Below are 113879 nucleotides of genomic sequence, written 5' to 3' on the forward strand. Positions count from 1 at the left end.
AACAACAGGCGATTGCCGTGTTCAGGCCAGGGCGTGACGTGCCGCTCGATATGGGCGAGGAGACTGTCCGGGAGATCGGTCAGTATCGGTATATTGCGCAGCGTTTGAGCGTCAGCAAGGGCAGGCATGTTTTCCGCGCGAGGTTGTTTGACGATGCGGCCACCTAGCGAAAAACGCTGCCTTCGGCATTACGTGAAAAATGAATAACGAAAGAATTGAAATAATCGGCAGGCAGTCCGGACAGGGCGGCACTTCGGTGGCAAGCGCGCTGGATCGACCGACATGGAAAGCAGCATGCCGACGCACGGACGCATCGCGGCGGTAGTCGTTCTTTTTCATCGCAATGCCGTTATTCGGTCAGGCCCGGCGGCGTATCTGAAACGACGGATCGGGCTATGCCGGTGAATTAAAATTTCCGTTCATAATAATCAAGAAAATTTACCGAAACCGATTATCGTTATATCGGTGTTACGCGGGTAACAGCGCCATTCCCGGTGTCGAATCGATTCTGTGTTTTCCATAAAAAAAGGAAGACACGGGATGACAACCTCGAACCAGCACGCTGCCCCGACGCCCGAGTCTTCGGCGCAGCAGCTCGATCGCACGTGGCGGGAAATGCAGGGGAAATTGCGGCGCCGCGCGCGCCTGTTGTGCAAGGGCGATATTCACCGTGCGGACGAACTGCTTTCCGATACCGCACTCAAGGTCCACATTTACCTGCAGCGCTCGCCCGAACGCGTTCGCAACCTCGCGGGCTTTCTCTTTCTGGCGCTGAATCACGCATTCCTCGATGGCGCGCGCCGCCGTCTGCGCGAAAGCGGCATGCTCGAATTCGACCCGGCCTGGGACGACGATCACGCCGTCGAGCTGGCCGGCCACGCGCCGGCGGTGGAGCAGCAACTGCTGCTTCGACAACAGCTGCTGCGCCTCGAGCAGGCGCTGTCGATGCTCTCCCCGCAGCAGCAAATGCTGTTCACGCTGAAGTTCGAGGAGGACCGGCCTTATCTGCACATCGCCGCGACGCTCGGGATCAACGAGCCGCTTGCCAGAAAGCGCGTCGAGCTGTTGCGCAAGAAGTTGCGCGAGGAACTCGCGTGAGCGCGTTCACGAATGCTGGCAGCCAGCGTTCCTGACTGCATGCACGGCGTCGATGGCCTGCCGGCCCGCCCGTTCCTTCAATCGCATGCCGGAGCCGAGATCCGAGGAGGCCTCGTGGCAGACAAAGTCAATGAGCAGATTACCGACGCGCTGACGCAGACCAACGTGAACGTCGTCGCGGGATCGCCGGCCCAGGCGCTGGGCATGCTTTACCAGATGTTCAGCCAGGCCGTCGGCATCTCGGCGCAGAACATGACGCAGCAGCAGGCGGCGCTGAACCAGATTTCGAACGCCGTCGTGTCGAAGGCGGTGGCCATGATCCTGTCCGTCGAGGCGTCGCCGAAGCCGCCATCGGGCGGCGCGGCGCTGCCCGCGGCGGCCGGGCCGCAGACGGGCCCCACGCATTAGGACGCGACGACTATCTGGACACCTAAGTCATGAACATGAAAGGTCTTTTGGATGGACGCGGAACAGGCGCGACGCAAGCGCCGGATGACGTCGCTAACGCCGCAGCCGAAGCGACGACGCAGGCCGATGCCGCGCCGCACGCCGCTGCTTCGGCAGCCGGCAAGCGTGCATGGCCGATCAACCGGCTGCGCAGGTTCACCGATGCGCTGAAGGCGCCGGACCAGATCGCGGGTGCGACCGGGGGCGCCCCGTCGGCGCTGAAGACCGTGCAGGCGATCAACGCGGAGGCGGCGTCCTACGCGACGACGCAGATATCCGTCGGCCCGAACATGATGATCACGCAGGCAGGCGGCATGGTCGCGCAGGCCGCGGCCAACTACTTCGAAGCGTCGACGTCGCTGGCGATCGCGGGCAAGAGCGTGCTGATGAAGGATCTGGCGCAGAAGACCATCGACGAGGACGTGAAAGGCATGGCGATGGATGCGGTGGGTCTGCTGTTGACGGACCTGTTTGTCGCGACCGCGGCGGTCGTCGCGGGCGCCGCGGAGGCGATCGAAGGCGAGGCCGCGAGCGTCGCGCTCGACAGGATCGACGAGAGCCTGCAGAAGTATCAGGCGTTGCTGGACAAGAAGGGCACGTAGCGCACCTGGCGCACGCAGCGCGCGGCGCCGATGACGAACGTCGCGGGCAATCGCGTCGTGTGAACCGCGGGGCGATCGCCTGCCGTGCGTGCAGCGACACCGTATCGATCGACACGACCCGCCGGACCGTCCGGGCCGATGCGGGATGTGAGCGGCGGGCACGACGCACGTTCCGGTTGAACGCGTCGCGGCCTGCTACCGGCAGTCCTGTCCAGTCATGAGGGGAACCCATGTCCTACATCATTGAGAACGTACACGGTCCCGCGCCGCTGCGGGTTGGCGAGCGCAAATGGGGCGATGCGACGGAGATCGATTTCGGCGCGATGACGAGCTGCATCGCGCTCGTCGAGCAGACGCCGGGCCAGCCGACACTGGTGCGCGGGATCCATCTGTCTATCGTCGGAGACGGCGGCACGAACGTCTACGACACGGCCGCGGATGTCGCCGGGCAGGTCGAGACGATCATGCAGCAAAGCGGCGACATGCGAGCGTGCGTCGGGCGCATCGACCTCTGGCAGGCCAGCACGTCGCAAAAGGTGCAGGATTTCTTCGTCGCGTTGATGATGAGCCTCGACATGATCGACTGGGTGCAGGTGCCGGACGGCAACCTGCGGGTGCGGATCCACGGCGGCGTGATGCAGTATCAAAAGGGCACCGACGCCTGGACCGACGTGTAGTCGGCACCGTCCGTGCAAACCGGCGCCCGCGATGCGCGCGGGCGCCGGCGACATATCGTTCGATGGTGCCGACTATCGAGTCGCTCGCGTCGACGCATCCGTTTTTTCGGCTCCGATACGTGGGTGTCGGACGGCTCCCTGCCGGCATGCCGCTTCGGACTGCGTGCACGCACGTCGCCCGCCACCGGCCCACGCCCCAGCTTTTTGCTCGTCAACACCAACAAAAAACCTCGTTTCGCCCCACGCAGCCTGTCAGCAGAATGTCTCCATTCCCGCTCACGCGACCACGCGCGTCGCATGAGCCGCACTTCAGAAGGAGACAGCCGTGGCAGTCGAAACAACCGCAATCGATACGCTCGTCGTCGGCGCCGGGCAGGCCGGCGTGGCCATGAGCGAGCATCTGGGCAAGCTGGGCGTGCCCCACCTCGTGCTGGAGCGCGACCGTATCGCCGAACGCTGGCGCACCGGGCGCTGGGATTCGCTGGTCGCGAACGGCCCCGCCTGGCACGACCGGTTCCCGGGCCTCGAATTCGACGGTCTCGATCCCGACGCGTTCGCATCGAAGGACCAGGTCGCGGACTACTTCGAAGCGTATGCGCGCAAGTTCGATGCGCCGATCCGCACCGGCGTCGAAGTGAAGAACGTGGTGCGCAACACGGGCAAGCCGGGCTTCGTCGTCGAGACGTCCGACGGCACGATCGAGGCGAACCGCGTGGTGGTCGCGACGGGGCCGTTCCAGCGTCCGGTGATTCCGCCGATCGCGCCGGACGACGCGCGCGTCGTGCAGATTCACTCCGCCGACTATCGCAACCCGGGCCAGCTTCCGGCCGGCGCGGTGCTGGTGGTCGGCGCGGGTTCGTCGGGCGTGCAGATCGCCGACGAGCTGCAGCGTGCGGGCCGGCAGGTTTACCTGTCGGTCGGGCCGCACGATCGCCCGCCGCGTGCATATCGCGGCCGCGACTTCTGCTGGTGGCTCGGCGTGCTCGGCGAATGGGACAAGGAAGTCGCGACACCCGGCCGCGAACACGTGACGATCGCGGTGAGCGGTGCACGCGGCGGCCATACGGTCGATTTCCGCGCGCTCGCGAACCAGGGCGTGACGCTGGTCGGGCTGACGAAGTCGTTCGACGGCGGCGTGGCCGTGTTCGAACGCGATCTCGCGTCCCATCTCGCGCGCGGCGACGAGAACTACCTGTCGCTGCTCGACGCGGCCGACGCGTATGCGGCCCGCAACGGCCTCGACTTGCCGGAAGAGCCGGACGCACGGCGCATCCTGCCGGATCCCGACTGCGTGACGCATCCGATCCTCACGCTCGATCTCGCCGGCGCAGGCATCACGTCGATCGTCTGGGCCACGGGCTACGCGGTGGACTACGGCTGGCTGAACGTCGACGCGTTCGGGCCGAACGGCAAGCCGCAGCACCAGCGCGGCGTGTCGAAGGAGCCGGGCATCTATTTCCTCGGGCTGCCGTGGCTGTCGCGACGCGGCTCCAGCTTCATCTGGGGCGTGTGGCACGACGCGAAACACATCGCCGATCACATCGTCACGCAGCGCAAGTACCTCGCGTATCACGACGCGTCGCAGCGCCGCGCGGCCCCGCAAGCGGCGCGGCCCGACACGCTCCTGCTCGCCGAAGCGGCGAACTGATCGCCTGACGAACAGACCCATCCAGCCGCGTCGCGACGGCTTCCGGCGCGGCGGGCGACCCCACCGACACTCGAAGGACCTCGATGAGCCAGCCTACCCATACGCGTATCCGGATGTTCAACACGAAGGATACCTATCCGAACCAGACGCTCGACAACGACCTGTGCCAGGCCGTGCGGGCCGGCAACACCGTCTACGTGCGCGGTCAGGTCGGCACCGATTTCGACGGCAACCTGATCGGCCTCGGCGACGCGCGCGCGCAGGCCGAGCAGGCGATGAAGAACGTCAAGCAGTTGCTCGAGGAAGCCGGCAGCGACATCACGCATGTCGTGAAGACGACGACCTACCTGATCGATCCGCGTTATCGCGAACCCGTGTACCGGGAAGTCGGCAAGTGGCTGAAAGGCGTCTACCCGATCTCGACGGGGCTCGTCGTCTCCGCGCTCGGGCAGCCGCAGTGGCTGATGGAAATCGACGTGATCGCGGTGATTCCCGACAACTGGCAGCCGAGCCGCGCATAGGGGGCGACATGACTTTCTCCATCGTCGGGCGCTGCCCGGAGACGGGCCAGCTCGGGATCGCGATCAGCTCGTCGAGCATCGCGGTGGGCGCGCGCTGCCCGTGGGTGCGCGCGGGCGTCGGCGCCGTCGCGACGCAGAACATCACGCTGCCGGCGCTCGGACCTCAGGTTCTCGACCTGATCGAACACGACCTGCTCGCGCCTGCCGCGGCGCTCGACCGCGCGTTGAGCGCGAACGGCTGGAGCCAGTACAGGCAGGTCACGGCGATCGACGGGCAGGGGCAGACGGCATGCTTCACCGGCAAGGAGGCGCTCGGCACGCATCACGCGGTGCAGGGCGAACAATGCGTGGCGGCCGGCAACCTGCTGGCCGCGCCGGCCGTGATCGACGCGATGGTGCGGGCCTTCGAGCAGGCGTCCGGCCTGCTCGCCGACAGGCTGCTGGCCGCGATGCACGCGGCCATGGCGGCCGGCGGCGAGGCCGGCCCGGTGCATTCGGCCGCGTTGAAGGTGGCCGGCGACGTGACCTGGCCGATCGTCGACCTGCGCGTCGACTGGGCCGACGCCGATCCGATCGGGCAGCTCGATGCGCTGTGGCGCGCGTATCGACCGCAGATGCAGGACTACCAGACGCGCGCGCTGAACCCGACCGCCGCGCCGAGCTACGGAGTGCCGGGCGATGAGTGATCCGTCGAGCCGCGCGTTGCTCGAACGGCTGATCGGCTTCGCGACGGTCAGCCGCGATTCGAATCTCGAGATGATCGGCTTCATCCACGACTATCTCGCTGGGTTCGGTGTGCCGAGCGAACTGTTCTACAACGCGGAACGCACGAAGGCGAGCCTGTATGCGACGATCGGCCCGCGCGATCGCGGCGGCGTCGCGCTGTCGGGCCACACCGACGTGGTGCCGGTCGACGGGCAGGCGTGGACGGTCGAGCCGTTCCGGCTGACCGAGCGCGACGGCCGGCTGTACGGCCGCGGCGCGGCCGACATGAAGGGCTTCATCGCGTCGGTGCTCGCGGCCGTTCCGGCGTTCGTCGCGCGGCCGCTGAGCCTGCCGGTGCATCTCGCGTTCTCGTATGACGAGGAAGTCGGCTGTCTCGGTGTGCGGCCGATGCTTGAACGACTCGCCGCGCGCGAACATCGTCCGCGGATGTGCCTGATCGGCGAGCCGACCGAACTGAAGCCGGTGCTCGGTCACAAGGGCAAGCTCGCGATGCGCTGCCACGTGAAGGGCGCCGCGTGTCACTCGGCCTACGCGCCGTCGGGCGTCAACGCGATCGACTATGCGGCGAAGCTGATCGGCCGGCTCGGCGAGATCGGCGCGGCGCTCGCGCGGCCGGAACGGCACGACGGCCGCTTCGATCCGCCGTTCTCGACCGTGCAGACGGGGCTGATCAAGGGCGGCCGCGCGCTGAACATCGTGCCGGCCGAATGCGAATTCGATTTCGAGGTGCGTGCGCTGCCGGATTTCGATGCGCACGACGTGCCGAGAACGCTGCAGGACTATGCGGAATCCGAACTGTTGCCGAGGATGCGCGCGGTGCAGCCCGATACCGACATCCGGCTGCAGTCGCTCGGCGCGTATCCGGGGCTGGCGACCGCGCCGGACAGCGAGGCCGCGCGCCTGCTCGCGCTGCTGAGCGGGTCCGACGCGTTCGGCACGGTGGCGTTCGGCACCGAGGGCGGGTTGTTCGGGCAGGCCGGCATTCCAACCGTGGTGTGCGGGCCGGGCAGCATGGATCAGGGACACAAGCCCGACGAGTTCGTCACGCTCGAACAACTGCATGGATGCGACGCGATGCTGGGCCGTCTGGTCGCGTATCTCTCGTCCGCCGCCTGAACGGGCGGCCGGCACGCATGCGTCGCCCCCGGCGGCGCGCGTGATCGTCCTCGTCCCGTTCCCGATCGTCGACCTTGCCGCCGCTATCGAGCCGATGGCGGCGATTGCGCCGATTGCGCGACGATCTGCGCGAGCCGCTCGCGGCAGAAATCGACGAACGACTGCGCCTGTTTCGTGAGCTGACCGCGCTTCAGCCGTGCGCTCACGAGCCCGGACGGGCTGACCGTTTCGCTGAGGCCGATCGTCACGACGCGCTGGCCGTCGTACGTATAGTCGGAATGCGGGCGCGTGACGAGCAGCGAGAAACCGAAGCCGCGGCCGACCATCCCGCGCACCATCTCGATCGACGGCGAGCCGAACACGATGTTCGGCGTGAGCCCGAGCTCGTGAAACAGGCTGACGAAATACGTGCGGCTCGGCTGCACGTCGAGCAGGATCATCGGCTCGATGCACAGGTCGCGCAGCGACACGTGCGTCTGGCCCGCGAACCGGTGGTGCTCCGGCAGCAGCACGTACGGCTGCTGCGGCGGCATCAGCGGCTCGGTTTCGATCGTGCCGTCGAGATCGTGGTCGTACATCAGTGCGAGATCGAACGTGCCGGACGTCAGCCCCTGCACGAGTTCCTGCTGGTCGCCGTCGCGCAGCCGGATGTTCACGCCCGGGTAGCGCTCGCGGAAACCCGCGATCAGTTGCGGCAGATAGAGCGGCGCGACCGTCTCGAAGCAGCCGATGTCGATCTGCCCGGTGATCACGTCGTTGTCGGCGAGCGCGTTCTGTTCGAACTCGTGCGCGATGCGCAGCAGTTCCTGCGCTTTCCGGTAGAAGCGCGTGCCGCTCGGCGTCAGCGACACGCCCTGCGCGTGGTGGCGAATGAACAGTTTCACGCCGAAGCTCTCTTCCAGCCCTTTGATCGCGCTGGAAATCGACGGTTGCGCGATGAAGAGCTGACGCGATGCCTCGGCGACGCTGCCGGATTCGACCGTCGTGACGAAGTATTTCAGTTGCCGCAAAGTGTAGTGAGCCACAAGCACCCCTGATGCCCGGCCCCGGCGTGCCGCCGCGGGCGCATGCTGTTGGATTCGCGTAGCACCTTACCTGAAGTCGTTCGGCGCCGAAATTTCCGCTGCAGAGCTTTTTCGTATGTCGCGGAAATATTTTTAGTATTTTCCGGTCCCGATGCGCATGGCGCACCATCGTCTCCAGCCTGGATCGCGACGAGGCCGCGTGGGTGCCGGCGGGACACGTCATCCGTCCCCGCCTGGCGGCGCACGCGACGCTTCGTTGGGCGCCGCCGCGTGCATGCAGCGCGGCGGCGCTCGCGTATCCGGACCGATTGCCGGCGCGCCCCCCGACGCGCGCCGGCGCACACGGCACGCGCGCATCGCCGCGCAGGACTGGAGACATCACCATGACGAACGCGGAACGCAATGCGTCCCCGATGATAGAAAAGCACACGATCGGCTATGTGCCGCCCTCGGAACGCCACGGCAAGGTGCGCGACCTGTTCACGCTCTGGTTCGGCGGCAACATCGCGCCGCTGCCGATCGTGACCGGCGCGCTCGGCGTGCAGATGTTCCACCTGAACCTGATGTGGGGCATCGTCGCGATCGTCGTCGGCCAGGCGGTCGGCGGCGTGCTGATGGCGCTGCATTCGGCGCAGGGGCCGCAGATGGGGATTCCGCAGATGATCCAGAGCCGCGCGCAGTTCGGCTCGTGGGGCGCGCTGCTCGTCACGGTGATCGCGGCCGTGATGTACGTCGGCTTTTTCGCGTCGAACATCGTGCTGGCGGGCAAGTCGGTGCACGGCATCGCGTCGTCGGTGCCGGTTCCCGTCGGCATCGTGATCGGCGCGGTAGGCTCCGGGCTGATCGGGATCGTCGGCTACCGGTTCATCCACATCCTGAACCGGATCGGTACATGGGTGCTCGGCATCGGCATCGCCGTCGGCTTCTGGATGATCCTGTCGCACGTGAGCACCGCCGATTTCCTGACGCGCGGCGGCTTCGACTTCGCGGGCTGGCTCGCGACGGTATCGCTGTCGGCGCTGTGGCAGATCGCGTTCGCGCCGTACGTGTCGGACTATTCGCGCTATCTGCCGGAAGACGTCGGCGTCGCGTCGACGTTCTGGGCAACCTATCTCGGCTGCACGATCGGCTCGACGCTCGCGTTCGTCTTCGGCGCGGTCGCGGTGCTCGCGGTGCCGGCCGGCGCGGACACGATGGATGCGGTCAAGCAGGCGACCGGCCCGCTCGGCCCGTTGATGCTGGTGCTGTTCCTGCTGAGCGTGATCAGCCACAACGCGCTGAACCTGTACGGCGCGGTGCTCGCGGTGATCACGTCGGTACAGACGTTCGCATACAAGTGGATTCCGACCGCGAAGACGCGCGCGGTGGTGTCGGTCGCGATCTTCGTCGCCTGCTGCTATGCGGCGATCGGCGCGTCGACGAACTTCGTCGGCAACCTCGTCGATCTCGTGCTCGCGCTGCTGGTCGTGCTGGTGCCGTGGACGGCAATCAACCTGATCGACTTCTACGTGATCCACAAGGGCAAGTACGACATCCAGTCGATCTTCATGGCGGACGGCGGGATCTACGGCCGCTTCAATCCGCAGGCGCTGCTCGCGTATGCGATCGGCATCGTCGTGCAGATTCCGTTCATGAACACGCCGATGTACGCCGGCCCGATTCCCGCCCATCTGGGCGGCGCGGACCTGTCGTGGCTCGTGGGCCTGCTGCTGACGTCGCCGCTGTACTACTGGCTCGCGACGCGCGACAGCGCGTATCGGCGCCGGCAGACGGGCGCGACGATGCCGCCGACGGCGGCACGATGAAGAAGGGGCCGCCGCGTCGCTCGCGCCGCGGCGGCGAGCGGTGGCGGGAGTCGGGCAGGCACGCAGCGGGCTACGTGGCGCGCGCCTGCCGCGGCATCACACGACGGCGGAGCGCACGACGCGCACCGGCACCGACTTGTACGACGGCGTGCCGCTTTCCTTGTCGATGTAGTCGAGCGGCACGAGCACGTTCGCTTCCGGGTAGTACGCCCCGACCGAGCCCGGCGCGATGTCGTACTCGATCGCGGTGATCTTCTCGAGGCGCAGCGTACGGCCCGACGCGGTGACGGTCTCGATGTCGACGAGGTCGCCGTGTTCGAGCCCGTACTTCTCGAGATCGGCCGCGTTCATGAACAGCACGTCGCGCCGCCCGAACACGCCGCGATAGCGATCGTCGAGCCCGTAGATCGTCGTGTTGTACTGATCGTGGCTGCGCAGCGTGATCAGGCGCAGCACCTGTTCGGCGCCGAGCACGTCCGCGTCCTCCTTCACGCCCTTGTAGACCGAGAACATCGCCTTGCCGGTCGGCGTCGGCCACACGCGTTCGGTGGGCGGCAGCGGCAGGCGGAAGCCGCCCGGCGTGCGAATGCGCTCGTTGAACGCCTCGAAGCCGGATACCGTCTTGTCGATCAGGTCGCGGATGCGATCGTAGTCGGCGATCAGGTCGAGCCATGCGACCTTGCTGTTCGGCAGCGTCGCGTGTGCGATGCCGGCCACGATCGCGGGCTCCGAGCGCAACTGGTCCGATGCGGGCTTGAGCTTGCCGGCCGACGCATGGACCATCGACATCGAATCCTCGACGGTGATCGACTGCCGGCCGGTGGCCTGCATGTCGAGCTCGGTGCGGCCGAGCACCGGCAGGATGAATGTTTCCTTGCCGACCAGCAGGTGCGAACGGTTGAGCTTCGTGCCGAGATGCACGCTCAGGTCGAGCTTCGCCATCGCCGGGAACGACTGTTCCGGATCGGGCAGCGCGACCGCGAAGTTGCCGCCGAGGCACAGCAGCGCCTTCGCGGTGCCATCGATCATCGCCTGCATCGCCTGCACGGCGTCGTGCCCGTGCTGCGCGGGCGGCGTGAAGCCGCACACGTCCTCGATCTTCTTCAGGAATTCGGCCGACGGCTTCTCGGTGATGCCGACCGTGCGGTTGCCCTGCACGTTCGAATGACCGCGCAGCGGGCACACGCCGGCGCCGGGCTTGCCGATGTTGCCGCGCATCAGCAGCAGGTCGGCGATCAGGCGCACGGTGGCCGTGCCCTTGTTGTGCTGCGTGACGCCCATCCCGTACGTGACGATCGTCGCGTTCGACTTCGCATACGCGAGCGCGACCTGTTCGAGTTGCGCCTGGCTCAGGCCGCTCGCGCGTTCGATGTCGTCCCACGACGTGGCGTCGAGATCGGCCGAGAACGCCTCGAAGCCGCTGGTGTGCTGCGCGATGAAGTCGCGGTCGAGCACGTTGCCTTGCTCGGCCTCGAGCCGCAGCAGCGCCTTCATGATGCCCTTCAGCGCGGCCGCGTCGCCGCCCGCATCGACCTGGTAGTACGTCGACGCGATTCGCGTCGAGCCGAACGACGCCATCTCGATCATGTCCTGCGGATCGGCGAAGCGTTCGAGCGCGCGTTCGCGCAGCGGGTTGAACACGATGATCGGCACGTTGCGGCGCGCGCACTCGTGCAGCGTGCCCATCATTCGCGGATGGTTCGTGCCGGGGTTGTGGCCGATCGAGATGATCAGCTCGCAGTGGTCGAAATCCTCCAGCGACACGGTGCCCTTGCCGATGCCGATCGATTGCGGCAGGCCGACGCTGGTCGGCTCGTGGCACATGTTCGAGCAGTCGGGGAAGTTGTTGGTGCCGAGCTCGCGCGCGAACAGCTGGTACAGGTACGCGGCTTCGTTCGACGCGCGGCCCGACGTGTAGAACTCGACCTGCTCGGGCGGCAGCGCGCGCAGCACTTCGCCGATGCGCGCGAATGCGTCGTCCCATTCGATCGCGCGGAACGTGTCGGTCGCGCGGTTGTAGACGAGCGGATGGGTGAGCCGGCCCATGTTCTCCAGTTCGTAGTCCGACATGCGCAGCAGCGACGACACGGTGTTCGCCGCGAAGAACTCGGGCGTCACGCGCTTGGTCGTCGCTTCCCACGTGACGGCCTTCGCGCCGTTCTCGCAGAACTGGAACGTCGACTTGTGCTCCTTGTCGGGCCACGCGCAGCCGGGGCAGTCGAAGCCGTCGGGCTGGTTGGTCCGCATCAGCACGATCGGCGCCTCGATGGTTTCCATCTGCGTGCGCACCGCATCGGCTGTCGCGCGAAGCGCGCCCCAACCGCCGGCGGGCCCATCGTATTTCCTGATGCCTGGCACTTCGCGTCGATTTGTCATGTGAATCTCCAATAGCCGGGCCCGGTGCGGGCGGCTCGGTTGCGCCGTGTCGCGGCGTGGGGCGGCTCCGTCCGGCGGACGGAGCCGGTCATGCGTGCCCCGGGTGGCGGGGCATGCGTTTTTCTAGCGGGCGTCCTTCTTCGCGCCGGACGACTTCTTGCCGGGCTTCGCCGTGGGCGGCGGGGCGTCGGCGGGCGTGTCGTCCGGCTTCGCGTCGCCGGTTGCGTTGGCAGCCTTGCCGGCCTTGCCGTTCGCTTCAGGCTTGCCGTCGGCGTCCTGCTTCGCGTCCTTCGTGCCTTTTGCTGCCTTGGTGTCCTTCGCTTCGGGCGCGGCGAGCTTGTTGAACTTCACTTCGTCGCTGCCCTCGTCGTAGTCGACTTCGCACCGGTCGCCCGACTTCAGCCGGTCGGCGAGGATCTCTTTCGCGAGTCGCGTCTCGATGGTCTGCCGGATCTGGCGCTTCAGCTCGCGCGCGCCGAACTCCGGCTGGTAGCCGGCTTCGGTCAGGTGCGCGACGAGCGAGTCGCCCATCACGAGCGTGATGTCCTGCGCGGCGGCCGTGCGCACCACACGGTCGAGCTGGATCCGCACGATCGCGCGGATGTCGTCCTTCGACAGCGCGTGGAAGACGATCACCTCGTCGATCCGGTTCAGGAACTCGGGCCGGAAATGCCCCTTCAGCACCTGCATGAGTTCGTCGCGGATTGCCTTGTCGGTCTTGCGCGCGGCTTCCGGCTGCGTGAGGTTGTCCATGATGATCGCCGCGCCGAGGTTGCTGGTCGCGATGATGATCGTGTTGCTGAAATCGACCACGCGGCCCTTGCCGTCGGTCAGGCGGCCGTCGTCGAACACCTGCAGCAGCACGTTGTAGACGTCCGGGTGCGCCTTCTCGATCTCGTCGAGCAGGATCACGCTGTACGGGCGGCGCCGCACGCGCTCGGTGAGCTGGCCGCCTTCGTCGTAGCCGACGTAGCCGGGCGGCGCGCCGATCAGCCGCGCGACCGCGTGGCGCTCCATGTATTCCGACATGTCGATGCGGATGATCGCCTGCTCGTCGCCGAACACGGTCTCGGCCAGCGCCTTCGCGAGCTCGGTCTTGCCGACGCCCGTCGGGCCGAGGAACAGGAACGTCGCGATCGGCCGGTGCGTCTGGCCGAGCCCCGCGCGCGACAGCCGCACGGCATCGCTGACGGCGATCACCGCATCGCTCTGGCCGACCACGCGCTCGCGCAACTGCTCTTCCATCTTCAGCAGCTTCTGGCGTTCTTCCTGCGTGAGGTCGGACACGGGGATGCCGGTCAGCCGCGACACGACCTCGGCCACCGATTCGACGGTCACTTCGAGCGTCTCCGAGCCGGTCTTGCGCTGCCACGCCTCCATCATCTCGTCGACGGCCTTCTGCTTCGCGTTGATCTGCTCTTCGAACTGTTTCGCTTCGTCGAAGCGCTTGCGCGAGGTCGCATAGTCCTGCTCGCGCTTCAGTTGCGCGATCTGCGCTTCGCCTTCCTGAATGTCGACCGGACGCGACGTCGCGCCGATCCGCACGCGCGCGGCGGCCTGGTCGATCAGGTCGATCGCCTTGTCGGGCAGGAAGCGCGACGTGATGTAGCGGTCGGCGAACTCGGCGGCCGCGACGAACGCGTCGTCGGCGAACGTCACCTGGTGATGCGCCTCGAGGCTGTCGCGCAGCCCGCGCAGGATCACGATCGTCTGCTCGACGCTCGGCTCCGGCACGAACACGGGCTGGAAGCGGCGTTCGAGCGCGGCGTCCTTCTCGATGTACTTCTGGTATTCGTTGAGCGTCGTCGCGCCGATCAGGCTCAGCTCGCCGCGCGCGAGCGCGGGCTTCAGCACGTTCGCGATATCGAGGCCGCCTTCGCCGCCGCCCTGGCCCGCGCCGACGATCGTATGCAGCTCGTCGATGAACAGGATCAGTTCGTCCTGCTTCGCCGTCACTTCGTCGATCAGCTGTTTCGCGCGTTCCTCGAATTCGCCGCGATACTTCGCGCCGGCCACCATCGAGTTGATGTTGACTTCGACGAGCCGCTTGTCGCGCAGCACTTCGGGCACGTCGCCGTTGACGATCCGCTGCGCGAGCCCTTCGACGATCGCGGTCTTGCCGACACCCGGCTCGCCGATCAGCACCGGATTGTTCTTCTTGCGGCGCGCGAGCACCTCGATCGTGCTTTCGATTTCCTGCGCGCGGCCGAGCACCGGATCGAGCTTGCCCTGGCGTGCGATCGCGGTGAGGTCGCGGCCGAACTTGTCGAGGTTCGGCGTGCCGGTCGGCGCGTCGACGCGGCCGTCCTCGGCGCCCTTGCCGACCACCTTCACGACCTTCTGGCGCAGCGCCTCGGGCGTTACGCCGTATTTCTTCAGCAGCGTGCCGGCGACGCTGTCCGGCACCGACGCGAGCCCGATCAGCAGGTGCTCGGGGCCGATGTACGAGTGGCCGAGATCGCGCGACGCCTGGAACGCGTATTGGACGGCCTTCTTCACGCGCGGCGAGATCGACAGCTTGTCGAGCGGCGCATCGGGCGCGGCCGCGCCGGTGTGCGCGTGTTCGTCGATGTACGACCGGATGTCCTGCGGCGACAGCTTCAATTCCTTCAGCAGCGCGGCGCAGACGTCGGTGTCGGCGAGCGCGTACAACAGGTGCTCGGAATCGAGCTCGCTGCGGCGCAGCTCGTGCGCCTTCTCGGCCGCGCGCTGCAGCAGTTCGAGCGTCTGTTCGCTGAATGCGTCGGTCGGGTCGACCGATTCGCGCGGGATCTCGGCGGCGAGCGGCGATTCGTCGCCGAGGCCGCCGAACAGCGACGACGGTCCGCCGCCGCCCAACAGCGCATCGAACGGATTCAGCATGCTCTGATGCCGCATCAGCTGGCGGAAGTGGTAATCGCAGATCGAGATCGTCTTGCGCTCGCCGTCCTGCATCACGGTTGCGCGCGCGACGGCCGGCCGGGCGTGACAGATATCGCAAAGTGCGGGCATGGTGGTCTGGCTCCTGTCGGTGAAGGTGGGGCGAAGGGTGAAGCCCGATGCGGTGCGGCGCTCACGCGCGCCGACCGCAGGCACGGCACGCACCGCGGCGGCGCGCGGGCCGCACCCGTGCGATCGCGCAGCGCGCGCCGGCGTGGCGCACGGTCGCGGTCGGGGCGGAAAGCGCGCGTGCCGAGAGGAGCCCACGGCATCGCTTCGACTGCGTTCAAAATAGCGAATCGGCGCGGGCCATCCAAGACACAGTTCCATGCCGGACCGGCCGTGAATTGCACCCTCACACGGGCGCGCGATTCGACGGCAAGGAGTACAGACGGGCGCGCGCACGGCGGCGCGGGCCGCCGGCGGTGGAAGGGGGCGGGAAAGGGGTAAAGGGCGGCGGGCGAACGGCGCGGTGCGACATGGGCGCGCAGGGCGCCGGCAGCCGGCAAACCGTGAGCGAAAGGGGGAGAGAAGCGGGGAGTGAAGCGGCGAGCGAACCGGAGTGCGACGCGCAGCGCGGGCGCGAACCGGCTACGCCCGGCCCCGCGCGCACCGCAGCCGGTGCGTGCCGTGGGGCCGGCGCAGGCGAGCGCGGGGTGCACGGTACGCGCCGGACATCGCGCAACCGCGGTCGACCGCGATCAGTCCGACAGTGTCATCGCGAGCCGTTGCCGTGCGATCTGCTTCACGTCGGCCGAGAGCGTCGCATTCGGCAGACCATTGGCCCAGACGGAGAACGAATCCTCGATCAGGTTGCGCGTGTCGGGCGGCAGCTCGGCCAGCATCAGCGACACGACGGTAAACAGCACGGCGGTATCGCCGGCCTGGCTGCCCGCGTTGGCATCGACCTTCTGCTGCAGGGTGGCGACGGACGCTTGTAGCGCCTGTAATGCGTCATTCGATTCGCTCATGACATCCTCCATGCGAGATGGGCTGGATCGGCGACGAACCTGCGGCCGGCAGCGCGGCTGTCGCGCGCGACGCCCGGGCGGGCATCGCGCGCCGGCAACCGCGCTCAGGCGGCCGCGCCGTCCTGCGGCGCCACGGCCACCGATGCCTCGCTCGTCAGCATCAGGAACGTGAACGTTTCGCGCAGGTACAGGCGGACGCCCTTGTCGGTGTGGCTCGTGTAGCCGATCGACACGTCTTCCCCGAGGTGCAGCTCGTAATCGCCGCCGCGCGTGGACAGCACGCAGCCGCCGCTGATCGCCGGCGCCCAGATGATCTCGCCGCTGACGATGCGTTTGATATGGCCAAGGACCGGATAGCCCTGGTCGCGCGCTTCGCTGAGCGCGGTGTACGCGTCCGACCCGAGCACGACCGAGTACGGGCCGTCGACGCCGGCGAGGCGCAGCGCCTCCAGCGCGTCGCTGATCGCATCCGGGTACGCGCTCACGTCCGCCGGCAGCGTGAGCCGGCGGTTCGACGTGCCTTCGCGGATGCCGACGATGCCGGCCGCGCGGTAGCCGTCGAAAATCGCGTTGTCTTCGGCGAACGCGAGCCGCTGCGCGGCTTCCTTCGCCGGCTGCCAGTCGGCGTCGCGCGCGCCGCGCTCGACGCTGTCGATCGCGTCGCGACTCAACTCGAACGGCACCGTCAGCTCGACGATCGTGCGCACTTCGCGCAGCCGCGCGTTCACGTGCTCGCGCGGCGCGGCGACGTCGAGCAGGTGCCCGGTGCCGACGGCCGACAGCTCGGGGCCTGCGGGGCCGTCGACGTCGACGACGCGGCGGCCGGCCACCGAGCGTTTGAAGGTGCGCGCCACTTCCTCCTCGATTTGTTCCCAGGCGGCGGACGAGATCGGGGCGAGTTCGCGGTGCAGGTTATTCATAGGTCGGGATTCCTTTCAGCGAGCCGATGTTCAGCGAGCCGTCGCGCTGCGGCGCGGACGGCGCGGATTCCGGTTGGGCGGCGCCGGCGGCCGGCGCCGCGCGATCGGCGAGCGCTTCGAGCAGGTCGGCCGACGGCACGAAGAACAGCGAGCCGGTGACCGCGCGGCTGTAGTCGAGCAGGCGGTCGTAGTTGCCGGGCGGACGACCGACGAACATGTTCTCGAGCATCTGCTCGATCGGCGCCGGCGAGCGCGCATAGCCGATGAAATAGGTGCCGAATTCGCCGGCGCCCGGGCGCCCGAACGGCATGTTGTCGCGCAGGATCTTCACTTCCCGGCCGCCTTCGTCGAGCGTGGTCAGCGAGCTGTGCGAGCACGACGGCTTCACGTCCGGCGCGAGCTCGATGTCGGACAGCTTGGTGCGGCCGATGATGCGCTCCTGCGTCTCGACCGCGAGCGCGTTCCAGCCGGCCATGTCGTGCAGGTACTTCTGCACGAGCACGTAGCTGCCGCCCGCGAATTCGGCATCCTCGTCGCCGATCACCGTGAAGTCGACCGCTGCGCGGCCTTCCGGATTCTCGGTGCCGTCGACGAAGCCGATCATCGCGCGCTGGTCGAAATTGCGGAAGCCGTGCACTTCGTCGACGACCGTGACCGCGTCGCCGAGCGCGCCGAGCAGTTGCGTCGCGAGTTCGAAGCACAGGTCCATCGCTTCGGCGCGGATGTGCAGCAGGATATCGCCGGGCGTCGCGACCGCGACGCGCTGGCCGGCGCCGAATTCGCGGAACGGATGCAGCGACGCCGGACGCGGCTCGCCGAACAGCGCATCCCATGCATCGGAGCCGAAGCCGCATACGCACGTGAGGTTGCCGCCCGGTACGCGCTTGCCGACCGAGCGCACGAGCGCGGCGATGTCGCCGCACCACGAACGGATCGTGTCGGCGTGATCGGCGCCGGGATTGATCGTCGCCACGAGAAAGATCGCGCTGCGCGTGATCGTGCTGTGAACGGCCTGGGAGATCGGGGGAGGGGGCGTCTGCATCGCGGCCTGCCGGTCAGTCGGGTCGGGACGGACGGGCCGCGGCAGCCGCGGCGCGCGAAGGCGAACGGTTGAACTGTGTCATGCGACGGTTCTCTGTGCTCTGTGTGACATGCGGATGAAGGACGTTGCGCGGGCATCGCGCAACGGGCCGCAGCGGCGGCGGCCGCCCCCCGGCGCGAAGGGAAGGCGGACGGTGGCGCCGCGCGTTCGCCCGGCGCGTGAACTGCCGCACCGCGTAACGTCGTCGAGCATGCAATCTAGCAGCTTCGGCGGGTCTTTGGAACACGTATCGACGATCTGTCATTCGAATGGATCAAACCGGGCCGGGTTTTGTGCGGCGGCGGCGCAGCTGTACTCCTGACGCCCGCGGCGCTGTGCTCTTGAGCGTGCGTGTCGCGTGCAGTAGATTAGGTTCCGCTCCGCCCGACGACGGCCATCATGATGAACCTTTTGGAAGCGATGCGTATTTTCGGTGCAATCGTCGAGCACGGCGGGCTGCGCGGCGCGGCGTCCGATCTGAAGCTCGACGTCGCGCAGGTCGATGCGCGGCTCGATGGCCTCGAACGCTATCTCGGCTGCCGGTTGCTGCTGGACCGCGCGGGCGACGACGTCGTGTGCACCGATGCCGGCGTCGCGTTTTACGCGTGTTGCCGGCGGACGCTGTCGGCGGTCGCGCAGGCGACCGGCGCGAGCGCAGCCGATGCGTGCGCAACGGTTTCCGGTTTGCCCGTCGCGGGCTTTCCGTTACCCGACACCACCCGCCGCGGCGACGCGGCATCGATCGCACCCTCTACGACACTGCACCGGTCAACGCGTTGAATACGTCCACTGCATCCGCCGATACGACCGCCGAGCGCATTCGCCGCCGCTTCGGTCATTTCCTGCACGCGGCCGAGCTGGCCGGGCTGGTCGTGATCGGGCTGGCGACCGCGTTCGCGATGACGCAGGAAGCGTGGAAGGTCGTGCTCGCGGGCGAAGTGTCGCTGACCGACCTGCTGCTGATGTTCCTGTATCTGGAAGTGCTCGCGATGGACCTGCGCTATCTGCGGCTCGGCCGGCTGCCGGTGCGGTTTCCGCTGTTCATCGCGATGACGTCGCTCGCGCGCGACCTGATCCTGCGCGGCGCGACCGACAGTCCCGAGCGGATGCTGATGACGACCTTCGGAATCGTGCTGCTCGCGGTGGGCGTGCTGATCCTGAGTTTCGGGCAGCACCGCTTTCCGGCGGACGTCGACGATGTCGAGGACGACTTGCATGCCCGCAAGTAACGCGCGGGCGGCATGCGGAGCGAACCCCGGCGCGCCGCGCGAGGTGCGGCGGCCCTACCTTCATCCCACCACACGAGGTGTCGCATGACCAGGCAATTGATCGTCGCCGTGTTCGGGGGCGTCGACACGGCTCGGCAGGCCGCGAACGATTTCGACGCGCTGTCGGAGAAGAACGAAGGATTCCACATCGAGAACGGCGTCGTCGTCGAGAAGGACGCGAACGGCAAGCTCGCGGTGCTCGACGCCGAATCGCGGCCGTTCAAGGGCGGCGTGATCGGCGCGATCGCGGGCGGGTTGCTCGGCCTGCTCGCCGGGCCGCTCGGCGTGGCGACCGGCATGGCGGCCGGCGCGGGCGCCGGCATGCTCGCGCACGCGGCCGGCAATGCGCTGCTCGACGGTGCGTTCGTCGAGACGGTCGCGGCGCGGCTCGTGCCCGGCAGCGTCGCGGTCATTCTCGAAGCGAAGGAGGACACGCCGTTCTCGGTCGACAACGTCGTGACGGGATTCGGCGGCAAGGTCTTTCGCCAGGCGCTCGATTGAGCGCGTTCCTTTCGAACCGATTCGGGGGCATGGCATGCGTATCGATCAATCGTACCGGCGCTTCGACATCGCGGCGACGCTGTCGCCGCTGCCCGGCAACCGCGCGATCGCGGTCGTCGACGTGACGACCGACGATCCGGACCGCATCGCCGATCTCGGCACCGGCCAGTTCCTGCAGATCCGCAAGTGGATCGAGTCGAACGACGTCGCGCTGCTGACGGCGGTGTTCGACGAGTGCAAGGTCGCGATCGACCACTACGCGGACAACGTCGACGACGCGTGAGCGCGAGCGAGCCCGCGCGTGGCCGGGCCTCGCATTACCGCCGGCGCCTTCGGCACCCGCGGTACTTCATGACATGACGTGCGCGGCGAACGGCCGCGGCGCGGCCGCGCCGTCGCGTTCGCATCTGTTCACCACACCGGCCGGATTTGCGGTTTCCTCGCCAAACTGTCACTTACATTCGCCGAAATGACGCAGTAGGATGCCGAACCTTGTCTTGATGAGATTCGCATTGCTATCCGCCTTCAATTTCGGTAACGGACGAGGTCCGCACCGGGACACCCGCGCCCGGCGACGGTTATCCGGCTTCATGCGTCGGCGTGGCCGTACCGCTCGTGCGGGGCAGGCCGGTTCATCGCTGGCGGGGCGAGGCGGATGAAGCTCTACGAGAAATTTGCAAACGACGTAGAGCGACTCATTCGGCAAGGGGTATATCGACACGGCGATCGTGTGCCGTCGGTGCGGCAGGCGAGCCAGCAGCACCGGATCAGCATCACGACCGTGCTGCATGCGTATCTGCTGCTGGAGAGCCGCGGGCTGCTCGAAAGCCGGCCGCAGTCGGGCTATTTCGTGAACCTGCGGCGCGACGACAGCCATGCGCCGGTTCGCGAACTACGGCCGTCGAAGCCGATCGCGATCTCGTCGTCGGTCGACGTGAGTCGGCTCGTTCTATCGACGCTGCGCTCGATCGGCACGGACGACGCGGTGCCGCTCGGCTCGCCGTATCCGGACCCGAGCCCGTTTCCGTTCGAGAAGCTGAATCGCTACGCGTACGCGGCCGGCCGCGACAAATCGCTGTGGGGCGTGACCGACGGATTGCCGCCGGGCCACCCGCGGCTGATCCGGCAGATCGCGCGCCGCTACCTGGAAAACGGGATGTCGGTGGATCCGAACGAGATCATCGTGACGGTCGGCGCGACGGAGGCGATCAACCTGTGCCTGCAGGCGGTCGCGAAGCCGGGCGACACGATCGCGGTGGAGTCGCCGACGTTCTACGCGATGCTGCACGCGATCGAGCGGATGGGGATGAAGGCGATCGAGGTCGCCACGCATCCGGAATACGGAATCGACATCGCGGCGCTGGCCGCGATCGCGAAGTCGCAGCCGATCGCCGCGTGCATGGTGATGCCGAACTTCCAGAACCCGCTGGGCTTCCAGATGCCGGACGAGCGCAAGCGCGAACTGGTTGAGTTCGCAACCAAAGCCGGGATGCCGATCATCGAGAACGGCGTGTACAACGAACTGTATTTCGGCGACACGCATCCGAGTTCGCTGAAGTCGTACGACCGTAGCGGGATCGTGCTGCATTGCTCGTCGTTCTCGAAGAGCCTGACGGCCGCGTACCGGATCGGCTGGGCGCTGCCGGGGCGCTATCGCGAACAGGTCGAAAAACTCAAATTCCTGAATACGCTCGCGACGCCGTCGTTGCCGCAGCTCGCGATCGCGGAGTTTCTCGAGCGCGACGGCTACGAGCATCACCTGCGGCGCTTGCGCAAGGCGTATGCGCAGCAAGCGAACCTGATGCGTGCGATGGTGTCGCGGTTCTTTCCGGAGGGCACGCGCATGTCGAGCCCGGCGGGCGGCTACGTGCTGTGGGTCGAACTGCCCGCGCAGGTCGATGCGATGCGGTTGTATCAGCTCGCGCTGGAGCAGGGGATCACGATCGGGCCGGGCTACATGTTCTCGATCGCGGACAGCTACCGGAATTTCATCCGGCTGAACTACAGCAGCCCCTGGTCGCCGGAGATCGAGCACGCGGTCGTCGTCGTCGGCAAGCTCGCCGCAGCCTGCGTCGGCTGAACGTACCGCCGCGTGGTGCGCCGTCATCGCGGCCGGTACGGCTGCGCGCCGGTGCTCGGAGAGCGGGCGCGCGTCGGCACGCGGCTTGCGATGGCTCACACGGCGGCGGCCGCTCGCGGAGCGGCCGCCGTGTTGCGCCGCAACGTCGATCGCGTGCTATGCCGATCATGGATCGCGTCCAGGCTACAGTCGGTGTTTGCGTGCGCTGCGGGGTGTCTGTGCCTGTTCTTTCCAGGACGGATGTCGATAATGGAATCGTTACCTGACTTTCCGGGAGTCACGTCATGACTGGAAGCGATGCTGCGTCCTCACCCGATCTCACGCAAGGGATCGCCCTCGACGATCTCGCCGACGGCGCGATGATCGAGGGCCATGTCGGCGACGCGGCGGTGCTGCTCGTGCGCCGCGCCGACGAACTGTTCGCGGTGGGCGCGCAATGCCCGCACTACGGCGGCCCGCTGGCCCAGGGCCTGCTGGTCGGCGACACGATTCGCTGCCCGTGGCATCACGCGGCGTTCTGCCTGCGCACCGGCGAGATGGAGCGCGCGCCGGCGCTCGACGGGCTGCCGTGCTGGCGCGTCGAGCGGCGCGACGGCCGCGCCGTCGTACTCGATGCGCGGCCGGCCGCCGTACCGGCTGCGCCGAAGGCAGCCGGGCTGCCCGCGTCGGTCGTGATCGTCGGTGGCGGCGCCGCTGCGATCGCGGCCGCGGTGACGCTGCGGCAGGAAGGCTATCCGCATTCGATCACGCTGCTGAGCGCCGACGCCGATCCGCCGTACGACCGGCCGAACCTGTCGAAGGATTACCTCGCGGGCACCGCGCAGGCCGACTGGCTGCCGCTGCGTGCGCCGTCGTTCTATGCGGAGCAGCGGATCGACGTGCGCTGCAACACGCGGGTCGTGCGCATCGATCCCGCGCAGCGGGCGGTCGAGCTGGCCGACGGCGGCCGTGTCGACTACGGTGCGCTGCTGCTCGCCACCGGCGCCGAGCCGAACCGATTGAACGTGCCCGGCGCCGATCTGCCGCACGTTTGCCTGCTGCGCTCGCGCGCCGATTGCGATGCGCTGATCGGCAAGCTGGAAACGGCGCGCCGTTGCGTGGTGGTCGGCGCGAGCTTCATCGGGCTCGAAGCGGCCGCCGCGCTGCGCACGCGCGGGCTCGACGTGCACGTCGTCGCGCCGGATGCGCATCCGATGGGCCGCGTGCTCGGCGATGCGCTCGGCGACACGATCAAGGCGCTGCACGAGGCGCACGGCGTCGTGTTTCATCTCGGCGCGACGCCCGCGCGGATCGGGCCGGACAGCGTGACGCTGTCGAACGGCGACGTGCTGCCGGCCGACGTCGTCGTGGTCGGCATCGGCGTGCATCCGAACGTCGGGCTCGCGCAGGACGCGGGGCTCGCCGTCGAACGCGGCGTGACGGTCGACCGCTTCCTTCGGACGAGCGCGCCCGACATCTACGCGGCCGGCGACATCGCGCGCTGGCCCGATCCGTTGACGGGCGAGCGGATTCGCGTCGAGCACTGGGTCGTCGCCGAGCGGCAGGGCGGCATCGCCGCGCGCAACATGCTCGGCCAGCAGCGGCCGTTCGACGCGGCGCCGTTTTTCTGGAGTCAGCAGTACGACCTGACGATCCGCTATGTCGGCCATGCGGAGCAATGGGATCGCGTGGAGATCGACGGCGACCTCGGCGCGCACGATTGCTCGATCGGTTACTGGCGCGGCAACACGCGGCTCGCGGTCGTGACGATCGGCCGCGATCTCGACAACCTGAAGGCCGAAGCGGCCCTCGAGCGGCAGATGGCCGCCGCGTGACGGCGGCATGACGGCACCGGCCGAACCGTCGATGGAGGCGCGACGAACCCCGACGTCCGTGCATGTTTCGAAACCGGGTTCGCGCCGCGCATCGCGACGCGCGGATGTTCCGGGCGTCGTTACCGGTCGCGTGTCCTGATCATCACGCGCCCCTGGTCGATGCCGCCGCGCAGTGCTTCGTCGCACGTGAGCCATTCGGGCGTGACGAGTTCGGGCGCGGGCAGATCGACCGGCGCGCCGTCGCGGAAGATCCGCACCTGCGCGACCCACGCGCCGTTCGCGTTGAGCGTCGCGTCGACGCGAATTTCGTGATCCATGAAAGTGTCGGTGGCTTGCATCGGTCGGGGCCCTCCGTCGTGCGCGAACGCGGTGCGTCGATCGTATCAGCCACGCGCGACGTGTTGTCCTGTTCCGATATCGACGCGCCGCGCGCCGCTGGGCGGCGACGCGACCGACAAGACACCGTCGCTCGGCGCCGAACCGACGCTCGTCGAAGCAATCTCGAACGCGCGTGACGACGGCAGCGGCAGCGGCCCGTCGACGGGCCGACGCGCCGGCACGCCCCCTCCTCGAAAACGAAGCGCTTCCTGTCCGTGCATCGCGGCGCGCCGCACGCGCGCTGCACAGGAGCATCCCTTGCTCGACCGGCTCGACGGTCACATTCACCGTTTCCGCTTTCGACAAGGAGGGCCAGACATGAAAGCAGTCGTATTTCACGGCATCGGCGACATTCGCATCGACACGGTGCCCGATCCGGAAGTCTCCGAGGCGACCGACGCGGTCGTGCGCCTGACCGCCAGCGCGATCTGCGGCACCGATCTGCACATGGTGCGCGGCACGCTCGGCGGCATGAAGCCGGGCACGATTCTCGGCCACGAAGGCGTCGGCATCGTCGAGGCGGTCGGGCGCGACGTGCGCAACCTGCGGCGCGGCGATCGCGTGCTGATTCCGTCGACGATCGCGTGCGGCAGTTGCGCCTACTGTCGCGCGGGCTACACCGCGCAATGCGACGCCGCGAACCCGGGCGGGCCGCGGGCAGGCACCGCGTTCTTCGGCGGGCCGGCCGATACGGGCCCGTTCGACGGGCTGCAGGCCGAATACGCGCGCACGCCGCTTGCGCACGCGAGCCTGATCCGGCTGCCCGACGCGATCGACGACGATCGCGCGATCCTGATGTCGGACATTTTCCCGACCGGCTATTTCGGCGCGCAGCTCGCGGAAGTGAAACCGGGCGACACGGTCGCCGTGTTCGGCGCGGGGCCGGTCGGCCAGTTCGCGATCGCGAGCGCGAAGCTGATGGGCGCCGGGCGCGTGATCGCGATCGACCGCATTGCGTCGCGGCTCGAGATGGCGTGCGCGCAGGGCGCCGAGATCGTCGATTTTTCCGAGGACGATCCGGTCGATACGGTGCTGCGGCTGACGGGCGGGATCGGCGTCGACCGCGTGATCGACGCGGTGGGCGTCGACGCGATGCGCGCGACGCACGGGCCGGCGGCGGCCGATCGCGAGGCTGCGCGCGCGTTCGATGCGGAAGTCGACGCGATCGCGCCGCACCGCAAGCCGGACGGCCGCAACTGGGTGCCGGGCGACGGGCCGTCGCAGGTGCTGCAATGGGCGGTGCGCGCGGCCGCGAAGGCCGGCACGGTCGCGGTGATCGGCGTGTATCCGCCGACGGCTCGCGTGTTTCCGATCGGCGAGGCGATGAACCGCAACCTGACGATCAAGATGGGCAACTGCAATCACCGGACGGTGACGCCGCCGCTCGTCGAGCTCGTGCGCAGCGGTGCGTTCGACCCGCTGTCGGTGCTCACGCGCTGCGAGCCGCTGACGAACGCGATCGACGCGTATCGCGCGTTCGACGTGCGCGAACCGGGCTGGATGAAGGTGAAGCTGGCGCCGTGACGACACGAACCTCAACCGGGAGCACTGCAATGACGGATCGATACGACAACTGCATGGCCGCGTGCGACGCCTGCGCGCACGCGTGCGACACCTGTGCGGCCGCGTGCCTCGCGGAGCGCGACGTGCACGCGCTGGCCGGCTGCATCGCGCTCGACATCGAATGCGCGCAGCTGTGCCGCTTCGCGTCGGGCGCGATGGCGCGCCGCAGCGCGTTTGCCCCGCGCATCTGCGGGCTGTGCGCGCACGCGTGCGACCTGTGTGCGGCCGAGTGTTCGCGGCATGCGCACGAACATTGCCGCCGCTGCGCGCTCGCATGCGAGGCCTGCGCGGCGATGTGCCGCGCGATGGCCTGAGCACGGGCGCTTACGGCGTGCCCTGAACGTCGCGCGCGACGCGCTGAAGCAACGCATCGAGCACGGCCATCTCGACGGGCTTCACGAGATGGTCGTCGAAGCCCGCGCGTTCGGTGCGCGCGAGATCCGACGCGCGTGCATGGCCGGACAGCGCGACACAGATCGTGTCGCGCAGCGCATCGATCGCGCGCAGTTCCTCCAGCAACGCGAAGCCGTCGACGTCCGGCATCGTCAGGTCGAGCAGCATCAACTGCGGCGCATAGTCGCGTGCGAGGGCCAGCGCGTCGGCCGCGTTGTACGCGACGCGCGGTGCATGGCCTTTCAGTTGCAGCAGCACCGCGAGCGTGTCGGCCGAGTCGCGGTTGTCGTCGACGATGACGACGCGCAGCGGCACGGCGGCCGGCTGAGCGGGCGCGGCGGGCGTGCGCGGTTCGGCGCGCTCGTTGCGTTCGTTGCGCGCCGTTTGCACGATCGGCAGCCAGACCGTAAACGTCGCGCCGTGGCCGGGCCCGTCGCTTGCCGCGACGATTCGCCCGCCGTGCAGCTCGACGAACGACCGGCAGATCGCGAGACCGAGCCCGAACCCGCCGGACGGAGAGCGGCCCGACGCACCTTCCTGCTGGAACAGGTCGAAGATCGTTTCGAGCGCGCCGGGTGCGATGCCCACGCCGTGATCGACGACGTCGATCGCCACCGACGATCCGTCGATACGCGCGCCGACGTCGATCCGGCCGCCGTGCGGCGAGAATTTCGATGCGTTGTCGAGCAGGTTGTGCAGCACCTGGACGAGCCGTGCGTCGTCGCCGTGCAGCACCACGGAATCGTCGGGCAGGTCGACACGGATCCACTGCCCGCGCGCGGCCAGTTTCGGCTGGATGCTCTCGACGCCGCGGCACACGATGTCGCGCACGGTGACGGGGCGATCGTCGAGTTCGACCTTGCCGGCCGTGATGCGCCCGACGTCGAGCAGATCGTCGACGAGCCGCGTCAGTTGCCCGACCTGACGGTGCACGGCGTCGCGGCATCGCGCGAGCTCGGGTGCAGGATCGGGCAGGGTCTGCAGTACGCCGACCGAATTGCGCAGCGGCGCGAGATGATTGCGCAGCTCGTGCGCGAGCATCGCGATGAACACGCTGAGCCGGTGCGTCGATGCTTCGAGTTCCTCGAGCCGCTTGCGCTCGGTCATGTCGCGCGTGATCTTGATGAAGCCGCACAGCTGGTGCGTCGCGTCGCGCACCGGCGTGATCGTCACGCTCGCCCAGAACTGCGTGCCGTCCTTGCGCACGCGCCACCCTTCGTCCGCGAAGTGGCCGTGCGCGGCGGCCAGCGCGAGCCCGTGCGCCGGCCGGCCGGCCGCGATCGCGTCGGACGGATAGAACTGCGAGAAGTGCCGGCCGACGATCTCGGCGGCGCGGTAACCCTTGATGCGCTGCGCGCCGGCGTTCCAGGTCGCGACGTTGCCCTGCGGGTCGAGCATGAACACCGCGTAATCGGTGATCGCCTCCACCACGGTCTGGAACCGGAATTCGGCGAAGCGGTGCAACAGGTCCCGCGCGTCGTGCGAGCCAGGCGGCAGAGGCGGGTGAAGATCGGCGTCGTCGTTCGTCATCGGCGGGCGGCAGGTCCAAAATGCGGGCGGCCGAATACCGTCCGCCCGCCGCCGGACACGCCGGGGGCGGCTACGCGAACCGGATTGGCACGTCCGAAAGAATAAAGGAACTCGATTCGGCTGATCAATGGGTGCGCATCGGCCGTGCCGTCCACCGCACCGCGAGCCGGATTCGCGCCGGCGCGCCCGACGACGGCCGGCGCGGCATGCCGATTGCACGACGGTTCGGTCCCCCTGCCGTGCCGCGGCCGTCCGGCCGGCTCCACGGCAGGCAAGCCAGGCAAGGAGATCGACATGAACAGCACGCTGAATCCCGACAACGAACCGGCCGGCCCGGACGACGACAACGCCAGCCGCGGTCGCGACGGCCGTGCGCTCGGCCCGAGCGACTCGTCCGACAGCGGCAGCGACACGGCGGGCGCGCGGCGCCATCCGTTCGACGTCGACTCGCCGCTCGACGATCACGCGCTCGAACGCGGCGACGCCTCGCTCGACAGCGATACCGACCGCGCGGGCACCGGCGAGCGCGCGTCGGCGGACGGCGACTCGACGCTCGAGGAGGGTGCCGACATCGAGCCGGACCGCACCGAGCGGCTGAGCGAGCCCGGTCGCACGGACGAACCGGGCGACGGGGGCGGCCCCGGCGGCGCGCCGTGACGCGCGGCGCGCAAAAACTGCAATCGCGTTGCAGATTGGGGCGCGGACGGCTTCCCGGCGCTGCGGCGCACAACCGTCGCGGCCCGGCAACGGCCCCGGCACGCGATTTGCATTGACCCGACCGATGCGCGCCGCGACGCGGCATGGGGCCATGCGCGGCGCGGGCGCGATCAAGGAGAGACACGATGCAACGACGATATCCCGGACGGCATGGCGCGCGTGGCGGCCCGCCCGACTGGCAGGAGCGCAACGAACGCGCGTACCGGGGCGCCGGCGAGCGCGGCATCCCGGACGACCCGGCGCGATGGCCGGAAGAAGACGATGAATCGGCCTACCGCCGCTTCGCGAGCGAGGACGTGGGCCCGGAAGACTGGGGCAGCGAATGGACCGAGCGCGCCGCGCGCCCGGCCGAGCAGCGGCGCGGCGGCGCCGGCCCGGACTGGCCGGGCGGCGCGCGCCAGCCGGCGCGGGACCCCGAGCGCGGCTACGGCGGGACGGGTCGTCGCGCGGAGGGCCGCGAAGGCCGGTACGGCGACGAACGCCGGGAATTCCGCGGTCAGCACCGGATGGGCTGGTACGGCGGCGAGCGCGACGTTGGCGACCCTCGCGGCGACCCGCGCTACGGCGGCCGCGCCCCGGACCTGTCGCGGTTCGGCAGCGAAGCCGAACGCGATGCGCTGCGCCATCGCCGCGGGCCGAAAGGCTATACGCGCTCGGACGAGCGGATTCGCGAGGACGTGTGCGAGCGGCTCGCGCACGCGCTCGAGATCGACGTGAGCGATGTGACCGTGCAGGTGAAGGAGGGGCGCGTCGAGCTGGACGGCACGGTGCCGGCACGCTGGATGAGGCACGACATCGAGGATCTGGCCGACGGCTGCATGGGCGTGCGCGACGTCGAGAATCGCGTGCGCGTGCGTCGCGACGGCGAACACGATACGGGCATGGTGCTGCATCCGGATCAGCGGACCGTCACGCCGACCCAGCCTGCCGCGCGCGACCCCGAGCCCGGCACCGTCGTGCCCGGCCGCGAGCGTGAATCGCGCCACTGACGGCCGTGGGTGAAACGGCTCGACCCCGACCGCGGGCAACGCGTGCATGACGACCGGAATCGACGACACGCCGACCAGGCACCATGATGCCCCCGCACCCCGCGCGCGCGGCGACGCGCGTGGCTTGCGGCTGCGGATCGCGGGCGAACTGTGGCGCGCGATCTGGCGTTACCGCGCGCGCGTGCTCGCGGCGATCGGGCTGCTGGTGCTCGCGAAAGCGGCGGCCGTGTCGGTGCCGCTGCTGCTCAAGGACATCGTCGACGGTTTCGGCCGCGTGGCCGGCCAGCCGCTGGCGTGGCCGGTGCTGCTGCTGTTCGCGTACGCGGTCGTGCGCTTCGCGTCGAACGCGCTGAACGAAGTGCGCGACATGACCTTCGTGCAGGTCACGCAGCATACGGTCGCGTCGTTTACCGTGCGCACGTTCGGTCACCTGCACCGGCTGGGCGCGCGCTTTCATGCGCAGCGCGAGACGGGCGCCGTCGTGCGCGACCTCGAGAAAGGCACGGCCGGCATCGGCTACCTGCTCGGCGTCGCCGTGTTCACGATCGTGCCGACGGCCATCGAGATCGGCTCGGTGCTCGTGATCGTGATCGGCAAGTACGGCGGCGGCTTCACCGCGATCATTCTCGTCACGTTCGCCGTCTACGCGGCCTATACGGTCGTGTTCACGCGCCGCCGCATGCGTTACCAGCGGCGGGTGAACGCACTCGAGGCCGAGTCGAATTCGCGGGTGGTCGACAGCCTGCTGAACGTCGATACGGTCAAGTACTTCGCACGCGAGGACGTCGAGCGCGACCGGCTCGATCGCGTGCTCGACGCGTGGCGCGAAGCCGGCGTCGACAACCAGTACGCGCTGTCGACGCTGCATATCGGGCAGAGCGCGTGCATCGGCGCGGGGATCGCGGCCGTGATGCTGCTCGCCGGGCAGCAGGTCGCGCGCGGCGCGATGACGATCGGCGATCTCGTGCTGATCAACGCATACATCATCCAGATCAGCCTGCCGCTGAACGCGCTCGGCTTCGTGTTTCGCGAGGCGAACGATGCGATGACGAACGTCGAGCGGCTGTTCGGGCTGCTCGATGCGCGCGGCAAGCCCGGCGAGGATGGCGATGCGCCCGGTGCGCAGCCGCTCGTCGTGCGCGGCGGCGCGATCGAGTTCGAGCATGTCGACTTCGGCTACGAGCCGAGCCGGCAGATCCTGTTCGACGTGTCGTTCCGCATCGAGGCCGGGCAGACGATCGCCGTGGTCGGCGGCAGCGGCTCGGGCAAGTCGACGCTCGCGCGGCTGCTGTTCCGGCTGTATCAGCCCGACGCGGGAACGATCCGGATCGACGGTCAGGACTTGCGGCTCGTCACCGAGCGCAGCCTGCGCGACGCGCTCGGCATCGTCCCGCAGGACACCATCCTGTTCAACGACACGCTCGCGTACAACATCGCATACGGCAAGCGCGATGCGACTCGCGGCGAAGTGGTCGCGGCCGCGCGCGGCGCGCAGCTCGACGCGTTCATCGAGCGGCTGCCCGACGCGTACGACACGCGCGTCGGCGAGCGCGGCGTGCGGCTGTCGGGCGGCGAGCGGCAACGTGTCGCGATCGCGCGCGCGTTGCTGAAGGCGCCGCCGATCGTCGTGTTCGACGAGGCGACGTCGGCGCTCGACACGCGCTCGGAGCGCGCGATCCAGCAGGAGTTGATGCGCGTCGCGCAGCATCGCACGAGCCTCATCATCGCGCACCGGCTGTCGACGATCGTCGATGCCGATCGCATCCTCGTGATGGAGCATGGCCGGCTCGTCGAGCACGGCACGCACGACGAGCTGCTCGAAAGCGGCGGCGTGTATGCGCAGATGTGGTCGCTGCAGGCGAAGCAGCGCGAACTGGAACGCACGGAGGCGAAGTTCGCGCGCCAGCCGGTGCGGATCAACCCGCTCGTGTCGCAGGTGCTCGATGCGCTGGCGGAGGCGGCCGCGCAGCGCGGCGTGCCGGTGTTCCGCCACGTGTCCGACGAGGATCTCGTCGTCAAGGCCGATCCGGCCGCGCTGCGGCGCTTCGTGTGGGAACTGTGCCGCGGCGCGATCGACGCGAGCAGCGGCGGGCAACTCGAGGTGCGCACGGCGCGCCACGATCCGGAAGCGCGGATCACGATCGCGTGCGCGGGCGTCGATGCCACCGAACTGTCGCTGATCGATCTCGAACGATTGCAGGACACGATCGAGGAGGCCGGCGGCTACGTCGTGCGCGAGCGCGACGATGTCGGCGTGACGCTGCACCTGTCGCTGCCGCTGTGCGCGGTGGCGCCGGCGTCGATGCAGCCGGGCGGCGCCGTGCCGAACGCGGACGCCGGCGCGGCGGCGACGGCCAGGCCGCTCGACGGCCTGCGCATCGCGTGCGTGGACGACCACGACGAGGCGCGCGACGCGCTCACCGCACTGCTGCAGGTGGCCGGCGCCGACGTGCACGCGTATGCGTCGGGCCAGGCGTTGCTGGACGACCTGTGGCGCGCGCGCCGGGCCGACTGGCCGGCGCTGCTCGTCTGCGACATCGACCTCGGCGACGACGAGGAGGACGGCTATACGGTGATGTCGCGCGTGCGTCAGCTCGATGCCACGCGCGATCGCGACGGCCGCGCGCCGCTCGAGGCGCTGGCATTGTCCGGCCATGCGCGCGATCGCGATCGCACGCGCGCGGTCGAAGCCGGTTTCCATGCGTACCTGACCAAGCCCGCGGTAGCGGCCGACCTGATCGCGGCGTTGCGTGCGCTCGCGTTTTCCTCCGGAGAAATCCATGCCGAACCTTCTGAATCCGACGACACCCGAAGCCCTGAACGCGCGTCGCGGCGGTAGTGCGTTCGCCGACCGCCAGGCCGCGGTGGCGGCCGTCGAGCTGCTGCTGCCGAGCCTGGCCGCCGCGCTGCAGAGCGACTTCGTCGGCGACAGCGGCTGCCTGCACATCGTGATCATGGACCCGGCGCTCGGGCCGCACGACGCGGCGTTCGAGGACGCGATCCTGTATGAATTTTCGCTGCCCGACCCGAAGGACTGGGACGCCGACTATCGCGCGTATGCGCGGGCCAAGGCGCGGCTGTCATGGGAAACGGGCCGCGACGGCCACGTCGTGCAGGCGCTCGAGCCGTACCGGCTGCGCGCCGGCGACACGAACCTGTGGGGCGGCGTCGCGCTCGGCGGCATCGTGGTCGGCGTGTCGGGCGCGCAGCCGTGGTTCGACGAGGCGTTCGCGGGCTGCATCGCGCACTGCCTGCGCGCGCTCGCGAAGCACCGTGCGCAGGCGACGCCCGACGGGCTGGCGATCTGAGGGGGGCCGCCCAGGCGCGGCCGCCCGGGACCCGTTTTTACAGCCGGTTATAAAAAAGCCAGCGCGCGCGCGGCACGGCCCGATGCGGCGCGGGCGCGCGCAGGCCGGCACGGTTTTCGCTGTACCTCATCCACGGACGGTTGTCGCGACAAGCGTCGCCGTCAGCCGGATTGCTTTCCGACATCGACAGGAGGTGCAGGTGAACGCGACTCACGATCCAGCCAGACCGCCGCTCGCCGGCCGGACCGCCCTCGTGACCGGGGGCGGCCGCGGTCTCGGCGAAGCCATTTGCGAAGAGCTTGCGCGCCATGGCGCGCACGTGGTGGTCGCCGATCTCGACGGCGATCGCGCGGCGGCCGTCGCGCAGCGGCTCGAACGGCACGGCGGGCAGGCGGTGGGCCGGCCGCTCGACGTGCGCGACGAAGCGTCGGTGCTGCAGGTCGTGCACGATGCGCGCGAGTCGCTCGGCGACCTCGACGTGATCGTCAACAACGCGGCGATCGACGTGACCGCGCCGATCGACGACGTGAGCGTCGACGCGTGGCAGCAGGTGCTGATGACCAACCTGTTCGGCCCGTACCTGATGTGTCACGCGGCCGTGCCGATGATGAAGGCGCGCGGCGACGGGCATATCGTCAACATCGCGTCGACCGCGTCGAAGCGGGCGTGGCCGAACGCGTCCGCGTATCACGCGACGAAGTGGGGGTTGCTCGGCCTGTCGCACGCGCTGCATGCCGAACTGCGGCCGAGCGGGGTGCGCGTGTCGGCGATCGTCGCGGGCGGGATGCGCACGCCGTTCCTGCTCGACCGTTTTCCGGACATCGACGAGGACACGCTGCAGCCGCCGGAGCACGTCGCGGCCGCCGTGCGTTTCGTGCTGACCCAGCCGCCGGGCACGGTCGTGCCGGAACTGATGGTGCTGCCGATGAAGGAGACGTCATGGCCTTGAAGCGCGAACGGCGGCTGCCCGGCGCGGTGCTGTTCGACAAGGACGGCACGCTGCTCGACGACGTGCCGTACAACGTCGATCCCGCCCGGATGCGCCTCGCGCCGGGCGCGGCACGCGCGCTGCGTACGCTCGGCGCGACCGGCATGCCGCTGGCGGTCGTGTCGAACCAGTCGGGCGTCGCGCTCGGCCGCTTTACCGAAAACGAGCTTGGCGCGGTCCGCCAGCGTCTCGCCGAACTGTTCGAAGCGAACGGTGCGACGCTGGCGGATTTTTTTTACTGCCCGCATCACCCGCGGGGCAGCGTGCCGCGCTACACCTGTGACTGCATCTGCCGCAAGCCGCGCCCCGGCATGCTGCGGCGCGCGCTGGCGGCGCTCGGCGCCGTGCCCGAATGGAGCTGGATGATCGGCGACATCCTCGACGACGTCGAGGCCGGCCGCGCCGCGCGCTGCGGCACGATCCTGGTCGACTGCGGTCACGAGACCGAGTGGCGCGTCAACGCCGCGCGCACGCCGCTCCACGTCGTCGACCGCATCGACCTGGCCGCCGACATCGTCGTGCGCGAAGCCGTGCGCCGGCACGGCTCGGGAGTGCGGCGATGAACATGGCCTGGAGCCGCGCCCGCCGCATCCTGTGCGTGCGGCTCGACAGCATGGGCGACGTGCTGATGACGACGCCCGCGCTGCGCGCGCTGAAGGAAAGCGGCGCCGACCGCCGGCTGACGCTGCTGACGTCGCGCACGGGCGCCGCGCTCGCCACGCATCTGCCGATGGTCGACGACGTGTGGCGCTACGACGCGCCGTGGGTCAAGCATCCCGACGTGCGCGGCGACCCGGTGGCCGATCTCGACATGATCGACCGGCTGCTGGCGGCCCGCTTCGACGCGGCCGTGATCTTCACCGTCTACAGCCAGAATCCGTTGCCCGCCGCGATGATGTGCTGGCTCGCCGGCATTCCGCTGCGGCTCGCGCATTGTCGCGAGAACCCGTACGAACTGCTGACCGACCGCGTGCCGGAAACCGAGCCGGAATCGCACGTGCGCCACGAGGTCGCGCGTCAGCTCGCGCTGGTGCGCACCGTCGGCGCGACGACGTCGGACTGGCGGATGGCGTTCGACCCGGGTGACGTGGCGCGGCGCGCGCTGCACGCGCGTTTGCAGGCCGCGTTGCAACGCATCGGCGGCGCACGCGGGCCGGATGCGCGGCGCGCGCGCTGGCTGGTCGTCCATCCGGGCGCGAGCGCGGCGTCGCGGCGCTGGCCGGCCGAGCGTTTCGGCGAAGCCGCCGCCGCGGTCGCGCCGCTGTTCGACGGCATCGCGGTGACGGGCAGCGCGGGCGAACGCGAGCTGATCGACGCGGTGTGCGAACGCGCCGGGCCGCGCGCCGTGCCGCTCGCCGGCGTGCTGCCGCTCGGCGAACTCGGCGCGCTGATCGAGACGGCCGATCTGCTGCTGTCGAACAACAGCGGCCCCGTGCATCTCGCGGCCGCGCTCGGCACGCCGGTGGTCGACCTGTACGCGCTGACCAATCCGCAGCACACGCCGTGGCGTGTGCCGCATCGTGTGCTGAACGTCGACGTGCCGTGCCGCAACTGCTACCGCAGCGTCTGCAATCAGCCCGGCCATCCGTGCCTGCGCGGCGTGAGCGTCGACGACGTGGTCGCCGCCGTGCACGCGTTGCTGCACGGCCGCGCGCGCCATGCGCAACGCGCGGCCGCGCGGGCTGCCGCGCACGGCGGCGAGCCGGTCGCGGCGCACGCATCGAACGTGCTGCCGTTCGCGCACGTCATCACGAGGAACTGACGCATGCCTGACCCGATCCATACGCTCGGCATCAACGCCGCTTTCCACGACAGCGCCGCGTGCATCGTGCGCGACGGCGTCGTGATCGCGGCGGCCGAGGACGAACGCTTCACGCACGTGAAGCACGCGAAGCGCCCGGTGCCGTTCTCGACCTGGGAGCTGCCCTTCCACGCGATCGACTATTGCCTCGCGGAAGCGGGCATCACGCTCGCCGACGTGGACCACGTCGCGTATTCGTACGACCCGTGGCTCGAACTCGACCGCGAAGGCACGGAGCCGGCGCTGACCCTGCCGCTGTCGCCGTCCGCGCATGCGCCGCGCGCCGACGGCGCGTCGCCGTGGCATCCGCTGTTCCTGTCGTCGATCGTCAACGCGCCGCGCCAGCTCGCGGGCGGCGCGCCGCATCATCTGCAGCGGCGCTTTCGCGGCGTCACGCACGACGGGCCATTCCGCTGGCATTTCATCGAGCACCATCTCGCGCACGAGGCGAGCGCGTTTCTCGCGGCGCCGTTCGAGCGCTGCGCGGTGATGACGATGGACGGGCGCGGCGAGCGCGCGACGACCAGCTACGGCGTGTTCGACGGCCGCACGTACCGGCGGCTCGGGCAGGTCAACCTGCCGCATTCGCTCGGGCTGCTGTACGAGCGCGTGACCCGCTATCTCGGCTTCCTGCACTCGTCCGACGAATACAAGGTGATGGCGCTCGCGTCGTACGGCAAGCCGGTGTTCGCCGACGAGATGCGCAAGCTCGTGCGGTATCGCGACGCAGGGCGCTACGACGTGGTCGATGGCGATCTGGCCGCGCAATTCGGGCCGCCGCGCGAACGCGGCGGTCCGATCGAGCCGCATCACTGCGACATCGCGCACGCGTTGCAACTGGTGCTCGAAGAGACGACGCTGCAGGCGGTCGACTGGCTGGCCGCCGAAACCGGCGAGCGGCAGCTCGCGATGGCGGGCGGCGTCGCGCTGAACTGCGTGATGAACGCGAAGATTCGCGATCGCGGCCCGTTCGACGACGTGTGGGTGCAGCCGGCCGCCGGCGACGCGGGCACGGCGCTCGGCGCCGCGCTGTGGACCGACTTCCGGATGCGCGGCGAGCGCGGCGGCTGGCGGATGGATCACGCGTATCTCGGGCCGGCTTACGACGACGATGCGATCGAGGCGTTCCTGAAGGAAGCGCAGCTGCCGTACCGGCGGCTCGCCGACGTCGCCGCGCAGACGGCCGCGCTACTCGCGGCGAATCGCGTGATCGGCTGGTTCCAGGGGCGCATGGAATTCGGCCCGCGCGCGCTCGGCGCACGGTCGATCCTCGCGTCGCCGATCGACCCGGACATGCAGCGCAAGCTGAACCGGATCAAGGATCGCGAGGATTTCCGGCCGGTCGCGCCGGTCGTGCTCGAAGACCGTGCGCATCACTGGTTCAGCGGCGGCCGGCGTACGCCGCTGCGCGCGCCGTTCATGCTGTTCGTGTACGACGTCGTGCCCGAGCGCGCCGAGAGGATTCCGGCGGTGCGCCACATCGATGGCACCGCGCGCGTGCAGACCGTCGACGAAACGCAGCACCCGCTGCTGCATGCGCTGCTGACCGAGTTCGACGCGCTCACCGGCGTGCCGGTGCTCGTCAACACGTCGTTCAACACGCGCGGCGAACCGATCGTGTGCTCGCCGCGCGACGCGATCGAATGCTTCTGGACGTCGCCGCTCGACGCGCTCGTGATCGGGCCGTTCCTGCTGGAGAAACCGAGATGAACGCGCGCGACACGCAACTGCCGCCGGTCGTGTCGGTGGTCGTGCCGACCTATCGGCGGCCCGACCTGCTCGCACGCTGCCTCGACGCGCTGTGCGTGCAGGTGTTCGATCCGACCACCTACGAGATCGTCGTCGTGGACGACGATCCGGCCGGCAGCGCGCGCGCCGTCGTCGATGCGTGCCGCACGCGCGTGACCGACGTGCCGGCGATCCGCTACATGACCGCGCCCGACACGCAGGGCCCGGCCGGCGCGCGCAACGTCGGCTGGCGCAGCGCGTGCGGCGCACTGATCGCGTTCACCGACGACGACACGATTCCCGATCCGACCTGGCTGCGCCACGGCGCGGCCGCGCTGCTGGCCGAGCCGTCGGCGGCGGCCGCGGCCGGCCGGATCGACGTGCCGCTGCGGCCGTGCCCGACCGACTACGAACGCGATGCGGCGGGGCTCGCGCATGCGGAATTCGCGACCGCGAACTGCTTCGTGCGGCGCGCGGCGCTCGAACGCGTCGGCGGCTTCGACGAACGCTTCACGCGCGCGTGGCGCGAGGACGCCGACCTGATGTTCGCGCTGCGCGAGCATGCGGGGCCGATCGTCGAGGCCGACGCCGCGCGCATCGTGCATCCGGTGCGTCCCGCGCGCTGGGGATCGAGCATCGGCGCGCAGTCGAAGGTGTATTTCGATGCGCTGCTGTACAAGAAGCATCGCACGACTTACCGGCGTCATATCCGGCCGATGCCGCCGTGGCATTACTACGCGGCCGTGCTGGCCGCGCTCGGCGCGCTCGGTTTTTTCGCCGCCGGCTGGCCGGCGCCGGCCATCGTGTGCGCGGCGGTGTGGGCCGCGATTACCGCGGCGTTCTGCGCGAAACGGTTGCGCGGCACGCAGCTCACGCCGTCGCACGTGGCCGAAATGATCGTCACGTCCATCGCGATTCCGCCCGTGTCGCTGTACTGGCGCATGCGCGGCGCGCTTCACTTCAGGGTGCTGTTTTTATGAAGCTCGACCCCAGCGTCGATTCCGGCGGCCCGAGCGGCCCGAAGCGGATCGCAGTGTTCCGCGCGCTGCAGCTCGGCGACATGCTGTGCGCGGTGCCCGCGCTGCGTGCGCTGCGGCGCGGCGAACCGGATGCGCGCATCACGTTGATCGGCCTGCCGTGGGCGCGCGAGTTCGCGTCGCGCTTTTCGGACTACATCGACGGTTTCATCGCCTTCCCCGGCGCGGCGGGGCTCGGCGAACAGCCCGAACCCGACGCGGCCACGCGCGAGGCGTTCATCGCCGAATGCCGCTCGCGCGACTTCGACCTCGCGATCCAGCTGCACGGCAGCGGCGCGCACACGAACGCGATCGTCGCGTCGCTCGGCGCGACGCGCACGGCCGGTTTCGTGCCGGCCGACGGCGGCACGGCCGCGCTCGACTGCACGCTCGTGTGGCGCGACGGCGAACCGGAAGTGGCGCGCTATCTGGCGCTCACGCGCAAGCTCGGTTACGCGGACTGGGGCGACTACCTCGAATTCCCGCTCGGCGGGCTCGACTACGCGCTGTGGCACGTGCTCTGCGACGAACACGCGCTCGATCCCGGCCGCTACGTGATCGTCCATCCCGGCGCGCGGATGGCGTCGCGGCGCTGGCCGGTCGAACGCTTCGCGCTTGCCGCGCGGCAGCTCGCCGACGACGGCTGGCAGATCGTGCTGACCGGCACGCGCGCGGAACTGGCGCTCGCGAGCGCGTTCGCCGAGCACCTCGGGCGGCCGTGCGTGAACCTGTGCGGCCGCACGCCGCTCGGCGCGCTGGCCGCGCTGATCGCCCGCGCGCGGCTGCTGCTGTGCAACGACACGGGCGTGTCGCACGTCGCGGCGGCGCTCGGCACGCCGAGCATCGTCGTCGCATGCGGCAGCGATACGGCCCGCTGGGCGCCGCTCGACGCCGAACGTCATCGCGTGCTCGCGAACTACCCGGCGTGCCGGCCGTGCATGTTCGATACGTGCCCGTACGGGCACGAGTGCGCGACGGCGATCGGCGTCGGCGAAGTGATCGATCGGGCGGGCGAGCTGCTCGCCGAGGAGAGACGTCATGTCACGTAAGCGATTGCGCGTGCTGACCTGGCACGTGCATGGCAACTACCTGTATTACCTGTCGCAGGCGCCGCACGATTTCTACATCGTGACGAAGCCGCAGCATCCGCCCGGCTATGCGGGCCGCGTCGGGCACCTGCCGTGGGGCGACAACGTGCACGAGGTGCCGGCCGAGTGCGTGCGCGACACCGCATTCGACTGCGTGCTGTACCAGCACGTGAATCATTACCGGAACGACCGCCTGCGGCTGCTGAGCGACGCGCAGCGCGCGCTGCCGACGCTGTTCGTCGAGCACGATCCGCCGCGCGAGCATCCGACCGACACGCTGCATCCGGTGCAGGACCCGAACGTGTTGCTGGTGCACGTGACGCCGTTCAACGCGCTGATGTGGGACAACGGCGTGACGCCGACGCGCGTGATCGAGCACGGCGTGCTGCTGCCGGAAGGCGTCGAGTATCACGGCACGCTGCCGAAGGGCGTCGCCGTCGTGAACAACCTCGCGCGGCGCGGCCGACGCCTCGGCGCGGACCTGTTCGAGGTCGTGCGGCATAGCGTGCCGATCGATCTGGTCGGGATGGGCTCGACCGAACTCGGCGGGATCGGCGAAGTGCCGAATCCGGCGCTGCCGCAATTCCTGTCGCACTACCGATTCTTCTTCAATCCGATTCGCTACACGAGCCTCGGGCTCGCGGTGATCGAGGCGATGATGATCGGGCTGCCGATCGTCGCACTCGCGACGACCGAGATGGCGCAACTCGTGAAGACCGGCAGCAACGGCGTGGCCGATACGCGGCCGGCCGTGCTGATCGACGCGATGCGGATGTTGATTCGCGATCAGGAACTGGCGCGCGAGTGGGGCGCGGCGGCCCGGCGCGACGCCTGCGAGCGATTCGGCATCGAGCGCTTCGCGCGCGACTGGGACGCCGCGCTGCGCGACGTGACGGCGTGAGGTAACGGCGTGACGACGTGACGAAGGCGGCGTCACGCCGCAATTCACTGCGTCGTTGGGGGCGGCGAAGCGGGCGTGCTGCCGCTGTTCGCGGCATTCGGCGACGCGGGCGCGGTGCCGTTGGCCGCATTGCGCTCGTTCTCGGGCAGCAGCGCGAGGCGGTTGTACAGCGTTTTCAGGCTGATGCCGAGCGCCTTCGCGGTGCGCGGCTTGTCGCCGTTGAAATGGCGCAGCGACGCGACGATGAAGCGCTGCTGCGTATGCGCGAGCGTCGTGCCGATATGCAGCGTCATCGCGTTGTGGCGCACTTCCTCGCGCGGCGGCTGACGGCGCGGCAACTGCAGTTCGATCTGCTCGTCGGCGAGGATGAACGCGCGCTCCAGCGCGTTGCGCAGTTCGCGTACGTTGCCGGGCCACGTGTACGCACGCAGCGCCTTCATCGCCTGCGTCGACAGGCGCTTCCTCGTGCGGTGCCGCGCGTTCAGGCGTTCGACGATCTGCAGCGCGATGTCGCCGACGTCGTCCTCGCGCTGCCTGAGCGCGGGCACGTGCAGTGCGATCGGCGCGATCCGGTAGAACAGGTCTTCGCGCAGCCGGCCGCTGCGCAGTGCCTCGACCGGATCGTGGTGGGTGGCCGCGACGATCCGCACGTCGAGCGGAATCGGCTCGTGGCCGCCCACGCGCACGATCGTGTTGGTTTCGAGCGTGCGCAGCAGCTTGACCTGCAATTCGGCGGGCATCTCGGCGATCTCGTCGAGAAACAGCGTGCCGCCGCGCGCGGCCTCGAACATGCCCACATGTTGTGCAACGGCGCCGGTGAAGCTGCCTTTTTCGTGACCGAACAACTGCGACTCCGCGATGTCCTTCGGAATCGCGCCGCAGTTGACGGGCACGAACGGCCCGCGCCGGCGCGGGCTCATGTCGTGAATGAGCCGGGCGACGATATCCTTGCCCGCCCCGCTTTCGCCGACCACCAGCACACTCACGCGGGTGGCGGCGACGCGCGACACTTTCAGCAGCAAATCCTGAATTGTTCGCGAACGCCCGAACAGCCGCGTGCCGTCATCGTCGGATTTCGACATGGAGTAGGACCGAGTTGGGAAGTTTTGACCGAAGGTGTCGTGATCAGGTAAAAAACGACGTGGCACACGTCGTCATTCACGTATGCAGGATACCTTTTATACCGATTCGTCGACATTGAATCTGGCAATGCGGCTGGCGTCGATAGATAGATTTATTCGATGAACGGCGAATGCACGACACCGTTCTTCTATACTGCTAAGCACTCGTTTTCAGTGCAGGACCGCTTGTCTGCCCGATCGTGTGCAGCGTTGAAGATGCGTCGTGTGCCCGATGCGTGCACGACGCTGCACGTGTCGCGGTGCCGGCCCACGCATGCGCCGGGCCGCATTAAAAGGAGCCTCGATGCCTTACGTCCTGATCGTCGAAGACGACGCCGATACGCGAACGATGCTGGCCACGCTCGCACGCACGCAGCAGCTTTCGTGCGATACGGCTGCGACGCTTGAAGAAGCGCGCACGCTCGTCTCGACGCATACCCCCGATCTCGTGCTGTGCGACCTCGTGCTGCCCGACGGCAACGGGATGGATCTGTTCGACGCATTGCCCAAGCGCGGGCATTGCGAAATGGTGTTGACCACCGGCCACGCGAGCCTCGAAACCGCGATCGACGCGTTGCGGCGCGGCGCGACCGACTATCTGGTGAAGCCGCTCAACATGCAGCGGCTGAACAGCATCTTCGCGCGCGTGCCGCGCACGACCGCGCTGCACGAGGAAATCGCGGAGCTGCGCTCGGAGCTGCAGCGGCTCGGCCGGTTCGGCCGCATGCTTGGCAGCTCGCCGGCGATGCAGGCCGTCTACGATGCAATCGGCCGCGTCGCGCGCACCGAAGCGTCGGTGCTGCTCACCGGCGAATCGGGCACCGGCAAGGAACTCGCCGCGCAAACCGTGCACGACCTCAGCCTGCGCCGCCGTGGCCCGTTCCTCGCGGTGAACTGCGGCGCGATCGCCGCGAATCTCGTCGAGAGCGAGATGTTCGGCCACGACCGCGGCAGTTTCACCGGCGCGGAACGCCAGCACAAGGGCTTCTTCGAACGGGCGGACGGCGGCACGCTGTTTCTCGACGAAATCACCGAGATGCCGGTCGAATCGCAGGTCAAGCTGCTGCGCGTGCTGGAGACCGGGCGCGTCACGCGGCTCGGCTCGACGCGCGAGATCGACGTCGACGTGCGCATCGTCGCCGCGACGAACCGCGACCCGGAAGCGGCGATGGCGGAGGGCAAGCTGCGGCCCGACCTGTTCCACCGGATCAACGTGTTCCCGATTCCGCTGCCGTCGCTGCGCGAGCGCGGCGACGACATCCCGATGCTCGCCGATGCGTTCCTGCAGCGCTACAACGAGGAGAGCGGCCGCAACCTGCGTTTCTCGCCCGCTGCCCGCGAAGCGCTGAAGGGCTACGAATGGCCCGGCAACGTGCGCGAGCTGCGCAACTTCGTGCAGCGCGCGAGCATCTTCACCGATGCCGACGTGATCGAGACGCTGCCTCCGCCGATCATGGACGAGTTGTCGAGCATGGTCGATTCGCATGAAGATCGCGTGACGGTGCCGTTCGGCACGCCGCTCGAGGAGGTCGACCGCAAGCTGATCCTCGGCACGATCGCGCAATGCGGCGGCGTGAAGGCGCAGGCGGCCGAGGTGCTCGACGTCAGCCTGAAGACGATTTACAACCGGCTCGCGCAACTGGAAGACGAAACGGAAAAACCGGACTCCTGATGTGGCCCCGCTCGCGCTCAGGGTTCCGTTCATGGTCCCGTTTCGGCCTCGCGGTGCGCGTCGCGCTCGAGCCTCCGCCGCATGCGTTCGACGTGCGGCGGAATCGCGCGTCGTTCGCGCACGATCCACGGCAGGCCGGCGAACGTGCGCACGATCGCCCGTTCGCGGCGCAGCAGCGGCAACATGCGCACCGTATGCAGCCACGCGGCCGCGGCCGGCCATCTGAGCCACGCCGTCCATACCGCGTTGCGGGCGGCGGTGCGCGCGCGCGTGGGCCGGTCGCGCTGCGCCGACGGGTAGTGATGGACCGTCAGGTGCGGCGCATACACGAGCCAGTGGCCGGCGCGACACAGATCGAGCGCGAGCAGCGCTTCCTCGCCGCCGAGAAAGTAGCGCGGATGGTAGCCGCCCGCGCGTACGAACGCGTCGCGCCGGAACGCGGTCGCGCCGGCCAGCAGCCCGAGGATCGCGCGGCCCGGCAGCGCGACGGGCGCGTCCAGCGGGCTGTCGGCCATCAGCCGGCAGGTCGGGTCCTCGCGTCGGTCGGGGCCGACGAGCACGCGTGCGGTGACGGCCGCGACGTGCGGATACGCGTCGAGCAGGTTCGCGGCTTCGGCGATCGAACCGGGCGCCCACCACGTGTCGTCGTCGCAAAACGCGACATGGCGCGTGCGCGCCACGGCGACGCCGAGATTGCGGCCGGCCGCGCCGAGGTTGCCCGGCGCATGCACGAGCGCGACATGCGCGAAGCGCTCGCGGATCAGCGCGGCCGTCTCGGCGTCCGCCCCGTTGTCGACGACGACGATCGCCGGCCGATCGGGCAGCGCGGAAAGATGGTCGAGCGTGCGCGCGAGTTCGGCGGCGCGCCGGCAGGTCAGCACGATGGCGGTCATGCGCGGTTCGCCCGGCGGCAGCGCGATGCGCGCGGGCGTTACGCGGACGTGACGTCGCATTCGAGCCGCCAGATCGTTTCGGGTTCGTGGAGAGCGGCGCGCATATGAGGTTCGAACAGCATTACCTGGCTCGCATAGGCATCGACGGCGGCGGCTTTCGCGGCGGCGCCCGTCGCATCGCGGCCGGCGGGCGGCGCGACCGGGTGCGCGACCCAGCCGCGCTCGCGCCAGCCGATCAGGCGCCTGGCCATCAGCCCGTCGATGCGGCGATACGGCACGTCCTCGTAGAAGCGCCAGATGCGCGCCGGATCGTCTTCGCGCAGCAGCGACAGCATGGCTTCCTGCACCTGCAGGTGATCGCGGTGGAACAGGCCGGCCGGCGCGAGCACGTCGAAGCCCGGGTGCGCGTCGATCGTCGCGGCCACGCGCGCCGCGATCGCGGTCGACGTGGCCGGCATGCCGTACTGATCGTCGAGGAAGTCGAGCCACACGGGGCGTGCGTCGAGCAGCGCGAGCGCGCGGCGGTCTTCGTCGCGGCGCGCGCGCACCGCTTCGTCGGCGTCGCGAAACCCTGCGCGGCGATCCCACGGCGGCGCGGGCGTGCCGTGCGGCGGGATCCCCGCGAATACGGTGACGACGATCGAGCCGGGCGCCTGCGCGAGCAGTTGTCCGCAACTGAAGACGGCATCGTCGAGATGCGGCGAGACGACGAGCCAGCGTGTCGGGTCGGGCATGGCGTGAGGATCTCCATCGTGAGCGGCCGGGCCGCCGGTGCCGATCGGCCAGCATGCGCCGTGCCCGCCGGCGGCGCCCCCGGCGCCCGCTGTCGACTGTTCCCGCAGGAGCGTGTTCAATGACCGAAATTGCACGGCCGCAGGCCGGAAATTACGCAACGGCCGTGATGCTGGTCGCGATCGCGACCGTGCTGCAGACGCTCGCGATCCGGTTCGGCGGCGTGAATTTGCCGTTCGTGCTGTATTACCCGCTGCTCGCCGGCGCCGCGTGGGTGACATCGTTCCTGTTCGGCATCGTGTCGACCGTGGTCAGCGGGCTGCTCGTGTGGACGCTGTTCCTGTCCGACCCGGCCGCTTATACGGCGCCGCTGCCCGAGCGGCTCGTGCAACTCGGCACCTTCATGCTGATCGGCGCGCTGGTGTGCGCGATCGCGTCGATGCTGCATCACACGCGCGTCACGAACGATCGCGCCGGCCGGCGCGAGGCGGCCGCGCGCCGGCAGCTCGAAGCCGTGCTGGGCGCGCTGCCGCACGGCGTGATCGCGACCGATGCGACAGGCCGGCTCACCTATCTCAACGCGGCCGCTGCCGAACTCGTCGGCTGCCGGCCGGACGACGCGATGGGGCGGCCGGTGCGCGACGTGCTGCGGATCGTCGACCACGAAGGCCGCCGCGTGCCGACCACGCCGCTCGATCGCGCGCTCGGCGGCGCCGACGCGACGTCCGACCGGCACTGGCTGCAGGCCGGCAACGGCGATCCGGTGCCGATCGTCGCGGTCGCGTCGCCGATGGGCGATACGGACGGCAATCTCGACGGCGCGGTGTTGTTGCTGCGCGATGCCGGCGCGGACCGTGCGCGCGTCGACGCGTCGCGGCTGCTGCATGCGGTCGTCGATGCATCGCCGGATGCGATCGTCGGGATCGACGCCGACGGCCGCATCGCGAGCTGGAACCCGACCGCGCAGCGGATCTTCGGGTACGACGAGGCCGATGCGCGCGGCCGCCGGTTCGACACGCTGATCGCGCCGCGCTGGTTGCGGCGCCATCCGCTCGCCCAATCGTTCGACGCGATGCGCGAGCCGGTCGGGCCGCTCGAACTGCTGTGCGTGCGGCGCGACGGCCGGCGGTTTCGGGCGACGGTATCGGCGTGCCCGGTGCAGGGCGACGCGCGGGCCTGCGTCGCGCTGTCGCTGACGCTGCGCGAAACCGGCGCGCAGCGCCGGCACGACCTCGGGGCGCAGCGCTCGTTGCAGGGCGCGCGCCATGCGCGCGAGCAGGCCGACACGTCGAACCGGCTGAAGGACGAGCTGCTGGCCACGGTGTCGCACGAATTGCGCACGCCGCTGAACGTGATCTACGGGTGGATCGAGGTGCTGCGCAATACCGGCGACCACGCGCTGCAGCATCAGGCCATCGATGCGATCGACCGCAGCGCGCGTTCGCTCACGCGGATGGTCGGCGACATCCTCGATGCGTCGTCGCTCGCGACCGGCAAGCTGCGGCTCGACACGACGCCGGTCGACATCGTCCGGCTGTTCTCCGACCAGGTCGGCACGTTCCAGACCGCCGCATCGTCGGCCGGCATCATGCTCGAATTCGACTGCGACGCGTCGGCGTGCATCGTGTCGGGCGACGCCGAGCGGTTGCGGCAGATGCTGTCGAACCTCATTTCGAATGCGCTGAAATTCACGCCGGCCGGCGGCAGCGTGAGGGTCGGGCTTGCGCGCGACGACGCGCATGCGGTGCTGACCGTCGCCGATACGGGGCAGGGCGTCGCGCCGGAGTTCGTGCCGTACGTGTTCGACATGTTCCGCCGTGCGGACGATTCGCCCGCGTCGCCGCGGCGGGGGCTCGGTCTCGGCCTGTCGATCGTGCGGCACATCGCGCAGCTGCACGGCGGCCGGGTGACCGTCGCGAGCGCGGGCCGCGATCGCGGCACGACGTTCACGGTGACGCTGCCGGCCGGGTGGCAGCCGGGCGGCGCGATAGCGTGGGGAATCGTGCAGGCGGGCAGCCGTCGCGACGCGCTCGTGCTCGATACGCAGCGCATCCTGATCGTCGACGACGATCCGACCACGCGTGCCAGCCTCACGGCCGCGCTGACCACGTTCGGCGCGGCCGTCGCGATCGCGTCGTCGGGGCGCGAAGCGCTCGCGATGGCGGCCGACATGCGGCCGACGGTCGTGCTGTCCGATCTCGCGATGCCCGACGGCGACGGCTTCTGGCTGCTGGACGCATTGCGGCGCGGCACGATGAACGGCGACAGCGGCCCGCCCGACGTGCGCGTGCTGGCCGTCACCGCGCACGCGGGCCTCGCCGACGAACGCCGCGCGCTGGAGGCCGGCTTCGACGGCTACCTGTGCAAGCCGGTCGACGTGCGCGAACTGGCGCACAAGATCGTGCACGTGACGAAGCGCGACGGCTGACGCGGCTGACGCGCTTTGCGCCCCGGCCGCGTCAGGTGGTCGGCGCCGGCCGGTTCTGCGTGTGCACTTGCGCGAGCAGATGCGACGCGATGCGCGTGCTGCGCACGAGGTCGCCGGGCGTGTGGTGCGTGACCTGACGTTGAATGAAGTAGCGCGCGGTATGCGCGAGCCCGTTCGCGAACGTCGTCGTCGCGCGCCAGCCGAGCCGCTTCTGCGCGGCGGCCAGATTCGGCCGCCGCTGGCGCGGATCGTCGGACGGCAGCGGCCGGAATTCGATCGGTACGGTCGCGCCGACGATACGCACGACCTCCCGCGCAACGTCGATCATCGCGATCTCGACGTCGCTGCCGAGATTGACCGGCTCGCTCGCATCGCCCGGTTCGTCCATCAGCCGGACCAACGCATCGACCATGTCGTCCACGTAGCAGAACGAGCGCGTCTGCTTGCCGTCGCCGTAGACGGTCAACGGCTGTTCCGCGAGCGCCTGCGTGACGAAGTTCGACACCACGCGCCCGTCGGCCGGGTGCATGCGCGGGCCGTACGTATTGAAGATCCGCGCGATCCGCACGTCGACGCCGTACTGGCGGTGATAGTCCGCGAACAGCGTTTCCGCGCAGCGTTTGCCTTCGTCGTAGCACGCGCGGATGCCGGTCGGATTGACGCGGCCGCAATAGTGCTCGTCCTGCGGATGGACGTCGGGGTCGCCGTACACCTCGCTCGTCGACGCCTGCAGGATGCGCGCCTTCACGCGTTTCGCGAGGCCGAGCAGGTTGATCGCGCCGTGCACGCTGGTCTTCGTCGTCTGCACGGGGTCGCGCTGATAGTGAATGGGCGACGCCGGGCACGCGAGGTTGTAGATCTCGTCGACTTCGACGTAGAGCGGAAACGTCACGTCGTGGCGCATCAGCTCGAAGTTCGGCGCATCGAGCAGGTGCGCGATGTTGTCCTTCGTGCCCGTGTAGAAATTGTCGACGCACAGCACGTCGTGGCCGGCCGTCACGAGCCGTTCGCACAGATGCGAACCCAGGAAGCCGGCGCCGCCGGTGACGAGCACGCGTTTTCGATCGTAGCCCTTCATTACGTATTCTCCTTGCGGTGTGCGAGCATGGCCGTGGCGGTGCCGACGGGCGTGCGCCGGCCGGTGCCGGCCGACGTGCCGGCGCGCTGCGCGTGGGCGACGTCGCGATAGATGTCGACGAGCCGGTCGGCCACGCCTTGCCAGGTGTAGAAGCGATGCGCGCGCAGGTAGCCGGCGCGGCCGAGCGCCGCGCACAGCTCGGGCTTCGCGCGCAGTTGCACGAGGCGCGCGGCCAGCGCGGCCGGGTCGCGCGGCGGCACGAGATAGCCGGTCGTGCCGTCGTCGACCGTCGTGCGGATGCCGCCGACGTCGCTGCCGATCACCGCCGCCGCGCACGCCATCGCCTCGACCGGCGTGATGCCGAACGGCTCGTACCACGGCGTCGTCACGAACACGTCGGCCGCGCTGTAGTACAGGTGCAGCGCGTCGCGATCGCGCCGGCCGACGAAGGTCACGCGGTTGGCAATCCCGAGTTCGTGCGCGAATGCGGCGAGCCGCGCGAGTTCCGGGTCGCGTGCGGGGTCGGGCGTCGCCTGGCTGCCGCCGACGACGTACAGGTGCGTCGGCCGCTGCGGATCGCGCGGCATGCGCGCGAGCGCATCGATCACGGTATCGATGCCCTTGCGCGGCACCAGGCGGCCCAGTTGCAGCACGACGAACGCGTCCTGCGGCCAGCCCAGCCGCGCGCGTGCATCCACGCGCGGCACCGGCCGGAATTCCCGCTCGTCGAAGCCGCACGGCACGATCTCGATGCGCGCGGTGTCGGCGCGATAGTGGGTCGTCAGATCGAGCGCATCCTGAGGGCATTCGGCGATCAGGCGGTCCGAGCGGCGGGCGAGCGTGTCCTCGATCGCGAAGCGCGCATCGGGGAAGCCGTCGGCCGTGCCCTGGTGCAGCCGCCGCACGCGGCCGAGCGCATGGAACGTCGTGACGAGCGGGATGCCGAGCGCTTTTTTCACGCGCAGCGCCGCGTCGCCCGACATGAAGAAGTTCGCGTGCATCACGTCGACCGGGTCGGGCTCGCGCCGCATGCGCGCGATCATGTATTGCGCGAATGCGCCCATGTACGGCAACAGCCGCTCCTTGGGCACGTCGGTCGGCGGCCCGGCCGGCACGTGGATCACGCGCATGTGCGAGCCGATCGGCACGACTTCCGGCAAATGCGGATTGTCGCAGCGCGTGTAGACGTCGACGTCGAGGCCGCGCTCCGCGAGCTGCTTCGCGACGTTCGCGACATAGATGTTCTGACCGCCGGCGTCGACGCCACCGATCACGCCCAGCGGCGATGCATGTTCACTGATCAACGCGATTCTTTGCATGGTCTTGCTCCCGATATCGGGGCCGCGCTCATGGGCCGCCGTCGTCGGTACATCGGCAATCGGCATGCCCGCCGGATTGCGGGGAAAACCGCTTCCCGCTGTGCCGAAAAAATTACAACGCGTTGGATGAAAGGGCGTCTGATCGCGGTTTCCCGCCGGCATGCGGCGCGCACGCCGCGGCACGCGATTTGCGCGACCTCTGTTCACCTGCCGGCTCGCCCGGCCCGATGAAAAGGAGGTCACGATGAAGGTATTCCAGCTGCAAGCCCGCTCCCCGCGCATCCGCCGCCAGCGTGCGGTGCGCACCGGCATGGCGGTCGCGATCGCCGCGGCCACCGCGTGCATGGTCGTCGCGCCGAACGCGGTCGCCGCCGGCGACGACGGCGCCGCATCGTCGTCGACGTCGTCGTCGTCGCATTCGAGTACCGGCACGAAGATCCGCGACGCGACGATCACGACCAAGGCGAAAGCGGAACTCGTCGGCACGAGCGGCCTGTCGGCCGGCGACATCCACGTGAAGACGCGGCACGGCACCGTGACGCTGACCGGCAGCGTGCCCGACGAGCAGCAGCGCACGCAGGCCGTCGGCGTCGTGAAGCAGGTGGACGGCGTGCAGTCCGTGCGCGACCAGTTGACCATCCGGCCCAAATAACCGCGCGGCCGCAAAGGAGTCCAGCGATGAACTGCATGCTCAAACCCGTCGGCGAACAGACGATCGTCATCACCGGCGCGACCAGCGGCATCGGTCTCGTCACCGCGCGCAAGGCGGCACGGCGCGGCGCGAAGCTCGTGCTGTTCGCGCGCAACGAGGAAGCGCTGAACACGCTGTGCGAGGAAATCCGCCAGCACGGCGGCCTCGCGGTGCCGGTCGCCGGCGACGTCGGCAATATCGAGGATCTGCAGCGCGCGGCCGCGGCGGCGGCCGACACGTACGGCGGCTTCGACACCTGGGTCAACAACGCGGGCGTGTCGATCTTCGGCACGGCGGCCGCGGTACCGCTCGAGGATCAGCGCCGGCTGTTCGACACCAACTACTGGGGCGTCGTGCACGGCTCGCTCGTCGCGGCCGACCATTTCCGGCGCAAAAGCGATTTCCACGGCGGCGCGATCATCAACATGGGCAGCGAGGCGTCCGACGCGCCCGTGCCGCTGCAAAGCGCATACGTCGCGTCGAAACACGCGGTGAAAGGCTTCACCGATTCGCTGCGGCTCGAGATGGAAGCGGACCACCTGCCGGTGTCCGTCACGCTGATCAAGCCCGCCGCGATCGACACGATGTTCGTGATGCACGCGAAGAACTACATGAACGTCGAGGCGAAGCTGCCGCCGCCGATCTACGACCCCGACCTGGTGGCCGACGCGATCCTGTTCGCGGCCGCGCACGCGCGCCGCACGCTGTTCGTCGGCGGCGCCGCGAAGTTCACGTCGGCGAGCGCGTACCACGCGCCGCGCCTGTTCGATCGCGTCGCGGCCACGCTGTTCTCGCGCGGCCAGCGCACTGTGCGCCCCGCGCGGCCGCGCGACGACAACGCGCTGTACGACTCGCGCCACGCGCTGCACGAGCGCGAGGGCATGGAAGGGCCGGTGCTGCGCAGCTGTGCGTACAACACGGTGGTGCAGCGGCCGAAGGTCGCCGGCGCGGTCGCGCTGGGCGCGGCGGCGGTGGTGTTTGCCGCGTACGCGCGCTCGCGCCGCTCGTCCGCGTGATTTCATCGATTTTCCAAGGAGGCTTTCATGACATCCCGACAACATACGGGCCACGAATACAGCCACTCGCGCGCGCACGAAGGCGAGCGCACGCAGCAGGACCACGACAAGGGCGGGCACCAGACGGGGCACGGCAAACCGCCGAGCCCGGTCGACGTGCAGAAGGCGCTGAAGGGGATGGACTACCCGGCCAGCAAGTCGGACGTCGTGCAGTGCGCGGAACGCGCGCATGCCGACCGCGAGGTGCTCGACATGCTGCGCAAGATTCCCGAGCGCGAGTACGACACGCCGGCGTCGGTATCGAAGGAACTCGGGCGGCTGATGTAGGCGCCGCCCCGTCGCGCCGCGTGCGCGAGCGCGCGGCGCACCCATCACGAGGAGCACGACCATGGCGATGATCGTCGCAGGCCGTTTCACGACGTTCGATGAAGCGGAAGGTGGGGCGCGTCACCTTTACGAGCGCGCGTTCGGGCGCGACGACGTGTCGATCTTCTTCCTGAACCCCGGCGGCCAGCACGCGCGCTTTCCGATCGGTGGCGACGTGTATGCCGATACGGCGGCGAAACCGGGCGGCCGCGGCGCGATGGTCGGCGCGATTCGCGGCTTGCTGATCGGCGTCGTCGTCGGATTGATCGTGTATGCGCTCGGCGTGCGCTACTGGTTCGTGCCGGCCGCGGGCGCGCTGGCCGGCGCGTATCTCGGCGCGTTCGGCGGCGCGCTCGGCCGGATGCGCGGCGAGCAGGCCGAAGGCAAGGGCACGCTCGCGCAAAGCGAAACCGGCGTGATCCTCGCCGCGCGCGTGACGCCCGACACCGCGACGACCGCGGAAGACGTGCTGCGCGCGACTGGCGCGAAGTCGATCGAGCGCGTCGAAGGCGACTGGCAGGACGGCGAATGGCGCGATTTCGATCCGGTGCGCCGGCCCGACGAAGCCGCGTCCGGCGGCCCGCGCTGAATACGTCCTTTTTCCAGACGCTTGCAACGCCAACCGTCGAAACACGGTCGCCGCGCGCAGGCCGGCGTGCGGCGCACGCGGCACGCCGCTTGCGCGGCATCGGCGGCATTCGTTCAAGGAGGAACCCATGACCCACGAACAGACCCCGCCGCCGCAGAAGCAGTCGCATCGGCCGGGCACCGAGCGCGAGATGCATCCGAAGCCGCGCGACGAAGCGGCCGACTACGTCGGCAGCGGCAAGCTCGCCGGCAAGGTCGCGCTGGTGACGGGCGGCGACAGCGGGATCGGCCGCGCGGTGGCGATCGGCTTCGCGAAGGAAGGTGCGGACGTCGCGATCGTCTACCTGAAGGAATCCGACGACGCCGCCCATACGAAGCAGCTGATCGAGCAGGCCGGCCGTCGCTGCGAGGCGATCGCATGCGACGTCGGCGATCGCCGGCAGGCGCGCGACGCGGTGGCGCGCACGGTCGAACGGCTCGGCCGTCTCGACGTGCTCGTGAACAACGCGGGCGAGCAGCATCCGCAGCCGGGCATCGAGGACGTGTCCGAGGAACAGCTCGAACGCACGTTCCGCACGAACGTGTACGGGATGTTCTTCTGCACGCAGGCTGCGCTGCCGCACCTGAAGGCGGGCGGGCGCATCGTCAACACGGCGTCGGTCACCGCCTATCACGGCAGCCCGAAACTCCCCGACTACTCGGCGACCAAGGGCGCGATCGTCGCGTTCACGCGGTCGTTGTCGATCGAGCTGGCCGAGCGCGACATCCGCGTGAACGCGGTCGCGCCGGGGCCGATCTGGACGCCGCTGATTCCGTCGACGTTCACGCCCGAACAAGTCGCGAAATTCGGCTCGAACGTGCCGCTCAAGCGGCCGGGGCAGCCGGACGAACTGATCGACTGCTACGTGCTGCTCGCGTCGGACGGCGCGAGCTACATGACCGGGCAGACGCTGCATCCGAACGGCGGCTCGATCGTCGGCGGCTGACGGCCGCACTCACGCAATGCCAAGGAGAAAGCAGATGAGACAACCCAACTGGACGATCGCCGCGCTCGCCGCCGGCGTGCTCGCCGTGTCGGGCCTCGCCCGCGCGCAGATGCCGAGCGAGCCGCCGGCGTCGAATTCGCATGTGCCGGGCGGCGTGATCAATCCGTCGTCGGGCGCGGGCGCCGCGGGCGATCCCGGCATCGCGAAAGCGCCGAAGGGCGCCGACGCGGAGTTCGTCGACAAGGCCGCGATGGCCGGCAAGGCGGAAGTGCAAGCCAGCCAGCTCGCGCTGAAGCAGGCGCAGTCGGCGGACGTACGCGCGTTCGCGAAACGGATGGTCGCGGATCACGGCAAGGCGAACGCGAAGCTCGAGGAACTCGCCGCGCGCAAGGGCATGAAACCGCAGGTCGACCAGATTTCGGATCCCGACGTGGAGGCGCTACGCGGCAAGAGCGGGCGCGATTTCGACACCGCGTATCTGGCGGCGGCCGGCCCCGATGCACACAAGAAGGCGGTCGCGTTGTTCGAAGACGAAGCGCGCGACGGCAAGGATGCGCAACTGCGCGCGTTCGCCAAGTCCACGCTGCCGACGCTCAAGCATCACCTGAGCATGGCAGAGACGGTTGCACGCAAGGTGGGCGCGCAATAACGCGCGCCCGGTTCCACCCTCGGGCCGCACGGGCGGCCCGCTTTTTCGGAGAAGCAGTCATGGCCCAACGGCAATCGAAGCACGAAGGCATCCTCGAACTGCTCTGCCAGGCATACGAGACCGAGCTTGGCGGTGCGCAGATCTACGAGGCCGCGCTCCAGTGCGCGACCGACGAGGATCTGCACAAGGAATGGGAGAAGTACCACCGCGAGACGCTGCATCACCAGGAGGTGCTGCGCAAGGTATTCGAAACGCTCGGCCTCGATCCCGATGCGCAATCGCCGGGACGCGCCGCGGTGGCCGCCACCGGAAAGTCGCTGGTGCAGGTGATCGAGCAGGCGAAGAAGCAGGCCGACCCGGCCGTCGCGCAGGTGGTGGCAGCCGAGTGCGTGGTGCTGGCCGAAACCAAGGATCACCTGAACTGGGAGCTGATCGGCTACGCGGCCGACCAGTTGCCCGACAGTGACGCCGCGAAGGCGCTGAAGGCCGCGCACGACGAGGTGGAGGCCGACGAGGATCATCATCTGTATCACACGCGCGGCTGGGCGCGCGAGATGTGGATCGAGTCGATGGGCTTCAAGGCGGTGCTGCCGCCGCCGGAGGAAGTGAAGAAGGTGGAATCCGCCGCCGATGCGGCACGTGCCGAGCGCTCGCGCGGCAAGATGATGTAACGCCCGGGCGGGCGGCGTCGCGCTCCGCGCAGCGCCCGCCCGCCGCCCATGAAGGTTGCGTGCGCAACCGACATCGATCGATTGTGTCGGTCCTTCACGTCAGCAGGTCGACGAGCATCGTCACCACCGACGCCGCCATCAGCGCGACCGCCACCCAGCCGAACAGTTTCGATACCGGGCCGCTTCCGGGCTGGCCGGCCGCCTCGCGCTTGCCCGACAGCAGCATCACGAGCACGAGCATCGGCACCGCCGCGACGCCGTTGAGCACGGCGCTCCAGTACAACGCCCGGATCGGGTCGATCGGGCTGAAGCAGATCGCGATGCCGACGATCACGCACAGCGCCAGCACCGTGTAGAACGCGGGCGCGCGCCGCACGGGCTCGTTCAGCCCTTCGCGGAACCGCCAGGCTTCCGCGCAACCGTAGGCGGCGCTGCCCGCGAACGCGGGAATCGCGAGCAGCCCGCAGCCGACGATGCCGAACGCGAACACCAGGAACGCGGCTTCGCCGGCGATCGGCCGCAGCGCCTCGGCAGCCTGCGCGGTGCTGCCGATGTCGTGTCGGCCGTGCGCGAAGAAGACGGCCGCGCCGATCACCATGATGCAGAACGACACGGCGTTGGTGACGACCATGCCGGTCCAGGTATCGACCGTGACGCGTTGTTCGGTCTCGCGGCGCGTGTCGCGCTCGCCGTTCTTTTGCTCGGCCGTGGTTTGCTCGACTTCGAGCGCGGCCTGCCACACGAACAGGTACGGGCTCAGCGTCGTGCCGAGCACGGCGACCGCGGTGGTCGCATACGCATGCGTGAACGCGATCTGCGGCAGCACGATCGCATGCAGCACGCCGCCCCAGTCGACGTGCACGAAGCCGAGTTCGAGCACGTACGCGATCAGGCCGAGCGTCATCCATTTCAGCCAGCGCGCGTAGCGTTCGTATGACAGCATCACCTGCAACGCCAGCGATGCGATTCCATAGAGCGGCGCATACCAGTAGCTGCGGCCGCCGACGACGAGCGCCGTCGCGTCGCCCATCGCCGCGAGGTCGGCGCCGACGTTCACGACGTTGACGATCACGACCATCGCGATCAGCGTCTTCGCGACGCGATCGGAAAACCGTTCGCGGATGCCGGCCACGAGGCCTTCGCGATTGCGTCGCCCGACGAACGCCGCCGCGAGCTGCACGGCGACCATCATCGGCAGCGTGACGACGATCATCCACAGCATGTTGAAGCCGAACTGGCTGCCGGCCTGCGCGTAGACGGCGACGTTGCTCGGATCGGCGTCCGACGCGCCCGCGAGCAGGCCGGGGCCGAGCCGCCGATACCACGGTTTCGCGGCGGGCGGCGGCGCCTCGGCCGCCGCTCGCGCGCCATCGCCCAGTCCGCTCATCCGGCATCCCCGTGCGACGGGCGCCCGCCGTCGCGGCGTCGCTCGCGTGCGAGGCGCGACGCGGTGCGCAGCGCGTCGACCAGCGTGCGGTATGCATGTTCGCGGGAATCGGCGCCGCGCGTGCGCAGCACGTACGACGGATGATAGGTGGCGACGACGAGCCGGCCGTCGTCGGTGCGCACCGGCGCGCGCGTGCGCTCGAGCGTCGCGTCGTTGTCCTGCAGGACCGCGCGCAACGCCGTCGCGCCGAGCGCGACCACCACGCGCGGCTGTACGGCCGCCAGCTCGCGTTCGAGCCAGTAGCGGCACGCGGCCACTTCGCGCTGCGCGGGCGTCTTGTGCAGCCGCCGCTTGCCGCGCGGTTCCCATTTGAAGTGCTTGACCGCATTCGTCAGGTAGACGTGCGAGCGTTCGATTCCGGCGTCGTCGAGCGCGCGGTCCAGCATGCGGCCGGCCGCGCCGACGAACGGCATGCCCGCGCGGTCCTCCTGGTCGCCCGGCTGCTCGCCCACCAGCATGATCGTCGCATCGACGGGCCCGGCGCCCGGCACCGGCTGCGTCGCGTGTTCCCACAGCGCGCAGCGGCGGCACGCCTCGAGCGTGCGCGGGGCCTCGTCGTCGGGCGGCGGTGCCGGAGCGTCGGGCGCGTTGCGGGTCATGCGGCGCCTCCGGTGCGGGCCGGCGCGGCGGCGCGCGGCGAGCGGGCGGAACGCTTCGGCGATCGCATGGTCGCACGCGCAGAGGGACGCAAACGGGACGATTGATGCCGCATCGCACGCATGAAGGACTCCCGGATCGACGATGCGAACCATGCAGCAACCGGCATGCCGCATGCAGTCGGTATGGGCGCGCGCCTTGCGTGACAGGTCCGTCCAACGACAGGAGAAGCAGATGCTACCCGACCCCGGCGACGACCCGGCCGCCGACGACGTGCTGCTGTGGCGCGCCCCCGACAGCGTGCCGCGCCGCCCGCGCCGCGTGCTGGTCGTCGACGACTATCGCGATGCGGCGGACGCGCTGCGCCTGCTGCTCGAGGCGCGCGGCTTCGAGTGCCGGGTCGCCGACGATCCGTTCGCCGTGTGCGACGTCGCACGCGACTGGCAGCCGTTCGCGGTCGTGCTCGATATCGCGATGCCGGGCCTCGACGGACTGGAACTGGCGACGCGGCTGCGCGGCGATCCGCGAACGGCCGACATGCTGCTGATCGCGTGCAGCGGACTGGCGTCGCGGCGGGATCGCGAACAGGCGAAGGAGGCCGGCTTCGATGCGCATTGCGCGAAGCCGCTGACGCCGCACCGGCTGCTGGGCTACCTCGAATCGGCGAGCGGCGGCGCGGTGGCGCCGGACGAGGGCGTTACACGACCCTTGTAAAAAGGCCGGCGGCGCCCCGCGGCGCGGGCAAAAAAACGCCCCGCGCGGGCGGGGCGTGTCGAACGGAAGCGCCGGCGAACCGGCACCGCGTCGCGGGGCGGTCAGTGGCGGCCGCGCGTGCGCGGATCGTCGAGGTCTTCGGTCGGGTCGGTCAGCCCGAGCTCGTCGCCGGCACTCCAGTACGGGGTGCTGCCGTAGAACTCGTGCAGCGGCTCGGCCCATTGCGGATCGGCCATCGCCGGCCAGTGGTCCTTGTCGAACCCCGGCGCGTTGCGGATCCGCTCGGACGATACCGATAGCAGGAAGCACTTGCGCTCGGTATCGAGCGTCAGCGCGCTCCACGGAATCGCGTGGAGCTTGTCGCCGATGCCGAGGATGCCGCCGCTCGACAGCACCGCGTACGCGATGCGGCCGGAGCGCACGTCGAGCATGATGTCCTTGATCTTGCCGACATCGTCGCCGTCGGTCGTATAGACCTTGTCGCCTTCGAGCGTATCGGCCGCCATCACGTCGGGGCCGGGGCCGGCCGCCGTCGCGGCGCCCTTGCCGATGATGCGGGTCTGACCTTGATCGGGAGTCTGCATGGTTTCCTCCAGGCTGCGTGGGGCGCGACCGTGCCCGGGGGGCGGGCCCTGCGGGTCGCGCGGGTTGTCGGGGCGGGGCGAAAATCGCTCCGTCACGTCTGCTTCGGTTGCGACACGCCTTCCAGCGTGTTCGCCACGTCGTCGCGCTCCGGGCTGGCCGTGCGCGTCGCGATGTCGGCAAGCGACAGCATGCCGACCAGGCGCTTGTCGTGATCGACGACGGGCAGCCGGCGCAGTTGCGCATCGGCCATGTAATGCTGGATCTCGTCCAGCGAATCGTCGTCGAAGCACCATTCGATCGGGCCGGACGCGACCTCGTGGATGCGCGTCTCCGGCGGCTTGCCGGCCGAGATCGCACGCACCGCGAGATCGCGGTCCGTCACCATCCCGATCAGCCGGTTGTTGTCGCACACGGGCAGCGCGCCGATGTCGTAGCGCTCCATCAGTTGCGCGGCGTGACGGATCGAGTCGGTCGGCGAGATCCGCACGACGTCCTGCGACATGATTTCGTTGACGCGATGCATGAAATTCTCCTTGGCGGTGGGTGAAGCAATGGGCCGATGCGGCCGCTGCGATCCAGCAAACCGCATGCCGTGCGCGGGGCGTCGCGTCATTCGTCGTCGCGTTCCCGCTTGTCCTGCCACGGCCCGTCGTCGTGCGTGCCGGGCGGCGTGTCGGGCTCGATGCGCGTGACGCCGCCGGTCGCGGGCGGGTCGCTCGCCGGAAACGTGTCCTCGAGCTGCTTGTCGATGTGACGCTCCGAGTGGCGCGTGTGCGTGCGGTCCTGGTCTTTCAGCGGCGGGTGCGGGTCGGGCTGCCGCTCGTGCGCCGGTGCGTCGTGGCCGTGCCGGGTCGAATCCTTCATGGCGGTGCTCCGTATCGGGGACGATGAGCGGCCTCCGGCGCAACGGGCGTTCCCGGTCCGCGCGCACGGCACGTGATTTGCCGCTCCCACGCCGACCACGACGACGACCATGACGACACGGCGCAACAGCAGGCCTGCTGCGCGCATATCGAGCGGGAGGTACGACGATGATTCCGAAACGACGACCAGGGGTGCGCTACGAGGTGAACGTATGCGGCGGCGGATTCGATTCCGTGAAGAGCCATTTCGACACGTGGAAGCACGAACCGCTGATCTACCGGCCCGAGCGCCGGATGTTCGAAGGCAAGGCCGACGTGCGGCCGCTCGGCGACGAGACGTTCGGGGCGACCGAGCCGGCGCGCTTCGCGCTGCAGCGCGCGTGCGAGCCGTCGGATCCGTACGCGCTCGCGGCGCGCGTGCGGGACGACGGCCGCGAGCTGTGGCTGGTCATGGCCGCGTACGACGCGTAGCGGCGTGCTTGCAAGTTTTGCAGCGAACGGTGTAGCGAAGGCATGGCGCGTCGCGTCGAGCCGCGCCGCGGCGCGTCGACGCCCGCGCAGGGGCGACGGAGCGGACGGCACGCGGTTTGCGAAGCTTCGGTTTGCGAATCGTCGATACGCGGCCGTCACGCCGGTATCGATCCGAACCTCGCCACGACAGGAAATGCCGATGACACCCGAACTCGCACGGTGGCTGCAACGGCCCGAGCCACCGATCCCCGACATCGAGCCGGACCCCGAGCCGCCCGATCCCGACGACGTGCCGCCGGACATGCCCGAACCGTACCGGGAACCGGAGGGCGACCCGCCCGGGCATGCGCCGCCGGAACGCGATCCACCGTCCCCGGAACCGCCGGTGCGCGCGATGCCGCTCGTACGCAGGGAGGGCCTGCAATGAGCATTCGCGTGAAACCCGGCCTGCTGCGCGACATCGCGGAGACGCTCGGCCGCCATTTCGAGGCGCGCGAGATGCCGTTCCACGTCGAGGAGCAGCCGGCCGGTGCATTGCACGTCGGCTTTCACGTCGACGGCCATCCGGCGTCGCTGACCGTCACGTTCGACCCCGACGCCTTCGCCGCGCTCGAACGGGCCGACGTCGAACGGCAACGCGGCGCGCTCACGCGCGTCGCAGTCGAATTCGACGCGATGATGGCGCGCCGCACGCCGACCGCGTACGCGGGCGATTTCCATTTCAACCGGCTCTGAGCGGCGCCGCCGCGGCGTTGCTCCGGGCCGTCGACTCCCGGGAGGATTCGATGAACACGATCCAGACGATACGGGTGGGCGCCTGCGCGTTCGCCGCCGCGTGCGCGCTGGGCGCATGCACGCAACCGACCAGCGGCCCGTACGGCGCGCATGCGGCGCCGCCCGCGCCGCCCGACGGCCGCGGCGGGCAGTCGACCACGACGATGCCGGACGCGAATACGCGCTACGACACGCGTCCGTCGCCGGGCAACACGATGCCGCAGGGCGCGACCGTCGGCGAGCCGGCCGACGTGCCGCCGCCCGGCCCGAACGGCACGCAGGGCGATCCGCCGCTGCCGGGCACGCCGCCGCCGATGCAGTACTGACCTGACGCGTCGTGACGCGACGCCGCGTCACGGCATGCCGCATCGCGATGCGGCCGGAGGAATGCGATGGCGAATCAGCACGAGCACCTGGAGGACTGGCTGCGCGATGCATACGCGATGGAGCGCCAGGCCGAGACGATGATCGACGCGCAGATGAAGCGGGTCGGTCACTATCCGCAATTGCAGGATCGGCTTCGGCTGCATCTCGACGAGACGCTCGGCCAGCAGGCGCTCGTCGAAGCGTGCCTGATGCGGCTCGGCACGTCGCCGTCGGCGACCAAGGATCTGTCCGCGCGCGTCGCCGCCTACGGGCAGATCGCGAGCGGCATGCTGGCCGACGACGAAGTCGTGAAGACGGCGTTGGCCGGCTATGCGTTCGAGCAACTCGAAATCGCCGCGTACACGGCGCTCGTCGCGGCGGCGCAGGCGGCCGGCGAGGAAGAGATCCGCGCGTGTTGCGAGCGGATCCTGCAGCAGGAGCGCGACATGGCCGCATGGTTGCTGCGTCATCTGCCCGAGTTGACGACCGCGTTTCTCGATCGTTCGGCGGTCGACCGCATCGATGCGAAGCGGTGACGACGCGCGTTTTTTCCCCGAGCGAAATGCGTGCCCCAAACTTCCCCCGGCTTGTAAAAAAGCTTTCTCGGCATGGGGCGAGACGGGGTTCGAACCCGCGAGAGCCGCGACGTATCGCGCTTCGCGCGATTGGCACGGAAGCTGCATGACGTCCGGTAGAAGACATACCGCGAACCGAACCGTCAGGAGGCTTTCGATGCCCGTCTCGCTTGCGCTGCAGATGCGACAGCATCTGGCACTTACGCCGAGGCTTCAGCAGTCGCTGCGGCTGCTGCAGTTGTCCTCGCTCGAATTTCAACAGGAATTGCGTCAGGCGCTCGACATGAATCCGTTTCTCGAAGACGGTCTGGGCGACGAGGAAACGGCTGCCGGGACGCCCGAGCAGCCGACCGAAGCAGCCGCGCCCGACGCGGCGCCCGAGCCCGACGAAATCCGTCCGCCGGATGGCGAGGTGCCGTTTACCGCCGCGCCCGCGCCGCGCGGCACGAGCCGCCAGGGCGAGGACGGCGACGGCCTGTCGCCCGGCGAATGGATGGCCGCCGAGCCGTCGCTGCATCAGCAACTGCACGATGCGCTCCGGCTCTATCCGCTCAACAAGCGCGATCGCGAAGCCGCGCGCCTCGTGATCGATGCGCTGGACGACGACGGCTACCTGCGTCAGGCGCTACCCGAACTCCTGGTCGCCGCCGATCCGGCGTGGCTGCTGTCGGAGCAGGATCTCGCGGTCGCGCTGCGGCTCGTGCAGATGCTCGACCGGCCGGGGATCGCCGCCCGTTCGTTGTCCGAATGCCTGGTGTTGCAGCTCGATGCGATTCCGGCCGGCACGCCGGCGCTCGCGGAAGCGAAAGCGATCGCGCGCGAGCATCTGGAGCGGCTCGCGCGCCGCGAGACGGCCGAGATCCAGCGGCGCCTCGGCTGCAACGCGCAGACGCTGCACGCGGCCTGCGCGCTGGTGCGCGGGCTCGACCCGCGCCCCGGCAATCACTACGGCAGCACGCGCGGCGATTACGTGGTGCCCGACGTGATCGTGCGCCAGGTGCGCGACGAATGGATCGTCACGATCAATCCGGCCGTGCTGCCGCGTGCGCGCCTGCACGAGCGCTACGCGACGCTGTTCGCGCAGTCCAGCGGCGAGCGCGATTCGCCGCTCGGCCAGCAGCTGCAGGAGGCGCGCTGGCTGATCCGCAACGTGCAGAAGCGCTTCGACACGATTCAGCGCGTGGGCGAATGCATCGTCGCGCGACAGCGCGATTTCTTCCGCTACGGCGAGATCGCGATGAAGCCGCTCGTGTTGCGCGACATCGCGGAAGAACTCGACCTGCACGAATCGACCGTCTCGCGCGCCACCGGCAACAAGTACATGGCCACGCCGCACGGGACGTTCGAGTTCAAGCATTTTTTCCCGCGCAAGCTCGAGGCGGCGGGCAAGGGCGTGTGTTCGGCATCGGCCGCGAAGGTGCTGATCCGCGACATGATCGCGGCCGAGCGGCAGACCGATCCGCTGTCCGACGTCGCGCTCGCCGAGAACCTCGCGGGCCGCGGCATTCTTCTTGCGCGTCGCACGGTGACGAAGTATCGCCAGGCGATGAAGATTCCGCCGGCCGACCTGCGGCGTCGCGACGCCGCGTGACGGCCCGATTGTTCCAACCCGCGCGTGCCGCGCGTCGCGTCGGCTCGCGCGCCAACGAGAGGAGCGCAACCATGCCAGCCAAATCCCAGGCCCAGCAGCGTGCCGCGGGGGCCGCGCTGTCGGCCAAGCGCGGCGACGCGAAAATGAAGGATCTCAAGCCGCCGGCGAAATCGATGGCCAAGTCGATGAGCGAGAAAGAGCTCGAGAAAATGGCGTCCACGCCCACGCACGGCAAACCGAAACACAAGCACGATGCGTGACCGGCGCCGACGTTTAGTGACGACTGCTGTCATCCAGGAGGGTTCCATGCTTCGATACGCCATCATTTTCTTCGTCATCGCGATCATCGCGGCCGTGTTCGGCTTCGGCGGCATCGCCGCCGGCGCGGCCGAGATCGCGAAGATCCTGTTCTACATCTTCGTCGTGATCTTCCTGGTCACGCTGCTCCTGGGCGTCGTGCGACGATGAGCGTGACGCCCGACCGGTCGCAGCGCGTCAGGGAACTCGAGCACGCGTTCGCGATCGGCTTTCCGTCCCAGTCGACCGTCGTCGTGCATGCGGACGACGCATCGGGACGGCTGACGATCCACGTGTCGTGGGTGCGCGTGCCGTCCGCCGAGGACGCACGCGAATGGCGCTGCGCGGTCGACATGCGCTTCGATGCGGACGTGGTCGAACGCTATGCGTCGCTCGAAGCGGCCGACCGGCTGCGCGTGCGCACGCAGCTGTGCGACCGTGCGCGGCGCGCGGTGGACGAGCACAAGCCGCGCATCGAGGATGCCGCGATCGAATGCAACGTGGCGCTCGACGTGACGCGCGCCGAATTCGACGCGGCCCTGCGCGTGCCCTGACGCCACGGCCGGCCCGCGGTCGTTCGCGGCCATTCGAGACCGTTTCGCGGCATCGGGCCGGCTTTCCCTGCCGTCCGCACGCGCGCGCCGCGGCGCGTTGTCGTGCGGCGGTTCCCTAGCGAATCCCACGAGGACTCCTGACGATGACGAATCCCCCATCCGCCGGCCAGACCCCGCCGACGCAACCGCCCGACAGCGCGAAGTCGCGCCAGCTCGAAGAGAACCGCGCGCGGCCCGACGGCGAAGCGTTGCGCACCAACCAGGGCGTGCGGATCGCCGACAACCAGAACACGCTGCGAGGCGGCGCGCGCGGCCCGTCGCTGCTCGAAGACTTCATCATGCGCGAGAAGATCACGCATTTCGATCACGAGCGCATTCCGGAGCGGGTGGTGCATGCGCGCGGTTCGGCCGCCCACGGCGTGTTCCGCGTGTACGAGCCGATGGCCGACTACACGAAGGCCGCGTTTCTGCAGGACCCGGCCGTCGAAACGCCGGTATACGTGCGCTTCTCGACCGTGCAGGGGCCGCGCGGGTCGTCCGACACCGTGCGCGACGTGCGCGGCTTCGCGGTGAAGTTCTATACCGAGGAAGGCAACTACGACCTCGTCGGCAACAACATGCCGGTGTTCTTCATCCAGGACGCGATCAAGTTCCCCGACTTCGTGCACGCGGTGAAGCCGGAAGCGCCGAACGAGATGCCGACCGGCGCGTCCGCGCACGACACGTTCTGGGATTTCGTGTCGCTGGTGCCGGAAACCACGCACATGGTGCTGTGGCTGATGTCGGACCGCGCGTTGCCGGCGAGCTATCGCGCGATGGACGGTTTCGGCGTGCACACGTTCCGTTTCGTGAACGCGGCCGGCGTCGAACGTTTCGTGAAATTCCACTGGCGGCCCGTGAGCGGCGCGTATTCGCTGCTGTGGGACGAGGCGCAGCGAATCGCCGGCCACGACCCGGATTTCAACCGGCGCGACCTGTGGACGGCGATCGAGCGCGGCGACTATCCGGAGTTCGAGCTCGGCGTGCAGATGATCGATCCGGCCGATGCCGACACATTCGACTTCGACCTGCTGGACCCGACCAAGCTCGTACCGGAAGAAATCGTGCCGGTGCGGCCGATCGGCCGGATGACGCTGAACCGCAACCCCGACAACTTCTTCGCGGAGACCGAGCAGGTCGCGTTTCACCCGGGTCACGTGGTGCCGGGCATCGATTTCACGAACGACCCGCTGTTGCAGGGGCGGCTGTTCTCGTACACCGATACGCAACTGAGCCGGCTCGGCGGCCCGAATTTCCACGAGATTCCGATCAACCGGCCGGTGTGTCCGTTCGCGAACAACCAGCGCGACGCGATGCACCGGCAGACGATCAACGTCGGGCAGGCGTCGTACGAGCCGAACTCGACGAGCGGCGGCTGGCCGCGCGAGACGCCGCCGGCGCCGTCCGGCGGCGGTTTCGAGACCGTGCCGGAGCCGCTCGAAGGTCACAAGGTGCGCGTGCGCAGCGAATCGTTCGCCGATCATTTCTCGCAAGCCGCGCTGTTCTACCAGAGCATGACCGAGATCGAGCAGCGGCATATCCGCGACGCGTACTGCTTCGAACTCGGCAAGGTGACGCAGCCGAAGATTCGCGAACGGGTGGTCAACGAGATCATCGCGCGCTTCGACGCGGGGCTCGCCGCGCAGGTCGCCGAACGGCTCGGGCTGCCCGCGCCGCAGGCGGCGGCCACGCCGGCCGTCGCGCAGCGCTCGCCCGCGCTGAGCCTGATCGGCCGCGCGAAGCCCGGCATCCGCTCGCGCAAGATCGCGCTGATCGCGACGCCCGGCGTGAATCAGGTGCTGGTCGAGCAGGTGCGCGACGCGCTGCAGGCCGCGCACGCGGTGCCGACGATCGTCGCACCGACGCTCGCGCCGATCGGCGGCATCGTGCCGGAGGCGACGCTGGCCGGCATGCCGTCGGTGATGTTCGACGCGGTGTTCGTCTGCGGCGGCGACGGCGATGGGCGCGACCTCGCGCACAGCGCCGAAGCCCGCCACTTCGTGCGCGAGGCGTTCAAGCACCTGAAGCCGATCGCGGCCGTCGGGTCGGGGCGGCAACTGCTCAGCGCCGCCCACCTGCCGGATCCGGCCGAAGGCGTGTGCGTCGGGCAGGCGGTCGATCTCGACAAGGTGCTGAACGCGTTGTCGGATCACCTCGGCCAGCATCGCGTGTGGGCGCGCGAACAGCAGGCGGCGGAATTGCCGGCATAGGGCCGGCGGCGGCTTGCGCCGTACGGCGCGCCCGCTCTCGGGCGGACGCGCATCCGGCAAGGAGGAACCACGCATGGCACCGCGGATGATATGGAAAGGCGCGATCAGCTTCGGGCTCGTGCACGTGCCCGTGCAGCTGTTCCCGGCGACGCGCACCGTGAAACCGTCGTTCCGGATGCTCGACAAGCGCTCGATGGACCCGATCGGCTATCGGCAGATCAACAAGCGCACCGGCAAGGAGGTCGCGCGCGAGGACATCGTGCGCGGCTACGAATACGAGAAGGAGCGCTACGTCGTGCTCAGCGACGACGAGATCCGCGCGGCGAACCCGGAATCGACGCAGACCGTCGACATCCTGACCTTCGTCGACGAGGACGCCGTGTCGTTTCTCTATCTCGACACGCCGTACTACCTGGTGCCCGACCGCAAGGGCGAGAAGGTCTACGCGCTGCTGCGCGACGCGCTGAAGGACAGCGGCAAGATCGGCATCGCGCTCGTGGTGATGCGCGACCGCCAGCATCTGGGCGCGCTGATCCCGGTCGGGCCGATGCTCGCGCTCGATACGCTGCGCTGGCAGGAGGAACTGCGGCCGCTCGACGAATTGTCGGTGCCGGCCGACGACGCGAAGGGCGCGGGCGTCACCGCGCGCGAACTCGGCATGGCGAAGAAGCTGATCGACGACATGTCCGGCAAATGGACGCCCGACGAATATCACGACACGTTCCGCGACGACATCCTCGAACTCGTCGAGCGCAAGGTGCGCGCGGGCAAGATCGAGGAGATCGAGGACCGGCCCGCGCAGACCGGCCGCGCGGCGAGCAACGTGGTCGATCTCACCGAGCTGCTGAAGCGCAGCCTGAAGGGCGGCGCGGGCGCGCGCGCGGCGGATCTGCGTGACGAGCGCGATGAAGCGGAGCGTGACGCGTCGTCGTCGCGGGGCGGCGCGCGCCGCAAGCCGGCGGCGAAAACCACGGCGAAATCCGCATCGAAAGGCGCGGCGACGAAAACCGCGGCGAAGCGAACCGCCGCGAAACGCGGCGCGGCGAGCGACCCTGCGGCGAAGAAGACCGCCGTGCGCCGCAAGCACGCGGCGTGATGCCGATGTCGCCGATTCCGATTCCGACTCCGACGAGGTGACGCGATGGCCGGCAAGCTCGATCCGTATCGCCGCAAGCGCCATTTCGGCGCGACGCCCGAGCCCGAAGGGGCGCACGGAAAACGTCGCGCGCAAGCGCGGACGAAAGCGGACACGAAGCCTGCCGCGCGCGCACGCCATCCGCTGCGCTTCGTGATCCAGGAGCACCACGCGCGACGGCTGCACTACGACTTCCGGCTCGAACTCGACGGCACGCTGAAGTCGTGGGCCGTGCCGAAGGGGCCGAGCTTCGATCCGCGGGTGAAGCGGCTCGCCGTGCACGTCGAGGACCATCCGCTCGAATACGCGTCGTTCGAAGGCGAGATTCCGGCCGGGCATTACGGTGCGGGGTCGGTCGTCGTCTGGGACGAAGGCACGTGGACGCCCGATGGCGGCATCGCGCACGCGCGCGAAGGCTATCGGGCCGGCAAGCTGACGTTCCGGCTGGACGGCCGCAAGCTGCACGGCGGCTGGGCGCTCGTGCGCAGCGGCCGGCAGGAAGGGCGCCAGGAGCAGTGGCTGCTGATCAAGGAGCGCGACGACGAAGCACGCGGCGCGGATGAATTCGACGTCGTCGGCGAGCGGCCGGGAAGCGTGCGCGACGGTGCGTCCAACGGCGCGGCGCGGCCCCGCGGATCGACCGGCGCGGACGGCGCCGCACGCGACGCGCGACCCGACAGCCGGCGCCCTGCCGAACCGTCGCAAGTCGAAGGCGCGGTGCGTGCGCCGCTGCCCGAGCGCGTCGCGCCGCAGCTCGCGACGCTCGTCGACGCCCCGCCGAACCAGGCCGGTTGGGGTTACGAACTGAAGTTCGACGGCTATCGGATCCTGGCGCGTGTCGCAGGGAAGGGCGCGCGCCGGCGCGTCACGTTGATGACGCGCGAAGGCAGGGACTGGACCGCGAAGCTGCGCGCGCAGCGCGACGCGCTCGCGGCGCTCGACGTCGACGACGCATGGCTCGACGGCGAGGCCGTCGTGCTCGGCGAAAACGGCCTGCCCGATTTCCAGGCGTTGCAGAACGCGTTCGGCACCGGACGGGCCGACGCGATCGTTTTCTTCGTGTTCGATCTGCCTTATCTCGACGGATACGACCTGCGCGACGCGCCGCTCACGGCCCGTCGCGCGCTGCTCGAACCGCTGCTCGCGAACAGCGATCCGGCGCGCGTGCGTTTTTCGCCCGATCTCGGCGAGGACGTCGCGTCGTTGATCGCGAGTGCCTGCGACACCGGCCTCGAAGGGCTGATCGGCAAGCGTGCGGACTCGCGCTATCGCGCCGGCCGTTCGCCCGCGTGGATCAAGCTCAAATGCCGGCGCCGGCAGGAGTTCGTGATCGGCGGCTTCACGGAGCCGTCGGGCAGCCGGCACGGCTTCGGCGCGCTGCTGCTCGGTGTGCACGAACCGGCGCCGGCCGGCAAACGGCCGCGCGGGGCCGGGCCGCTGCGCTACGTCGGCCGCGTCGGCACCGGCTTCGACGCACGGATGCTCGATCGTCTCGCCGCGATCCTGCGCCGGCACGAACGCGACACGATGCCGTTCGATGCGCCGCCGCGCGAACGCACGCGCACGCGCGTGCACTGGGTCGAGCCGGTCCTCGTCGCCGAATGCGAATTCGCCGAATGGACCGGCGACGGCATCGTGCGGCAGGCCGCGTTCATCGCGTTGCGCGAGGACAAGCCGGCGGAACAGATCGTCCGCGAGAGGCCGAAACACATGGAAACGGAGGGGGCGATGGATCAGCGTTCGACCACGCAGGACAAGCCGCGGCGGCCGTCGCGCAACGATCGTCACGCGAGCGCGGGCAATGCGCGCGGCGCGCGGGCCGATGCCGACGCCGACACGCTCGGCCGCGTGCGCATCACGCATCCCGAGCGCGTGCTCGACCCGCAAAGCGGCACGCGCAAGATCGACCTCGCGCGGTACTGGCAATGGGTCGCGCCGTGGCTGCTGCCCGACCTGAAAGGCCGCCCCGTCTCGCTCGTCCGCGCACCGGGCGACATCGCCGGCGAGCTGTTCTTTCAGAAGCACGCGGAGCGCCGCGAGATCCCGTTCGTCACGCAGCACGAAGGGCTCGACCCGGGCCACGGGCCGCTGCTGTCGATCGACGGCGTCGATGCGCTGCTCGGCGCGGCGCAGATGGGCACGGTCGAACTGCACACGTGGAACGCGCACGCGTCGAACATCGAGCGGCCCGACCGCATCGTGTTCGATCTCGATCCCGACCCGGCGTTGCCGTGGCGCACGATGATCGACGCCGCGCAACTCGTGCGCGGGCTGCTCGACGAGCTCGGGCTCGTGTCGTTCTGCAAGACCAGCGGCGGCAAGGGGCTGCACGTCGTCGTGCCGCTCACGCGGCATGCGGGCTGGGACGACGTGAAGGACTTTTCGCGCGCGGTCGCGCAGCACGTCGCCGGCACGCTGCCCGACCGTTTCACCGCGACGATGGGGCCGCGCCACCGGCGCGGCAAGATCTTCATCGACTACCTGCGCAACGGGCGCGGCGCGAGCACGATCGCCGCGTATTCGGTGCGCGCGCGCCCCGGCATGGGCGTGTCGGTGCCGCTCGACTGGGACGAGGTGCCCGACACGACGGGCGGCGCGCAATGGACGATCGACACGCTGCAAGAACGTCTGGACACGTTGAAGCGCGATCCGTGGGACGGTTACGCGAAGGCGCGCCAGCGCATCACCGCCGCGATGCGGGCACGGCTCGGCGCCGACGCATGACCGGCCGTCAGCGCCGATGCTGCAGCCGGTAATACCAGTTCATCAGCGGCGTCGCGGAAATCCCGTGCGCGACCACCGACGCGGACACGACCGCCAGCACCGGCGCCGCGAGCGGGCGCACGACGTCGGACGGTCCATGCTCGAGCGCGAACAGCAGGTAGTAGAACGAACCGATCCCGCGAATGCCGAACCATGCCATCAGCCGCCGCTGCGCATGGGTCGCACGCGAGCCGGCAAGCGTGACCAGCACCGCGAGCGGGCGCACCGCGACGAACAGCACGGCGGCCAGCGCGGCCGCGCCCCACGTGATCAGCGGGCCGGGCAGCGTCGCGAGCACGCTGCCGATCATCGTCATCACGATCGCTTCGGCGATCCGTTCGAGCTCGATCGTGAAGCCGAGCACCGATTCGGCCATGAATGCATGCGCTTTCTCCGGATGCTTTTCGGTGGCGACGACGTCTTCCGAATCGATCTGGCCGATCACTTCGCGCGGCGGGCGGTCGCCGCTCGCGCGATGCTCGACGCGCCGCATCGCGACGCCGGCGGCGAACGTCGCGATGAAGCCGAACGTATGCGCGAGCTGCGCGGCGCCGAACGACAGCACGATCAGCGCCAGCGCGAAGAAGCCTTCGAGGCCGAGCGCCTGCGCGTGGCGCGTGCGCAGCCAGCCGATCGTCTTCGTCGTGACCCAGCCGAGCCCGCCGCCGATCGCGGCCGCGCCCGCGATGCCCCACAGCGCGACGAGCGCGAACGTGCCCGACAGCGGCGGGATGCCGTGCGTCGCGCCGGGTGCGCCGCACAGCGCGAGCCCCGCGAGCGCGAACGGCAGCGCGATGCCGTCGTTCATCCCGCCTTCGCCGGACAACGCGAAGCGCACCAGGTCGCGGTCGCCCGGATCGTGCACCTGCACGTCGTGCGCGAGCACCGGATCGGTCGGCGCGAGGATCGCCGCGAGCAGCAGCGCCGGGCCCCAGCCGAGGCCCAGCGCGAGCACCGCGCACGCCGCGAGCAGCGGCACGGTGACGATCATCGCGAACAGCCCGAGCCGGCACGGCACGAGCCACAGCTTGTCGGACAGCGGCACGCGCAACCGCAGCCCGATCGCGAACAGCGACACGAGCAGCGCGACTTCGACGATCTCGCGCAGCAGGCGGCCGTCGCGTTCGAGGTCGAGGTGCAAGAGGCCGGCGCCGGCCGGGCCGAGCCCGATGCCGAGCACCAGGTAAATCATGGCCGAGCTGCATGGAAGGTGGCGCAGCGTGGACGTCACCACGCCCATGCCCAACAGCACCGCGCCGATGATCAGGTACCAGAGGGTTTCGTGCATGCGTGCGATCGCGGCAATTCGGATTGGATTGCGCGCCGATCGTCAGGGCTTGCGGCCGAACGCCTCGCGCAATTTTTTCTTGGCGCGTTCGAGCGTCGTGCGGCGCGTTTTGGGCAGGTTGCGACCCGCGCGGTTCACGTAGAAATTCAGCATCGACATCGCCGACTGGAACGGCGATGCCTTGCGGCGGCGGCTGTGTTCGGCCGAGCGCTTCAGCGACGCGGCGATCGCGGCGGGATCGTCGGATTTGAAGATGTCGGGCTCGAGGTCGAGCGCATCGCTTTTTTGCATGACTTCGCCGGACCAGCGCTTGCGGTGGGCCGGATCGGCGCTTCGCGCGCGGCCCGGGCGGCGCGTGTGGCGCTTGCCGTGCGAGTGGGAAGCAGAAGCGGAAGGCATAAGGCAGGGGCTCCGTATGGGATTGCGAGACAGGCGGACGGAAGGAGGCGACGCAAACCGCGTGCCGCGTCGCGCAGGTCGTCCGCGCTCCGGCATGGCCCTTGCTGAAAGATCGGAGCAGGAATCTCCATCACGCGATCATCCATAGGGAGAAAACGCCATGAAGTCAGCATTCGAATCGAAGTTCGTCGCGCGGCACGTGCTGGCCTGCGCGGCCGTCGCGATCGTCGCGGCCGCGCCGGCCGCGTGGGCGCAGAACTCGCAGCGCTCGGACGAGGGCACCGGCGCGCCGAATCCGTCGATGGACATGTCGACGCCGAGCGCCAACGGCAATACGGCCGCCCCGCCGCCGCCCGCGGGCACGCAACGGCACGGCTCGAAGCACGGGATGCGCTCGCACGGCTCATCGGCCCGTCACACGAAGCCGGGCGGCGGCCCGAACGGCGCGGGCGAGGGCGGCAGCGGCGCCACGGGCGGCGGTGTCGGTGGCGGCTCGGGTGGGGCCGGCGGTGCGGGCGGCTCCGGCGGGACGGGTGCCGGCGGTATGGGTACCGGCGGCGGCGGTTCGGCGGGCTCGACGGGCTCGGGCGGAGGCGGGGCCGCCGGCGGCGGGTCCAGCGGTTATTGACGGTGTCGTGCCGGCGCGGCCGGCACGGCGCGATGGCGGCGTGGTTTCCCCGGACGGGCGCGCCGCCACCACGCAGGAGGACATCATGCAATCGAATTCCCGGATTTCCCTGGAGCACGACGGGCTCGACGACGATGCAGTCGACACGGACGATCTCGACACGACGGTCCACGTGGACGTCGAGACGGGCAGGGTCATGTTCCATGCGGCGTGGGCGAATGCCGTCGAGGCGCCGCCGGAGGCGGCCCGACATTCGGTCGTGCTCGCGCTCGAATGCTCGACGATGGAACGCTACGCGGACCTCGACGACGGCGCGCGGATGCGCGTGCACGCGATGCTGCACGACGCCGTGCAGCAGACGCTCGATCAATTGCCCGATACCGACGAGAACCTGACGCTGACGATCGAGTTGACCGACGCCATGCTCGACGCCGCACGCCATCTGCAGTAATCGCGCCGGCTCGACGCACGGCGTCGTGTTACATCGGGTTGAAATCTTTGCAGCGGGGCGGTGTCGTCACAGGGCGAGCGGCCTCGGTAGAGCGTGTCCCAATCCGATTGCGGGTCGTTCCCCGACTGATGTCGGGACGGGCGCGGGCGCGCAACGGCCGGGCCGCCGGAACGGCGATTGCTGCATCACGGCACGGCACGACGTGTGCCGCCCTATCCCTATCCCCCATTCACGGAGGCATTCATGAGCGGCAGGCTGGATCATTGCAAGGTAGCGATTCTCGCGGTCGACGGCTTCGAGGAGGCCGAGCTCGTCGAACCGCAGCGCGCGCTCGCGGCCGAAGGCGCGCAGGTGGACGTGATCTCGCAGAAGCGCGGCGAGATCCAGGGTTTCCGGCACGTCGACAAGGGCGAGCGCGTGAAGGTCGACCGCACGTTCGACGATGCGCGCGAAGGCGACTACGACGCGGTCGTGCTGCCGGGCGGCGTCGTGAACGGCGACGCGATCCGGATGCTGCCGGCCGCGCGCGAATTCGTGACGGCGGCCGTCGGCGCCGGCAAGCCGGTCGCGGCGATCTGCCACGGCGGCTGGCTGCTCGTGTCGGCCGGGCTCGTGGAGGGCAAGACGATGACGAGCTGGCCGAGCCTGCAGGACGATATCCGCCACGCGGGCGGCAAGTGGGTGGACGAGGAGGTCGTGCGCGACGGCAACCTGATCACGAGCCGCAAGCCGGCCGACCTGCCCGCGTTCAACGGCGCGCTCGTCGAGCGCCTCGCGTCGCGGGGGGCATGAGCCGATGCCGGCCGATTCCGCCCGCACCGTGACGCTCGCCGACGAACCGCCCACGTTCGACGGTGCGGCGCTGCAGTTGCGCTTCGTCGTCGACGTCGCCGGCGTGCCGCAGACCTGCGCGATCACCGTCGAGGCGCTGGAAGATCATTTCGGCGCGCAGTCCGCGCTGGAAGCCGACCTGCGCGACGCGTTCGAGCGCGGCCGCGCGCGTATCGAAGCCGCGTGCGCGGACGTGCTGGCGAGCGGCGACCACGACGTGGTGCTGCATAGCGGATATTTCCGTGCGCCGGCCAAGCGCGGGCGGGCCGGGTTGTTTCGCCACGGGCGGTCGTGACGGGATCGCGTTTGCCGGCGCGTTGCTTCCGCCGCCTTCACTCGCCCGCCCTTACATGCCGTTGAAAACTTTGCAGCGGCTCCAACGCGTCGTCCGGTGCCACATCGCGCGGCGCGCGTACTGCACGGACGCCGCTCGCCCGCCGCCGTCTGGCACGATCCCTGCGTGCTCGTAACGTCGCCGGCGTGCGCTTCGCGCCGGCTGCCGATGCGACGCCGGTGTCGCGTCGCGCGTCGCCGCCAACGGGGAACGAGCATGCTGACCGCCCATGAATTTGCCGCGCTGTTCCTGGTGCACCGCGCGCCGGAACAGATCCAGATCGACCGCGACGACGTCGTCGCGCTCGTCGAACAAGCGCTGATCGTGCTGCAGCGCGACGACGCATCGGGCGCGCGCCGGCCCGCGTTGACGGCCGACGGACTGTCGGTGCTGCGGTGCGTGCAGCGTCACGACGCCGACGAATCCCGAGCGCTCGACGTCGGCGACGCGTGACGCGCCGCGCCGCGCGCGGCGCTCACCGCGCGATCGCGACGGACGCATTGACCTGCACGACCGGCGGCTGGCCTTCGAACGGCGGCGCGTGCAGGAAGCGGTCGATCACGCCGGCCTCGAACAGCAGGCAGTAGGTCGAGCCGCCGAACTGGAAATAGCCGATCTCGTCGCCCTTGTCGACGCGCTGGCCTGGCACCACCTCGATCACGCACGACGACACGTCGCCCATCCCGACGAACACGGCCGCCACGGTGCCGATGCCCGGATCGTCGCTCGCGATCGCGACCACCGCGCGCGCGGCGACCGCCGTCATGTAGCCCTGCGAGTCGTTGAGTCCGGCCGGATCCGGGCCTTCCGCTTCGGCGACCGAGTAATACGTGCCGTCTACCCGATACGCGTGCGTGACGACGCCGCGCACCGGCGCATGCCAGCGATGGTAGTTGTACGCACTGAGATAGGCCTGGTAGACGTCGCCGCCGACGAAGCGCTCGGCGAGCGACAGCCAGGCGGGCGTGAACAGGTCGCGCAGCGAATACGGCTGCGCCTTGATCCAGAACGTGTCGCGCAGCTTGACGTTGGTTTCGGTGTGATAGGGCGCGGCTTCGCACGCGCTGACGATCACGTGCGGATCGTCGGGCGCCGCAACGGGCCGCGCGCCGTCGCGAAAGCGGCGCGTGAAGAAATCGTTCCACGAATCGAAGCCCCAGTGCGGCTGGTCTTCGCGATACTGGAACTGCGACAGTCCCAGACGCTTGCGCGCGGCGTCGCAGAACCAGCCGTCGGGTGCCGACGTGTCGAGATGCGCGCGCGAATGCGGGCCGCCGAGGAAGTCGCACCAGACGTTCAGCACGCGTTTCAACTGCGCATTGACGGCTGCGTCGCGAAACACCGCGTGGCCCGACGGCATGCACATCGGCCAGTCGAAGAACGCGTTCAACGGGCACACGATCAGGCTTTCCTCGCTGAACGGCGGCGTGTAGGTCATCAGATGGTCGAGCACGGTCATCAGCTCGCCGATCGACGCGTAGCCGAGCCGGTATCCCGCTTCCCGCGCTTCGTCGATCGCGCGGCTCAGGCTCATGCGCAGCACGGCGTCGTCGTCGAACAGCCGCGCGAGTGCCTGCACGGCCGGCGTGCGCAGCCGGTCGCCGGCATGCGCGCGCGCTTCGCTCGCGATTTTTTCGCGGAACGCGGCCATGTGCGATTCCTCGGTGGCCATCCATCCGCCGAGGCGGCGGCGTGTGGCGGGCGGCGTGTTGCGATTCGTCGGCATCGTCACCTCCGGAACGGTTGCGGTCGAATCGGGATAGCAAGACGCTTGCCCGATGGGCGGCACCGAAATTGCGGCGTTCGGGCGACCGGTTCCTTCGATGACTCAGGGAGAAAAAATGGCTACGGATTCGAACGCACGACAGACTAACGACGCAGCGACGGACGAACGCCGCCGCAACGGACAGCGGACCGTGACGCCGACGCGCACGCGAGCACGCACGCAGGCGGCGGGGGCGCGCGACGGCGCGCGGCGAGCCGGGCGCGGCAACGACGGCGGGAACGGCCCGGTGACGCCGAGCCGCGGAGAAGACGAGGGGAGGAAGCCGCTGTGGGAGGACGACCGCGGCGAGATGCCGCCGGAAGAGTGGTCGTGAGGGGGCGGCCGTTACTGGCCCGAAGGCCGTTCGGGCCGGTAACGATCGGCAATCGCGACGTTGACCGACTCACCGTCGCGAAATGCCGCGGCGACTGCATCGACGATAGCGGGCCAGATACCGGGTTGTTGCAGAACGGGCATTTCCTTCGCCAGGACGTTGCTGAGTTGTCCATGGTTTTGCTCGATCGAGCGCAGGACTCGATCGGCTTGGTGATCCGGCATTTCGACGAGCACGCAGAAGCGCCTGTCGGTCGGCTCGACTTCTGCGCAAAATCGATTAGAAACGTCCGGTTTGTACACCAATCGATTACGGATGCACAAAAACGATTATCTGCGGCCTGTTTTGCATAAATTTGATTATCTCCAATCTGCGGCCGTGGAAATCGATATCCTACCGCTCAACCGGGGCCTCCGTTTGGTAGGTGCCGACGATCCGACAGGATCGAGCTACCGGGCGCGTGCGTCGCGAAGACGATCCTGATTGGCCGATGCCGCGACGAGCACCGCCACCGGCAACTCGCCCAAACAGCGACCGAGCGCCAGCACGCCATCCGGCACGTCGATCGCGTCCCGCGCATTCAGCCAGTCGACCCACGGCCCTTCCACCCCGCGCGGCAGCACGACCGCCGTATCGCCCCATTCGCGAGGCGCCACACGCGGCAACCCCGGCGCTTCGCCCAGCAACCGGCACGCGAGCCGCGTCGCGACCACCACCACGGTGGCCGCGTCGTCGCATCGCGCGAAGGCCACCGCATGCCGCCCGAGGGGGCCGCGCACGCGCAGCGGAACGTATGCGCCGTCCGCGAACGTCGTCGGCCACCGCGCCCGCAGCGCCAGCATCCGCTCGATCAGCGCGCGCTTCACGCGCGCATCGGCCCACGTCGGCAGATACGACGCGACCGGGCCGTCGACCGGCTGCGCCGCCAGCGTCGCGAACGGCACGTCGCGCCGGTTGTCCGGATCGACGAGCGAGTGATCCCATGATTCGGTGCCTTGATACAGATCGGGCACGCCCGGCGACGCGATCCGCAGCGCGGTTTGCGTCAGGCTGTTGACGACGCCGGCCGGCGCGATCCGCGCGACGAACGCGTGCAGCCGATGCGGAAAATCGCCGGCGCCGCGCGGCGTCAGGATCGCGCGAACGAACGCTTCGCAGCCGTGCTCGTAATCCGGTTCGGGCGCGAGCCAGTCGGTGTATTGCTTCGCTTCGCGCAGCGCCTTCGTCTGCCATTGCACGACGCGCGTCGCGAGCGCGGCGAGCCCGGCCGCATCGTCGGGCGCGAGCGTCGGCGGCCAGCAGCCGACCAGCGTCTGGTACAGCATCGCCTCGGCGGCCGGCCCGGGCGTCCACGCGAGGTCGCGGTGCGCGCCGCCGCGATGCGGCAGGTTCAGCGCCGACCAGTCGAGCGACACCGCGCGCCACGCATCGGGCGCTTCGCTCAGCACCGCGAGCCGCGCACGCGCGTCCTCGCCGCGCTTGTGGTCGTGCGTGGCCGTCGCGACGAGCCCGTGCGGCACGGTGCGCGCGCGGCGCCGGTTGCGCGCATGGAAGGCGCCGCGCGACAGGCTGAAGTCGCCGGCGTCGGCGCCGACCTCGTTGCGCGACAGCAGCCGGCCATAGCGATAGTTGGCCGTATCCTCCACGCCCTTCGCGGCCAGCGGCGCGGTGAGCTGCGCGAACGCGACACGCGCCGCGGCCAGCGCGTCGGGGTTCGCACGCGGCACGCGCACGACCGGCAGGCCGAGCCACGCGGCGACGCGCTCGAGCGCGAACCGGTCGGCCGGATCGACCGCCGCGTACGCACCGTCGTACGCATGCGCGAGCACGCGCCGGTCGGCCTCGGCGAGTTCGTCGCCCGGCGCCGGATACATCCGGTACACGGGCAGCCGCACCGCGAGTTCGCCGAGCACGCGCTGGATCGCGATTCGACTGACGTCGCGCGTCGCCGGCGATGCGCGCGCGATCCCGTGCAGCAAACGCGCGACCCGCGCATGCTCGACGGCGAGCTGGCGCATCAGCACGCGCCGCTTGCCGTCGAGGGCTTCCTGCGCGAACGTGCGCGCGCAACCCGATACGGCCGCCCAGTGCGCGGCCAGCGGTTCGGCGCCCGCCGGGTCGTGCAGCAGCGCGCCGACGTCGTTCATGAAGTCGTAGCCGGTGGTGCCGTCGACGGCCCAGTCGGTGCGCAGCGCCTCGCCGGGCGCGAGGATCTTCTCGACGACGACGTAGGGCCGCGCGTCGCGCTGCGCGGCGAGCCGCGCGTGCAGCCGGCGGCAATACGCGCGGGGATCGGCGAGGCCGTCGACGTGATCGACGCGCACGCCGTCGACGAGCCCGGCTGCATGGAGGCGCAGCGGTAGCGCATGCACGGCGTCGAACACCGCATCGTCGTCGACCCGCACGGCCGCGAGCGTCGCGATGTCGAAGAAGCGCCGCCAGTTCAGCTCGTCGGCGGCCGTGCGCCACCACGCGAGCCGGTAGTGCTGACGTTCGAGCAGCCGGTGCAGGCACGCGCGTGAGCGCGCGCGGCGCGGGTCGGCGCCGCGCAAGATCGCGTCGAACGCGTGCGGGCCGTGCGCGCGCGCATGGTCGCGCAGCGCCGCATGGGCGGCGGCGAGCCGCGCGCTGTCGCGTGCCGGCGCGGCGTCGAAGCGCTCGGCGAGCGCGTTCAGGTCCGCACGGTTCGCGATGCGCAGGATCTCCGCGTAGGTGGCGACGGCGACCGGCAGCCGCCGCCCCGGGCACGCGATGGTGAAGCGGCCCGCGGCCGGATCGACGCGCAGCGTGATGTCGCCGGCCGCGAGCGCGTCGCCGTACGGCGCGCCGAGGCACGGCAGCAGCACCTTGCCGTCGAGCGCCGGGTCGGGCGGATGCCAGTCGATGTCGAAGGTGCGCGCGTACGGGCTCGCCGGTCCCCATTCGAGCACGTCGTTCCACCAGCCGTTCGACGAGCCGCCGACGCCCATGTGGTTCGGCACGATGTCGACGATGACGCCGAGGCCGCGCGCGCGCAGCGCGTCGGCGAGCCGCATGAAGCCGGCTTCGCCGCCGAGTGCCGTGCCGAGCGCGCCGTAGTCGACGGTGTCGTAGCCGTGCAGCGAGCCGGGTTCGGCCGTCGACACCGGCGACAGGTACAGGTGGCTGACGCCGAGCCGCGCGAAGTAGTCGACGTGCGCGGCCGCGTCGTCGAACGTGAAGCCCGCATGCAGCTGCAGTCGCAGCGTCGCGCGCGGGATCATGGGCCGTGCCTCGGCGCGCGGCGCGCGTGCACGATCGCGGCGATGCGCGTGCGCACGTCGGCGTCGAACAGCGCGTCGATCGTGCGCGGCAGCCGCTGCCGCCAGTTCGGATGGCCGCACGGCGGCCCCGGCAGGTTCGGCTGCGCGTCGAGCGCGAGCAGATCCTCGAGCGGCAGCAGCGCGAGCGGCGACGGGCCGCTCGCGACGTATTCGAGGATGGCGGTCACCGGCGGCATGTCGGCCGGCGGCATCGCGGCGCCGGCCGGCACGCACCCGGCCTCCTGCAGCGCGCGCCACAGCGCCGTGCGCTCGCCGGCGCGTTCCGCGTGCGCGGCGAGCAGCTCGGCAGGCGGCGCCGGCGGAGGCGTCGGGTTGCCGGGTCCGGGGCGCGGCACGGTGTCGTGTCCGAACGCCATGCTTTGCACGATCTCGTCCGAATCGTGCGCGCTCGCGTCGTCCGGCGCCGGGGCCGCGACGTCGCGCGGCGGCGTGGCGTCGCGTCGTTTCGCGGCGTCGGCCTCGGCTGCAATACGCCGCCATCCGAGATCGACGCCGCGCCACCAGCCGGCCACGGTCGGCAAATCGTGCGTCGAGGTCGTCGCGATCGCCTCGCGATCCCACGCGGACGGTGGCCGGAACGCGCCATTCGCGTCGCGTTCGAACCACAGCACGCGCATGCCCGCGACACCTTGCGCGCCGAGCCGTTCGCGCAATCCGGCCGGCACGGTGCCGAGATCCTCGCCGATCGCGATCGCGCGATGGCGGGTCGCCTCGAGCGCGACAAGCCGCACCAGATCGTCGAGCGGATAGCGCAGGTACGCGCCGCTGCGCGGCGAGCCGCCGTCCGGCACGATCCACATCCGCGCGAAGCCGAGCACGTGATCGATGCGGATGCCGCCCGCGTGCGCGAACGCGGCGCGCAGCAGCTCGATGAACGGCACGAAGCCGTCCGCGCGCAGCGCCTCGGGCGTCCACGTCGTCACGCCCCACGCCTGGCCGGCCGCATTGAACAGGTCGGGCGGCGCGCCGAGCGACACGCCGCGCAGCAGCGTCGTGCCGTGCGCCCACGCGTCGCTCCCGGCGCGATCCGAGCCGACCGCGAGATCGGCGATCAGCCCGGTCGCCATACCCGCGCCGCGCGCCGCGTGCTGCGCGTCGCCGAGCGCGCGCGACGCGCACCATTGCAGGAACGTGTGGAACGCGATCGTGTCGGCATGCGCGTGCGCGAACGCGTCGACTTCCGCCGATCCCGGCATGCGCCACGGCGCGGGCCACTGCCGCCAGTCCGCGCCGATGCCGTGCTCGATGCAGAACGCCTGCAGCGCATCGAAGCGCGCATGCGCGTCGAGCGCCGCGCCGCCCGCCGCGCGAAAACGCTGGTAGGTGTCGCGCGACGGGTCGTCGCTGGCGCGCCACGCATCGAAGCACGCACGCAGGCGGCGCAGCTTCGTCGGCAGCACGCGGGGCCAGTCGATCAGCACGGTGTCGGCCGTGGCCGCGGATGCGCGAGACGCGGCCTCGGCGCCCGGCACCGCGTCGCAGTCGAGATACGCGACGTTGTGCCAGCGTCGCGACGACGGCGAATACGGGCTGTCGTGCGCGGGGAGCGCCGGATAGCCGGCGTGCGTCGGGCTGATCGCCACCGCCTGCGCGCCGTGGCGCGCCGCCTGCGCGGCCAGCCGCGCGAGCGCCGTGTAGTCGCCCGCGCCGTCGTCGCCGGCGCGGCGCAGGCTGTAGAGCTGCGCCGCGATACCCCAGCGTCTCGCGTCGGGCCGGCGTGCGAACCCGTCGAACGGCTGCGCACGCGGCGGGGCGATCGCCAGCCCGATGCGCTGCTCGCCGACGTCGAGCGCGTGATAGCCGGGCATCGCGAGCGGCGGCAGCGTGCCGTGTTCGCCTGCGTCGCCCACGCGCCCGTCCACGTGCCCGCCGGTTTCGAGCGAGATCCGGAAGCGCGCGCCCGGCGACGCGACGGTCGCGGGCAGCGTCAGCGGCAGGCCGGCGTCGCCGGTCACGACGCGCGGCGGCGACGCGTTCGCGTCGGCGAGCGCCGCCGCGCTGTCGACCCGCTGGATCGCGGTGCCGCACGGCCAGCCGAGCGCGTCGACGAGCGCGACGAGCGCGTCGTCGTCCACGCGCCGCGCGATGCCGCCCGCGTCGGTCCAGTCGGGCTCCAGCCCGGCCGCACGGGCGAGCGCCGCGATCGGGACGTCGGTCGTCATGATGGGCTCCGTCCGTTCGCGCGATGCTGCCGCGCATCCTGGTTGACCGCGCCGTCGCGCCACGCGATGCACGCGCGCGGCGGCAAGTGCCGGCCCGGCAGCCGGTCGCGTGCGCGCGGCGGCGTCTCGAACACGATCTTGCCGACCGGCAGCGCGGGCAGCGCCGCGTCGTGCGAGCCGAGATTCAGCGCGATCGTGAGCGTGCTGCCGTCGCCGAGGCGCCAGCGCGCGACGAGCGCCTGCGGGTCGCCGTCGCCCGCGAGCAGGTCGACGCCGAGCGACTGCGCACCGGGCAGGTGCGGCGTCACGAGCGCCGCGCGCACCGCCAGCGCACTGCGGTAGAACCGCCGCCACGCGGCCGCGTCGGGCCACGACTCGTCGGGCGGATGGTGCGACGACGAACGCACGAACGTCGCGATGTCGTTCGGGTCGGGAATCGCGTCGCGATGCGCGGCGTCCGCGAACGCGGGAAACGCGGCGAATTCGCGGCGCCGGCCGTCGCGCACCGCGTCGGCGAGCGCGCCGCGATAGTCGGTGAAGAACTGGAACGGCTGCGTGCTGCCGTCTTCCTCGCCCATGAACAGCAGCGGAATCGACGGCGCGAGCAGCATCAGCGCGGTCGCCGCGCGCACCGCGTCGTCGTTCGCGAGCGCACGCAGCCGTTCGCCGAACGCACGATTGCCGATCTGGTCGTGGTTCTGCAGGAACGCGACGAACGCGGTCGGCGGCAAATGCGCGCTCGGCTCGCCGCGTGCGGCGCCGTCGTGCAGCGGCGACGGCTCGCCCTGGTACGCGAAGCCTTCGCCGAGCGTGCGCGCGAAATGGCGCAGCGGCGCGTCGGCGTACGCGCGGTAGTAGCCGTCGCGCTCGCCGGTCAGCAGCACGTGCGCGCTGTTGTGGAAGTCGTCGTTCCATTGCGCGTCGAAGCCGCCGGGGCCGAGCAGGCTCGCGGTATTGCGCTCGTTCTCCAGCACGAGATGCACGTGGCGCGCATCGCCCGCGTACGTGCGCACGCGGCGCGCGAGTTCGCGCAGCCACGCGTCGTCGTCGATCGCGTGCGCGGCGTCGATGCGCAACCCGTCGAAACGGTATTCGTCGAGCCAGTACAGCGCGTTGTCGATGAAGAACGCGCTCGTCTGCGGGCGGGAGAAGTCGATCGCCGGCCCCCACGCGGTCTGCCGGTCCGCGCGGAAGAACTCGGGCGCGTAGCGCGGCAGCAGGTTGCCTTCGGGGCCGAAGTGGTTGTACACGACGTCGAGGAACACCTGCAGCCCGAGCCCGTGCGCGGTGTCGACCAGCGATTTCAGCTCTTCGGGCCGCCCGTACGACGCATCGGGCGCGAACGGCAGCACGCCGTCGTAGCCCCAGTTGCGCGCGCCGGGAAACGCATTGACGGGCATCAGCTCGATCGCGCTCACGCCGAGTTCGGCGATCGACGGCAGCCGCCGCTCGACGGCCGCGTAGCCGCCGCATGCGCCGACGTGCAGCTCGTACAGCACCGTCTCGTGCCACGGGCGGCCGCGCCAGCCGTCGTGACGCCAGCGGTACGCGGCCGGATCGACGACCTGGCTCGGGCCCAGCACGTCGTAAGGCTGGAAGCGCGATGCGGGGTCGGCCACCGCGAGCGCGTCGTCGAGCAGGTAGCGATATAGCGTGCCGGGGCCGCACGGCGCGATCGTCTCGAACCAGCCGTCGCCGGCCGGCGTCATCGGAATCGCGCGGCCGCCTTCGTCCTGCAGTTCGACGGCGGCCGTGCGGCTCGCGGGCGCCCACAGCCGGAAGCGCGTGCGCTCGGCATCGACGCAGGTCGCGCCGAACGACGATTCGAATGCATGCGTGCGGGTGGGGCGCGCGGAACGGGTGGTCATGGCGGTCCTCAGGAAGGGTGATCGGGCGGCACGGCCGCGACCGCGATCACGGCCGCGTGCGCGGCGACGTCGAGCCCGGCTTCCGGCCACGAACGCGGGCCGGCGTCGGGTGTGGCGGTATCGAGCAGGATGCGGTACTCGAGCACGGGCGCGGGCGGCATGAACGTGATGGTCGCGGCCGACGCGTTCAGCATCACGAGCAACGCCTCGGTGCGGCCGGTGCGGCCGGTGCCGACGCGCCGCATCGTCAGCGCGCGGCCTTCGCCGTCTTCCCATGCGGGCACGGTGAGCGCATCGCCGCGTTCGTCGAACCAGCCGATCTCGCGCATGCCCGGCGCGCCATCGCGGTCGCCCGACGGATAGCGCGGCGCCGACATCACCGGATACATGCGCCGCAGCGCGGCGAGCCGCGACACGAAGCGCGTCATCTGCACGCCTTCTTCGCTCTGCGCCAGGTCCCAGTCGAGCCACGACAGTTCGTTATCCTGGCAATACGCGTTGTTGTTGCCCTGCTGCGTGCGACAGAATTCGTCGCCGGCGACGAGCATCGGCGTGCCGAGCGCGGTAAACAGCGTCGCGAGCATCGAGCGGGCGACGCGTGCGCGCACGTCGCGGATCGCCGCGTCGTCGGTCGGCCCTTCGGCGCCCCAGTTCGCGCTGCAGTTGTCGTCGCGGCCGTCGCGGTTGTCCTCGCCGTTCGCGTCGTTGTGCTTGCCCGCATACGACACGAGGTCGGCCAGCGTGAAGCCGTCGTGCGCGGTGATGAAATTGACCGACGCCCACGTGCGGCGCCGCCCGTGGTTGAACAGGTCGGCCGAACCCGACAGGCGCGCGGCCAGTTCCGGGCGCTGCCCGGCGTCGCCGCGCCAGAAACGCCGCACGGTGTCGCGAAACCGGTCGTTCCATTCGGCGAAACCGGGCGGATGGCGGCCGAGCTGATAGCCGCCGGGGCCGAGATCCCACGGCTCGGTGATCAGCTTGCGCTGCGCGAGCACCGGGTCCTGCCGCAAGGCGTCGAAAAACCCCGCGCCCGGCTCGAAGCCGTGATCCTCGCGGCCGAGCGTCACGCCGAGATCGAAGCGGAAGCCGTCGATGTTGAATGCGGTCGCCCAGTAGCGCAGCGAGTCCATCACCATCTGCACGACGCGCGGATGCGACAGGTTCAGCGTGTTGCCGCAGCCGGTTTCGTCGACGTGGTAACGCGGATCGTCGGGCCGCAGCCGGTAGTAGCTCGCGTTGTCGAGGCCGCGCCACGACAGCGTCGGGCCGAGCTGATTGCCTTCGCACGTGTGGTTGTAGACGACGTCGAGCACCACTTCGATGCCGGCCGCATGCAACTGGCGGATCGCGATGCGCATTTCGTCGAGCCGCCGGGTCGTGAGATACGTGGGTTCCGGCGCGAAGAACGCGGCCGTGTCGTAGCCCCAGTAGTTGCGCATCCCGCGATGCACGAGCGCGCGCTGTTGCAGGAACGCATGGACCGGCAGCAGCTCGACCGTCGTCACACCGATCGACAGCAGATGATCGACGAACGCCGGATGCGCGAGCGACGCGAACGTGCCGCGCTCCGGCGGGCGCAGCCCCGCGCGGCGCATCGACGCGCCGCGCACGTGGGTCTCGTAGATCACGGTGCTGCGCCACGGCACGTTCGGGCGGCGGTCGGTGCTCCAGTCGAACGCTTCGTCGACGACCACGGCTTTCGGCATCGCGGGCGCCGAATCGCGGCGGTCGATCGACAGGTCCGCCCGGTTCGAATGCACGCGATAGCCGAACAATGCGTCCGACCAGCGGAACTGGCCGACCAGCTTGCGCGCGTACGGATCGAGCAGCAGCTTGGTCGGATTGAAGCGGTGGCCGTGCTGCGGCTGATACGGGCCGTCCGCGCGAAAGCCGTACACGGTGCCCGGATGCGCGTTGGGCAGGTAGCCGTGCCACACCTCGTCGGTGCATTCGGGCAGGTCGAGGCGCGCGAGCTCCTTGCGGCCGGTCGGATCGAACACGCACAGCTGGATGCGCTGCGCATGCGCGGAAAATACCGCGAAGTTGGTCCCGAGGCCGTCCCACGTGGCGCCGAGCGGGTAGCAGCGGCCGGGTTCGAGACGGGCGGGCAGGGCGGTCGGCATGGGGCGGATCTCCGTGTCGAGGGCGCGGTAAATCAAGCAGGTGTCAGCCACAGCGTGGCGAGCGGCGGCAGTCGCAAGGTCGCCGACCACGCCTCGCCGTGGGCGGGCACGGCTTCGGCCCACACGGCGCCGTCGTTGCCGGCGTTGGTGCCGCCGTACGACGCGGCATCGGTGTTCATCAGTTCGCGCCAGTGACCCGGCGCGGGCAGCCCGAGGCGGTATCCGGCGCGCGGCACGGGCGTGAAGTTGCAGACGGCGACGACCAGGTGTCCCGCGTCGTCGCGGCGCGCGAACGCGAACACGCTGTTGTCGCGGTCGTCGCCGATCAGCCAGGAGAACCCGGCCGCATGGCAGTCGAGCGCATGCAGCGCCGGCTCGGCCGCATACGCGCGGTTGAGGTCCCGCACGAGCCGCTGCACGCCGCGATGCGCGGGCGCGTCGAGCAAGTCCCAGTGCGGCGACGCATCGTGCGCGAACTCGGCCCATTGCGCGAATTCGCTGCCCATGAACAGCAGCTTCTTGCCGGGATGCGCCCACATGAAACCGAAATACGCGCGCAGCGTCGCGAGCCGCTGCCATGCGTCGCCGGGCATCTTCGCGACGAGCGAGCCCTTGCCGTGCACGACCTCGTCGTGCGACAGCGGCAGCACGAAGCGCTCGGAGAACGCGTACACGAGCCCGAACGTCATGCGGTCGTGGTGATAGCGACGGTGGATCGGGTCTTCGTGCAGATACGCGAGCGTGTCGTGCATCCAGCCCATGTTCCACTTGAAGTCGAAGCCGAGCCCGCCGTCGCCGGTCGGCGCGGTGACGCCCGGCCACGCGGTCGACTCCTCCGCGACGGTGACGACGCCGGCCGGCGCGGCCGCGCCGTGCAGCGTGTCGTTCAACCGGCGCAGGAACGCGACCGATTCGAGGTTTTCGCGGCCGCCGTATACGTTCGGCACCCATTCGCCTTCCTTGCGCGAATAGTCGCGGTACAGCATCGACGCGACCGCGTCGACGCGGATGCCGTCGACGTGATAGCGGCGCGCCCACGCGAGCGCCGACGCGACGAGGAACGCGCCGACCTCCGTGCGCCCGACGTTGAACACGCAGGTGTTCCAGTCGGGATGCATCCCCTCGCGCGGATCGGCGTGCTCGTACAGCGCGCTGCCGTCGAATTGCGCGAGCCCGTGCGCGTCGTTCGGAAAATGCGCGGGCACCCAGTCGACGAGTACGCCGATGCCGGCCGCATGCGCGCGATCGACGAACCGCGCGAAGCCGTCGACCGATCCGAAGCGCGCGGACGGCGCGAACTGCGCGAGCGGCTGGTAGCCCCACGAGCCGCCGAACGGGTATTCGGCGATCGGCATGAACTCGACGTGCGTGAAGCCCATGCCCTTGACGTACGGAATCAGCCGCTCGGCCAGCTCGTCCCAGGTCGCGCTGCGCTCCATTTCCTCGGGGATGCGCAGCCACGACTCCGGATGGACCTCGTAGATCGACCACGGCACGCGATAGCGGTCGTGGCGCGGCCGCGCCTGCATCCAGCCGTCGTCGTGCCACGCGAACGCGTCGAGCGCCGCGACGTCGGCGACCACCGACGCCGTGCGCGGCGGCGCTTCGGTCGCGCGCGCGCACGGATCGGCCTTGTGCGGCAGCACGCGCCCGTCGGCCGCGCGCAGCTCGTACTTGTAGCGCTCGCCCGCGCCGATGCCCGGCACGAACAGCTCCCACACGCCCGACGGCCGCCGCAGCCGCATCGGATGGCGGCGCCCGTCCCAGCCGTTGAAATCGCCGACCACCGAGACGCGCTGCGCGTTCGGCGCCCACACGGCGAAGCGCACGCCGTCGGTATCGTCGATGCGCACGGGCGTCGCGCCGAGGCACTCGAGCACGGCGGCCGGATCGCCGGCCGAGAAGCGCGCGAGCGCCGCATCGTCGAGCAGCGTGCCGAATGCGTACGCGTCGTCGGTTACCTGGTGTGCACCGGGCCAGTCGATTGCGAGCAGGTAATGGGGCCAGCCGCCGTCGTGCGCGATCGTCCCCGCGAAGCAGCCGGCGCGATCGACGCACGCGAGCGCGCCGAGCTCGGCGCCGTCCGGCGCCAGCGCGCGCACCCGTTCGGCGCCGGGCAGCAGCGCCCGCACGACGATCCGGTCGGCCTGTTCGTGCGGGCCGAGGCACGCGAACGGGTCGGGATGCCGGCCGGCGAGCAGTGCGTCGATGTCGGCGCGTTCGAACAGCGTGTCGGTCATGGGTGTCCTCCGTCGTCGGGCGGCACGCCGTCGTCGAGCAGGCGCTCGACCAGCGCCGCGAGCCCGCCGACCGGCACGCTCAGCCAGTCGGGCCGGTTCGAGGCTTCGTAGCACAGCTCGTACGACGCCTTGTCGATCAGGAACAGCGCGAGCAGGCGGTCCGCGTAGCGCGGGTCGACGAAGCGCGCGGGCGCGAGGTCCGCAGCCGCGCGATAGCACTCGACGAAGCGGTCGGCGGCGGCCTGCCCGAAGCGGTCGAACAGCGCGCGCTTGCGGCCGGCGGCTTGCGGCGGTGCTTTCTCGATCGCGAACTGCGCGGTCGCGCTCACGTACGACAGCGAGCGCAGCAGGCCGGCCACGTCGCGTAGCGGATGCGATTTCGCGCGACGCCGCTCGAGCGGGCGCGCCGGTTCGCCTTCGAAGTCGATCAGCAGCGCGTCGCCCTGCACGTCGAGCACCTGGCCCAGATGAAAATCGCCGTGAATCCGCGTGCATTGCGCATCGAGCGTGCGCGGCACGAGCTCGCCGAGCGCCAGCACGGCCGCGTCGCGCGACGCGAGCAGCGCGTCGGCCGATGCGCGCGTGGCCGCATCGAGCGCGTCGAGCCGCGTGCGCAGCACGTCTAGCGCACGCTCGAACGACGCGATCGCGTCCACGCACCAGCCGTCGACGTGCTCGGGCGTCGCGCGTTCCGGCGCGAACGCGGGATCGTCGGACGGCTGCGCGAGCGCGACGTGCAACTGGCCGAGCCGCGTGCCGACGATGCCCGCGAACGCCGCGTAGCCGAGCAGCGCATCGGGCGCTTCGTCCGTCTCGGCGGCCTCGCCGTCGTCCGCGGCCGGCAGCGCGAGCTCGTCGATCGCGCGCCGCAGGAAATCGAACGAACGCGTCCATGCGTCGCCCTGGTTGTCGACGTAGCGCTGCAGGATCGCGACCGTGTGCGGCGAACCGTCCGGATCGACGTGCACGACTTCGCCGGCCAGCGTCGCGGTGTTCGCATAGCCGATGCGCGTCAGGTGCCGGCTCATTTCCGCTTCCGGATGAACGCCGTGCGCGACCTTGCGCACGAGCTTCAGCACGATCGCGTCGCCGATCACGAGCGAGCTGTTGCTCTGCTCGGCCGCGAGCCAGCGCACCTCCGCGTCGTCGCCCGGGTCCAGGCCGGCGAGCGCGTCTTCCGGAAGAAAGTCGAGCCGGCCGCCGTCGGCCGTCGGCACCGTCGCGCCGTCGCGCAGCTTGCGCAGCATCCCGCGCGCGAACGCCGGCAGCGCGAACGCGTCGGTCAGGTAGCCGACCGTGTGGCCGCGCCGCACGCGCGCCAGGGCCAGTTGCGCGAACAGCGGATGAGACGTCTCCCCGCCCCACGCGGTCGCGAGCGGCACCACGTAGCGTTCGACGCCGCCGTCGCTGGCGGACACCCACGCCTCCGCATACTGGAACGGCTCGTCCGCCACCGGCGTGACGACGTTCAGCCACGCGTCGCCGATCGCGCGATCCTTCGACGCGAACCAGCGCCGCCGCGCGAGCCACGACGCGAGCGCGTCGTGCGCGAGCGCATGCAGTTGCGAGACGTCCGGCCGCGTATCGCCGCGCCGCATCACGAGCGTCACGTATTCGGGCAGCGGCTCCGCATGCGGCTGCCGCCACGACGGCTCGCGGCCGTGCTCGGCGAGCACGAACCACAGGAATCCGTACGGCGGGAAGGTGAGCAGATACGGGAGCTGGCCGATCGGCGGAAACGGCGAATCGGACGTCATCTCGATCGGCACGCGGCCCGCGAATTCGGACAGATCGAGTTCGACCGCTTGCGACGCGCGCGACAGGTTCGCGACGCACAGCACCGGCTCGTGACCGTCCAGCTCGCGCAGGTACGCGAGCACCTTGCGGTTCTCCGGACGCAGGAAGCGGATCGTGCCGCGCCCGAACGCCTGCGACGCGCGGCGCGTCGCGAGGATGCGGCGCGTCCAGTTCAGCAGCGAATGCGGATCGCGCGTCTGCGCCTCGACGTTGACCGCGTCGTAGCCGTACAGCGAGCCCATCACCGGCGGCAGCACGAGCAGTTCCGGGTCGGCGCGCGAGAAGCCGCCGTTGCGATCCGACGACCACTGCATCGGCGTGCGCACGCCGTCGCGGTCGCCGAGGTGGATGTTGTCGCCCATCCCGAGCTCGTCGCCGTAGTAGATGACCGGCGTGCCGGGCATCGACAGCAGCAGCGAATTGATCAGCTCGATGCGGCGCCGGTCGCGCTCCATCAGCGGGGCGAGCCGGCGCCGGATGCCGAGATTCAGCCGGGCGCGCCGGTCGCTCGCATAGGCCTGCCACAGCAGGTCGCGTTCCGAATCGGTGACCATCTCGAGCGTCAGCTCGTCGTGGTTGCGCAGGAACACGGCCCACTGGTTGCTCGGCGCGAGCGCCGGCGTCTGCCGCATGATGTCGAGGATCGGGAAGCGATCCTCGCTCGCGATCGACATGTAGATGCGCGGCATCAGCGGGAAGTGGAACGCCATGTGGCATTCGTCCTCGTTGCCGAAGTATTCCTGCACGTCCTCCGGCCACTGGTTCGCCTCGGCGAGCAGCATCCGGTTCGGATATTCGGCGTCGATCGTCGCGCGGATCCGCTTCAGGATCGCATGCGTCTCCGGCAGGTTCTCGTTGTTCGTGCCTTCGCGCTCGACCAGGTACGGCACCGCATCGAGCCGCAGTCCGTCGATGCCGAGGTCGAGCCAGAAGCGCATCACCTGGATCACTTCGCGCACGACGGCCGGGTTGTCGAAGTTCAGGTCCGGCTGGTGCGAATAGAAGCGGTGCCAGTAGTACTGGCCGGCCACCGGGTCGTGGGTCCAGTTCGACGTTTCGGTATCCAGAAAGATGATCCGCGTGCCCGCGTATTTCGTGTCGGTGTCGGACCACACGTAATAGTCGCGATGCGTGGAGCCCGGCTTCGCGCGGCGCGCGCGCTGGAACCACGGGTGCTGGTCCGACGTGTGGTTGATCACGAGCTCGGCGATCACGCGGATGCCGCGCGCATGCGCTTCGCGAATGAAGCGCCGCACGTCGGCCAGCGTGCCGTAGTCGGGATGCACGTCGCGGTAGTCGGCGATGTCGTAGCCGTCGTCGCGGCGCGGCGACGGATAGAACGGCAGCAGCCAGATCGTGTCGACGCCGAGTTCGGCGATGTAGTCGAGCTTCGCGATCAGGCCGGGGAAATCGCCGATGCCGTCGTTGTTCGAGTCGTAGAACGACTTCACGTGCACCTGGTAGATGATCGCGTCCTTGTACCACAGCGGATCGTCCGCACAGAGCGCGGGTTCGCGGCGGCGCGCGCGGCGCCGGCGCGGCGTGCCGGCCGGCGCGAGCGACGGGAACTGCGCGCGCCGTACGTCGTCGAGGGAATCTTCGCGTTTCATCATCCGTGGGCTCCCGAGGAGGGTCGGGCGTCGTCCGGTGCGGGCGCCGCCGCCCGCGCGGCGCCCGGAGACGGCGCGAGCCGCCAGATTGCGTACGGCCGCACGTGCGGATCGAGCGACACGTACTGGCGATGGCCGCGCCAGGTTTCCGCGTGCGCGGCGTCCTGTTCGAGCGCATCGAGCGGTTCGCCGTCGGCCAGCCCGAGGCCGCGCCACAGCGCCGCATCGAGCGTGAAGTTCGCGGCCTGCGGATGCCACGGGTCGAGGCTGATCGCGACGGCCACCACGCTGTCGAACGCGGGCGTCGCCTTCGTGAAGACGAGCACCGAATCGTTGTCGGCCTCGACGAACGTGAGTCCGAGATGCGTCTGCAGCGCCGGATGATCGCGCCGCGCGCGGTTCAGCCGCGCGATTTCCGTGCCGATGTGCGCGGCCTTGCTCCAGTCGCGCGCGCGCAGCTCGTATTTCTCGGCATCCGCGTATTCCTCGCTGTCCGGCAGCGGCGCCGATTCGCCGAGCTCGAAGCCCGAGTACAGGCCCCACGAGCCGGCCAGCGTCGCCGCGAGCGCCGCGCGGATCACGAACTGCGAGCGCGGCGCGTTCTGCAGGTGGCGCGGGTTGATGTCGGGCGTGTTGACGAAGAAGTTCGGTCGGAAGAATTCGCGCGCGGGGCCGGCCGTCAGCTCGGTCAGATAGTCGATGAAGTCGCGCTTCGACTCGCGCCACGTGAAGTACGTGTACGACTGCGAGAAGCCGACCTTGGCGAGCCGGTACATCATCCCCGGCCGCGTAAACGCCTCGGACAGGAACACGACATCCGGATGCCGGCCGCGCACGTCGGCGATCATCCACGCCCAGAACGGCAGCGGCTTCGTGTGCGGATTGTCGACGCGGAAGATCCGCACACCCGCGTCGACCCAGAACAGCACCGCGTCGCGCAGCGCGAGCCACAGGTCGGGCAGCGCGTCCGGCGCGTAGAAATCGGGGTTCACGATGTCCTGGTAGCGCTTCGGCGGATTCTCCGCGAAGCGCAGCGAGCCGTCGGGCCGCCATGCGAACCAGCCCGGATGCGCGGCGAGCCATGGATGATCGGGCGAGCACTGGATCGCGAAATCGAGCGCGATCTCGAGCCCGTGCACGCGCGCGGCGTCGACCAGCGCGCGGAACGATTCGAGCGTGCCGAGTTGCGGATGCACGGCCGTGTGCCCGCCGTCGGGGGAGCCGATCGCGTACGGGCTGCCGACGTCGTCGGGGCCGGCGGTGAGGCTGTTGTTGCGGCCCTTGCGGGCGGACGTGCCGATCGGGTGGATCGGCGGGAAATACAGCACGTCGAAACCCATGTCGCGGATGCGCGGCAGATGGGCGATCACGTCGTCGAACGTACCGTGCCGGTGCGGATCGTCGCTCGCCGAGCGCGGGAACATCTCGTACCAGCTCGAGAAGCGCGCCTTGCGGCGTTCGACGTCGACCGGGTAGGTCGTCGCGTCGTGCGTGACGAACGGGCGGTAGCGCAGCGCCGCGAACGCGTCGGCGAGCGCGGGCGCGCCGATCAGCGCGAGGCGGTCGTCGGGCGACGCGTCCTTGAGCTCGGCGGCGAGCCGTTCCATCTGCGCGACCGCGCGCGGATCGGCCGGCTCGGCGAGCTTCAGCGCGGTCGCGAGCAGCAGTTGCGCTTCGCGCACTTCCAGCGTCACGTCCTGGCCGGCCGCGCGCTTCTTCGCGATGTCGGTGACCAGCGACGCCCAGTCGTCGCGCCACGCGAGCACGCGAAATTCATGGCGACCGAGCCGGTCGAGCATGACGCGCGCATGCCAACGGTCGTTCGGCTCGGCTTCGAACGGAACTTCGCGCCAGACGTCGTCGTCGGCGGCGCGCCACTGGAGCACGGCCGCCAGATGCGCGTGCCCGTCCGTGAAGATCGACGCACGAACGACGAGCGGCTCGCCGATCACGCGCTTGATCGCGAAGCGGCCGTCGTCGACCGACGGCTCGACGCGCTCGATCGCGATCCGGTCGGCCGCGAGCGCCGCCGACAGCACGGTGCGCTCGCGCGCGGCGTCGGGGCGCGCGGCGACGGGCGGCGCCTGCCACGCGTGCAGCAGCGCATACGCGCCGGGCGCGAGCGTGAACGGCTCGAGCGCGGCCGGCGGATGCGTGTGCGCGCCGTCGTGCGTGGCGACGCGCGTGAAACCGCCCGGCACGCCGGGCAGGATCGTCGCCGGATCGACCGTGGCCGGAGCGTCGAGATCGGGATTCAACGCGATCAGCAACGCCGTGTCGTCGTGTTCGAGCAACGGGCCGGTGCCGCGCAGCAGCGCGGTCGCATGCGCGCCCGGCGCGCTCAGTTGCACGATCTCGCCGCGGGTCGCCACGACGGGCGTGGCGCGGCGCCACGCATTCGCATCGGCGACGGTGCCCGACAGGTCGAAACGGGCGTGCTCGAACGCGGCGCGGTAGCGTTCGGCATCCGCGTCGCGGGCCATCAGCGGCACCGTCACACCGCGCTCGAAGCCCATCGGCACGAGCCAGCCGGTGCCGACGGCGGCGGCCGTCCACAGCGCGCGGCGATACGCGCGGGCGACGGTGTCGTCGGGTGCGTCGGGCCAGTCGTCGGCGAGACGCGGGCCGTCCGGCGCATCGGGAAACGCGATCGGCGCGCCGATGCGCCGCAGCAGCCGGTGTTCGTCCGCGAACCACGGCGCGCGCAGGTCCCACCAGCGCACCGAGGAGAACACCGCGTCGAAGCCGGCGGTTTCGAGCTGCGCGAGCGCGTCGCGCGCATGGCCGGGCACGCCGGCGAGCACGGCGACGTCCGGGCGCGCACGGCGCAGCGCCGCGCGCCAGCCGGGCCACCAGTCGGCCGGCAGATGATGGGGCGCGTCGATCAGGAAGCCGGCCGCGCCCGCGTCGGCGAACGTCGCGAGATGCGCGCACCACCATGCCGAGAGCGCGTCGCGCGCCGCTGCGTCGCCGGCGTTCGCCTGCGCGATATCCAGTGCGTGCGCGGTGCCGCGCGGGTCGATCAGCGCGTCGTCGTGCGTGTGCTCGACGTACCAGTCGGGATGGTCGGCGCGCAGCGGGTTCTCGCGTGCGATGCGATCCGGCACGACTTCGAGCAGCAGGCGCAGCCCGTGGCCCTTCGCCAGTTGCGCGAGCCGCGAGAAGGTTTCGAGTGCGCTCGCGCGCGTCGCGAACGACTGCGCCGGCCGCCGGAAATCGGCCACGTGGCGCGGAAAGCCGGCGACGCTCGCGGCCCAGAACGCACCGACGAGCACATGATCGAAGCCCATGCCGGCGATATGCGCGAAGGTGGGCGGCCACGCGTCGAGCGGCCCCACGAGGCGGGCGTCGCAGAAGTAGAGGTGCGGAGCGAACGGCGGTGTGGAGTCCATGGCGTGGCGCGGGCGAGTGGCGGCGAGCGGTAAAGCCGGTGCGTCGCAACGCGCGTGCCTGCTGCGCGACCGCCGGCCGGGCAGGCGTTGGCGGGAATGCGGATTGAAGGGGACTGTCGTTTTTACATGACCGCCGACTCGCGCCTGCACTCACATGCGCGGAATCGACCGAATATCCGAACTGTCGCCGGCCGCCGGGTCGTCGTCCGAAGTTGGAATCGGCACCCCCGGGTCATACCGCACCACCGCGCCATGTTCGATCCGGTGCGGGAACGGCGGCGGCTCGTCCACGTCGTCGCCGAAGCGTGCGCGCACGAACGCACGCAGCAGCGCTTCGCGGGCCGTGCGGCCGCGGGCGCCGCAGGTCGATGGGCCGTCGACGAAGGTCGCGTCGCATTCGACGGTATCGCCGTGGCCGGCGATCCGAAGGTCGATCACGCGATCGAGCACCGTGCCCGCATCGGCCCACGACGCCGATGGCGCGAACGGCGCGTCGAGGTGCCGGAGCGCGTCGCACGCGGCCGTCACGACGACGGTGGGCGAGACGGCCGTGAAGCGCAGCGTGTCTTCGTCATCCGCGCACAACGCGCGGGCGCACCAGTAATCGAGATTCTTTCCGTCGAGTGCGTCGGTTCGCATGAGCGGGCTCCGTCGGATCGAAAAAAATGCTCATCGCGCAAGCGCCGTGCCCGTCGCGGGCGTCGCGCGCATCCGCGCCACCAGCGGGTAGTGATCGGACGCGTGCCGCGCCCGCGCGCTGCGATGCACGACCACGTCCACCAGCAGTTCGCCCGGATGGATCCAGATCCGGTCCAGCGAGAACACCGGCCACACGGTCGGGAACGTGCGCGGCGCCGGCGCGCGCCGGAACCGCGTGACGAGCGCCTGCAGCGCGCGGCCGCGCACGAACCATTCGTTGATGTCGCCGAGCAGAATCACCGGCATCGCGCCCGTGTCGAACGCCGCGAGCAGCCGCTGCACCTGCGCGCTGCGCTCGCTGGCCGACAGCCCGAGATGGGTCGCGACCACGCGGATCGGGCCGGCGCTGCAATCGATGTCGGCGTCGAGCGCGCCGCGCGGCTCGCGCGGGTGGAACGACAGGTCGAGCGTGCGCGCCGCGCGGATCGGACAGCGCGACAGCACCGCGTTGCCGTAGCGGCGCTCCGGCGTGTCGATCGTCGGGCCGGCCACCGCGTGCATGCCGGTCGCGTCGCGCAGGTGCGCGAGCACGTCCGGCGCACGCGTGCCGCCGAGCGGCACTTCCTGCAGCGCGATCACGTCCGCGTCGAGCTCGTCGATCACCGCCGCGATTCGGTCGGCCGCGCGCGCGTGCCACACGCCGTAGCCGCCGCGGATGTTGTAGGTCGCGATCCGCAGGTCGCGTCCGCCCGGCGCGGCGACGGGCGCCGCGTCGGCGGCGACGACGTGCGGCGGCGGGGCCGCGTGTGTGCTCAGCGCCATCGTCGCAGCACCCTCACGAGCAGGATCGACACGCCCACCAGCGCGAGGCCGATCGCCGCCAGCCACGCGAACGCGCCGGGCCGCGGATGGCTGAGCGCGGCGGTCAACTGGTGCGCGAACGTGACGGTCAGCACGATGCCGGGCAGCATCCCGAGCGCGGTGCCGATCAGGAAGTCGCGCAGCCCGATGTGCGACGCGCCGGCGACGAGGTTCACGACGGTGAACGGTGCGATCGGCAGCAGCCGCAGCACGGCCATCGCGACCACGCCGCGCCGGCCGATGTGCTCGCTCAGCCGGTTCGCACGCGGGCCGGCGAGCCGGCGCACCGCGTCGCGTCCGAGCCAGCGACCGAGCGCGTAGGTCGCCGCGGCGGCCGCCATCGAGCCGACCCCCGCATACGCGAAGCCCGGCCACGCGCCGAACACGAGCCCCGTCGCGGCGATCAGCAGCGTGATCGGCACCGCGCAGGCCGCCGCGACCACGTAGGCCGCGAGCAGCAGCGCCGGCGCGGCCGGCAGCCGCGCGATGCCGGCCACCGCGCGCGACAGCGACGCGACGTTCAGGTACGCGCCCAGCGGCGTGAAGCGCCACGCGAGCGCCAGCGCGGCGATGGCGAGCACGATCGCCCCCAGCACGAAAAAGCGCGCGGTGAGCGAGCGATGCTGCTCGTGCGGCACGAATTCGCGGACGAACCGGTCCGGCTCGATCGGTTGCTCGGGGTCGAGCCGTGCGCTGACCGGCACGAGCGCCTCGAATTGCGGCGACACGGCCGGGTCGAGCGTGCGCAGCGTGCGGCCCGGCTTTGCGCGCAGCCGGTCGAGCACGACGTTCGGCCGTTCCCCGCACGCGAACGCGTCGGCCACCGCATCGGGCGTCGTGCCGAGATGCTCGGCCAGCAGCCGCTCGCGCATGCGCGCGATCGCGCCGCGAACGCGGGCGTCGCCGGCCGCGACGAGCGCGATGCAGCATTCGGTATCGAGCAGCATCGAGCGGTTGTTCAGGTTCGCGCTGCCGATCACGATGCATTCGTCGTCGACGATCGCGACCTTGCTGTGCACGTTCACGCACGCGTCGCCGAGCCCGTCGACGTGCGGATACAGCAGCCGGTAGCGGTCGAAGCGGTCGGCCGACGCGAGCGTCGCGTGCAGCCGCGCGCGCAGCACGCCCATCGTCGCTTCCTGCAGCCAGCCGCTCTGCACGCGCGGCGCGACGACCGTCACGTCCGGCCCGTGCGCGTCGGCGAGGCGCACGGACAACGTTTCGCGCACGACCGCCGCGGTGAAGTACTGGTTTTCGACATACAGGTGCCGCTGGGCAGCGCGGATCGCGTCCTCGACGAGCGCGCGCACCTGCCGCACCGGCTCGCGGCCGCCGTGGCGCGGCGCCGTATACGCGATGCCGAGCCGCACGTCGCGCACGTCGACGCGCGCATCGGGCGGCCACGGATCGTCGTCGTCCGCCCGGTCGAGATGGCGCCGCGCGCGGATCGCGATCGGGCGCCCGCATGCCTGCAGCCAGCGATCCCGCGCCTGTTCGCCGATCGCGGCGGCGGCATCGCCGTCGAACATCGCGTGCACGTCGTGGAACGGCCCGTACGGCATGCCGTGCTCGTCGCGGCGGCGCGGGTCGTCGGCCGCATGCGCGGGCGTGTCCCAGCGGGCGCGCGTCAGGTCGAGGCCGCCGACGAACGCGAGCCGGTCGTCGATCACGACCAGCTTCTGGTGATGCGACGCGCCGCGCGGGTGCGCATCGTCGAGCCGGAACCGGATGCCGCGATGCGCGCGCCAGCCGGCCCGATACACGGGCGGCCAGTCGCGCTCCAGCGCGTAGATCATCGCGAAGTCCCACGCGAGCACGTAGATGCGCAGGTTGTGGCGGGCGGATGCGAGCGCGTGCAGAAAGGCCGCGAGCGTGTCGGGCAACGTGTCGTCGGCGCCGCCCGGCGCGAGCCGCATCCGGCTGTCCACATCCCAGCCGACGATGAACACCGTATGGCGTGCGCGCAGCAGCGCCGCGCGCAGCGTCGAGAAGTACGCGTCGCCGTCGACCAGCATCGCAAAGCGGTCCGCGCCGCGGATCGCGTCGCAGTTGCGCCCGCGCTCGAGCAGGCCGTGCTGCGGCGGGCCGTCCGCCGGCGCGGCGTCGAGCCGACCATCGTCGGCGCGGGCGATGCGCTCCGGCACGATCATCGGGCGCCGACGTCCCGGTCGCCGTCGAGCCACTGCAACAGCGCATCGCAGCGTGCACGCAGCGCCTGCAGTTCCGGCGAATCCGCGTCGAGCCGCACGCGCTCGCCGCTGTGCGGATCGCCGTGCGCGACCGCGATCTCGTAGATCTCCTGCGCGATCGTCGCCGACGCGTGCGCGATCCTGATCCGGTCCAGCCAGTCGCATTCGGCGTGGCGACACGCGAGCCACGCGCGCAACGCGCCGACCAGTTGGCCGGTCGTGAGCCAGGCCCCGCTGCGCATGCGCGCGGCCAGTTGGCTCGTCACGAGATAGGAGAGCAGGTCGGTCTGGGTCACGCGAAACTCCTTGACGAGGTGTCGGGTCGACAGGTCCGTACGCACGCGATGTTTTGCAGCGTCTCGCAGATCGCCGCGAATTCCGGCCCGCTCGTGCGCGAGAACGAGACGGAGATGTCGTCGGTATCCGGATCGTCGTCCGACTGCTGGACGATGAACCGTTTCACGCGCACGCGGCCGGGGCCGAGCGCTTCGTGCAGCGTGCCGAGCGTCAGCCCGCCGCGCTCGGCCACGAGCAGCAGCGTGCGCTGCTGGCGCTGCGCGATGAAGCGGCGCTCGAGCGGCTTCACGCCCGCGAGGATCGCGAGCACGATCGCGGTTGCGCCGATCGACGCAACCACCATGCCGCCGCCCGCGGCGAGCCCGACGCCGGCCACCGCCCACAGGCTCGCGGCCGTCGTCAGCCCGCGCACCATTTCGCCGCGCAGCAGGATCGAGCCCGCGCCCAGAAAGCCGATGCCGGACACCACCTGCGCGGCGACCCGCGACGGATCGAGCACGACGCCGTTTTGCCCGCGCACGTCCTCGAAGCCGAACGTCGACACCAGCATCACGAGCGCGGCGCCCACGCACACGAGCATGTGCGTGCGCAGCCCGGCGGCCCAGTTCAGGCGCTCGCGTTCGAGCCCGATCACGCTGCCGAGCAGCGCGGCCAGCAGCAGGCGTCCGAGTAATTCGAGGTGGCCGATCATGATGTGCATTCCTTCCGGCCCTGCGCGAGGCGGGCCCGTTGCGCTTCGATGCAGAAAAGGGACGCAAGCGGCGTGCCGGCCGGGCACGGCGCGTGCGCACGAGGCCGACGGCGTGCGTGGCGCGCCGCCGGCGCGCATTTTTTGCATCGCCATCGCAGATAAGACAGGAGGCCACCGTGGCACATCAACAGGACGCACAGGTTCGGGACCCGTATCGCGGTCATGAAATCCTCGTATGGGCGCGGCCCAACGAGCGAGGCGCGTGGCGCGACGAGGTGCAGGTATACGCCGCCGGCGCGCGCATCGAACTGGCCGTACCGGAGGCCGCCGGCCCCGAATGGCTGACCGAGGTCGAGGCGCTGCGCGCGGGCGTCGAGCGCGGCCGCTATCTGGTCGACAAGCGCGTGGACGACGATTGACCGGCATGGCGCTTGCGGCGCCGTCCCGCAGCATCCCGTGAACCCATGCCGGCCCGCGCCGGGAGGAACCGATGAGCGATCCGCGCACCCTGCATATCTACCGCTACGATCCCGATCGCGACGAGCAGCCGTACCTGCAGCGCTACGAGATCGACGTGGACCCGGCCGACCGCATGCTGCTCGACGTGCTCGGCCGCGTGAAGCGCGACGACGAGACGCTCGCGTACCGGCGCTCGTGTCGCGAGGGAATCTGCGGCTCGGACGCGATGAACATCAACGGCAAGAACGGCCTCGCATGCCTGACCAACATGCAGACGCTGCAGCGCGAGATCGTGCTGCGGCCGCTGCCGGGGTTGCCGGTGGTGCGCGACCTGATCGTCGACATGACCGACTTCTTCAACCAGTACCACTCGATCCGGCCATACCTGATCAACGACACGACGCCGCCCGCGCGCGAGCGGCTGCAATCGCCGGAAGAGCGCGACCAGCTCGACGGGTTGTACGAATGCATCCTGTGCGCGTGCTGCTCGACGTCGTGCCCGAGCTACTGGTGGAACCCGGACAAGTTCGTCGGGCCGGCCGGGCTGCTGCAGGCGTACCGCTTCATCGCCGATTCGCGCGATCTGGCGACGGCCGAGCGGCTCGACGATCTCGAGGATCCGTACCGGTTGTTCCGCTGCCGGACGATCATGAACTGCACGGACGTGTGCCCGAAGGGGCTGAATCCGACGAAGGCGATTTCGGAGATCCGGACGATGCTGGTCAGGCGGACGGTGTGACGCGCGACGCCTGAATGGTTGCCGTGGAACTGATGACAATACCGCGATCAGTCGTTGCAGCAGAGGTCGTCGCGCCGTCCAGCCGTCCATCCTGGAAGGCGACATGGCGATGAAGCGCGACGCGCACGACTTCGATGGGTCGTCGTGGAAAGGTCTATCGCTTCGGCATGGTTGCCGGCTGAAACTATGAGTAGCGCATGACGTGGGTCGTGGTCGCTGCGTCATTCGCAATGTGTCTCAGGATCACCGTGCTGGAGGCCCCAACGTAAGTTCGATGCTCGACCATGTGCCTCCGATCGTTCTCGGCCTTCAGCGCACGAACCTCGAATCCCGGTTCGCGTGCCAGGGGTGACCTTCAATCCCGTGCATTTGTCCGCTTGGCCCGCCTCCACGCCTCACCGCGGTCATCTTTTTGGTCCCATATAAATCGCCTTGACCGTCAACGTCTGGATGAACGCGATTGTCCGGACGCGCGCCTAGATCTAAAGGATACCGAAGAAATACTGCGGCATGTGTACGCGATCAAGGGAGGATTTGCGATGGTGCAGGAGCATGCGATAGTCGCGATCCGCGCCGAAATCGCGGCGCAGGGCCGTGCGGGGCATGTCGACGCGATGAGCGGGTTGCTGGCGAGGTTGTCGGACGCGTGACCCGGCTGCTCGGCTCTGCATCGATGGGATCGGACAGCAAGACGACGCTATCCACGCCGACGGGAGCGGTCCGGCAGCATGAGCGTGTCAACCGAAATTGATTGAATCGGTTAAATAATTGCATCTTTCGGCTTGATTGTGGAAATGATCCCAGTATCTGGCCGTGCGTCGCAAAGATTGAATAAACGCCAAGGAACTCACTAATCTGCGAACGCGTGCCGCGCACACGGGTACGCGCCACTCAAATAATCTGGAGACGCAGATGAATTTGAAAAATAAGTTAGGAATATTGACGGTCTGCATGCTGATGGCGGCCGGCGTGATATCCGGGTGCGGCGGCGACGATACGAGTCCCGCCTCCGTCAGCAGCAGCGCCGCGATGGCGGCTACCGGAGCGGGCGGTACCGAGACGACCGCGACGTCCGACGATGACACGACGACGGACGCGGCACCGTCCGCGCGAAAGCAGATCGCCGTGAATCCTCCGCCGATGGGCTGGTCGTCATGGAACAGCCTCGCGGAAGATGTCAGTTTCGATACGATCAAGGCGCAAGCGGACGGGTTGGCCAAGCTGAACGAGAGCATTGCGTCGGGCAACAAATACCAGTATGTGAATATCGACGAAGGCTGGTGGACCTCCCGAAAGCGCGACGCGAACGGCAACTTCATCATCAACGTCGACATGAACGGCAATCCCACCAACCAGTGGCCGGGCGGCATGAAGGCGATGGCCGACTACATTCACGGCAAGGGGCTGAAGGCGGGCATCTATATCGACTCCGGGCCGCAAGGCTGCGGCAACACGAACGGCGTGCACTTCGTCGGCAGCGATTACGCGCACTACGATCACGATTTCCTGCAGTTCGCGCAATGGGGCTACGACTTCGTCAAGGTCGACTGGTGCGGCGGCAGCGCGGCCGGATACGACCCGCAGCAAGCGTATACGGCCATCTCGCAGGCCATTCAGAAAGCCTACGCCGCGACCGGAAAGCTGCTGGTGCTGAACATGTGCGACTGGGGCACGTTGGGCAAGAGCGGTTATCCCGATGCTGGGCTGGGGCCGTGGGCCTGGGGCGCGGGGATCGCCACGTCGTGGCGTACGACGGGGGACATCTACGGCCCCGGAAGCGGCGTTCCGAAGTTCGGCTCGGTGCTGGGCAACTTCAACGGAAACTATCATCCGGAAGGGCAGCACACCGGCTACTACAACGATCCCGACATGATGGTTGCCGGCATGGGCATGACGGCGGCGAACGATCTCGCCCACGTGAATCTATGGGCGATCGCCGGCGCGCCAATGATCCTCGGCAACGATCTGTCGAAGCCGCTTTCGAGCGACAGCGTGACCCTGCTCACCAATCCCGAACTGATCGCGATCGACCAGGATGCGCTGGGACTGCAGGGATTGAAGGTCGCGGACGCCAACGGGCAGCAGATCTGGGCGAAGCTGCTGGCCGGCAGCGGAAGGCGTGCGGTCCTGCTGTTCAACAACGGCGCCGCGGCGAGCCCGATGACGGTGACGTGGAAGCAGCTGGGGCTGGCTGCGGGCACCCGGGCCACGGTGCGCGATGTCTGGGCGCACAAGAATCTCGGCACGGCCGCCGACGCCTATACGGTCGCGAGCGTTCCGGCCGGAGGCACCGTGATGCTGGTGCTGCGCGGCAAGGACGCGCCGTCGTCCACGTTCCTGCCGAGCACGCTGTCGGGGGGCGCCGCGTATGCGCATTGCATCGATTGCGCGAGCGGCAGGAAGGTCACGGGGCTGGGCACGGTGACGTTCAGCGACGTCGCGTCGTCGACGGTCGGCGGCTTCGTCCAGATCGCTTACCTGAATGCCGGGCCGGAAACCGCCAAGGCGCAGCTCGGCGTGAACGGCGGCAATCCGACGACGGTGGCATTTCCGCCTGCCGGCAAATCCGTCGGCACCGTGACGGTATATGTCGGGCTGAAGTCGGGGCTGAACACGTTGACGCTGTCGAGCCTCGACGGTGCCACGCCGGCGCCCGAGATCGCGTCGGTCGCCGTGGTGGCCGGACCGGTGAAACTGCCGCCCCCGCCTCCGCTGGCGTACGAAGCCGAGGCGGCCGGCAACACGCTCGGTGGCGCGGCGCGCGTTGCGCCCTGCAACGGCTGCTCGGGCGGCCAGGACGTCGGCTACATCGGCAACGGCGATGGAACCAGCAACGGCACGCTGACGATCAACGGCATCAACGTGGCGGCGAGCGGGACGTACAGTGTGTCGGTCAGCTACGCGAACGGCGATGGGGCGCCGCGTAATGCGCAGATCAGCTTCGACGGCGCGACGCCGGTCACGGTATCGTTCCCGTCGACGGGCGGCTGGGGGAACGTATCGACGCTGACGGTGACCGGCACGTTCCAGCAGGGCAGTGCGAACACGCTGCGTTTCTCGAACCCCACGGGCTGGGCGCCCGACATCGACGGAATCGCCGCTCCGGTGAAGCAGTAACGACGAGGCGCGCGGCCTGCCGGTTCGGGCAGGCCGCGCCTTCACGTCGAGCTTGTCGCCCACGCAAGCTGCCGGAAACCTGCATGCGATGTCGGCAACCGGCCCTCGTGTGGGCCGGTTGCCGACATCGACAGGCCACTCGGCGCTCAGGGCCGCGCCGCCACCTCGTCGAGGTGCCACAGCAGGTCCGCCGGATCGTCGTACACGCGCAGTGCGCCGGCGCGTTCCAGTTCGTCGCTGCCATACCCGCCCGAGAGCAGGCCGACGCCGAGCGCGCGGCAGCGGGCGGCCGCGAGCATGTCCCAGATGCTGTCGCCGACCACCACCGTATGCTCGATCGGCACGTTCAGCTTCGCGGCGGCGGTCAGGAACAGGTCCGGGTCCGGCTTCGCATACTTGACCTGATCGCGCGTGACGACCACGTTCTTCGCCGGATCGACGCCGAGCGCCTCGAGATTGATCGCCGCGGTTTCCATCCGCCCGCTGGTCGCGATCGCCCAGCGGATGCCGGCATTCGACAGCGCGGCCAGCAGCTCGCGCGCGCCCGGCAGCGGCCGGACCTGCGCGCGCAGCCGCTGGTATGCGGCCGCATGCAGCCGCGCGAGCCGCTCGACGCGCGCCGCGTCGATGTCGCCGGCCGTCTCGCGCAGCAACTGATTCAGGAACAGGCCGCCGCTCATCCCGATCTTGCGGTGGATGCGCCATACCGACAGCTCGATGCCTTCGGCGTCGAGCGCTTCCTTCCACGCGAGTACGTGCTGATAGACGCTGTCGACGAGCGTGCCGTCGAGATCGAACAGAAATGACGTTTCAATACGCATGCGAATCTCCTGGCCCGGTAGCGTTCGGGCAAATCGTCGGCAAAACCCGGTTCGTCACATTATCGGCGCGCGGCCGTGTCACCGCCATGTCCCGCGCCGCACGCGCCGCGCCCGCGGCAGCGCGTCGAACGGCGCTGGTACAATCGCGCCGATGCGCCGGGCGGGCCGCCCGCGCGCCCAACCTTCGCCGAATTCCCGTATGGCAACCCCCGACGCCGTCAGTTCCGAGCAATCGTGGTGGGGCGTTCTGGCCCTGGCACTCGCCGCCTTCATCTTCAATACCACCGAATTCGTGCCCGTCGCGCTGTTGAGCGCGATCGGCGACAGCCTGCAGATGCAGCCGACCGCGGTCGGCCTGATGCTGACGATCTACGCGTGGGCCGTTGCGGTCGTATCGCTGCCGCTGACGTTCGTCACGCGTCACGTCGAGCGCCGCAAGCTGTTGAGCGTCGCGCTGCTGGTGTTCGTCGGCAGCCACGTCGTGACGGGCGTCGCGTGGAATTTCACGGTGCTGATGATCGGCCGGCTCGGCATCGCGTGCGCGCATGCGGTGTTCTGGTCGATTTCGGTCCCGCTCGCCGTGCGGCTCGCGCCGAGCGACCGCAAAAGCCGTGCGCTCAGCCTGCTCGCTATGGGTTCGGCGATCGCGATGGTGGCCGGGATTCCGCTCGGCCGCGTGATCGGCGAGGCGTTCGGCTGGCGCGTCACGTTCCTGATCATCGCGGGCGCGGCGGGCGTCGCGTTGCTGTTGCTGCGCGCGACGTTGCCGTTGCTGCCGAGCCAGGGCGCAGGCTCGCTGAGCAGCATCGGGGTATTCCTGCGCAAGCCGGCGCTGGTCGCGCTGTACGCGATCACCGTGCTCGTCGTGTCCGCGCACTTCACGTCGTACACGTACATCGAACCGTTCGTGCAGAGCGTCAACCATGCGAGCAGCAGCCGGATCACGTACGTGCTGATCCTGTTCGGCGTTGCCGGCCTGCCGGCCGCGGTCTGCTTCAATCGCCTCTATCCGCACCGGCCCGACGATTTCCTGCTGGCGTCGATCGTCGCGCTGTCGGGCTGCCTGCTGATCCTGTTCCCGTGCGCGCTGAACATCGTCACACTGTCCGTGCACACGCTGGCGTGGGGCGGCGCGATCGTCTGTTTCGGGCTGGCGATGCAGGCGTGGGTGCTGAAGCTGGCGCCGGAGGCGACCGACCTGGCCGTATCGATCTATTCCGGGTTGTACAACGTCGGCATCGGCGTCGGCGCGCTGCTCGGCAACCATATCGCGGGTGACTTCGGGTTGCCGTGGATCGGCACCTTCGGCGGCGTGGTCGCGATCTTCGCGGCCGGGATCGCGTGGCTCGCGTTGCGGCTGCACGAGCGGCGGGCAGCGGCTTAGGGCTTCGTCCCGAATCGCCGATGCGGCCCGTCGGGCCGGATTCCCGCCGTATCGAGCTGCCGAAGTTTCGCGTACAGCGTCGTGCGTGAAATGCCGAGTTGCCGCGCGGCCGCCGACACGTTGCCGTCGTGCTCGTCGAGCGCGCGGCGGATCGCATCGAGCGACTGCTCATGCAGGCTCGCCTGCGGACCGGCGGCCGGCGCCGCGTTGCATACGTCGGCGGCGTCTTCGAGCCCATCGGCCCGACGCGCGACCGTCGCGCGATCGAGCGGCGCACGCACGGTGCGCACCCATACGTGGCTACCGTCGTCGCGCGCGATCCGCTGCGGCGTGCGCGACGGCGTCAGCAAGCGCCGCTGCTGCGCGGGCGTCGCGCCGGGAAACAGCTGCCGGAGATCGTACGGCCCGAGCGGCCCTTCCGGCGCGAGATCGAGCATGCGGCGCGCCAGCCGGCTCACCGCGCGCACGCGGCCCGCTTCGTCGAGCGCGACGACGCCGGCGAGCGGCGTACCGAGCCAGCGCGCGTCGTGCTGAACCTGCAGCAGATGGCAGTCGCGCAGCATCGCATAGAGCCGCTGCTCGGCGGACAGCGACGCGTGCCGGAACGACTCGCGCAACTGCGCGACATTGCGCCGGCCGACGCCGGTGATGTCCAGCGCGCCGATCACTTCGCCGTCGAAGCCGACCAGCGGCACCGCGAGACAGAACACTCGCGAAAACGCGTCGAGATAGTGCTGCGCGCCCGCGACGACGGTTTCGGCGCCGTCGTGGATCACGCAGCTCGGGGCGGTCGTGCCGATGTTCGGTTCGACGATCCGGCGTCCAGTGACGATCGGCGTGAGCAGCGCGTCGTCGCATTGCGGGCTGCGCCGTACATGGACGATCGTGCCGTGCGGATTGACGCACATGATCGTCCATTCGTTGCCGCCGAATGCGGCCCACAGCGGCTCGATTTCCTGCGCGACGCAGCGGGTCAGCCGCCGGTCCGCGCGCGATTCGTCGAGTTCGCGCTGCATTTCGTAGCGGGCGGTTTGCCACGGCCGCAGCCCGGCGTCGCGCGAACGCACCCACGAGCGCGCGACGCCGGCCGGCAAGGCCGCTTCCGGCAGCGGCTCGCCCGCGGCGAAGCGGGCGCGGAGCCGGTCGAGGTCGACCGGCCGTGAAAGGGGTTCGGGGGCTGGCTTCACGCTGCGCTCCAGTGGGGTCGATGTCCGGGCCGGGTGTTGCCGGTCCGGCGTGTCGCGCGAATGCGTAATATAGCCCGGTGCCCGAAGCCGGGTATTTTCGTTCCCGGCAAGGGCGCCCGCCGCATGACGCCGGTTGGCGTCGGCGGGCGACCGGCGGTGCCCCGCACCTACTGCGGCAAACGCAGGATCGGCTTGAGCGTGCTCCCGTCGCTGCTGTCCTCCGCCGCCTGGTTGATCTGGTCGAGCGGATAGAACTTCACCAGCCGGTCGAACGGAAACCGCCCCTGCAGGTACAGTTGCACGAGCTGCGGGATGAACGTCTGCGGCACGCTGTCGCCTTCGACGATGCCGCGAATCGTGTGGCCGCCGAGCAGCAGGCTGTTCACGTCGAATTCGGCCTTCGTGCCGAGCTTCGGCGCACCGACCACGCCCATCGTGCCGCGCGAGCCGAGCGCTTCGATCCCTTGCGACAGCACGGCCGGCAGCCCGGTCGATTCGAGCGCGAAGTCGGCGCCGCCGCCGGTGATCTCGCGGATCGCGTCGACGACATCGACTTCCCGGCTGTCGATCGCGTGCGTCGCGCCGAGCTCGAGCGCCAGCGCGAGCCGCGACGGCACGATGTCGACGGCGATGATCGTCGTCGCGCCCGCGATGCGCGCGGCCATCACGGCGCTCATGCCGACCGCGCCCGCGCCGAAGCTCGCGAAGCTGCTGCCCGGGCGCACCGCGAGCGAATGGATCACCGCGCCCGCGCCGGTCTGGATCCCGCAGCCGAGCGGGCCGAGCAGCTCGAGCGGCGCTTCCTTCGGCACCTTGATCGCGTTGTTCTCGCGCGCGAGCGCGTAGCTCGCGAACGACGACTGCGCGAAGAAATGATCGTGCAGCGGTTGCCCGGCTTCGTCCCGGATCGCGGTCTGCCCGTCGGCATCGGCGCCGCCGAAATTCAGCGCGAAGAACTGCCGGCAATACGCGCCGTGACCGCCGACGCACGATGCGCAGTGGCCGCACGCACCGTAGGTCAGCACGACGTGATCGCCCGCGGCGAGCGTCTTCACGTTCGGGCCGACCGCCTCGACCACGCCCGCGCCTTCGTGACCGAGCACGGCCGGCAGCGGCACCGGATAGTACTGGTCGCGCACGATCAGGTCGGTATGGCACAAGCCGGTCGCGACGACGCGCACCAGCACCTCGTCGCCGCGCGGCGCGCGGATCCGGGCCGCTTCGATCGAAAAGGGCGCGCCGGCGGCGCGCGCGACGGCCGCGGTGACGGCGCGTGTATCGTGTTCGGTGTACATGGTCGGTCTCCTCGTCAAATCGGATAGAGCGGCGCTTCGCCCTTGATCGTCAGCCACTGCCACTGCGTGAATTCTTCCCAGTTTGCCGCACCGCCGATGCTCGAGCCGTTGCCCGACGCGCCGACGCCGCCGAACGGGTTGATCGCCTCGTCGTTGACCGTCTGGTCGTTGATGTGCAGCAGCCCCGTGTTCAAGCGCTCGCCGATGCGTAGCGCGCGGCCGACGTCGGCCGACAGGATCGCCATCGACAGCCCGTATTCGGTCCGGTTCGCGAGCGCGATCGCATCTTCGTCGGTATCGAACGGCACGACGACCGCCACCGGCCCGAAAATCTCCTCGTCGAAAGCCGGATTGCCCGGCGCGACGCCGCTCAGCACCGTCGGCTCGAAGAACAGGCCGCGATGGCCGCCGCCCGTCTCGACGCGGGCGCCCGCGCGGCGCGCCGCGTCGACCAGGCTCGCGGCATGGTCGCGTTGCGCGGCGTTGATCAGCGGGCCGAGGCCGACGTCGCCGGCGGCCGGGTCGCCGACGCGCAGGCTGCGCGCCTTCTCGACGAGCTTCGCGACGAAGCGGTCGTGAATCGCGCGCTGCACGAGCACGCGGCCGGTCGCCATGCAGATCTGGCCTTGATGCAGGTACGCGCCCCATGCGGTGTTGGCGATCGCGCGGTCGAGATCGGCATCGTCGAGCACGATCAGCGAGTTCTTGCCGCCGAGTTCGAGCGACACCTTCTTCAGGTGGCGGCCCGCCGCTTCGCCGACCTTGCGCCCGGCCGCGGTGGAGCCGGTGAACTGGATCATCGCGACGTGCGGATCGGCGACCAGCGCCGCGCCGGCCGCGCCGTCGCCGGGCAGCACGTGCAGCACGCCTTCGGGCAAGCCGGCGAGCTCGAACACGCGCGCGATCGAGACGCCGCCGCATACGGCGGTACGCGGATCGGGCTTGAGCACGACCGCGTTGCCGAGTGCGAGCGCGGGCGCGACCGCACGCATCGCGAGGTACAGCGGGAAGTTGAACGGCGAGATCACGCCGACCACGCCGCGCGGGCGGCGGCGCGCGAGCGACAGCCGGCCGGCTGCGGACGGGAGCACTTCGCCGGCCGCGCGCGATGGCAGGCCGGCTGCTTCGTGGAGCGCCTTGATCGTGACCGACGTTTCGAACGCCGCCTTCGCGCGCGTCGAGCCGCTTTCGCGTACGAGCCAGTCGACGATTGCGTCGAAGTGCGTTTGCGCGACGGCCGCCGCGCGGCGCAGGACCGCTGCGCGCTCGTCGTAGGGCAGCGAGAACCATGCGGGTTGGGTGCGGTGGGCGGTGGCCGATGCTTCGGCGATGGCCGCGCCGTCGGCGAGACCGATGCGGCCCAGCGTGTTGCCGGTCGCCGGTTCGATCACGTCGGACGCGTGCGGGCTCGCGTGCCAGCGTCCGGTGAAGGTCTTGCCGCGCCAGACGTCGGGGTCGAATAGGGCGGGGGTGGTGCTATCCATGTGCGCTCCTGGGGAAATTCGGATCGGCCGGGGCGGGATTGGTGCTTGGGTGCTGGCCGGCATGCGCGGGAGGGTAGGCGGGGGCGGAGAGGCGGAGCTATCCGGGTTTCTTCCCACGAGCGGAGGGCGCGTGGATTGGGGGGTGTTTGCGATTCTGTGTGCGGAAACTGAACAGTTGCTGTGGGAGGCTTTGCCGCATGCCGTCGGATGACACGACAGGTATGGCTGGTGCGGCGGGGCGTGTGCTGTGTCTTTTGTGCGCTTATGGCGCAATCAGAATCCCCCTGTTTGCGAAATAGCGATCGAATGTACTACGCGCCATCGACACGTATTCCTGCGTGTTGTGTTCAAAGCCTGACGGATTGTGAAATACCCACTCGTCGGTCACGGGATCGACCCCGATCACCAGGACAAGATGCCCGCCACGCGTTGGAGGCTCAAACCCCGCATGCCGGATTCCCGGGTGAACGGACGCCATGAACATATATCCGTCACGCAAACTGCATTCGATCGTAGACGATTCCGTATGCTCGACGACACGACCGTCAATCTGAAAGCGCTCGCGGATCCAGTTGACGAATGGTCGATAGAGCAGGCGCTTTCCTTTGTCGCCGATCTCGGGTTGATAGACACCGAAGGTTACGGCCTCACGCACGAGTTCCAACAGCGGGATCACTCGCGCGGTGCGATGTGCCAACAGCATCTTCAAGCATGTGATGCCGCAAATGTGCGGGCTCCATTGAGCATACTCGGCCGGACTGCTGGCGCCTGAATTACGCCAGAGCGGATCGTCCTCGGCGCGCAGTTCGCGCGACACGAATCGAGAGATCAAGGCCCTCGATTCCCATTGCGAAAAATACGGCACGTCAATCATTTTTCATCCTATGAACAGAAGTGCTGCGAGTACATTTTCGCGTACCGGTCACGAAAGCAAACTCATGAATTATAAAGGGGGGGTAAAAAAATATTTAACTTAAGTCTGAATTTAACTATATACGACGACTATTGTTTTTATTGTGGGATATCCTGATGGAATTGTCAGGGGCTAAATCATGGATGGATGATGAAGCATTTTTATATTGGACTATCTCCGAATCGTTGATAAGCACCTCACGTGCAGCCTGCTCTTGTCGGCCGGCGCACCGTTTCCCCATCAGGAAAACCCTGACCGACGCGGGCCGGCCGCCGATTTCGGCCGATTTTCCCGCTGCAGAACGCAGCCGCGTCGCGCTCCTACCCAAGCAGCATCCCGTACCCCGCGACCGCCCTCCAGCAAGCCTTCCAGCCCGCATACCTAACCAAATCAGGTATGGTGCAACGCAATATTTCGGATATTGACCACGATTTCCATACCCACCAGGTATCAAAAATCCCGACCAAAAGTATTGGACGCTCCATTTCCCCGCCGCGTATAAATCCGTCCCATGAACTCCCCCCACGCAGCGTGCCCCATGTCCTCCGCCACCATCGAACGCATCGAAACCCGCCTCGTCGATCTGCCGACGATCCGTCCGCACAAGCTGTCGGTGGCCACGATGCACGGCCAGACGCTGATGCTCGTGAAGGTGTTCTGCAGCGACGGCGCGGTCGGTATCGGCGAAGGCACGACGATCGCCGGAATGGCCTACGGCCCGGAAAGCCCGGAAGCGATGAAGCTCGCGATCGACGCGTACCTCGCGCCGGCGATCGTCGGCAAGGACGCGACGCGCGTCCAGACGCTGATGGCGTTCGTCGGCAAGCTCGCGAAGGTCAACCACTTCGCGAAGAGCGCGCTCGAAACCGCGCTGCTCGACGCGCACGGCAAGCGGCTCGGCGTGCCGGTCAGCGAACTGCTCGGCGGCCGTCGCCGCGATCGCCTGCCGGTCGCGTGGACGCTCGCGTCGGGCGACACGTCCACCGACATCGCCGAAGCAGAACGGATGCTCGACCTGCGCCGCCACAACGTATTCAAGCTGAAGATCGGCGCGAAAGCGCCGGAAACGGATATCCGCCACGTGGCCGAGATCAAGAAGGCGCTCGGCGAGCGCGCGTCGGTGCGCGTCGACGTGAACATGGCGTGGAGCGAGACGCAGGCCGCTCGCGCGATTCCGGCGCTGGCCGATGCGGGCTGCGAGCTGGTCGAGCAGCCGGTGGCGTCCGCGGCGGCGCTGGCGCGCCTGATGCGCCGCTTCCCCGTCGCGCTGATGGCCGATGAAATCCTGCAGGGCCCGGACAGCGCATTCGAGATCGCGAAGCATCACGGCGCGGACGTGTTCGCGGTCAAGATCGAACAAAGCGGCGGCCTCTTCGCCGCGCAGCGCGTGGCCGCGATCGCGGACGCGGCCGGCATCGAGCTGTACGGCGGCACGATGCTCGAAGGTGCGTTCAGCACGGTGGCGTCCGCGCACCTGTTCGCGAGTGTCGCGAACCTGCAGTGGGGCACTGAGCTGTTCGGGCCGCTGCTGATCACCGAAGAAATCCTGACGCAGCCGCTGGACTACAGCGACTTCGAACTGACCGTGCCGGACGGCCCCGGTCTCGGCATCGCGCTCGACGAGGACAAGGTCAGGCGCTTCACCCGCGACGGGCTGACGAAAGTCGTGCGGTAACCGAGTCAGGCAAAGACCGTCATTCCCCCAAATACACGTGGAGACAGCATCATGAGCGTCAAAGTTTTCGATACCCGGGAAGTGCAAGACCTGCTGAAGGCCGCGTCGAACGCGGGCGCGAACGGCACGAAGGGCGACGCGCGCGCGCAGCAGATCGTGCTGCGCCTGCTCGGCGACCTGTTCAAGGCGATCGACGATCTCGACATCACGCCCGACGAAGTGTGGGCCGGCGTGAACTATCTGAACAAACTTGGTCAGGATGGCGAAGCAGCGTTGCTCGCGGCCGGCCTCGGTCTCGAGAAATATCTCGACATCCGGATGGACGCCGAGGACGAAGCGATCGGGCTGCACGGCGGCACGCCGCGCACGATCGAAGGGCCGCTGTACGTGGCCGGCGCACCGGTGCGCGAAGGCGTCGCGAAGATCGACCTCGATGCCGACGACGGCGCGGGCCCGCTCGTGATCCACGGCACGGTCACGGGCCTCGACGGCAAGCCGGTGGCCGGCGCGCTGGTCGAGTGCTGGCACGCGAACTCGCATGGCTTCTACTCGCACTTCGACCCGACCGGCGCGCAGAGCGATTTCAACCTGCGCGGCGCGGTGAGGACGGGTGCGGACGGCAAATACGAATTCCGCACGCTGATGCCGGTCGGCTACGGCTGCCCGCCGCAGGGCGCGACGCAGCAACTGCTCGACCGTCTCGGCCGCCACGGCAACCGCCCGGCGCACGTGCACTTCTTCGTGACGAGCGACGACCATCGCAAGCTGACGACGCAGTTCAACATCGACGGCGATCCGCTGATCTGGGACGACTTCGCGTACGCGACGCGCGAGGAGCTGATTCCGCCCGTGGTCGCCAGGACCGGCGGCACGGCGCTCGGCATGAAGGCCGATGCGTACCAGGACATCGAGTTCAATTTCGTGCTGACGCCGCTGGTGCAGGGCCGGGACAACCAGATCGTCGAACGCCCGCGCGCTTCCGCCGCGGCATAACCGCCGGCGGCACGGCGGCGCGCGTGCGCCGCCGCTGTCGGCCGGTCCCCCGAGATTCAACCGATACCGATGCGAGCGTGCTTGCAGGACGCGGCACGCGCATGGAAGGAGCCATCATGTCCGCCACGATCGACCACACCGACACACTGGATCACCTGCTCGAAACCGCCGTGCAGGATGACAAGGAGGCCGGCGTCTTCCGCTGCCGCCGCGACATCTTCACGAACGCGGAGCTGTACGAGCTCGAGATGAAGCACATCTTCGAGGGCAACTGGGTATATCTGGCGCACGAAAGCCAGATTCCGGACAACAACGATTACTACACGACGTGGATCGGCCGCCAGCCGATCGTCATCACGCGCGACAAGACCGGCGAGCTGCATGCGGTCATCAATGCGTGTGCGCACAAGGGCGCGATGCTGTGCCGCCGCAAGCACGGCAACAAGGGCAGCTTCACGTGCCCGTTCCACGGCTGGACCTTCTCGAACACCGGCAAGCTGCTGAAGGTGAAGGACGAGAAGACGACCGAATACCCGGTGCAGTTCAACACGCACGGCTCGCACGACCTGAAGCAGGTCGCGCGCTTCGCGAACTATCGCGGCTTCCTGTTCGGCAGCCTCAATGCGGACGTCCTGCCGCTCGAGGATTATCTCGGCGAGGCGCGTGTGATCATCGACCAGATCGTCGACCAGGCGCCGAACGGCCTCGAAGTGCTGCGCGGCAACTCGTCCTACATCTACGAAGGCAACTGGAAGATGCAGATGGAGAACGGCTGCGACGGCTATCACGTCAGCACCGTGCATTGGAACTATGCGGCGACGATGGGCCGTCGCAAGGAAGACGGCACCAAGGCGGTCGATGCGAACAGCTGGAGCAAGTCGGTCGCGGGCGTGTACGGCTTCGACCACGGCCACATCCTGCTGTGGACCCGAACGATGAACCCGGAAGTGCGGCCCGTGTACCGGCATCGCGACGAAATCCGTGCGCGCGTCGGCGACGTGCAGGCCGATTTCATCGTGAACCAGACGCGCAACCTGTGCGTGTACCCGAACGTGTTCCTGATGGACCAGTTCAGCACGCAGATTCGCGTGGTGCGGCCGCTCGGCGTCGACAGGACCGAGGTCACGATCTTCTGCTTCGCGCCGAAGGGCGAGAGTGAAGCGGATCGCACGACGCGGATTCGCCAGTACGAGGATTTCTTCAACGTGACCGGCATGGGCACGGCCGACGATCTCGAGGAATTCCGCGCGTGCCAGGCCGGCTATGCGGGCATCACGGCGATGTGGAACGACCTGTCGCGCGGCGCGCCGCTGTGGATCGATGGGCCGGACGAGAACGCGAGAAGGATGGGGCTGAACCCGCGCATTTCCGGCGAGCGCAGTGAGGACGAAGGGCTGTTCGTGTGTCAGCACGAACACTGGGTGA

At 69.6% G+C, this 113879-nt stretch carries 104 protein-coding genes (2 of these 104 cut by a window edge); 63 read left to right on the forward strand and 41 right to left on the reverse strand.

Going from position 1 to position 113879, the window contains the following annotated elements; genetic code table 11:
* Positions 1-128, reverse strand: the 5' portion of a protein-coding gene (locus tag WS54_RS29885; protein WP_059785205.1) for a Crp/Fnr family transcriptional regulator. 547 nt of this gene lie to the left of the window's left edge; only the first 128 of its 675 coding nucleotides appear in the window; it begins with the start codon at positions 126-128; the stop codon falls past the left edge of the window.
* Positions 129-540: 412 nt separating this feature from the next.
* Between WS54_RS29885 and WS54_RS29890 the strand changes: the two genes are divergently transcribed.
* The 8 genes from WS54_RS29890 (at position 541) to argE (ending at position 6835) form a co-directional block, all read left to right on the forward strand.
* Positions 541-1098 carry an RNA polymerase sigma factor gene (locus WS54_RS29890; protein ID WP_059785202.1) on the forward strand — a complete coding sequence of 186 codons (558 nt, stop codon included), beginning with the start codon at positions 541-543 and terminating at the stop codon, positions 1096-1098.
* A gap of 114 nt (positions 1099-1212) precedes the next feature.
* Positions 1213-1506 carry a RebB family R body protein gene (locus WS54_RS29895; protein WP_034209497.1) on the forward strand — a complete coding sequence of 98 codons (294 nt, stop codon included), beginning with the start codon at positions 1213-1215 and terminating at the stop codon, positions 1504-1506.
* Between the two features lie 29 nt (positions 1507-1535).
* The gene (locus WS54_RS29900) at positions 1536-2147 is read left to right on the forward strand and encodes a hypothetical protein (protein ID WP_034209301.1); all 612 of its coding nucleotides are present in this window, start codon (positions 1536-1538) and stop codon (positions 2145-2147) included.
* 230 nt (positions 2148-2377) lie between these two features.
* Positions 2378-2824 (forward strand): hypothetical protein, encoded by a 447-nt coding sequence (locus tag WS54_RS29905; RefSeq protein WP_059785199.1) that lies wholly within the window; start codon positions 2378-2380, stop codon positions 2822-2824.
* A 325-nt stretch (positions 2825-3149) separates the two neighbouring features.
* Positions 3150-4472 (forward strand): flavin-containing monooxygenase, encoded by a 1323-nt coding sequence (locus WS54_RS29910; protein WP_059785196.1) that lies wholly within the window; start codon positions 3150-3152, stop codon positions 4470-4472.
* Between the two features lie 83 nt (positions 4473-4555).
* Complete coding sequence (locus WS54_RS29915) at positions 4556-4993, forward strand: RidA family protein (RefSeq protein ID WP_059785193.1); 438 nt, start codon at positions 4556-4558, stop codon at positions 4991-4993.
* Between the two features lie 8 nt (positions 4994-5001).
* The gene (locus WS54_RS29920; RefSeq protein ID WP_059785189.1) at positions 5002-5679 is read left to right on the forward strand and encodes a DUF1028 domain-containing protein; all 678 of its coding nucleotides are present in this window, start codon (positions 5002-5004) and stop codon (positions 5677-5679) included.
* Entirely contained in the window at positions 5672-6835 is a 1164-nt protein-coding gene (gene argE / locus WS54_RS29925) for an acetylornithine deacetylase (protein WP_059785186.1), read from the forward strand. Before WS54_RS29920 ends, argE begins: the two co-directional genes overlap by 8 nt.
* An 83-nt stretch (positions 6836-6918) precedes the next feature.
* On the opposite strand, the gene WS54_RS29930 is transcribed toward argE, so the two are convergent.
* A complete protein-coding gene (locus tag WS54_RS29930) occupies positions 6919-7860 on the reverse strand; it encodes a LysR substrate-binding domain-containing protein (protein ID WP_034209295.1) in 942 nt (313 codons plus the stop codon).
* A 383-nt stretch (positions 7861-8243) separates the two neighbouring features.
* On the opposite strand from WS54_RS29930, the gene WS54_RS29935 reads away from it, so the two are divergent.
* Positions 8244-9665 (forward strand): purine-cytosine permease family protein, encoded by a 1422-nt coding sequence (locus WS54_RS29935; RefSeq protein WP_059785182.1) that lies wholly within the window; start codon positions 8244-8246, stop codon positions 9663-9665.
* A gap of 96 nt (positions 9666-9761) precedes the next feature.
* On the opposite strand, the gene WS54_RS29940 is transcribed toward WS54_RS29935, so the two are convergent.
* The 5 genes from WS54_RS29940 to WS54_RS29960 form a co-directional block, all read right to left on the reverse strand.
* On the reverse strand, positions 9762-12041 hold the full coding sequence (locus WS54_RS29940) for an FdhF/YdeP family oxidoreductase (protein ID WP_059785180.1): 2280 nt from the start codon (positions 12039-12041) through the stop codon (positions 9762-9764).
* 123 nt (positions 12042-12164) lie between these two features.
* Complete coding sequence (locus WS54_RS29945; protein WP_059785177.1) at positions 12165-15032, reverse strand: ATP-dependent Clp protease ATP-binding subunit; 2868 nt, start codon at positions 15030-15032, stop codon at positions 12165-12167.
* Between the two features lie 629 nt (positions 15033-15661).
* Positions 15662-15931 carry a hypothetical protein gene (locus WS54_RS29950; protein ID WP_059785240.1) on the reverse strand — a complete coding sequence of 90 codons (270 nt, stop codon included), beginning with the start codon at positions 15929-15931 and terminating at the stop codon, positions 15662-15664.
* Between the two features lie 104 nt (positions 15932-16035).
* Positions 16036-16851, reverse strand: a complete 816-nt coding sequence (locus WS54_RS29955; RefSeq protein WP_034209290.1) for a family 1 encapsulin nanocompartment shell protein — start codon at positions 16849-16851, stop codon at positions 16036-16038.
* Positions 16844-17893, reverse strand: coding sequence for a Dyp-type peroxidase (locus WS54_RS29960; RefSeq protein WP_059785173.1), 1050 nt, complete (start codon positions 17891-17893; stop codon positions 16844-16846). The genes WS54_RS29955 and WS54_RS29960 overlap by 8 nt, the downstream gene beginning before the upstream one ends.
* A gap of 441 nt (positions 17894-18334) precedes the next feature.
* On the opposite strand from WS54_RS29960, the gene WS54_RS29965 reads away from it, so the two are divergent.
* From WS54_RS29965 to WS54_RS29990, 6 genes are all read left to right on the forward strand, one after another.
* Complete coding sequence (locus WS54_RS29965) at positions 18335-18712, forward strand: LysR family transcriptional regulator (RefSeq protein ID WP_059785169.1); 378 nt, start codon at positions 18335-18337, stop codon at positions 18710-18712.
* Positions 18709-19161 carry a phosphate-starvation-inducible protein PsiE gene (locus WS54_RS29970; RefSeq protein ID WP_059785167.1) on the forward strand — a complete coding sequence of 151 codons (453 nt, stop codon included), beginning with the start codon at positions 18709-18711 and terminating at the stop codon, positions 19159-19161. The genes WS54_RS29965 and WS54_RS29970 overlap by 4 nt, the downstream gene beginning before the upstream one ends.
* Before the next feature lie 84 nt (positions 19162-19245).
* Positions 19246-19701 carry a DUF1269 domain-containing protein gene (locus WS54_RS29975; RefSeq protein ID WP_034209287.1) on the forward strand — a complete coding sequence of 152 codons (456 nt, stop codon included), beginning with the start codon at positions 19246-19248 and terminating at the stop codon, positions 19699-19701.
* Between the two features lie 34 nt (positions 19702-19735).
* Positions 19736-19984, forward strand: coding sequence for a hypothetical protein (locus WS54_RS29980; protein WP_059502908.1), 249 nt, complete (start codon positions 19736-19738; stop codon positions 19982-19984).
* 372 nt (positions 19985-20356) lie between these two features.
* Positions 20357-21781: an aminotransferase-like domain-containing protein gene (locus WS54_RS29985; RefSeq protein ID WP_059835441.1), complete on the forward strand. Its 1425-nt coding sequence runs from the start codon at positions 20357-20359 to the stop codon at positions 21779-21781.
* A 284-nt stretch (positions 21782-22065) separates the two neighbouring features.
* Complete coding sequence (locus WS54_RS29990; RefSeq protein WP_059779994.1) at positions 22066-23595, forward strand: FAD-dependent oxidoreductase; 1530 nt, start codon at positions 22066-22068, stop codon at positions 23593-23595.
* A gap of 119 nt (positions 23596-23714) precedes the next feature.
* Here WS54_RS29990 and WS54_RS29995 read toward each other — a convergent pair whose 3' ends face one another.
* Positions 23715-23933: a DUF6566 family protein gene (locus tag WS54_RS29995; protein WP_059779993.1), complete on the reverse strand. Its 219-nt coding sequence runs from the start codon at positions 23931-23933 to the stop codon at positions 23715-23717.
* A 358-nt stretch (positions 23934-24291) separates the two neighbouring features.
* Here WS54_RS29995 and WS54_RS30000 point away from each other — a divergent pair, with 358 nt between their 5' ends.
* Positions 24292-25497 (forward strand): zinc-dependent alcohol dehydrogenase, encoded by a 1206-nt coding sequence (locus WS54_RS30000; RefSeq protein ID WP_059779992.1) that lies wholly within the window; start codon positions 24292-24294, stop codon positions 25495-25497.
* A 29-nt stretch (positions 25498-25526) separates the two neighbouring features.
* Positions 25527-25850: a four-helix bundle copper-binding protein gene (locus WS54_RS30005; protein ID WP_034209281.1), complete on the forward strand. Its 324-nt coding sequence runs from the start codon at positions 25527-25529 to the stop codon at positions 25848-25850.
* 10 nt (positions 25851-25860) lie between these two features.
* Here the strand turns inward: WS54_RS30005 and WS54_RS30010 are convergent, their stop codons facing one another.
* Positions 25861-27459 (reverse strand): PAS domain-containing hybrid sensor histidine kinase/response regulator, encoded by a 1599-nt coding sequence (locus WS54_RS30010; RefSeq protein ID WP_059779991.1) that lies wholly within the window; start codon positions 27457-27459, stop codon positions 25861-25863.
* Between the two features lie 294 nt (positions 27460-27753).
* Here WS54_RS30010 and WS54_RS30015 point away from each other — a divergent pair, with 294 nt between their 5' ends.
* The 4 genes from WS54_RS30015 (at position 27754) to WS54_RS30030 (ending at position 32473) form a co-directional block, all read left to right on the forward strand.
* A complete protein-coding gene (locus WS54_RS30015; protein ID WP_059779990.1) occupies positions 27754-28116 on the forward strand; it encodes a hypothetical protein in 363 nt (120 codons plus the stop codon).
* Positions 28117-28301: 185 nt separating this feature from the next.
* Positions 28302-29165, forward strand: a complete 864-nt coding sequence (locus WS54_RS30020) for a BON domain-containing protein (RefSeq protein WP_059779989.1) — start codon at positions 28302-28304, stop codon at positions 29163-29165.
* A gap of 46 nt (positions 29166-29211) precedes the next feature.
* Positions 29212-32004, forward strand: coding sequence for an ABC transporter transmembrane domain-containing protein (locus WS54_RS30025; protein WP_059779988.1), 2793 nt, complete (start codon positions 29212-29214; stop codon positions 32002-32004).
* On the forward strand, positions 31946-32473 hold the full coding sequence (locus WS54_RS30030; protein WP_034185503.1) for a hypothetical protein: 528 nt from the start codon (positions 31946-31948) through the stop codon (positions 32471-32473). Before WS54_RS30025 ends, WS54_RS30030 begins: the two co-directional genes overlap by 59 nt.
* Before the next feature lie 37 nt (positions 32474-32510).
* Here the strand turns inward: WS54_RS30030 and WS54_RS33880 are convergent, their stop codons facing one another.
* Positions 32511-32783, reverse strand: a complete 273-nt coding sequence (locus WS54_RS33880; RefSeq protein WP_162499611.1) for a hypothetical protein — start codon at positions 32781-32783, stop codon at positions 32511-32513.
* Here WS54_RS33880 and WS54_RS30035 point away from each other — a divergent pair.
* The 7 genes from WS54_RS30035 to WS54_RS30065 are packed head-to-tail and all read left to right on the forward strand — an operon-like array spanning position 32673 to position 39995.
* A complete protein-coding gene (locus WS54_RS30035) occupies positions 32673-33422 on the forward strand; it encodes an SDR family oxidoreductase (RefSeq protein ID WP_034209495.1) in 750 nt (249 codons plus the stop codon). The genes WS54_RS33880 and WS54_RS30035 overlap by 111 nt on opposite strands.
* On the forward strand, positions 33413-34024 hold the full coding sequence (locus WS54_RS30040) for a D-glycero-alpha-D-manno-heptose-1,7-bisphosphate 7-phosphatase (RefSeq protein WP_059779987.1): 612 nt from the start codon (positions 33413-33415) through the stop codon (positions 34022-34024). The genes WS54_RS30035 and WS54_RS30040 overlap by 10 nt, the downstream gene beginning before the upstream one ends.
* Positions 34021-35223, forward strand: coding sequence for a glycosyltransferase family 9 protein (locus WS54_RS30045; protein ID WP_059779986.1), 1203 nt, complete (start codon positions 34021-34023; stop codon positions 35221-35223). The genes WS54_RS30040 and WS54_RS30045 overlap by 4 nt, the downstream gene beginning before the upstream one ends.
* 3 nt (positions 35224-35226) lie before the next feature.
* Positions 35227-36972, forward strand: coding sequence for a carbamoyltransferase family protein (locus WS54_RS30050; RefSeq protein ID WP_059779985.1), 1746 nt, complete (start codon positions 35227-35229; stop codon positions 36970-36972).
* Positions 36969-37970: a glycosyltransferase family 2 protein gene (locus WS54_RS30055; protein WP_034209273.1), complete on the forward strand. Its 1002-nt coding sequence runs from the start codon at positions 36969-36971 to the stop codon at positions 37968-37970. Before WS54_RS30050 ends, WS54_RS30055 begins: the two co-directional genes overlap by 4 nt.
* Positions 37967-39055: a glycosyltransferase family 9 protein gene (locus WS54_RS30060; protein ID WP_059779984.1), complete on the forward strand. Its 1089-nt coding sequence runs from the start codon at positions 37967-37969 to the stop codon at positions 39053-39055. The genes WS54_RS30055 and WS54_RS30060 overlap by 4 nt, the downstream gene beginning before the upstream one ends.
* Positions 39045-39995, forward strand: coding sequence for a glycosyltransferase (locus WS54_RS30065; protein WP_059779983.1), 951 nt, complete (start codon positions 39045-39047; stop codon positions 39993-39995). Before WS54_RS30060 ends, WS54_RS30065 begins: the two co-directional genes overlap by 11 nt.
* Before the next feature lie 44 nt (positions 39996-40039).
* Here the strand turns inward: WS54_RS30065 and WS54_RS30070 are convergent, their stop codons facing one another.
* A complete protein-coding gene (locus WS54_RS30070; RefSeq protein WP_059779982.1) occupies positions 40040-41077 on the reverse strand; it encodes a sigma-54 interaction domain-containing protein in 1038 nt (345 codons plus the stop codon).
* A gap of 343 nt (positions 41078-41420) precedes the next feature.
* On the opposite strand from WS54_RS30070, the gene WS54_RS30075 reads away from it, so the two are divergent.
* Positions 41421-42788: a sigma-54-dependent transcriptional regulator gene (locus WS54_RS30075; RefSeq protein WP_034209269.1), complete on the forward strand. Its 1368-nt coding sequence runs from the start codon at positions 41421-41423 to the stop codon at positions 42786-42788.
* Positions 42789-42817: 29 nt separating this feature from the next.
* Here the strand turns inward: WS54_RS30075 and WS54_RS30080 are convergent, their stop codons facing one another.
* Together WS54_RS30080 and WS54_RS30085 are read right to left on the reverse strand one after the other, a co-directional pair.
* Complete coding sequence (locus WS54_RS30080) at positions 42818-43741, reverse strand: glycosyltransferase family 2 protein (RefSeq protein ID WP_059779981.1); 924 nt, start codon at positions 43739-43741, stop codon at positions 42818-42820.
* Complete coding sequence (locus WS54_RS30085; RefSeq protein WP_059779980.1) at positions 43720-44415, reverse strand: PIG-L family deacetylase; 696 nt, start codon at positions 44413-44415, stop codon at positions 43720-43722. The genes WS54_RS30080 and WS54_RS30085 overlap by 22 nt, the downstream gene beginning before the upstream one ends.
* Positions 44416-44534: 119 nt before the next feature.
* Between WS54_RS30085 and WS54_RS30090 the strand changes: the two genes are divergently transcribed.
* Positions 44535-46841 carry a hybrid sensor histidine kinase/response regulator gene (locus tag WS54_RS30090; protein WP_059779979.1) on the forward strand — a complete coding sequence of 769 codons (2307 nt, stop codon included), beginning with the start codon at positions 44535-44537 and terminating at the stop codon, positions 46839-46841.
* 31 nt (positions 46842-46872) lie between these two features.
* Here the strand turns inward: WS54_RS30090 and WS54_RS30095 are convergent, their stop codons facing one another.
* Together WS54_RS30095 and WS54_RS30100 are read right to left on the reverse strand one after the other, a co-directional pair.
* A complete protein-coding gene (locus WS54_RS30095) occupies positions 46873-47919 on the reverse strand; it encodes a UDP-glucuronic acid decarboxylase family protein (RefSeq protein WP_034209265.1) in 1047 nt (348 codons plus the stop codon).
* The gene (locus WS54_RS30100) at positions 47919-49238 is read right to left on the reverse strand and encodes a glycosyltransferase family 4 protein (RefSeq protein WP_059780014.1); all 1320 of its coding nucleotides are present in this window, start codon (positions 49236-49238) and stop codon (positions 47919-47921) included. Before WS54_RS30100 ends, WS54_RS30095 begins: the two co-directional genes overlap by 1 nt.
* A gap of 244 nt (positions 49239-49482) precedes the next feature.
* Between WS54_RS30100 and WS54_RS30110 the strand changes: the two genes are divergently transcribed.
* The 7 genes from WS54_RS30110 to WS54_RS30140 all read left to right on the forward strand — a co-directional run bounded on the left by WS54_RS30110 (position 49483) and on the right by WS54_RS30140 (position 54205).
* Positions 49483-49890: a BON domain-containing protein gene (locus WS54_RS30110; protein ID WP_059780013.1), complete on the forward strand. Its 408-nt coding sequence runs from the start codon at positions 49483-49485 to the stop codon at positions 49888-49890.
* A gap of 26 nt (positions 49891-49916) precedes the next feature.
* The gene (locus WS54_RS30115; RefSeq protein WP_059779978.1) at positions 49917-50945 is read left to right on the forward strand and encodes an SDR family oxidoreductase; all 1029 of its coding nucleotides are present in this window, start codon (positions 49917-49919) and stop codon (positions 50943-50945) included.
* 27 nt (positions 50946-50972) lie between these two features.
* Entirely contained in the window at positions 50973-51272 is a 300-nt protein-coding gene (locus tag WS54_RS30120) for a DUF2795 domain-containing protein (RefSeq protein ID WP_034209262.1), read from the forward strand.
* A gap of 61 nt (positions 51273-51333) precedes the next feature.
* Positions 51334-51900, forward strand: a complete 567-nt coding sequence (locus WS54_RS30125; RefSeq protein ID WP_034209261.1) for a hypothetical protein — start codon at positions 51334-51336, stop codon at positions 51898-51900.
* Between the two features lie 127 nt (positions 51901-52027).
* Positions 52028-52885, forward strand: a complete 858-nt coding sequence (locus tag WS54_RS30130) for an SDR family oxidoreductase (protein WP_034209260.1) — start codon at positions 52028-52030, stop codon at positions 52883-52885.
* A 34-nt stretch (positions 52886-52919) separates the two neighbouring features.
* Entirely contained in the window at positions 52920-53534 is a 615-nt protein-coding gene (locus tag WS54_RS30135; RefSeq protein WP_059779977.1) for a DUF4142 domain-containing protein, read from the forward strand.
* Positions 53535-53593: 59 nt separating this feature from the next.
* Complete coding sequence (locus WS54_RS30140; protein WP_034209258.1) at positions 53594-54205, forward strand: hypothetical protein; 612 nt, start codon at positions 53594-53596, stop codon at positions 54203-54205.
* Positions 54206-54299: 94 nt separating this feature from the next.
* Here WS54_RS30140 and WS54_RS30145 read toward each other — a convergent pair whose 3' ends face one another.
* Positions 54300-55592, reverse strand: a complete 1293-nt coding sequence (locus WS54_RS30145) for an NRAMP family divalent metal transporter (protein WP_059779976.1) — start codon at positions 55590-55592, stop codon at positions 54300-54302.
* Positions 55589-56251: a UdgX family uracil-DNA binding protein gene (locus WS54_RS30150; RefSeq protein ID WP_059780012.1), complete on the reverse strand. Its 663-nt coding sequence runs from the start codon at positions 56249-56251 to the stop codon at positions 55589-55591. The genes WS54_RS30145 and WS54_RS30150 overlap by 4 nt, the downstream gene beginning before the upstream one ends.
* Positions 56252-56483: 232 nt before the next feature.
* Here WS54_RS30150 and WS54_RS30155 point away from each other — a divergent pair, with 232 nt between their 5' ends.
* Positions 56484-56963 carry a response regulator gene (locus WS54_RS30155; RefSeq protein ID WP_059779975.1) on the forward strand — a complete coding sequence of 160 codons (480 nt, stop codon included), beginning with the start codon at positions 56484-56486 and terminating at the stop codon, positions 56961-56963.
* Positions 56964-57064: 101 nt separating this feature from the next.
* On the opposite strand, the gene WS54_RS30160 is transcribed toward WS54_RS30155, so the two are convergent.
* The 3 genes from WS54_RS30160 to WS54_RS30170 form a co-directional block, all read right to left on the reverse strand.
* Entirely contained in the window at positions 57065-57547 is a 483-nt protein-coding gene (locus WS54_RS30160) for a PRC-barrel domain-containing protein (RefSeq protein ID WP_006498342.1), read from the reverse strand.
* Positions 57548-57639: 92 nt separating this feature from the next.
* Complete coding sequence (locus WS54_RS30165) at positions 57640-58071, reverse strand: CBS domain-containing protein (RefSeq protein ID WP_034209255.1); 432 nt, start codon at positions 58069-58071, stop codon at positions 57640-57642.
* An 86-nt stretch (positions 58072-58157) separates the two neighbouring features.
* Positions 58158-58412 carry a hypothetical protein gene (locus WS54_RS30170; protein WP_059502854.1) on the reverse strand — a complete coding sequence of 85 codons (255 nt, stop codon included), beginning with the start codon at positions 58410-58412 and terminating at the stop codon, positions 58158-58160.
* Positions 58413-58579: 167 nt separating this feature from the next.
* Between WS54_RS30170 and WS54_RS30175 the strand changes: the two genes are divergently transcribed.
* From WS54_RS30175 to ligD, 12 genes are all read left to right on the forward strand, one after another.
* Complete coding sequence (locus WS54_RS30175) at positions 58580-58882, forward strand: hypothetical protein (RefSeq protein ID WP_034203633.1); 303 nt, start codon at positions 58580-58582, stop codon at positions 58880-58882.
* Positions 58883-59081: 199 nt separating this feature from the next.
* Entirely contained in the window at positions 59082-59309 is a 228-nt protein-coding gene (locus WS54_RS30180) for a hypothetical protein (RefSeq protein ID WP_059780011.1), read from the forward strand.
* Positions 59306-59617, forward strand: coding sequence for a hypothetical protein (locus tag WS54_RS30185; RefSeq protein WP_034209253.1), 312 nt, complete (start codon positions 59306-59308; stop codon positions 59615-59617). Before WS54_RS30180 ends, WS54_RS30185 begins: the two co-directional genes overlap by 4 nt.
* Before the next feature lie 50 nt (positions 59618-59667).
* Entirely contained in the window at positions 59668-59982 is a 315-nt protein-coding gene (locus WS54_RS30190) for a hypothetical protein (protein WP_034209252.1), read from the forward strand.
* Positions 59983-60048: 66 nt separating this feature from the next.
* Positions 60049-60558: a DUF892 family protein gene (locus tag WS54_RS30195; RefSeq protein WP_034209251.1), complete on the forward strand. Its 510-nt coding sequence runs from the start codon at positions 60049-60051 to the stop codon at positions 60556-60558.
* Between the two features lie 196 nt (positions 60559-60754).
* Positions 60755-62188 carry an RNA polymerase factor sigma-54 gene (gene rpoN, locus WS54_RS30200; RefSeq protein WP_059779974.1) on the forward strand — a complete coding sequence of 478 codons (1434 nt, stop codon included), beginning with the start codon at positions 60755-60757 and terminating at the stop codon, positions 62186-62188.
* A gap of 71 nt (positions 62189-62259) precedes the next feature.
* Positions 62260-62448, forward strand: coding sequence for a DUF3008 family protein (locus WS54_RS30205; protein WP_034209249.1), 189 nt, complete (start codon positions 62260-62262; stop codon positions 62446-62448).
* Between the two features lie 46 nt (positions 62449-62494).
* Positions 62495-62656 carry a DUF1328 family protein gene (locus WS54_RS30210; protein ID WP_006498332.1) on the forward strand — a complete coding sequence of 54 codons (162 nt, stop codon included), beginning with the start codon at positions 62495-62497 and terminating at the stop codon, positions 62654-62656.
* Positions 62653-63039 carry a DUF3022 domain-containing protein gene (locus WS54_RS30215; RefSeq protein WP_059779973.1) on the forward strand — a complete coding sequence of 129 codons (387 nt, stop codon included), beginning with the start codon at positions 62653-62655 and terminating at the stop codon, positions 63037-63039. Before WS54_RS30210 ends, WS54_RS30215 begins: the two co-directional genes overlap by 4 nt.
* A 143-nt stretch (positions 63040-63182) precedes the next feature.
* Positions 63183-65288 (forward strand): catalase HPII, encoded by a 2106-nt coding sequence (gene katE, locus WS54_RS30220; protein WP_059779972.1) that lies wholly within the window; start codon positions 63183-63185, stop codon positions 65286-65288.
* Positions 65289-65361: 73 nt separating this feature from the next.
* Positions 65362-66384, forward strand: coding sequence for a non-homologous end joining protein Ku (gene ku, locus WS54_RS30225; protein ID WP_034209246.1), 1023 nt, complete (start codon positions 65362-65364; stop codon positions 66382-66384).
* A gap of 45 nt (positions 66385-66429) precedes the next feature.
* Positions 66430-69147, forward strand: coding sequence for a DNA ligase D (ligD, locus tag WS54_RS30230; protein WP_059779971.1), 2718 nt, complete (start codon positions 66430-66432; stop codon positions 69145-69147).
* A 7-nt stretch (positions 69148-69154) separates the two neighbouring features.
* On the opposite strand, the gene WS54_RS30235 is transcribed toward ligD, so the two are convergent.
* Together WS54_RS30235 and WS54_RS30240 are read right to left on the reverse strand one after the other, a co-directional pair.
* Positions 69155-70474, reverse strand: a complete 1320-nt coding sequence (locus WS54_RS30235; RefSeq protein ID WP_034209244.1) for a cation:proton antiporter domain-containing protein — start codon at positions 70472-70474, stop codon at positions 69155-69157.
* A 42-nt stretch (positions 70475-70516) separates the two neighbouring features.
* Entirely contained in the window at positions 70517-70873 is a 357-nt protein-coding gene (locus tag WS54_RS30240; protein ID WP_034209243.1) for a DUF3175 domain-containing protein, read from the reverse strand.
* Between the two features lie 160 nt (positions 70874-71033).
* Between WS54_RS30240 and WS54_RS30245 the strand changes: the two genes are divergently transcribed.
* The 5 genes from WS54_RS30245 to WS54_RS30270 all read left to right on the forward strand — a co-directional run bounded on the left by WS54_RS30245 (position 71034) and on the right by WS54_RS30270 (position 73570).
* Positions 71034-71501, forward strand: a complete 468-nt coding sequence (locus WS54_RS30245; protein ID WP_059779970.1) for a hypothetical protein — start codon at positions 71034-71036, stop codon at positions 71499-71501.
* An 85-nt stretch (positions 71502-71586) separates the two neighbouring features.
* Positions 71587-71952, forward strand: a complete 366-nt coding sequence (locus WS54_RS30250) for a DUF3022 domain-containing protein (protein ID WP_034209241.1) — start codon at positions 71587-71589, stop codon at positions 71950-71952.
* A gap of 243 nt (positions 71953-72195) precedes the next feature.
* Positions 72196-72744, forward strand: a complete 549-nt coding sequence (locus WS54_RS30255; RefSeq protein WP_034209240.1) for a type 1 glutamine amidotransferase domain-containing protein — start codon at positions 72196-72198, stop codon at positions 72742-72744.
* A gap of 4 nt (positions 72745-72748) precedes the next feature.
* Entirely contained in the window at positions 72749-73078 is a 330-nt protein-coding gene (locus WS54_RS30260) for a DUF1488 domain-containing protein (protein ID WP_059779969.1), read from the forward strand.
* 255 nt (positions 73079-73333) lie between these two features.
* Positions 73334-73570, forward strand: coding sequence for a hypothetical protein (locus WS54_RS30270; protein WP_034209238.1), 237 nt, complete (start codon positions 73334-73336; stop codon positions 73568-73570).
* Positions 73571-73592: 22 nt separating this feature from the next.
* Here WS54_RS30270 and WS54_RS30275 read toward each other — a convergent pair whose 3' ends face one another.
* Positions 73593-74843: a phosphatidylserine decarboxylase family protein gene (locus WS54_RS30275; protein WP_059780010.1), complete on the reverse strand. Its 1251-nt coding sequence runs from the start codon at positions 74841-74843 to the stop codon at positions 73593-73595.
* A 52-nt stretch (positions 74844-74895) separates the two neighbouring features.
* On the opposite strand from WS54_RS30275, the gene WS54_RS30280 reads away from it, so the two are divergent.
* Positions 74896-75216 carry a hypothetical protein gene (locus tag WS54_RS30280; RefSeq protein ID WP_236872839.1) on the forward strand — a complete coding sequence of 107 codons (321 nt, stop codon included), beginning with the start codon at positions 74896-74898 and terminating at the stop codon, positions 75214-75216.
* An 11-nt stretch (positions 75217-75227) separates the two neighbouring features.
* Here the strand turns inward: WS54_RS30280 and WS54_RS30285 are convergent, their stop codons facing one another.
* From WS54_RS30285 to WS54_RS30345, 13 genes are all read right to left on the reverse strand, one after another.
* Positions 75228-75518 carry a hypothetical protein gene (locus tag WS54_RS30285; RefSeq protein ID WP_236872840.1) on the reverse strand — a complete coding sequence of 97 codons (291 nt, stop codon included), beginning with the start codon at positions 75516-75518 and terminating at the stop codon, positions 75228-75230.
* Positions 75519-75665: 147 nt separating this feature from the next.
* Entirely contained in the window at positions 75666-78458 is a 2793-nt protein-coding gene (treY, locus tag WS54_RS30290) for a malto-oligosyltrehalose synthase (protein ID WP_059779966.1), read from the reverse strand.
* The gene (gene malQ / locus WS54_RS30295; RefSeq protein ID WP_059779965.1) at positions 78455-80680 is read right to left on the reverse strand and encodes a 4-alpha-glucanotransferase; all 2226 of its coding nucleotides are present in this window, start codon (positions 80678-80680) and stop codon (positions 78455-78457) included. The genes treY and malQ overlap by 4 nt, the downstream gene beginning before the upstream one ends.
* Positions 80677-82548, reverse strand: coding sequence for a malto-oligosyltrehalose trehalohydrolase (treZ, locus tag WS54_RS30300; protein WP_059779964.1), 1872 nt, complete (start codon positions 82546-82548; stop codon positions 80677-80679). Before treZ ends, malQ begins: the two co-directional genes overlap by 4 nt.
* Before the next feature lie 8 nt (positions 82549-82556).
* Positions 82557-84671: a glycogen debranching protein GlgX gene (gene glgX, locus WS54_RS30305; protein ID WP_059779963.1), complete on the reverse strand. Its 2115-nt coding sequence runs from the start codon at positions 84669-84671 to the stop codon at positions 82557-82559.
* Between the two features lie 32 nt (positions 84672-84703).
* Positions 84704-86911: a 1,4-alpha-glucan branching protein GlgB gene (gene glgB, locus WS54_RS30310; protein ID WP_059779962.1), complete on the reverse strand. Its 2208-nt coding sequence runs from the start codon at positions 86909-86911 to the stop codon at positions 84704-84706.
* Positions 86908-90318: a maltose alpha-D-glucosyltransferase gene (gene treS, locus WS54_RS30315; RefSeq protein ID WP_059780009.1), complete on the reverse strand. Its 3411-nt coding sequence runs from the start codon at positions 90316-90318 to the stop codon at positions 86908-86910. The genes glgB and treS overlap by 4 nt, the downstream gene beginning before the upstream one ends.
* The gene (locus WS54_RS30320; protein WP_059779961.1) at positions 90318-93710 is read right to left on the reverse strand and encodes a maltotransferase domain-containing protein; all 3393 of its coding nucleotides are present in this window, start codon (positions 93708-93710) and stop codon (positions 90318-90320) included. Before WS54_RS30320 ends, treS begins: the two co-directional genes overlap by 1 nt.
* A 150-nt stretch (positions 93711-93860) precedes the next feature.
* Positions 93861-94349: a phage protein NinX family protein gene (locus WS54_RS30325; RefSeq protein ID WP_059779960.1), complete on the reverse strand. Its 489-nt coding sequence runs from the start codon at positions 94347-94349 to the stop codon at positions 93861-93863.
* A 30-nt stretch (positions 94350-94379) separates the two neighbouring features.
* Entirely contained in the window at positions 94380-95171 is a 792-nt protein-coding gene (locus tag WS54_RS30330; protein ID WP_034209226.1) for an endonuclease/exonuclease/phosphatase family protein, read from the reverse strand.
* Entirely contained in the window at positions 95162-97360 is a 2199-nt protein-coding gene (locus tag WS54_RS30335; RefSeq protein ID WP_059779959.1) for a VTT domain-containing protein, read from the reverse strand. Before WS54_RS30335 ends, WS54_RS30330 begins: the two co-directional genes overlap by 10 nt.
* Complete coding sequence (locus WS54_RS30340; protein ID WP_059779958.1) at positions 97357-97695, reverse strand: hypothetical protein; 339 nt, start codon at positions 97693-97695, stop codon at positions 97357-97359. Before WS54_RS30340 ends, WS54_RS30335 begins: the two co-directional genes overlap by 4 nt.
* A complete protein-coding gene (locus WS54_RS30345) occupies positions 97692-98387 on the reverse strand; it encodes an MgtC/SapB family protein (protein ID WP_059780008.1) in 696 nt (231 codons plus the stop codon). The genes WS54_RS30340 and WS54_RS30345 overlap by 4 nt, the downstream gene beginning before the upstream one ends.
* A 176-nt stretch (positions 98388-98563) precedes the next feature.
* Here WS54_RS30345 and WS54_RS30350 point away from each other — a divergent pair, with 176 nt between their 5' ends.
* The 3 genes from WS54_RS30350 (at position 98564) to WS54_RS30360 (ending at position 102702) form a co-directional block, all read left to right on the forward strand.
* A complete protein-coding gene (locus WS54_RS30350; RefSeq protein WP_034209223.1) occupies positions 98564-98806 on the forward strand; it encodes a DUF6566 family protein in 243 nt (80 codons plus the stop codon).
* Between the two features lie 71 nt (positions 98807-98877).
* A complete protein-coding gene (locus tag WS54_RS30355; RefSeq protein WP_059779957.1) occupies positions 98878-99585 on the forward strand; it encodes a succinate dehydrogenase/fumarate reductase iron-sulfur subunit in 708 nt (235 codons plus the stop codon).
* Positions 99586-100497: 912 nt separating this feature from the next.
* The gene (locus tag WS54_RS30360) at positions 100498-102702 is read left to right on the forward strand and encodes an alpha-galactosidase (RefSeq protein WP_236872841.1); all 2205 of its coding nucleotides are present in this window, start codon (positions 100498-100500) and stop codon (positions 102700-102702) included.
* Positions 102703-102848: 146 nt separating this feature from the next.
* On the opposite strand, the gene WS54_RS30365 is transcribed toward WS54_RS30360, so the two are convergent.
* The gene (locus tag WS54_RS30365; protein ID WP_034209221.1) at positions 102849-103523 is read right to left on the reverse strand and encodes an HAD family hydrolase; all 675 of its coding nucleotides are present in this window, start codon (positions 103521-103523) and stop codon (positions 102849-102851) included.
* A gap of 199 nt (positions 103524-103722) precedes the next feature.
* Between WS54_RS30365 and WS54_RS30370 the strand changes: the two genes are divergently transcribed.
* Positions 103723-104907 (forward strand): sugar transporter, encoded by a 1185-nt coding sequence (locus WS54_RS30370; RefSeq protein WP_059779956.1) that lies wholly within the window; start codon positions 103723-103725, stop codon positions 104905-104907.
* On the opposite strand, the gene WS54_RS30375 is transcribed toward WS54_RS30370, so the two are convergent.
* From WS54_RS30375 to WS54_RS30390, 4 genes are all read right to left on the reverse strand, one after another.
* A complete protein-coding gene (locus WS54_RS30375) occupies positions 104904-106094 on the reverse strand; it encodes a helix-turn-helix domain-containing protein (protein ID WP_236872842.1) in 1191 nt (396 codons plus the stop codon). The two genes, WS54_RS30370 and WS54_RS30375, sit on opposite strands and share 4 nt — an antisense overlap.
* Before the next feature lie 167 nt (positions 106095-106261).
* Positions 106262-107389 carry an NAD(P)-dependent alcohol dehydrogenase gene (locus tag WS54_RS30380; RefSeq protein WP_059779955.1) on the reverse strand — a complete coding sequence of 376 codons (1128 nt, stop codon included), beginning with the start codon at positions 107387-107389 and terminating at the stop codon, positions 106262-106264.
* Between the two features lie 14 nt (positions 107390-107403).
* Positions 107404-108873: a benzaldehyde dehydrogenase gene (locus WS54_RS30385; RefSeq protein ID WP_059779954.1), complete on the reverse strand. Its 1470-nt coding sequence runs from the start codon at positions 108871-108873 to the stop codon at positions 107404-107406.
* 262 nt (positions 108874-109135) lie between these two features.
* Positions 109136-109747: a C39 family peptidase gene (locus tag WS54_RS30390; protein WP_059779953.1), complete on the reverse strand. Its 612-nt coding sequence runs from the start codon at positions 109745-109747 to the stop codon at positions 109136-109138.
* Between the two features lie 577 nt (positions 109748-110324).
* Between WS54_RS30390 and WS54_RS30395 the strand changes: the two genes are divergently transcribed.
* The 3 genes from WS54_RS30395 to WS54_RS30405 all read left to right on the forward strand — a co-directional run.
* Positions 110325-111461 (forward strand): muconate/chloromuconate family cycloisomerase, encoded by a 1137-nt coding sequence (locus tag WS54_RS30395; protein WP_059779952.1) that lies wholly within the window; start codon positions 110325-110327, stop codon positions 111459-111461.
* Between the two features lie 51 nt (positions 111462-111512).
* The gene (gene catA, locus WS54_RS30400) at positions 111513-112454 is read left to right on the forward strand and encodes a catechol 1,2-dioxygenase (protein ID WP_059779951.1); all 942 of its coding nucleotides are present in this window, start codon (positions 111513-111515) and stop codon (positions 112452-112454) included.
* A gap of 116 nt (positions 112455-112570) precedes the next feature.
* A protein-coding gene (locus tag WS54_RS30405) for a Rieske 2Fe-2S domain-containing protein (protein ID WP_059780005.1) crosses the window boundary here: on the forward strand, positions 112571-113879 show its 5' portion. 50 nt of this gene lie beyond the right edge of the window; only the first 1309 of its 1359 coding nucleotides appear in the window; the start codon lies at positions 112571-112573; its stop codon lies beyond the right edge, outside the window.

This window comes from Burkholderia sp. NRF60-BP8, assembly GCF_001522585.2.
Lineage (GTDB): Bacteria > Pseudomonadota > Gammaproteobacteria > Burkholderiales > Burkholderiaceae > Burkholderia.

Coding starts and splice junctions, on each gene's coding strand:
- WS54_RS30080 (WP_059779981.1), bottom strand. CDS start 43,741: ATGCGACGTCACGTCCGCGTAACGCCCGCGCGCATCGCGCTGCCGCCG.
- WS54_RS29990 (WP_059779994.1), top strand. CDS start 22,066: ATGACTGGAAGCGATGCTGCGTCCTCACCCGATCTCACGCAAGGGATC.
- WS54_RS30050 (WP_059779985.1), top strand. CDS start 35,227: ATGCCTGACCCGATCCATACGCTCGGCATCAACGCCGCTTTCCACGAC.
- WS54_RS30245 (WP_059779970.1), top strand. CDS start 71,034: ATGAAGTCAGCATTCGAATCGAAGTTCGTCGCGCGGCACGTGCTGGCC.
- WS54_RS30325 (WP_059779960.1), bottom strand. CDS start 94,349: ATGCGAACCGACGCACTCGACGGAAAGAATCTCGATTACTGGTGCGCC.
- ku (WP_034209246.1), top strand. CDS start 65,362: ATGGCACCGCGGATGATATGGAAAGGCGCGATCAGCTTCGGGCTCGTG.
- WS54_RS29960 (WP_059785173.1), bottom strand. CDS start 17,893: ATGCAGACGCCCCCTCCCCCGATCTCCCAGGCCGTTCACAGCACGATC.
- WS54_RS29980 (WP_059502908.1), top strand. CDS start 19,736: ATGCGTATCGATCAATCGTACCGGCGCTTCGACATCGCGGCGACGCTG.
- WS54_RS29985 (WP_059835441.1), top strand. CDS start 20,357: ATGAAGCTCTACGAGAAATTTGCAAACGACGTAGAGCGACTCATTCGG.
- WS54_RS30160 (WP_006498342.1), bottom strand. CDS start 57,547: ATGCAGACTCCCGATCAAGGTCAGACCCGCATCATCGGCAAGGGCGCC.
- WS54_RS30065 (WP_059779983.1), top strand. CDS start 39,045: ATGTCACGTAAGCGATTGCGCGTGCTGACCTGGCACGTGCATGGCAAC.
- WS54_RS29950 (WP_059785240.1), bottom strand. CDS start 15,931: ATGAGCGAATCGAATGACGCATTACAGGCGCTACAAGCGTCCGTCGCC.
- WS54_RS30210 (WP_006498332.1), top strand. CDS start 62,495: ATGCTTCGATACGCCATCATTTTCTTCGTCATCGCGATCATCGCGGCC.
- WS54_RS30395 (WP_059779952.1), top strand. CDS start 110,325: ATGTCCTCCGCCACCATCGAACGCATCGAAACCCGCCTCGTCGATCTG.
- WS54_RS30040 (WP_059779987.1), top strand. CDS start 33,413: ATGGCCTTGAAGCGCGAACGGCGGCTGCCCGGCGCGGTGCTGTTCGAC.
- WS54_RS30280 (WP_236872839.1), top strand. CDS start 74,896: ATGGGCGGCACCGAAATTGCGGCGTTCGGGCGACCGGTTCCTTCGATG.
- WS54_RS30025 (WP_059779988.1), top strand. CDS start 29,212: ATGACGACCGGAATCGACGACACGCCGACCAGGCACCATGATGCCCCC.
- WS54_RS30140 (WP_034209258.1), top strand. CDS start 53,594: ATGGCCCAACGGCAATCGAAGCACGAAGGCATCCTCGAACTGCTCTGC.
- WS54_RS30360 (WP_236872841.1), top strand. CDS start 100,498: ATGAATTTGAAAAATAAGTTAGGAATATTGACGGTCTGCATGCTGATG.
- WS54_RS30250 (WP_034209241.1), top strand. CDS start 71,587: ATGCAATCGAATTCCCGGATTTCCCTGGAGCACGACGGGCTCGACGAC.
- glgB (WP_059779962.1), bottom strand. CDS start 86,911: ATGACCGACACGCTGTTCGAACGCGCCGACATCGACGCACTGCTCGCC.
- WS54_RS29900 (WP_034209301.1), top strand. CDS start 1,536: ATGAACATGAAAGGTCTTTTGGATGGACGCGGAACAGGCGCGACGCAA.
- WS54_RS30195 (WP_034209251.1), top strand. CDS start 60,049: ATGGCGAATCAGCACGAGCACCTGGAGGACTGGCTGCGCGATGCATAC.
- WS54_RS29920 (WP_059785189.1), top strand. CDS start 5,002: ATGACTTTCTCCATCGTCGGGCGCTGCCCGGAGACGGGCCAGCTCGGG.
- WS54_RS29965 (WP_059785169.1), top strand. CDS start 18,335: ATGAACCTTTTGGAAGCGATGCGTATTTTCGGTGCAATCGTCGAGCAC.
- WS54_RS30175 (WP_034203633.1), top strand. CDS start 58,580: ATGATTCCGAAACGACGACCAGGGGTGCGCTACGAGGTGAACGTATGC.
- WS54_RS30005 (WP_034209281.1), top strand. CDS start 25,527: ATGACGGATCGATACGACAACTGCATGGCCGCGTGCGACGCCTGCGCG.
- WS54_RS30075 (WP_034209269.1), top strand. CDS start 41,421: ATGCCTTACGTCCTGATCGTCGAAGACGACGCCGATACGCGAACGATG.
- WS54_RS30270 (WP_034209238.1), top strand. CDS start 73,334: ATGCTGACCGCCCATGAATTTGCCGCGCTGTTCCTGGTGCACCGCGCG.
- WS54_RS30110 (WP_059780013.1), top strand. CDS start 49,483: ATGAAGGTATTCCAGCTGCAAGCCCGCTCCCCGCGCATCCGCCGCCAG.
- treY (WP_059779966.1), bottom strand. CDS start 78,458: ATGATCCCGCGCGCGACGCTGCGACTGCAGCTGCATGCGGGCTTCACG.
- WS54_RS30135 (WP_059779977.1), top strand. CDS start 52,920: ATGAGACAACCCAACTGGACGATCGCCGCGCTCGCCGCCGGCGTGCTC.
- WS54_RS30015 (WP_059779990.1), top strand. CDS start 27,754: ATGAACAGCACGCTGAATCCCGACAACGAACCGGCCGGCCCGGACGAC.
- WS54_RS30320 (WP_059779961.1), bottom strand. CDS start 93,710: ATGGACTCCACACCGCCGTTCGCTCCGCACCTCTACTTCTGCGACGCC.
- WS54_RS30125 (WP_034209261.1), top strand. CDS start 51,334: ATGGCGATGATCGTCGCAGGCCGTTTCACGACGTTCGATGAAGCGGAA.
- WS54_RS29890 (WP_059785202.1), top strand. CDS start 541: ATGACAACCTCGAACCAGCACGCTGCCCCGACGCCCGAGTCTTCGGCG.
- WS54_RS30030 (WP_034185503.1), top strand. CDS start 31,946: ATGCCGAACCTTCTGAATCCGACGACACCCGAAGCCCTGAACGCGCGT.
- WS54_RS30130 (WP_034209260.1), top strand. CDS start 52,028: ATGACCCACGAACAGACCCCGCCGCCGCAGAAGCAGTCGCATCGGCCG.
- WS54_RS30180 (WP_059780011.1), top strand. CDS start 59,082: ATGACACCCGAACTCGCACGGTGGCTGCAACGGCCCGAGCCACCGATC.
- malQ (WP_059779965.1), bottom strand. CDS start 80,680: ATGACGACCGACGTCCCGATCGCGGCGCTCGCCCGTGCGGCCGGGCTG.
- glgX (WP_059779963.1), bottom strand. CDS start 84,671: ATGCCGACCGCCCTGCCCGCCCGTCTCGAACCCGGCCGCTGCTACCCG.
- WS54_RS29935 (WP_059785182.1), top strand. CDS start 8,244: ATGACGAACGCGGAACGCAATGCGTCCCCGATGATAGAAAAGCACACG.
- WS54_RS29955 (WP_034209290.1), bottom strand. CDS start 16,851: ATGAATAACCTGCACCGCGAACTCGCCCCGATCTCGTCCGCCGCCTGG.
- treZ (WP_059779964.1), bottom strand. CDS start 82,548: ATGACCACCCGTTCCGCGCGCCCCACCCGCACGCATGCATTCGAATCG.
- WS54_RS30385 (WP_059779954.1), bottom strand. CDS start 108,873: ATGGATAGCACCACCCCCGCCCTATTCGACCCCGACGTCTGGCGCGGC.
- WS54_RS30275 (WP_059780010.1), bottom strand. CDS start 74,843: ATGCCGACGAATCGCAACACGCCGCCCGCCACACGCCGCCGCCTCGGC.
- WS54_RS29940 (WP_059785180.1), bottom strand. CDS start 12,041: ATGACAAATCGACGCGAAGTGCCAGGCATCAGGAAATACGATGGGCCC.
- WS54_RS30215 (WP_059779973.1), top strand. CDS start 62,653: ATGAGCGTGACGCCCGACCGGTCGCAGCGCGTCAGGGAACTCGAGCAC.
- catA (WP_059779951.1), top strand. CDS start 111,513: ATGAGCGTCAAAGTTTTCGATACCCGGGAAGTGCAAGACCTGCTGAAG.
- WS54_RS30150 (WP_059780012.1), bottom strand. CDS start 56,251: ATGACCCGCAACGCGCCCGACGCTCCGGCACCGCCGCCCGACGACGAG.
- WS54_RS30055 (WP_034209273.1), top strand. CDS start 36,969: ATGAACGCGCGCGACACGCAACTGCCGCCGGTCGTGTCGGTGGTCGTG.
- WS54_RS30095 (WP_034209265.1), bottom strand. CDS start 47,919: ATGAAGGGCTACGATCGAAAACGCGTGCTCGTCACCGGCGGCGCCGGC.
- WS54_RS30045 (WP_059779986.1), top strand. CDS start 34,021: ATGAACATGGCCTGGAGCCGCGCCCGCCGCATCCTGTGCGTGCGGCTC.
- WS54_RS30010 (WP_059779991.1), bottom strand. CDS start 27,459: ATGACGAACGACGACGCCGATCTTCACCCGCCTCTGCCGCCTGGCTCG.
- WS54_RS30370 (WP_059779956.1), top strand. CDS start 103,723: ATGGCAACCCCCGACGCCGTCAGTTCCGAGCAATCGTGGTGGGGCGTT.
- WS54_RS30380 (WP_059779955.1), bottom strand. CDS start 107,389: ATGTACACCGAACACGATACACGCGCCGTCACCGCGGCCGTCGCGCGC.
- WS54_RS30260 (WP_059779969.1), top strand. CDS start 72,749: ATGCCGGCCGATTCCGCCCGCACCGTGACGCTCGCCGACGAACCGCCC.
- katE (WP_059779972.1), top strand. CDS start 63,183: ATGACGAATCCCCCATCCGCCGGCCAGACCCCGCCGACGCAACCGCCC.
- WS54_RS30100 (WP_059780014.1), bottom strand. CDS start 49,238: ATGCAAAGAATCGCGTTGATCAGTGAACATGCATCGCCGCTGGGCGTG.
- rpoN (WP_059779974.1), top strand. CDS start 60,755: ATGCCCGTCTCGCTTGCGCTGCAGATGCGACAGCATCTGGCACTTACG.
- WS54_RS30000 (WP_059779992.1), top strand. CDS start 24,292: ATGAAAGCAGTCGTATTTCACGGCATCGGCGACATTCGCATCGACACG.
- ligD (WP_059779971.1), top strand. CDS start 66,430: ATGGCCGGCAAGCTCGATCCGTATCGCCGCAAGCGCCATTTCGGCGCG.
- WS54_RS30085 (WP_059779980.1), bottom strand. CDS start 44,415: ATGCCCGACCCGACACGCTGGCTCGTCGTCTCGCCGCATCTCGACGAT.
- WS54_RS30020 (WP_059779989.1), top strand. CDS start 28,302: ATGCAACGACGATATCCCGGACGGCATGGCGCGCGTGGCGGCCCGCCC.
- WS54_RS30165 (WP_034209255.1), bottom strand. CDS start 58,071: ATGCATCGCGTCAACGAAATCATGTCGCAGGACGTCGTGCGGATCTCG.
- WS54_RS30235 (WP_034209244.1), bottom strand. CDS start 70,474: ATGCACGAAACCCTCTGGTACCTGATCATCGGCGCGGTGCTGTTGGGC.
- WS54_RS30115 (WP_059779978.1), top strand. CDS start 49,917: ATGAACTGCATGCTCAAACCCGTCGGCGAACAGACGATCGTCATCACC.
- WS54_RS29915 (WP_059785193.1), top strand. CDS start 4,556: ATGAGCCAGCCTACCCATACGCGTATCCGGATGTTCAACACGAAGGAT.
- WS54_RS29995 (WP_059779993.1), bottom strand. CDS start 23,933: ATGCAAGCCACCGACACTTTCATGGATCACGAAATTCGCGTCGACGCG.
- WS54_RS30365 (WP_034209221.1), bottom strand. CDS start 103,523: ATGCGTATTGAAACGTCATTTCTGTTCGATCTCGACGGCACGCTCGTC.
- WS54_RS30190 (WP_034209252.1), top strand. CDS start 59,668: ATGAACACGATCCAGACGATACGGGTGGGCGCCTGCGCGTTCGCCGCC.
- WS54_RS30185 (WP_034209253.1), top strand. CDS start 59,306: ATGAGCATTCGCGTGAAACCCGGCCTGCTGCGCGACATCGCGGAGACG.
- WS54_RS30390 (WP_059779953.1), bottom strand. CDS start 109,747: ATGATTGACGTGCCGTATTTTTCGCAATGGGAATCGAGGGCCTTGATC.
- WS54_RS30060 (WP_059779984.1), top strand. CDS start 37,967: ATGAAGCTCGACCCCAGCGTCGATTCCGGCGGCCCGAGCGGCCCGAAG.
- WS54_RS30120 (WP_034209262.1), top strand. CDS start 50,973: ATGACATCCCGACAACATACGGGCCACGAATACAGCCACTCGCGCGCG.
- WS54_RS30335 (WP_059779959.1), bottom strand. CDS start 97,360: ATGATCGTGCCGGAGCGCATCGCCCGCGCCGACGATGGTCGGCTCGAC.
- WS54_RS30205 (WP_034209249.1), top strand. CDS start 62,260: ATGCCAGCCAAATCCCAGGCCCAGCAGCGTGCCGCGGGGGCCGCGCTG.
- WS54_RS33880 (WP_162499611.1), bottom strand. CDS start 32,783: ATGGCGCGCAAGCTCTTCGCAAATGGCTTCGCCGAGACCGCGGCCGCC.
- WS54_RS29945 (WP_059785177.1), bottom strand. CDS start 15,032: ATGCCCGCACTTTGCGATATCTGTCACGCCCGGCCGGCCGTCGCGCGC.
- treS (WP_059780009.1), bottom strand. CDS start 90,318: ATGAAACGCGAAGATTCCCTCGACGACGTACGGCGCGCGCAGTTCCCG.
- WS54_RS30240 (WP_034209243.1), bottom strand. CDS start 70,873: ATGCCTTCCGCTTCTGCTTCCCACTCGCACGGCAAGCGCCACACGCGC.
- WS54_RS30155 (WP_059779975.1), top strand. CDS start 56,484: ATGCTACCCGACCCCGGCGACGACCCGGCCGCCGACGACGTGCTGCTG.
- WS54_RS30145 (WP_059779976.1), bottom strand. CDS start 55,592: ATGAGCGGACTGGGCGATGGCGCGCGAGCGGCGGCCGAGGCGCCGCCG.
- WS54_RS30345 (WP_059780008.1), bottom strand. CDS start 98,387: ATGATCGGCCACCTCGAATTACTCGGACGCCTGCTGCTGGCCGCGCTG.
- WS54_RS30170 (WP_059502854.1), bottom strand. CDS start 58,412: ATGAAGGATTCGACCCGGCACGGCCACGACGCACCGGCGCACGAGCGG.
- WS54_RS29975 (WP_034209287.1), top strand. CDS start 19,246: ATGACCAGGCAATTGATCGTCGCCGTGTTCGGGGGCGTCGACACGGCT.
- WS54_RS30330 (WP_034209226.1), bottom strand. CDS start 95,171: ATGGCGCTGAGCACACACGCGGCCCCGCCGCCGCACGTCGTCGCCGCC.
- WS54_RS30090 (WP_059779979.1), top strand. CDS start 44,535: ATGACCGAAATTGCACGGCCGCAGGCCGGAAATTACGCAACGGCCGTG.
- WS54_RS29905 (WP_059785199.1), top strand. CDS start 2,378: ATGTCCTACATCATTGAGAACGTACACGGTCCCGCGCCGCTGCGGGTT.
- argE (WP_059785186.1), top strand. CDS start 5,672: ATGAGTGATCCGTCGAGCCGCGCGTTGCTCGAACGGCTGATCGGCTTC.
- WS54_RS30355 (WP_059779957.1), top strand. CDS start 98,878: ATGAGCGATCCGCGCACCCTGCATATCTACCGCTACGATCCCGATCGC.
- WS54_RS30255 (WP_034209240.1), top strand. CDS start 72,196: ATGAGCGGCAGGCTGGATCATTGCAAGGTAGCGATTCTCGCGGTCGAC.
- WS54_RS30070 (WP_059779982.1), bottom strand. CDS start 41,077: ATGTCGAAATCCGACGATGACGGCACGCGGCTGTTCGGGCGTTCGCGA.